Origin of the sequence: Rhodoferax sp. (genome assembly GCF_030646845.1) — a bacterium.
In the GTDB taxonomy this organism is placed as follows: domain Bacteria; phylum Pseudomonadota; class Gammaproteobacteria; order Burkholderiales; family Burkholderiaceae_C; genus Rhodoferax.
Map to the genome: position 1 here is coordinate 1 of NZ_JAUSLE010000050.1, position 110,858 is coordinate 110,858.

General features: G+C 61.9%; 113 protein-coding genes, 2 pseudogenes and 1 riboswitch (1 of these 116 running past the window's edge). Of the genes and pseudogenes, 58 read left to right on the top strand and 57 right to left on the bottom strand.

The window, feature by feature from the left end:
* From Q7T10_RS11385 to Q7T10_RS11420, 8 genes are all read left to right on the top strand, one after another.
* Nucleotides 1–949, top strand: a 949-nt coding sequence (locus Q7T10_RS11385) for an FtsK/SpoIIIE domain-containing protein (protein WP_304748263.1), incomplete at its 5' end; no start/stop codon positions are given.
* 8 nt (nucleotides 950–957) lie between these two features.
* Entirely contained in the window at nucleotides 958–1,611 is a 654-nt protein-coding gene (gene lolA / locus Q7T10_RS11390; RefSeq protein ID WP_304748265.1) for an outer membrane lipoprotein chaperone LolA, read from the top strand.
* 138 nt (nucleotides 1,612–1,749) lie between these two features.
* Complete coding sequence (locus tag Q7T10_RS11395) at nucleotides 1,750–2,229, top strand: prepilin-type N-terminal cleavage/methylation domain-containing protein (RefSeq protein WP_304748267.1); 480 nt, start codon at nucleotides 1,750–1,752, stop codon at nucleotides 2,227–2,229.
* Nucleotides 2,230–2,380: 151 nt separating this feature from the next.
* Nucleotides 2,381–3,673, top strand: coding sequence for a replication-associated recombination protein A (locus tag Q7T10_RS11400; protein WP_304748268.1), 1,293 nt, complete (start codon nucleotides 2,381–2,383; stop codon nucleotides 3,671–3,673).
* Nucleotides 3,674–3,890: 217 nt separating this feature from the next.
* Entirely contained in the window at nucleotides 3,891–4,820 is a 930-nt protein-coding gene (locus Q7T10_RS11405; protein WP_304748269.1) for a branched-chain amino acid ABC transporter permease, read from the top strand.
* 10 nt (nucleotides 4,821–4,830) lie between these two features.
* Complete coding sequence (locus Q7T10_RS11410) at nucleotides 4,831–5,916, top strand: branched-chain amino acid ABC transporter permease (protein WP_304748270.1); 1,086 nt, start codon at nucleotides 4,831–4,833, stop codon at nucleotides 5,914–5,916.
* Between the two features lie 17 nt (nucleotides 5,917–5,933).
* Entirely contained in the window at nucleotides 5,934–6,704 is a 771-nt protein-coding gene (locus tag Q7T10_RS11415) for an ABC transporter ATP-binding protein (RefSeq protein WP_304748271.1), read from the top strand.
* A 1-nt stretch (nucleotide 6,705) separates the two neighbouring features.
* A complete protein-coding gene (locus tag Q7T10_RS11420; RefSeq protein ID WP_304748274.1) occupies nucleotides 6,706–7,422 on the top strand; it encodes an ABC transporter ATP-binding protein in 717 nt (238 codons plus the stop codon).
* Between the two features lie 22 nt (nucleotides 7,423–7,444).
* Here the strand turns inward: Q7T10_RS11420 and Q7T10_RS11425 are convergent, their stop codons facing one another.
* Complete coding sequence (locus Q7T10_RS11425) at nucleotides 7,445–8,356, bottom strand: LysR family transcriptional regulator (RefSeq protein ID WP_304748276.1); 912 nt, start codon at nucleotides 8,354–8,356, stop codon at nucleotides 7,445–7,447.
* 98 nt (nucleotides 8,357–8,454) lie between these two features.
* On the opposite strand from Q7T10_RS11425, the gene Q7T10_RS11430 reads away from it, so the two are divergent.
* The 5 genes from Q7T10_RS11430 to Q7T10_RS11450 all read left to right on the top strand — a co-directional run bounded on the left by Q7T10_RS11430 (nucleotide 8,455) and on the right by Q7T10_RS11450 (nucleotide 13,046).
* On the top strand, nucleotides 8,455–9,543 hold the full coding sequence (locus Q7T10_RS11430; RefSeq protein WP_304748279.1) for a tartrate dehydrogenase: 1,089 nt from the start codon (nucleotides 8,455–8,457) through the stop codon (nucleotides 9,541–9,543).
* 39 nt (nucleotides 9,544–9,582) lie between these two features.
* A complete protein-coding gene (locus Q7T10_RS11435) occupies nucleotides 9,583–10,566 on the top strand; it encodes a tripartite tricarboxylate transporter substrate binding protein (RefSeq protein ID WP_304748282.1) in 984 nt (327 codons plus the stop codon).
* Between the two features lie 112 nt (nucleotides 10,567–10,678).
* A complete protein-coding gene (locus Q7T10_RS11440) occupies nucleotides 10,679–11,986 on the top strand; it encodes a glycerate kinase (RefSeq protein ID WP_304748284.1) in 1,308 nt (435 codons plus the stop codon).
* A 68-nt stretch (nucleotides 11,987–12,054) separates the two neighbouring features.
* Nucleotides 12,055–12,678 (top strand): Crp/Fnr family transcriptional regulator, encoded by a 624-nt coding sequence (locus Q7T10_RS11445; protein ID WP_304748286.1) that lies wholly within the window; start codon nucleotides 12,055–12,057, stop codon nucleotides 12,676–12,678.
* A 50-nt stretch (nucleotides 12,679–12,728) separates the two neighbouring features.
* Nucleotides 12,729–13,046, top strand: coding sequence for a DUF1840 domain-containing protein (locus Q7T10_RS11450; protein WP_304748288.1), 318 nt, complete (start codon nucleotides 12,729–12,731; stop codon nucleotides 13,044–13,046).
* Here the strand turns inward: Q7T10_RS11450 and xdhB are convergent.
* Complete coding sequence (gene xdhB / locus Q7T10_RS11455) at nucleotides 12,971–15,397, bottom strand: xanthine dehydrogenase molybdopterin binding subunit (RefSeq protein ID WP_304748290.1); 2,427 nt, start codon at nucleotides 15,395–15,397, stop codon at nucleotides 12,971–12,973. The two genes, Q7T10_RS11450 and xdhB, sit on opposite strands and share 76 nt — an antisense overlap.
* On the bottom strand, nucleotides 15,394–16,872 hold the full coding sequence (xdhA, locus tag Q7T10_RS11460; RefSeq protein WP_304748291.1) for a xanthine dehydrogenase small subunit: 1,479 nt from the start codon (nucleotides 16,870–16,872) through the stop codon (nucleotides 15,394–15,396). Before xdhA ends, xdhB begins: the two co-directional genes overlap by 4 nt.
* Before the next feature lie 228 nt (nucleotides 16,873–17,100).
* On the opposite strand from xdhA, the gene Q7T10_RS11465 reads away from it, so the two are divergent.
* The 11 genes from Q7T10_RS11465 (at nucleotide 17,101) to Q7T10_RS11515 (ending at nucleotide 28,233) form a co-directional block, all read left to right on the top strand.
* On the top strand, nucleotides 17,101–18,678 hold the full coding sequence (locus tag Q7T10_RS11465; protein ID WP_304748293.1) for an ABC transporter ATP-binding protein: 1,578 nt from the start codon (nucleotides 17,101–17,103) through the stop codon (nucleotides 18,676–18,678).
* Nucleotides 18,665–19,726, top strand: coding sequence for an ABC transporter permease (locus tag Q7T10_RS11470; RefSeq protein WP_304748295.1), 1,062 nt, complete (start codon nucleotides 18,665–18,667; stop codon nucleotides 19,724–19,726). Before Q7T10_RS11465 ends, Q7T10_RS11470 begins: the two co-directional genes overlap by 14 nt.
* On the top strand, nucleotides 19,726–20,646 hold the full coding sequence (locus tag Q7T10_RS11475; RefSeq protein WP_304748297.1) for an ABC transporter permease: 921 nt from the start codon (nucleotides 19,726–19,728) through the stop codon (nucleotides 20,644–20,646). The genes Q7T10_RS11470 and Q7T10_RS11475 overlap by 1 nt, the downstream gene beginning before the upstream one ends.
* 64 nt (nucleotides 20,647–20,710) lie before the next feature.
* Nucleotides 20,711–21,874, top strand: a complete 1,164-nt coding sequence (locus tag Q7T10_RS11480; protein WP_304748298.1) for a BMP family ABC transporter substrate-binding protein — start codon at nucleotides 20,711–20,713, stop codon at nucleotides 21,872–21,874.
* Nucleotides 21,875–22,267: 393 nt separating this feature from the next.
* Nucleotides 22,268–22,633, top strand: a complete 366-nt coding sequence (locus Q7T10_RS11485) for a DUF542 domain-containing protein (protein WP_304748300.1) — start codon at nucleotides 22,268–22,270, stop codon at nucleotides 22,631–22,633.
* A complete protein-coding gene (gene ccoG, locus Q7T10_RS11490) occupies nucleotides 22,611–24,098 on the top strand; it encodes a cytochrome c oxidase accessory protein CcoG (RefSeq protein ID WP_304748302.1) in 1,488 nt (495 codons plus the stop codon). Before Q7T10_RS11485 ends, ccoG begins: the two co-directional genes overlap by 23 nt.
* 110 nt (nucleotides 24,099–24,208) lie before the next feature.
* Nucleotides 24,209–24,424 carry a DUF3079 domain-containing protein gene (locus Q7T10_RS11495; protein ID WP_304748303.1) on the top strand — a complete coding sequence of 72 codons (216 nt, stop codon included), beginning with the start codon at nucleotides 24,209–24,211 and terminating at the stop codon, nucleotides 24,422–24,424.
* A gap of 184 nt (nucleotides 24,425–24,608) precedes the next feature.
* Nucleotides 24,609–25,352 carry a 16S rRNA pseudouridine(516) synthase gene (locus Q7T10_RS11500; RefSeq protein ID WP_304748304.1) on the top strand — a complete coding sequence of 248 codons (744 nt, stop codon included), beginning with the start codon at nucleotides 24,609–24,611 and terminating at the stop codon, nucleotides 25,350–25,352.
* Nucleotides 25,353–25,497: 145 nt separating this feature from the next.
* The gene (locus tag Q7T10_RS11505) at nucleotides 25,498–26,448 is read left to right on the top strand and encodes a YncE family protein (RefSeq protein ID WP_370653760.1); all 951 of its coding nucleotides are present in this window, start codon (nucleotides 25,498–25,500) and stop codon (nucleotides 26,446–26,448) included.
* A 7-nt stretch (nucleotides 26,449–26,455) separates the two neighbouring features.
* Nucleotides 26,456–27,247, top strand: a complete 792-nt coding sequence (locus Q7T10_RS11510; RefSeq protein WP_304748305.1) for a polysaccharide deacetylase family protein — start codon at nucleotides 26,456–26,458, stop codon at nucleotides 27,245–27,247.
* Between the two features lie 29 nt (nucleotides 27,248–27,276).
* Entirely contained in the window at nucleotides 27,277–28,233 is a 957-nt protein-coding gene (locus Q7T10_RS11515; RefSeq protein ID WP_304748307.1) for a sterol desaturase family protein, read from the top strand.
* Here the strand turns inward: Q7T10_RS11515 and Q7T10_RS11520 are convergent.
* Entirely contained in the window at nucleotides 28,208–29,242 is a 1,035-nt protein-coding gene (locus Q7T10_RS11520) for an AraC family transcriptional regulator (RefSeq protein WP_304748308.1), read from the bottom strand. The two genes, Q7T10_RS11515 and Q7T10_RS11520, sit on opposite strands and share 26 nt — an antisense overlap.
* A gap of 82 nt (nucleotides 29,243–29,324) precedes the next feature.
* On the opposite strand from Q7T10_RS11520, the gene Q7T10_RS11525 reads away from it, so the two are divergent.
* From Q7T10_RS11525 to Q7T10_RS11580, 12 genes are all read left to right on the top strand, one after another.
* Nucleotides 29,325–30,248 carry a bile acid:sodium symporter family protein gene (locus Q7T10_RS11525; RefSeq protein ID WP_304748310.1) on the top strand — a complete coding sequence of 308 codons (924 nt, stop codon included), beginning with the start codon at nucleotides 29,325–29,327 and terminating at the stop codon, nucleotides 30,246–30,248.
* Entirely contained in the window at nucleotides 30,245–31,213 is a 969-nt protein-coding gene (locus Q7T10_RS11530; RefSeq protein ID WP_304748312.1) for an SDR family oxidoreductase, read from the top strand. Before Q7T10_RS11525 ends, Q7T10_RS11530 begins: the two co-directional genes overlap by 4 nt.
* Nucleotides 31,214–31,253: 40 nt before the next feature.
* Nucleotides 31,254–33,035, top strand: coding sequence for a hypothetical protein (locus tag Q7T10_RS11535; RefSeq protein WP_304748314.1), 1,782 nt, complete (start codon nucleotides 31,254–31,256; stop codon nucleotides 33,033–33,035).
* Complete coding sequence (locus Q7T10_RS11540) at nucleotides 33,032–34,282, top strand: MFS transporter (protein ID WP_304748316.1); 1,251 nt, start codon at nucleotides 33,032–33,034, stop codon at nucleotides 34,280–34,282. The genes Q7T10_RS11535 and Q7T10_RS11540 overlap by 4 nt, the downstream gene beginning before the upstream one ends.
* Nucleotides 34,266–35,165, top strand: a complete 900-nt coding sequence (locus Q7T10_RS11545) for an EI24 domain-containing protein (protein ID WP_304748318.1) — start codon at nucleotides 34,266–34,268, stop codon at nucleotides 35,163–35,165. Before Q7T10_RS11540 ends, Q7T10_RS11545 begins: the two co-directional genes overlap by 17 nt.
* On the top strand, nucleotides 35,131–36,072 hold the full coding sequence (locus Q7T10_RS11550) for a molybdopterin-binding protein (protein ID WP_304748319.1): 942 nt from the start codon (nucleotides 35,131–35,133) through the stop codon (nucleotides 36,070–36,072). Before Q7T10_RS11545 ends, Q7T10_RS11550 begins: the two co-directional genes overlap by 35 nt.
* Before the next feature lie 211 nt (nucleotides 36,073–36,283).
* Nucleotides 36,284–37,699, top strand: coding sequence for a type I glutamate--ammonia ligase (glnA, locus tag Q7T10_RS11555; RefSeq protein WP_304748321.1), 1,416 nt, complete (start codon nucleotides 36,284–36,286; stop codon nucleotides 37,697–37,699).
* A 162-nt stretch (nucleotides 37,700–37,861) separates the two neighbouring features.
* Nucleotides 37,862–38,377: a hypothetical protein gene (locus Q7T10_RS11560; RefSeq protein ID WP_304748323.1), complete on the top strand. Its 516-nt coding sequence runs from the start codon at nucleotides 37,862–37,864 to the stop codon at nucleotides 38,375–38,377.
* A complete protein-coding gene (gene glnL, locus Q7T10_RS11565; protein ID WP_304748457.1) occupies nucleotides 38,374–39,471 on the top strand; it encodes a nitrogen regulation protein NR(II) in 1,098 nt (365 codons plus the stop codon). Before Q7T10_RS11560 ends, glnL begins: the two co-directional genes overlap by 4 nt.
* Before the next feature lie 25 nt (nucleotides 39,472–39,496).
* Entirely contained in the window at nucleotides 39,497–41,011 is a 1,515-nt protein-coding gene (ntrC, locus tag Q7T10_RS11570; protein WP_304748324.1) for a nitrogen regulation protein NR(I), read from the top strand.
* A 129-nt stretch (nucleotides 41,012–41,140) separates the two neighbouring features.
* The gene (locus Q7T10_RS11575; RefSeq protein WP_304748326.1) at nucleotides 41,141–41,605 is read left to right on the top strand and encodes a hypothetical protein; all 465 of its coding nucleotides are present in this window, start codon (nucleotides 41,141–41,143) and stop codon (nucleotides 41,603–41,605) included.
* A gap of 122 nt (nucleotides 41,606–41,727) precedes the next feature.
* Complete coding sequence (locus Q7T10_RS11580; RefSeq protein WP_304748328.1) at nucleotides 41,728–45,249, top strand: EAL domain-containing protein; 3,522 nt, start codon at nucleotides 41,728–41,730, stop codon at nucleotides 45,247–45,249.
* A gap of 7 nt (nucleotides 45,250–45,256) precedes the next feature.
* Here the strand turns inward: Q7T10_RS11580 and Q7T10_RS11585 are convergent, their stop codons facing one another.
* The 14 genes from Q7T10_RS11585 to Q7T10_RS11650 form a co-directional block, all read right to left on the bottom strand.
* Nucleotides 45,257–46,033 (bottom strand): exodeoxyribonuclease III, encoded by a 777-nt coding sequence (locus Q7T10_RS11585; protein WP_304748330.1) that lies wholly within the window; start codon nucleotides 46,031–46,033, stop codon nucleotides 45,257–45,259.
* A gap of 101 nt (nucleotides 46,034–46,134) precedes the next feature.
* Nucleotides 46,135–47,103, bottom strand: coding sequence for an NAD(P)-dependent oxidoreductase (locus tag Q7T10_RS11590; protein WP_304748332.1), 969 nt, complete (start codon nucleotides 47,101–47,103; stop codon nucleotides 46,135–46,137).
* Between the two features lie 50 nt (nucleotides 47,104–47,153).
* Nucleotides 47,154–47,993, bottom strand: coding sequence for an SDR family NAD(P)-dependent oxidoreductase (locus Q7T10_RS11595; RefSeq protein WP_304748334.1), 840 nt, complete (start codon nucleotides 47,991–47,993; stop codon nucleotides 47,154–47,156).
* A gap of 20 nt (nucleotides 47,994–48,013) precedes the next feature.
* On the bottom strand, nucleotides 48,014–49,621 hold the full coding sequence (locus Q7T10_RS11600; RefSeq protein ID WP_304748336.1) for a GMC family oxidoreductase: 1,608 nt from the start codon (nucleotides 49,619–49,621) through the stop codon (nucleotides 48,014–48,016).
* A gap of 43 nt (nucleotides 49,622–49,664) precedes the next feature.
* Nucleotides 49,665–50,444, bottom strand: a complete 780-nt coding sequence (locus Q7T10_RS11605; RefSeq protein ID WP_304748338.1) for an enoyl-CoA hydratase/isomerase family protein — start codon at nucleotides 50,442–50,444, stop codon at nucleotides 49,665–49,667.
* Nucleotides 50,445–50,458: 14 nt separating this feature from the next.
* Nucleotides 50,459–51,796 (bottom strand): MFS transporter, encoded by a 1,338-nt coding sequence (locus Q7T10_RS11610; RefSeq protein WP_304748339.1) that lies wholly within the window; start codon nucleotides 51,794–51,796, stop codon nucleotides 50,459–50,461.
* 61 nt (nucleotides 51,797–51,857) lie between these two features.
* On the bottom strand, nucleotides 51,858–53,330 hold the full coding sequence (locus tag Q7T10_RS11615) for an AMP-binding protein (protein ID WP_304748340.1): 1,473 nt from the start codon (nucleotides 53,328–53,330) through the stop codon (nucleotides 51,858–51,860).
* Complete coding sequence (locus tag Q7T10_RS11620; RefSeq protein WP_304748341.1) at nucleotides 53,327–54,469, bottom strand: acyl-CoA dehydrogenase family protein; 1,143 nt, start codon at nucleotides 54,467–54,469, stop codon at nucleotides 53,327–53,329. The genes Q7T10_RS11615 and Q7T10_RS11620 overlap by 4 nt, the downstream gene beginning before the upstream one ends.
* Before the next feature lie 208 nt (nucleotides 54,470–54,677).
* Entirely contained in the window at nucleotides 54,678–55,721 is a 1,044-nt protein-coding gene (locus Q7T10_RS11625; protein WP_304748342.1) for an AraC family transcriptional regulator, read from the bottom strand.
* A 66-nt stretch (nucleotides 55,722–55,787) separates the two neighbouring features.
* On the bottom strand, nucleotides 55,788–56,282 hold the full coding sequence (locus tag Q7T10_RS11630) for a dihydrofolate reductase (protein ID WP_304748344.1): 495 nt from the start codon (nucleotides 56,280–56,282) through the stop codon (nucleotides 55,788–55,790).
* Nucleotides 56,279–57,199 carry a DMT family transporter gene (locus tag Q7T10_RS11635; protein ID WP_304748345.1) on the bottom strand — a complete coding sequence of 307 codons (921 nt, stop codon included), beginning with the start codon at nucleotides 57,197–57,199 and terminating at the stop codon, nucleotides 56,279–56,281. Before Q7T10_RS11635 ends, Q7T10_RS11630 begins: the two co-directional genes overlap by 4 nt.
* Entirely contained in the window at nucleotides 57,163–57,975 is an 813-nt protein-coding gene (locus Q7T10_RS11640) for a thymidylate synthase (protein WP_304748347.1), read from the bottom strand. Before Q7T10_RS11640 ends, Q7T10_RS11635 begins: the two co-directional genes overlap by 37 nt.
* Before the next feature lie 34 nt (nucleotides 57,976–58,009).
* On the bottom strand, nucleotides 58,010–59,443 hold the full coding sequence (locus Q7T10_RS11645; protein WP_304748349.1) for an FAD-binding oxidoreductase: 1,434 nt from the start codon (nucleotides 59,441–59,443) through the stop codon (nucleotides 58,010–58,012).
* A gap of 4 nt (nucleotides 59,444–59,447) precedes the next feature.
* Nucleotides 59,448–59,831: a DUF2069 domain-containing protein gene (locus Q7T10_RS11650; RefSeq protein ID WP_304748350.1), complete on the bottom strand. Its 384-nt coding sequence runs from the start codon at nucleotides 59,829–59,831 to the stop codon at nucleotides 59,448–59,450.
* Nucleotides 59,832–59,852: 21 nt separating this feature from the next.
* On the opposite strand from Q7T10_RS11650, the gene Q7T10_RS11655 reads away from it, so the two are divergent.
* Nucleotides 59,853–61,091: a YhjD/YihY/BrkB family envelope integrity protein gene (locus tag Q7T10_RS11655; RefSeq protein WP_304748352.1), complete on the top strand. Its 1,239-nt coding sequence runs from the start codon at nucleotides 59,853–59,855 to the stop codon at nucleotides 61,089–61,091.
* A gap of 102 nt (nucleotides 61,092–61,193) precedes the next feature.
* Here Q7T10_RS11655 and Q7T10_RS11660 read toward each other — a convergent pair whose 3' ends face one another.
* The 5 genes from Q7T10_RS11660 to Q7T10_RS11680 all read right to left on the bottom strand — a co-directional run bounded on the left by Q7T10_RS11660 (nucleotide 61,194) and on the right by Q7T10_RS11680 (nucleotide 65,166).
* Complete coding sequence (locus Q7T10_RS11660; RefSeq protein WP_304748354.1) at nucleotides 61,194–62,075, bottom strand: pirin family protein; 882 nt, start codon at nucleotides 62,073–62,075, stop codon at nucleotides 61,194–61,196.
* An 83-nt stretch (nucleotides 62,076–62,158) separates the two neighbouring features.
* Nucleotides 62,159–63,040: a pirin family protein gene (locus Q7T10_RS11665; RefSeq protein WP_304748355.1), complete on the bottom strand. Its 882-nt coding sequence runs from the start codon at nucleotides 63,038–63,040 to the stop codon at nucleotides 62,159–62,161.
* Nucleotides 63,037–64,044, bottom strand: coding sequence for a glutathione S-transferase family protein (locus Q7T10_RS11670; protein WP_304748357.1), 1,008 nt, complete (start codon nucleotides 64,042–64,044; stop codon nucleotides 63,037–63,039). The genes Q7T10_RS11665 and Q7T10_RS11670 overlap by 4 nt, the downstream gene beginning before the upstream one ends.
* A gap of 26 nt (nucleotides 64,045–64,070) precedes the next feature.
* Nucleotides 64,071–64,556, bottom strand: a complete 486-nt coding sequence (locus tag Q7T10_RS11675; protein ID WP_304748358.1) for a DoxX family protein — start codon at nucleotides 64,554–64,556, stop codon at nucleotides 64,071–64,073.
* A 10-nt stretch (nucleotides 64,557–64,566) separates the two neighbouring features.
* On the bottom strand, nucleotides 64,567–65,166 hold the full coding sequence (locus tag Q7T10_RS11680; protein ID WP_304748359.1) for an FMN-dependent NADH-azoreductase: 600 nt from the start codon (nucleotides 65,164–65,166) through the stop codon (nucleotides 64,567–64,569).
* Between the two features lie 73 nt (nucleotides 65,167–65,239).
* Between Q7T10_RS11680 and Q7T10_RS11685 the strand changes: the two genes are divergently transcribed.
* Nucleotides 65,240–66,193 carry a LysR family transcriptional regulator gene (locus Q7T10_RS11685; protein WP_304748360.1) on the top strand — a complete coding sequence of 318 codons (954 nt, stop codon included), beginning with the start codon at nucleotides 65,240–65,242 and terminating at the stop codon, nucleotides 66,191–66,193.
* A 22-nt stretch (nucleotides 66,194–66,215) separates the two neighbouring features.
* Here the strand turns inward: Q7T10_RS11685 and Q7T10_RS11690 are convergent, their stop codons facing one another.
* Genes Q7T10_RS11690 through Q7T10_RS11700 form a run of 3 tightly spaced genes read right to left on the bottom strand, consistent with a single transcriptional unit; the run spans nucleotide 66,216 to nucleotide 68,777 of the window.
* A complete protein-coding gene (locus Q7T10_RS11690; protein ID WP_304748362.1) occupies nucleotides 66,216–67,022 on the bottom strand; it encodes an alpha/beta fold hydrolase in 807 nt (268 codons plus the stop codon).
* 37 nt (nucleotides 67,023–67,059) lie between these two features.
* Nucleotides 67,060–67,482: a GNAT family acetyltransferase gene (locus Q7T10_RS11695; RefSeq protein WP_304748363.1), complete on the bottom strand. Its 423-nt coding sequence runs from the start codon at nucleotides 67,480–67,482 to the stop codon at nucleotides 67,060–67,062.
* Nucleotides 67,479–68,777, bottom strand: a complete 1,299-nt coding sequence (locus tag Q7T10_RS11700; RefSeq protein ID WP_304748365.1) for an O-acetylhomoserine aminocarboxypropyltransferase — start codon at nucleotides 68,775–68,777, stop codon at nucleotides 67,479–67,481. Before Q7T10_RS11700 ends, Q7T10_RS11695 begins: the two co-directional genes overlap by 4 nt.
* 129 nt (nucleotides 68,778–68,906) lie before the next feature.
* Between Q7T10_RS11700 and Q7T10_RS11705 the strand changes: the two genes are divergently transcribed.
* From Q7T10_RS11705 to Q7T10_RS11715, 3 genes are read left to right on the top strand one after another with little or no spacing between them, the layout of a single operon-like run.
* Nucleotides 68,907–69,365, top strand: coding sequence for a CBS domain-containing protein (locus Q7T10_RS11705; RefSeq protein ID WP_304748366.1), 459 nt, complete (start codon nucleotides 68,907–68,909; stop codon nucleotides 69,363–69,365).
* Between the two features lie 31 nt (nucleotides 69,366–69,396).
* Nucleotides 69,397–70,491 (top strand): chorismate synthase, encoded by a 1,095-nt coding sequence (gene aroC / locus Q7T10_RS11710; protein WP_304748368.1) that lies wholly within the window; start codon nucleotides 69,397–69,399, stop codon nucleotides 70,489–70,491.
* A 13-nt stretch (nucleotides 70,492–70,504) separates the two neighbouring features.
* Nucleotides 70,505–71,707: an MFS transporter gene (locus tag Q7T10_RS11715; protein ID WP_304748369.1), complete on the top strand. Its 1,203-nt coding sequence runs from the start codon at nucleotides 70,505–70,507 to the stop codon at nucleotides 71,705–71,707.
* Here the strand turns inward: Q7T10_RS11715 and Q7T10_RS11720 are convergent.
* Nucleotides 71,661–72,554: a DMT family transporter gene (locus Q7T10_RS11720; RefSeq protein ID WP_304748370.1), complete on the bottom strand. Its 894-nt coding sequence runs from the start codon at nucleotides 72,552–72,554 to the stop codon at nucleotides 71,661–71,663. The two genes, Q7T10_RS11715 and Q7T10_RS11720, sit on opposite strands and share 47 nt — an antisense overlap.
* A gap of 114 nt (nucleotides 72,555–72,668) precedes the next feature.
* Here Q7T10_RS11720 and aroQ point away from each other — a divergent pair, with 114 nt between their 5' ends.
* The 4 genes from aroQ to Q7T10_RS11740 all read left to right on the top strand — a co-directional run bounded on the left by aroQ (nucleotide 72,669) and on the right by Q7T10_RS11740 (nucleotide 75,588).
* Entirely contained in the window at nucleotides 72,669–73,124 is a 456-nt protein-coding gene (gene aroQ / locus Q7T10_RS11725) for a type II 3-dehydroquinate dehydratase (RefSeq protein ID WP_304748371.1), read from the top strand.
* A gap of 2 nt (nucleotides 73,125–73,126) precedes the next feature.
* Nucleotides 73,127–74,488 carry a tRNA 5-hydroxyuridine modification protein YegQ gene (yegQ, locus tag Q7T10_RS11730; RefSeq protein ID WP_304748372.1) on the top strand — a complete coding sequence of 454 codons (1,362 nt, stop codon included), beginning with the start codon at nucleotides 73,127–73,129 and terminating at the stop codon, nucleotides 74,486–74,488.
* A 2-nt stretch (nucleotides 74,489–74,490) separates the two neighbouring features.
* Entirely contained in the window at nucleotides 74,491–74,910 is a 420-nt protein-coding gene (gene arfB / locus Q7T10_RS11735) for an alternative ribosome rescue aminoacyl-tRNA hydrolase ArfB (RefSeq protein ID WP_304748374.1), read from the top strand.
* An 87-nt stretch (nucleotides 74,911–74,997) separates the two neighbouring features.
* A complete protein-coding gene (locus Q7T10_RS11740; RefSeq protein ID WP_304748376.1) occupies nucleotides 74,998–75,588 on the top strand; it encodes an NAD(P)H-dependent oxidoreductase in 591 nt (196 codons plus the stop codon).
* A gap of 25 nt (nucleotides 75,589–75,613) precedes the next feature.
* Here Q7T10_RS11740 and Q7T10_RS11745 read toward each other — a convergent pair whose 3' ends face one another.
* Nucleotides 75,614–77,233, bottom strand: a complete 1,620-nt coding sequence (locus Q7T10_RS11745; protein ID WP_304748378.1) for a diguanylate cyclase — start codon at nucleotides 77,231–77,233, stop codon at nucleotides 75,614–75,616.
* A gap of 192 nt (nucleotides 77,234–77,425) precedes the next feature.
* A riboswitch (cyclic di-GMP riboswitch) is annotated at nucleotides 77,426–77,517 on the bottom strand.
* 176 nt (nucleotides 77,518–77,693) lie between these two features.
* On the opposite strand from Q7T10_RS11745, the gene ylqF reads away from it, so the two are divergent.
* Nucleotides 77,694–78,653, top strand: coding sequence for a ribosome biogenesis GTPase YlqF (gene ylqF, locus Q7T10_RS11750; RefSeq protein WP_304748380.1), 960 nt, complete (start codon nucleotides 77,694–77,696; stop codon nucleotides 78,651–78,653).
* On the opposite strand, the gene Q7T10_RS11755 is transcribed toward ylqF, so the two are convergent.
* On the bottom strand, nucleotides 78,648–78,944 hold the full coding sequence (locus Q7T10_RS11755; protein ID WP_304748381.1) for a 2Fe-2S iron-sulfur cluster binding domain-containing protein: 297 nt from the start codon (nucleotides 78,942–78,944) through the stop codon (nucleotides 78,648–78,650). The two genes, ylqF and Q7T10_RS11755, sit on opposite strands and share 6 nt — an antisense overlap.
* 146 nt (nucleotides 78,945–79,090) lie before the next feature.
* On the opposite strand from Q7T10_RS11755, the gene Q7T10_RS11760 reads away from it, so the two are divergent.
* Nucleotides 79,091–80,029, top strand: a complete 939-nt coding sequence (locus tag Q7T10_RS11760; protein WP_304748383.1) for a DHH family phosphoesterase — start codon at nucleotides 79,091–79,093, stop codon at nucleotides 80,027–80,029.
* On the opposite strand, the gene Q7T10_RS11765 is transcribed toward Q7T10_RS11760, so the two are convergent.
* Nucleotides 80,026–80,451: an SHOCT domain-containing protein gene (locus Q7T10_RS11765; RefSeq protein ID WP_304748384.1), complete on the bottom strand. Its 426-nt coding sequence runs from the start codon at nucleotides 80,449–80,451 to the stop codon at nucleotides 80,026–80,028. The genes Q7T10_RS11760 and Q7T10_RS11765 overlap by 4 nt on opposite strands.
* 225 nt (nucleotides 80,452–80,676) lie before the next feature.
* Here Q7T10_RS11765 and Q7T10_RS11770 point away from each other — a divergent pair, with 225 nt between their 5' ends.
* Entirely contained in the window at nucleotides 80,677–81,339 is a 663-nt protein-coding gene (locus Q7T10_RS11770) for a DsbA family oxidoreductase (RefSeq protein ID WP_304748386.1), read from the top strand.
* A gap of 45 nt (nucleotides 81,340–81,384) precedes the next feature.
* Here Q7T10_RS11770 and Q7T10_RS11775 read toward each other — a convergent pair whose 3' ends face one another.
* The 6 genes from Q7T10_RS11775 to Q7T10_RS11800 form a co-directional block, all read right to left on the bottom strand.
* Entirely contained in the window at nucleotides 81,385–82,326 is a 942-nt protein-coding gene (locus Q7T10_RS11775) for a VCBS repeat-containing protein (RefSeq protein ID WP_304748388.1), read from the bottom strand.
* 143 nt (nucleotides 82,327–82,469) lie between these two features.
* On the bottom strand, nucleotides 82,470–83,183 hold the full coding sequence (locus Q7T10_RS11780) for a haloacid dehalogenase type II (RefSeq protein ID WP_304748389.1): 714 nt from the start codon (nucleotides 83,181–83,183) through the stop codon (nucleotides 82,470–82,472).
* A 52-nt stretch (nucleotides 83,184–83,235) separates the two neighbouring features.
* A complete protein-coding gene (locus Q7T10_RS11785; protein WP_304748391.1) occupies nucleotides 83,236–84,369 on the bottom strand; it encodes an ABC transporter substrate-binding protein in 1,134 nt (377 codons plus the stop codon).
* A gap of 34 nt (nucleotides 84,370–84,403) precedes the next feature.
* Nucleotides 84,404–85,228, bottom strand: a complete 825-nt coding sequence (locus Q7T10_RS11790; protein ID WP_304748392.1) for an alpha/beta fold hydrolase — start codon at nucleotides 85,226–85,228, stop codon at nucleotides 84,404–84,406.
* On the bottom strand, nucleotides 85,225–85,851 hold the full coding sequence (locus Q7T10_RS11795; protein WP_304748394.1) for a class I SAM-dependent methyltransferase: 627 nt from the start codon (nucleotides 85,849–85,851) through the stop codon (nucleotides 85,225–85,227). Before Q7T10_RS11795 ends, Q7T10_RS11790 begins: the two co-directional genes overlap by 4 nt.
* Complete coding sequence (locus tag Q7T10_RS11800; protein WP_304748396.1) at nucleotides 85,848–86,126, bottom strand: DUF427 domain-containing protein; 279 nt, start codon at nucleotides 86,124–86,126, stop codon at nucleotides 85,848–85,850. The genes Q7T10_RS11795 and Q7T10_RS11800 overlap by 4 nt, the downstream gene beginning before the upstream one ends.
* Nucleotides 86,127–86,299: 173 nt before the next feature.
* Between Q7T10_RS11800 and Q7T10_RS11805 the strand changes: the two genes are divergently transcribed.
* The gene (locus tag Q7T10_RS11805; RefSeq protein WP_304748398.1) at nucleotides 86,300–87,403 is read left to right on the top strand and encodes an alcohol dehydrogenase catalytic domain-containing protein; all 1,104 of its coding nucleotides are present in this window, start codon (nucleotides 86,300–86,302) and stop codon (nucleotides 87,401–87,403) included.
* A 62-nt stretch (nucleotides 87,404–87,465) separates the two neighbouring features.
* Here Q7T10_RS11805 and Q7T10_RS11810 read toward each other — a convergent pair.
* The 3 genes and pseudogenes from Q7T10_RS11810 to Q7T10_RS11820 all read right to left on the bottom strand — a co-directional run bounded on the left by Q7T10_RS11810 (nucleotide 87,466) and on the right by Q7T10_RS11820 (nucleotide 89,256).
* Nucleotides 87,466–87,643 (bottom strand): annotated as a pseudogene (locus Q7T10_RS11810) (oxidoreductase-like domain-containing protein).
* Between the two features lie 49 nt (nucleotides 87,644–87,692).
* A complete protein-coding gene (locus Q7T10_RS11815; protein WP_304748400.1) occupies nucleotides 87,693–87,953 on the bottom strand; it encodes a hypothetical protein in 261 nt (86 codons plus the stop codon).
* Between the two features lie 85 nt (nucleotides 87,954–88,038).
* On the bottom strand, nucleotides 88,039–89,256 hold the full coding sequence (locus tag Q7T10_RS11820) for a phage tail sheath family protein (RefSeq protein WP_304748402.1): 1,218 nt from the start codon (nucleotides 89,254–89,256) through the stop codon (nucleotides 88,039–88,041).
* Nucleotides 89,257–89,543: 287 nt separating this feature from the next.
* Between Q7T10_RS11820 and Q7T10_RS11825 the strand changes: the two genes are divergently transcribed.
* Complete coding sequence (locus Q7T10_RS11825; RefSeq protein WP_304748403.1) at nucleotides 89,544–90,761, top strand: ice-binding family protein; 1,218 nt, start codon at nucleotides 89,544–89,546, stop codon at nucleotides 90,759–90,761.
* Between the two features lie 51 nt (nucleotides 90,762–90,812).
* Here Q7T10_RS11825 and Q7T10_RS11830 read toward each other — a convergent pair whose 3' ends face one another.
* The 3 genes from Q7T10_RS11830 to Q7T10_RS11840 all read right to left on the bottom strand — a co-directional run bounded on the left by Q7T10_RS11830 (nucleotide 90,813) and on the right by Q7T10_RS11840 (nucleotide 93,249).
* Nucleotides 90,813–91,397, bottom strand: a complete 585-nt coding sequence (locus tag Q7T10_RS11830) for a DsbC family protein (protein WP_304748405.1) — start codon at nucleotides 91,395–91,397, stop codon at nucleotides 90,813–90,815.
* A complete protein-coding gene (locus tag Q7T10_RS11835) occupies nucleotides 91,394–91,879 on the bottom strand; it encodes a TerB family tellurite resistance protein (RefSeq protein WP_304748407.1) in 486 nt (161 codons plus the stop codon). Before Q7T10_RS11835 ends, Q7T10_RS11830 begins: the two co-directional genes overlap by 4 nt.
* Nucleotides 91,880–91,971: 92 nt before the next feature.
* Nucleotides 91,972–93,249 (bottom strand): sodium:proton antiporter, encoded by a 1,278-nt coding sequence (locus tag Q7T10_RS11840; RefSeq protein ID WP_304748408.1) that lies wholly within the window; start codon nucleotides 93,247–93,249, stop codon nucleotides 91,972–91,974.
* Between the two features lie 120 nt (nucleotides 93,250–93,369).
* Between Q7T10_RS11840 and Q7T10_RS11845 the strand changes: the two genes are divergently transcribed.
* On the top strand, nucleotides 93,370–93,699 hold the full coding sequence (locus Q7T10_RS11845; protein WP_304748410.1) for an HPF/RaiA family ribosome-associated protein: 330 nt from the start codon (nucleotides 93,370–93,372) through the stop codon (nucleotides 93,697–93,699).
* A gap of 39 nt (nucleotides 93,700–93,738) precedes the next feature.
* On the opposite strand, the gene Q7T10_RS11850 is transcribed toward Q7T10_RS11845, so the two are convergent.
* From Q7T10_RS11850 to Q7T10_RS11870, 5 genes are all read right to left on the bottom strand, one after another.
* Nucleotides 93,739–93,882 (bottom strand): hypothetical protein, encoded by a 144-nt coding sequence (locus Q7T10_RS11850; RefSeq protein ID WP_304748412.1) that lies wholly within the window; start codon nucleotides 93,880–93,882, stop codon nucleotides 93,739–93,741.
* Nucleotides 93,883–93,923: 41 nt separating this feature from the next.
* Nucleotides 93,924–94,589, bottom strand: a complete 666-nt coding sequence (locus Q7T10_RS11855; RefSeq protein ID WP_304748413.1) for a glycine zipper 2TM domain-containing protein — start codon at nucleotides 94,587–94,589, stop codon at nucleotides 93,924–93,926.
* A gap of 223 nt (nucleotides 94,590–94,812) precedes the next feature.
* Nucleotides 94,813–95,421, bottom strand: coding sequence for a DUF938 domain-containing protein (locus Q7T10_RS11860; protein WP_304748414.1), 609 nt, complete (start codon nucleotides 95,419–95,421; stop codon nucleotides 94,813–94,815).
* Nucleotides 95,418–95,825, bottom strand: a complete 408-nt coding sequence (locus tag Q7T10_RS11865) for a DUF6691 family protein (RefSeq protein ID WP_304748416.1) — start codon at nucleotides 95,823–95,825, stop codon at nucleotides 95,418–95,420. The genes Q7T10_RS11860 and Q7T10_RS11865 overlap by 4 nt, the downstream gene beginning before the upstream one ends.
* Nucleotides 95,822–96,295 carry a YeeE/YedE family protein gene (locus Q7T10_RS11870; RefSeq protein ID WP_304748418.1) on the bottom strand — a complete coding sequence of 158 codons (474 nt, stop codon included), beginning with the start codon at nucleotides 96,293–96,295 and terminating at the stop codon, nucleotides 95,822–95,824. Before Q7T10_RS11870 ends, Q7T10_RS11865 begins: the two co-directional genes overlap by 4 nt.
* 166 nt (nucleotides 96,296–96,461) lie before the next feature.
* Between Q7T10_RS11870 and Q7T10_RS11875 the strand changes: the two genes are divergently transcribed.
* The 3 genes from Q7T10_RS11875 (at nucleotide 96,462) to Q7T10_RS11885 (ending at nucleotide 100,657) form a co-directional block, all read left to right on the top strand.
* Nucleotides 96,462–99,326 carry an EAL domain-containing protein gene (locus tag Q7T10_RS11875; RefSeq protein WP_304748420.1) on the top strand — a complete coding sequence of 955 codons (2,865 nt, stop codon included), beginning with the start codon at nucleotides 96,462–96,464 and terminating at the stop codon, nucleotides 99,324–99,326.
* A gap of 142 nt (nucleotides 99,327–99,468) precedes the next feature.
* Nucleotides 99,469–99,951, top strand: a complete 483-nt coding sequence (locus tag Q7T10_RS11880) for a hypothetical protein (protein WP_304748421.1) — start codon at nucleotides 99,469–99,471, stop codon at nucleotides 99,949–99,951.
* A gap of 106 nt (nucleotides 99,952–100,057) precedes the next feature.
* Nucleotides 100,058–100,657: a hypothetical protein gene (locus Q7T10_RS11885; protein ID WP_304748423.1), complete on the top strand. Its 600-nt coding sequence runs from the start codon at nucleotides 100,058–100,060 to the stop codon at nucleotides 100,655–100,657.
* A gap of 106 nt (nucleotides 100,658–100,763) precedes the next feature.
* Here the strand turns inward: Q7T10_RS11885 and Q7T10_RS11890 are convergent, their stop codons facing one another.
* The 3 genes from Q7T10_RS11890 to Q7T10_RS11900 form a co-directional block, all read right to left on the bottom strand.
* Entirely contained in the window at nucleotides 100,764–101,012 is a 249-nt protein-coding gene (locus Q7T10_RS11890) for a hypothetical protein (protein WP_304748424.1), read from the bottom strand.
* 73 nt (nucleotides 101,013–101,085) lie between these two features.
* Nucleotides 101,086–101,973 carry a M23 family metallopeptidase gene (locus Q7T10_RS11895; RefSeq protein WP_304748426.1) on the bottom strand — a complete coding sequence of 296 codons (888 nt, stop codon included), beginning with the start codon at nucleotides 101,971–101,973 and terminating at the stop codon, nucleotides 101,086–101,088.
* A 38-nt stretch (nucleotides 101,974–102,011) separates the two neighbouring features.
* Complete coding sequence (locus Q7T10_RS11900; protein WP_304748427.1) at nucleotides 102,012–102,251, bottom strand: VOC family protein; 240 nt, start codon at nucleotides 102,249–102,251, stop codon at nucleotides 102,012–102,014.
* A gap of 307 nt (nucleotides 102,252–102,558) precedes the next feature.
* Here Q7T10_RS11900 and Q7T10_RS11905 point away from each other — a divergent pair, with 307 nt between their 5' ends.
* Nucleotides 102,559–103,107 carry a pseudouridine synthase gene (locus Q7T10_RS11905; RefSeq protein ID WP_370653761.1) on the top strand — a complete coding sequence of 183 codons (549 nt, stop codon included), beginning with the start codon at nucleotides 102,559–102,561 and terminating at the stop codon, nucleotides 103,105–103,107.
* 176 nt (nucleotides 103,108–103,283) lie between these two features.
* Here Q7T10_RS11905 and Q7T10_RS11910 read toward each other — a convergent pair whose 3' ends face one another.
* From Q7T10_RS11910 to Q7T10_RS11940, 7 genes and pseudogenes are all read right to left on the bottom strand, one after another.
* On the bottom strand, nucleotides 103,284–104,387 hold the full coding sequence (locus Q7T10_RS11910; RefSeq protein ID WP_304748431.1) for an exo-alpha-sialidase: 1,104 nt from the start codon (nucleotides 104,385–104,387) through the stop codon (nucleotides 103,284–103,286).
* 41 nt (nucleotides 104,388–104,428) lie between these two features.
* The gene (locus Q7T10_RS11915) at nucleotides 104,429–104,698 is read right to left on the bottom strand and encodes a MoaD/ThiS family protein (protein ID WP_304748459.1); all 270 of its coding nucleotides are present in this window, start codon (nucleotides 104,696–104,698) and stop codon (nucleotides 104,429–104,431) included.
* Nucleotides 104,699–104,794: 96 nt separating this feature from the next.
* Nucleotides 104,795–106,054: pseudogene (locus Q7T10_RS11920) on the bottom strand (RNA polymerase sigma factor); the annotation flags it as partial.
* Nucleotides 106,055–106,063: 9 nt separating this feature from the next.
* Entirely contained in the window at nucleotides 106,064–106,474 is a 411-nt protein-coding gene (locus tag Q7T10_RS11925) for a VOC family protein (RefSeq protein WP_304748433.1), read from the bottom strand.
* Between the two features lie 42 nt (nucleotides 106,475–106,516).
* On the bottom strand, nucleotides 106,517–106,939 hold the full coding sequence (locus Q7T10_RS11930) for a YciI family protein (RefSeq protein WP_304748434.1): 423 nt from the start codon (nucleotides 106,937–106,939) through the stop codon (nucleotides 106,517–106,519).
* 18 nt (nucleotides 106,940–106,957) lie between these two features.
* Nucleotides 106,958–107,398 carry a VOC family protein gene (locus Q7T10_RS11935; RefSeq protein WP_304748435.1) on the bottom strand — a complete coding sequence of 147 codons (441 nt, stop codon included), beginning with the start codon at nucleotides 107,396–107,398 and terminating at the stop codon, nucleotides 106,958–106,960.
* Nucleotides 107,399–107,541: 143 nt separating this feature from the next.
* Nucleotides 107,542–107,910 (bottom strand): YciI family protein, encoded by a 369-nt coding sequence (locus Q7T10_RS11940; protein WP_304748437.1) that lies wholly within the window; start codon nucleotides 107,908–107,910, stop codon nucleotides 107,542–107,544.
* 222 nt (nucleotides 107,911–108,132) lie between these two features.
* On the opposite strand from Q7T10_RS11940, the gene Q7T10_RS11945 reads away from it, so the two are divergent.
* The 3 genes in view from Q7T10_RS11945 to Q7T10_RS11955 are tightly spaced (at most 8 nt apart) and all read left to right on the top strand, a layout consistent with a single transcriptional unit that may run on beyond the window.
* A complete protein-coding gene (locus Q7T10_RS11945; RefSeq protein WP_304748439.1) occupies nucleotides 108,133–109,095 on the top strand; it encodes a MoxR family ATPase in 963 nt (320 codons plus the stop codon).
* Nucleotides 109,096–109,103: 8 nt separating this feature from the next.
* Nucleotides 109,104–110,270, top strand: a complete 1,167-nt coding sequence (locus Q7T10_RS11950) for a DUF58 domain-containing protein (protein ID WP_304748441.1) — start codon at nucleotides 109,104–109,106, stop codon at nucleotides 110,268–110,270.
* On the top strand, nucleotides 110,267–110,858 hold the 5' end (the start) of the coding sequence (locus tag Q7T10_RS11955; protein WP_304748443.1) for a DUF3488 domain-containing protein. Its footprint extends 794 nt past the window's final position; the window shows 592 of its 1,386 coding nt (coding positions 1–592); its start codon is at nucleotides 110,267–110,269; its stop codon lies beyond the right edge, outside the window. Before Q7T10_RS11950 ends, Q7T10_RS11955 begins: the two co-directional genes overlap by 4 nt.

Here is a 110,858-nt window from a genome sequence, read left to right on the forward strand (position 1 = left end):
GCGCGATGTGCGCCTGCTGCTGATCGACCCGAAGATGCTGGAGATGAGTGTCTACGAAGGCATTCCGCATCTGCTGGCCCCGGTGGTTACCGACATGCGCCAGGCCGCGCACGGCCTGACCTGGTGCGTGGCTGAAATGGAGCGCCGCTACAAGCTCATGAGCAAGATGGGCGTGCGCAACCTGGCCGGCTACAACGTCAAGATTGACGAGGCCAGGGCGCGCGGCGAATTCATCTCCAACCCGTTCAGCCTGACCCCCGAGGCGCCCGAGCCGCTGGACCGCTTGCCGCACATCGTGGTGGTGATTGACGAGCTGGCCGACTTGATGATGGTGGTGGGCAAGAAGATCGAGGAATTGATCGCCCGCCTGGCGCAGAAGGCGCGCGCTGCTGGCATCCACCTGATTCTGGCCACCCAGCGTCCCAGCGTGGACGTGATCACCGGCCTGATCAAGGCCAATATTCCTACGCGCATTGCGTTTCAGGTCAGCAGCAAGATCGACAGTCGCACCATTCTGGACCAGATGGGTGCCGAGGCCCTGCTGGGCATGGGCGACATGCTCTACATGCCCAGTGGCACCGGCCTGCCGATCCGGGTGCACGGCGCCTTTGTGAGCGACGAAGAAGTGCACCGGGTGGTGAGCTACCTGAAGTCGCAGGGTGAGCCCAACTACATTGAAGGCGTACTCGAAGGTGGCACCGATGACAGCGTGGGTGATTTGATGGGCGAGGGTGGCAGCGGCGGCGGTGAAAAAGACCCGTTGTACGACCAGGCGGTCGAGGTGGTCCTGAAAAACCGAAAGGCCAGCATCTCGCTGGTGCAGCGTCATCTCAAGATTGGCTACAACCGCGCTGCGCGGCTGGTCGAGGACATGGAAAACGCCGGTTTGGTGAGTTCCATGAGCAGCAGTGGCCAACGTGAAATTTTAGTGCCCGCACGGGCGGAGTGAACAGAACAATGAAACGTATTGCTATTATTTGCATAGCTGCCTTGGCAGGAATGGCGGGGGCTGGCGGCCTGGAAAGCCTTGAAGTTTTTGTGAAGACGGTGAAAACGGGGCGTGCCGACTTCACCCAGGTGGTGACCTCGCCCGTCAAGGAGGGGCAGGCGCCGCGCGCCAAAACATCGAGCGGCACGTTCGAGTTCTCCCGGCCCAATCGCTTCAAGTTCATCTACAACAAACCGTTCGAGCAAAGCATCGTGGCGGACGGACAGACCCTGTGGCTGTTCGATGCGGACCTGAATCAGGTGACGGCCCGCAAGCAGGCATCGACGCTGGGTTCAACCCCCGCGGCCCTGATTGCCGCTGCGCCCGATCTGCGCGCCTTGCAGGCTGACTTCGCGCTGGCGGATGCGCCCGACAAGGACGGGCTGCAATGGGTCGCGGCGACGCCCAAATCCAAGGACGGGCAATTGCAGACAGTTCGCGTCGGTTTCCGGGTCCGTGACCCGGCAACGAACCAGGCGGCCGGCCTGGCCGCGCTTGAAATTCTCGACAGTTTCGGGCAACGTTCCCTGTTGACCTTTAACCGGTTTGAAATCAATCCCGCCCTGCCGGGCAACAGCTTCCAGTTCAAGGCGCCGCCCGGGGCCGACATCATCCGGCAGTGAAGCAGGGCCTGTGACGACGGCGCCGGTACCGGGGTCGGCAAAAAAGTCACACCCACCGGCCTCATCGGTGAGATATCTGCACTTTGTTCGCGGGATACTGCAGAATCGGGCCAACTTCAACTTGCCATCTGACCATTCATGAAAAAACTGCAAAAAGGCTTCACCCTCATTGAGCTGGTGATTGTCATCTCCATCATCGGCATCCTGGCGGCCATAGCGCTGCCCAGATATATCGCAGTTCAGCGCGACGCGCGCGTGGCGAAGATGCAGAGCATGTTTGGCTCCATCCGGACGGCTGCCGCCTTGGCCAAGGCCCGCTGTGAACTGGATCTGGTGGCGGTTCCCGTGGGAACCTGCACGGCTACGGGCGGCACGGTCAACATGGACGGTACGATCGTCACCATGCTCAACCGTTATCCGACCGCCACGGCCGCCGGCATCCAGGCAGCGGCCAGCATTAATGGCCTGAACGATGGTCTGACGATTACCGCCGGTAACCCCATCACCTTTGATGCAACCGGTGCCACTACCGCCGCCAATTGCCGGGTCAGCTATCTCGCCGCCACCGCCACCGCCGCGCCGGTGATTACCCCATCCGTGACTTCCGCGGGCTGCTAGACAAGACGGCCCATTCGAAAAGCCACCCGCTTGCGGGTGGCTTTTTCGTTTCCGGCCCGGTTTTCGTCGCAGCATGTTCGCTGTTTCCGGCAACACCTAAAATTCGCGGGATGCAAAGCCCCGCCGTTGTGCCCAGCCCGCTGGACGCCTTATGACCCGTACTCCCCAAGCCCCGGATGCCCCCCTGGCCGAGCGGCTGCGTCCCAAGACATTGAGCGAAGTCATTGGCCAGCAGCACTTGTTGGGCGAGGGCATGGCGCTGCGCATCGCGTTCGAATCCGGGCAGCCGCACAGCTGCATCCTGTGGGGGCCGCCGGGTACCGGCAAAACCACCATTGCGCGCCTGATGGCCGACGCGTTTGATGCGCAGTTCATCACCATCAGTGCAGTGCTCGGGGGCGTGAAGGACATTCGCGAGGCGCTAGAAAAAGCGCAGGTGGCGCTGGGGCAGGGCCGGCGCACGATTGTGTTTGTCGACGAGGTGCATCGCTTCAACAAAAGCCAGCAGGATGCTTTTTTGCCGCACGTGGAGAGTGGCCTGTTCACCTTCATCGGCGCCACCACCGAGAACCCGTCGTTCGAAGTCAACTCGGCTTTGCTGTCGCGGGCCGCAGTCTATGTGCTGCAACCCCTGTCGCAGCAGGATCTTGAACAAATTGTGGTCCGGGCCCACGATATTGGTGCGATACCAGCTATTGAAAAGATAGCAGCTGACCGCTTGATCGCCTACGCCGATGGCGATGCGCGGCGCCTGCTGAACACGCTGGAAACCCTGGCCGTGGCCGCCACCCAGGAAAAGCTGGCCGAAATCACTGATGTGTGGCTGCTCAAGGTGCTGGGTGAACGCATGCGCCGCTATGACAAGGGCGGCGAGCAGTTCTATGACACGATTTCGGCCTTGCACAAATCGGTGCGTGGCTCCGATGCGGACGCCGCGCTGTACTGGTTTGTGCGCATGCTCGATGGCGGTGCCGACCCGCGCTACATGGCACGGCGCCTGATCCGCATGGCGAGTGAAGATATTGGCCTGGCCGACCCCCGCGCCCTGCGCCTGGCACTGGATGCGGCCGAGGTGTACGAGCGCCTGGGCACACCCGAGGGTGAACTGGCGCTGGCCGAGTGCGTGGTGTACCTGGCTGTCGCCCCGAAGTCGAATGCGGTTTACAAGGCCTTCAACGAGGCCAAGGCCTTTGTGAAAAAAGACGGTACGCGCCCCGTGCCCATGCACCTGCGCAATGCACCGACCAAGCTCATGAAGGAGCTGGACTATGGCAAGGGCTACCGCTACGCGCACGACGAAGAGGGTGGTTTTGCAGCGGGCGAGCGCTATTTGCCAAACGGCATGGCGGCGCCCGATTTCTACCGTCCGGTTGAACGCGGGCTGGAGATCAGGATCGCAGACAAGTTGCGTCAGCTGAAAAACCTGAACAATCAAGGCGGCTGATGATTGTTAAGAGTTGCTGATGCTTCTTCTACGCAAGGGTAAACCCCGTTCGGGAGGGCGCTGGCATCGGACACCCCTTCGCTACAATCGCGTCCACCAATCTGCCGGTATCGCTACGTTGGCAGGTTTTTTGCTACGGAACTGGTAGAGCTCACAAGGCCGCATCGCTCGTCAGCAATCCGCTGACTCATGCCCCGGCCAAAAATCGGAGAAGTTTATGGATACCTTCATACAGCAGATCATCAATGGTCTGGTGTTGGGCAGCATGTATGCCCTTGTGGCGCTGGGCTACACCATGGTGTACGGCATCATCGGCCTGATCAACTTCGCCCATGGTGAAGTGCTGATGGTCGGCGCGTTGACCAGCTGGACCATCATTGGCCTGATGCAGGACGCCATGCCGGGTACCCCGGGTTATGTGATTCTTTTCATCTCCCTGATCATTGCCTGCGTGGTGGCGGCCGCCCTCAATTTCGTGATCGAGAAGGTGGCCTATAGGCCCCTGCGCAATAGCCCCAAACTGGCACCGCTGATCACGGCCATCGGCATGTCCATCCTGCTGCAGACGCTGGCCATGATCATCTGGAAACCCAACTACAAACCGTATCCCACCTTGATGCCGCGTACGCCATTCGATATCGGTGGCGCGGTGATCACGCCGACACAGGTGCTGATTCTGGCCATGACCGCCGTGTCGCTGGCGATACTGATGTATGTGGTGAACTACACCAAGCTGGGGCGCGCCATGCGTGCCACGGCCGAAAACCCGCGAGTCGCGGCTCTGATGGGCGTCAAGCCCGACGTGGTGATTTCCGCCACCTTCCTGATTGGCGCCATCCTGGCCGCGATTGCCGGCGTGATGTGGGCGGCCAACTACGGCACGGTGCAGCACACCATGGGCTTTTTGCCGGGCCTGAAAGCTTTTACCGCGGCGGTGTTTGGCGGGATTGGCAACCTGGCTGGCGCGGTCGTGGGGGGCATTCTGCTCGGCCTGATTGAATCGCTGGGTGCGGGCTACATCGGCACCCTGACCGGTGGCGTGCTGGGCAGCCACTACTCCGATATTTTTGCGTTCATTGTCTTGATCATCGTACTCACACTGCGGCCCTCGGGTCTGCTGGGTGAGCGGGTGGCGGATCGCGCCTGAGGAGCCCATCGTGAAACAACAAAAGAAAATCATTCCATTCCTGTTGACGGCCGTTGCATTGCTGGTTCTGCCGGTGCTGCTGCAGGGTTTGGGCAATGCCTGGGTTCGTATTGCCGACATGGCCTTGCTCTATGTGTTGCTGGCCCTGGGCCTCAATATTGTGGTTGGCTACGCCGGCCTGCTGGATTTGGGTTACGTGGCCTTTTTTGCCATTGGTGCGTATATGTATGGCCTGCTCGCCTCGCCGCACCTGACCGAGGCATTTCCGGCGATTGCCGCCATGTTCCCGGACGGTTTGCACGCGCCGATCTGGATTGTGATTCCGGCGGCGGCGGCCATCGCGGGCGTGTTTGGTGTGCTGTTGGGCGCGCCCACCTTGCGTCTGCGGGGTGACTACCTGGCCATCGTCACCCTGGGTTTTGGCGAGATCATCCGTGTGTTCCTCAACAACCTGGATCATCCGGTCAACATCACCAACGGCCCCAAGGGCTTGAACCAGATTGACTCATTGAGCTTCTTCGGGCTCAACCTGGGCAAGAGTGTCAACATCGGCGGCTTCGAGCTGGCGTCGGTGTCGCTCTATTACTACCTGTTCCTGGCCTTGGTGGTGTTCAGCGTGGTGATCTGCCACCGGCTGGAGTTGTCGCGGGTAGGCCGTGCCTGGATGGCGATTCGTGAAGACGAAATCGCCGCCAAGGCCATGGGCATCAATACCCGCAACCTGAAGCTGCTGGCCTTTGGCATGGGCGCCACTTTTGGCGGCGTGTCGGGCGCCATGTTTGCTTCTTTCCAGGGCTTCATTTCGCCGGAGTCCTTCAGCCTGATGGAGTCGGTGATGATCGTCGCGATGGTCGTGCTGGGTGGCATCGGGCATCTGCCGGGCGTCATTCTGGGTGCCGTGCTGCTGTCCGCCTTGCCTGAAGTGTTGCGCTATGTCGCCGGGCCCCTGCAGTCCATGACCGATGGGCGGCTGGACGCGTCGATTTTGCGCCAGCTGCTGATAGCGCTGGCCATGATCAGCGTCATGTTGTCGCGTCCACGGGGCTTGTGGCCTTCGCCCGATCACGGCAAGTCGCTGCAGAACCCGAAAACCTGAACCTTGCTGGAACGAACATGACAGACACTGTACTCAACGTCGCCGGCGTTTCCAAGCGATTCGGTGGCCTGCAGGCCCTGAGCGATGTCGGCATCAAGATCAAGCGTGGCCAGGTCTATGGCCTGATCGGCCCCAATGGCGCCGGCAAAACCACCTTCTTCAATGTCCTCACCGGCCTGTACACACCGGACAGCGGCAGCTTCGAGCTGGCCGGCAAGACCTACCAGCCCACGGCGGTGCATGAAGTGGCCAAAGCCGGCATTGCGCGCACCTTCCAGAACATTCGCCTGTTTGCCGACATGACTGCGCTGGAAAACGTGATGGTGGGTCGCCATATCCGCACCCATTCAGGCCTGCTGGGCGCCATTTTTCGCACGCCGGGGTTCAAGAAGGAAGAAGCCGCCATCACCCAACGGGCGCACGAGTTGCTGGACTATGTGGGCATTGGCAAATTTGCCGACTACAAGGCCCGCACGCTGAGCTACGGCGATCAGCGCCGCCTGGAAATTGCCCGGGCCCTGGCGACCGATCCGCAGCTCATTGCGCTCGATGAACCCGCCGCCGGCATGAACGCCACCGAGAAGGTCATGCTGCGCGAACTGATCGACAAGATCCGCAATGACAACCGCACCATTCTGCTGATCGAGCACGATGTGAAGCTGGTGATGGGTTTGTGCGATCGCGTCACGGTGCTGGACTATGGCAAGCAGATTGCCGAGGGTACACCGGCCGACGTCCAGAAAAATGAAAAAGTAATCGAAGCCTATCTTGGCACCAGCGGGCACTGACATGACAAACATCCTTCTTAAAGTGACGGGTCTTAAAGTCGCGTACGGCGGCATCCAGGCCGTCAAAGGCGTTGACTTTGAAGTGCGCGAAGGCGAACTGGTGTCCCTGATCGGCTCCAATGGTGCCGGCAAAACCACCACCATGAAAGCCATAACCGGCACCTTGCCCATCAACGAGGGTGACATCGAGTACCTGGGCAAAAGCATTCGCGGCCAGGGGCCGTGGGATCTGGTGAAGCAGGGCCTGGCCATGGTGCCGGAAGGCCGCGGGGTCTTTACCCGCATGACCATTGTCGAGAACCTGCAGATGGGTGCCTATATCCGCAACGACAAGGCCGACATCCTGGCCGACATCGACAAGGTGTTCACCATCTTCCCGCGTCTCAAGGAGCGGCGTGACCAGCTGGCGGGCACCATGTCCGGCGGCGAGCAGCAAATGCTGGCCATGGGCCGCGCCCTGATGAGCCGCCCCAAAGTGCTGCTGCTCGACGAACCCTCCATGGGTTTGTCGCCCATCATGGTGGACAAGATCTTTGAGGTGGTGCGCGACGTTTATGCGCAGGGCGTGACGGTGCTGCTGGTGGAACAAAATGCCAGCCGTGCCCTGGGCATCGCCAATCGCGGCTATGTGATGGAGTCAGGCCTTGTCACCATGACGGGCGACGCCAAGGAAATGCTCAACGATCCCAAGGTGCGGGCCGCCTATCTGGGCGAGTAGTTTCTGACTGCCAGCTGGCAGATTAGCGGGGCACGGCGGTTGGAAACGCCTGCACCACGAATTCCACAAAGGCACGCACCCGCGCTGCCGTCTGCAGGCGCTGCGGGTACACGGCATGAATGTCGGCCGGCGGCGTCTGCCAATTCTCCAGAACCTGGCGCAGCCGGCCGCTGCGCAGGTATTTGGCAATATCCCATTCGGCACGCATCAGGATGCCATGGCCCGCGAGAGCCCAGTTAACGGCGATCTCGCCGTCGTTGGTGTTCAGGTTGCCGCGCACCTTGACGGTCTCGCTGCGCTTGCCTGAAGTCAGGCGCCAGATGCCGTAAGCCTCGTCGCCCTGGCGAATGCCGATGCAATTGTGCTGCGCAAGATCGTTGGGCACCTGGGGCGTCCCATGCCGGGCCAGATAGGCCGGCGCCGCACAGAGCAGACGCCGGTTGCCTGCGATGCGACGGGCGACAACGCGCGCGTCGGGCGGCTCGCCAAAGCGGATGCAGACATCAAAGGCGTCCTCGGTCAGAGGCGGCGGGTTCACGGTGAGTTGCAGTTGCACCTGCACGTCCGGATAGCGTTTGACAAAGTCGGAGATCAGCGGCGCAATGTTGCTGCGGCCAAAGCCCAAGGTCGCGTTGACGCGCAACAGGCCCTTGGGGGCCGCCACCGAACTCGACACCAGCTGCTCCATGTCGTCGATATCAGCGAGGATGCGGCGTGCCTGGGCCAGGTAGATTTCCCCCTCCGGTGTCAGGCCAATGCGTCGTGTGGTGCGATGGAGTAGCTGCACGCCAAGGCGCGCCTCCATCTGGGCCAGCCGCTTGCTGACCGCGGGGGTCGAGATGTCCAGCTCACGGCCGGCCGCCGAGAGGCTGCCGGCGCGTACCAGCAAGCTGAAGAAAGCCATCTCGGAAGGGGCGGAGGCGGGGGTCGTCATTGTTCAATCATAGTAAACAATGCTTTAACTTGTTCACCGCGCGTTAACTCTGGGCGGTAATAAAGTCCTTCTTCATTGCAACCCGTTGAGGAAATCCCATGAAGACCTACCAAATCGCCTGTATCCCGGGCGACGGCATTGGCAAAGAGGTGGTGCCAGCCGGCCAGACTGTGCTGGAGACGCTGGCCGCCTCCAGCAGCGCATTCAGGTTCGAGTTCGAGAACTTCGGCTGGGGTGGCGACTGGTTCCGCGCCCATGGCGAGATGATGCCGCAGGACGGCCTGGATGCCTTGCGCCACAAGGACGCGATTCTGTTCGGCTCGGCCGGCGACCCGCACATTCCCGACCACATCACGCTCTGGGGCCTGCGCCTCAAAATCTGCCAGGGCTTTGACCAATATGCCAACGTGCGCCCGACGCGCATCCTGCCCGGCATCGACGGGCCGCTCAAGCGCTGCAAACCGGAAGACCTGAACTGGGTCATCGTGCGTGAAAACTCCGAGGGAGAGTATTCCGGCGTTGGCGGCAGGGTTCACCAGGGCCACCCGATCGAGGCGGCGACCGACGTGTCGATGATGACCCGCGCCGGCGTCGAACGCATCATGCGTTATGCCTTCAGATTAGCCCAGTCCCGCCCGCGCAAGCTGCTGACGGTGGTGACCAAGTCCAATGCACAGCGCCACGCCATGGTGATGTGGGACGAAATCGCGGTGCAGATTTCGAAAGAGTATCCCGACGTCACCTGGGACAAGGAGCTGGTGGACGCCGCCACCGCGCGCATGGTCAATCGTCCGGCGACGCTGGACACCCTGGTGGCCACCAACCTGCACGCCGACATCCTGAGCGACCTGGCCGCCGCGCTGGCCGGCAGCCTGGGCATTGCACCCACCGGCAACATCGACCCCGAGCGCCGCTACCCTTCCATGTTCGAGCCGATCCATGGCTCGGCCTTCGACATCATGGGCAAGGGCCTGGCCAACCCGGTGGGCACCTTCTGGAGCTGCGTGATGCTGCTGGAACATCTGGGTGAAGCCGCGGCAGCAGCCACGCTGATGCAGGCCATCGAACAAGTGACCGCCAACCCGGCGCTGCACACACGCGACCTGGGCGGCAGCGCGACCACGGTCGAGGTGACACAGGCCGTGTGCGACTGCATCCGTGGCAAGCCGGGCCGGCAAACCGCCTGACTCCTTTTCTTGAATCCAACAACTCTGAGGAGACACCCCATGACCCATAAGACTGTGACCGTTTCAACCGTATTGCAGGCAGCCGCCCTGGCCGTGACGCTGGCAAGTTCCAGCGCCATGGCGCAAGCCTGGCCGAGCAAATCCATCAGCCTGATCGTGCCATTTCCGGCCGGTGGCACCACCGATGTGCTGGCACGCGCCGTCGGCCTGGAACTGTCCAAAAGCCTGGGGCAACCGGTGATTGTGGAAAGCAAACCGGGCGCGGGTTCCACACTGGGTGCCGACTACGTGGCAAAAGCCAAGCCCGATGGCTACACGCTGCTGATGGGCGCGGTGCACCACACCATTGCCACCAGCGTGTACAAGAAGCTGGCCTATGACTTCCAGAAAGACTTCGCGCCGGTCACGACCGTGGCCCTGGTGCCCAACGTGCTGGTGGTCAACCCGGCCGTGCCAGCGAAGAATGTCAAGGAACTGCTGGCACTGGCCAAGGCGGAACCTGGCAAGCTGACCTATGGCTCCAACGGTAACGGCACCGGCCAGCACCTGATTGGCGCGCAGTTTGAAGGCATGGGCGGCGTGCAGTTGCTGCACGTGCCCTACAAGGGCAGCGGCCCGTTGACCACCGACTTGCTGGGCGGGCAGATCACCATGTCGTTCGACACCATCACACCGGTGCTGCCGCACATCAAGGCCGGCAAGCTGCGGGCCCTGGCCGTGACGACCGCCACGCGCTCAAAGGCCCTGCCTGAGGTGCCCACCCTTGATGAGTCCGGTCTCAAGGGCTTCAATCTGGGTACCTGGTTTGGCGTGCTGGCGCCCGCCGCCACGCCGCGCGATGTCGTGACCCGGCTCAATACCGAAATCGTCAAGATCATCAACTCCCCGGAGTTCAAAAAGAAGATGGACGACATCGGGGCCGAGCCAATCGGCAACACGCCCGAGCAGATGGCGAGACAAATCAAGGACGATACCGAGCGCTTTGCCAAGCTGGTGAAGGAGGCCAGGGTAAGCATCGAATAAGCGCGCAAAGCCATGGCGTCCGGTGCGCAGTGAGGGGACAAGGCTGGGGCAACACATAATTGGCCTTGAGGCCTTCGTGACACCCCCAATCCTTCCTCATCCAGTTCCCGCCATGAACCCCACCACCGATCCGCGCAAGTTTCTTGAACACCTGTACGCCGTAGCGGTGCGGCGAGCGCTGCCGCTGCACAATACGGCCGCGTACCTTCCCGCACCGCCGAAAGGCCGGACCCTGGTGCTGGGTGCCGGCAAGGCCGCTGGCGCCATGGCGCAGGCGGTGGAGGCCTTCTGGCCTGAAGATGCGCCGCTGCAGGGACTGGTGGTGACGCGTTACCAGCACATTCCACCGCGCCCACCGGGCTTGACGCAGCGCATTGAAGTGGTCGAGGCCGCGCACCCGGTGCCCGATGCGGCGGGCCTGGCAGCCGCCGAGCGCATGCTGGGTCTCGCGCAAGGGCTGGGACCAGACGATCTGGTGCTGTGCCTGATATCGGGCGGCGGCTCGGCCCTGCTGACCCTGCCGGCGCAAGGTCTGACACTGGCCGACAAGCAGCGTATCAACAAGGATTTACTCCGTAGCGGCGCCAATATTGCCGAGATGAACTGCGTGCGCAAGCACCTCTCGCGCATCAAGGGCGGACGCCTGGCCGAGGCCTGCGCACCTGCGCGGGTCGTGACGCTGGCCATCAGCGATGTGCCGGGGGATGACCCCTCCATCATTGCCAGCGGGCCGACTGTCGCCGACGCCACCACCTGTGCCGACGCGCTATCAATTTTGAATCGTTACAACATTGATATACCAGGGCCAGTGGCCGATTTGCTTCTAAGTGGCGCGCTGGAAACGCCCAAGCCTGGCGATCCTGCTTTGGCGAACACGCATGTTCACCTGATTGCCACGCCCCAGCAGTCGCTGGAGGCGGCGGCTGACGCCGCCCGCGCGCTGGGTCTGGCGGCTTATATCCTGAGTGATGAGATGGAAGGCGAGTCCCGCGAAGTGGGCAAAGTGCACGCGGCGCTGGCGCGTGCCGTGGCCGTCAAGGGCCAGCCGTTTCAACGGCCTTGCGTCATCCTCAGTGGTGGCGAAACCACCGTGACCGTGCGCGCCACGGCGGCGGGCGCGCCGGGTGGTCGCGGCGGGCGCGCTGGCGAATTCTGTCTGGGGCTGGCCCAGGCCCTGCAGGGTCAGGCCCGGGTATACGCCCTGGCGGCGGATACCGACGGCATCGACGGTGTGGAAGACAACGCCGGCGCCTGGGTGGAACCCGCCACGCTGAGTCGGGCACTGCTCAAAGGCATGAAAATCGACGATTACCTGGACCGCAACGATGCCTATGGCTATTTTTCGGGTTTGGGCGATCTGGTCAGCACCGGGCCAACGTTCACCAACGTCAATGATTTCCGCGCCGTGCTGGTTTTGTGAGCGTTTTCCTTGCAATTGTTTGATTTCGCTCAAGATCAAGGGGCGATGAGCGCGGCAAAGTCGGGTCCATGTTATCTGCTGAAACCATTGCCCCTCCCGCTGAGCGACAAGTCGCCGCCCGGGGTGAACTTTTGTTCAAACGTGCTGTCGCCTCACCATGGGTCAGCTATCTGGAGTCGGGCCGTGTGGCCCTGGGTGTGATGGAAGGCAATGCCATGGAACACCAGCTCGGGGTGGTGGAAGGGCCCTGCTGGCTGGACGCGACGTCTGCCGTGTTGAACCTGCCCAACCCCGTGGATGCCATTGCAGAGACTGAAGTCACCTTGCGTCGCGTGCCGGTGGCCGAGTTCCGCCGTTCGCTCTCGGCCATGGCTGCGCCGGCCCAGGCGGTGCTGCACGATGTGGCGATGGCGCACAGGCAACAAACCGAGCTGGCTGTCAGCCGGTTGGCCAAGGATGCGGAGGCCCGCTGCGCCGAGTGGCTGCTGCGCAATGCACAGACCGGTGACAAGGGCGTGATGGCCGTGCTGTTGCAGCAGCGCAAACGATCCATTGCAGCGCAGTTGGGTATTGCGCCCGAGACGCTGTCGCGTGTGCTGCGGCACCTGCGTGAGCGCAGCCTGATCAGTGGCTCCGGGCGAATCCTGAATCTGGTGGACCCGGGCGGGTTGAGGTCGCTGGCGGGGGTTTGAGCTGACTTGCGCAGCAAGCACATCCTGCCTTAAGGAGTACGAGTTCAATCATGCTGTACAAGTTCAAATCCCAAGCCTGCGCTGACGTCATCATGCTTGCGATGAACGGCGATCAGATGCTCGCCATCATTGGCAAGTCCCCGGCGCCACAGGGGATCATTACGGTGGCGCAAATCCCTGCCGCGATTGCCGCGCTCGAAGCGGCCATCGTGGTTCACGAAGCTGCGCAATCCCGCCGCGACGCGCACCTTCCACTCGAAGAAGACGTTGAAGGCGACAGCGTCATGTTGCGTCAGCGGGCAGCCTCATTCATCGATTTATTGAGGTGCAGCGCCGAGGCTGGCAAGGATGTGGTCTGGGGCGTGTAAGTCAACGCCATCAAGACATTCTCCGCGGTGGCTGGCGCCGTCAGGCGCACGGGTTGGTCATCGCCGCGTGCCTGTGCCACGGCGTCTCTTAACGCCTCGTACACGCTGATGGCCAGCATGAACGGCGGCTCACCGACGGCCTTGCTGCCGAACACGTTGTCTTCCCGGTTGGGTTCCGTCCAGAGATCAATCTGGAAATGCTCAGGCACATCGCCTGCGGTGGGAATTTTGTAGGTGCTGGGGGCGTGGGTGCTCAGCTGGCCTTTGTCGTCCCACACCAGCTGCTCGGTGGTCAGCCAGCCCATGCCCTGCACAAAGCCGCCTTCGATCTGCCCGATGTCGATGGCCGGGTTGATGGAGCGGCCGACGTCGTGCAGGATGTCAACTCTCAAGACGCGGTTCTCGCCGGTCAGGGTGTCAATCGCCACTTCGGTGCAGGCGGCACCGTAGGCAAAGTAGTAGAACGGCCGACCACTCAAAGTGGTCTTGTCGTAGTGGATTTTCGGTGTGCGGTAGAAGCCGTCACTCCAGAGCTGGATGCGGTTGGCGTAGGCCAGTTTCACCACCTCGTCAAAGCTGCGGGTCGCGCTGGGGGAGTGCACCCGGCCCCCTTCAAAGCGGATCGCGCCGGCGCCGCAGCCGTCCAGCCCGCCCACAAAGGCACTCAGGTTGTCGCGCACATGGCGGGCGGCAAACTGGGCGGCGCGGCCGTTCAGGTCGGTGCCGGCCGAGGCGGCGGTGGCCGAGGCGTTGGGGATTTTGCTGGTGTCGCTGGCGGTGGCCAGCACGCGCTCAAACGGCACGCCCAGCTCGTCGGCCACGATCTGCGCCACCTTGGTGTTCAGGCCCTGGCCCATTTCGGTGCCGCCGTGGTTCACCTGGACGCTGCCATCCAGATAGACATGCACCAATGCCCCGGCCTGGTTGAACAGTGTGGCGGTGAAGGAAATGCCGAATTTGACGGGCGTGATGGCGAGGCCGCGTTTGATCACCGGTTGGGATGCGTTCCATAAGAAAATAGCCTCCCGCCTACGCCGATACTGCGCAGACTGCTCCAGTTTTGATAGCAAGGGTTGCAGGATGTTGTCTTCGACGCGCATGCCGTAGTGGGTAACATCGCGACGCCTTTCCGGCGTGGTTGCGGTCCCCGGCGCGACGATTTCGTCGCCATACAGGTTGCGCACGCGCACATCCAGCGGGTCCAGCCCCAGATTGCGCGCAATGTCACCCAGGATGGACTCGATGACGATCACCCCCTGGGGTCCGCCAAAGCCGCGAAACGCCGTGTGGCTCTGGGTGTTGAGCTTGCAGCGGTAGGACGCAATTTCCACGTCCTCGAGAAAGTACGCGTTGTCGGCGTGGAAGACGGCGCGGTCGGCCACCGGGCCGGACAGGTCGGCGCTGAAGCCGCAGTTGGCGGCCATCATGAGCTTCAGGCCACTCAGGCGTCCCGTGTCGTCAAAACCCGCTGTGTACTCGTAGGCAAACGGGTGGCGTTTGCCGGTGATCATGAAGTCATCGTCGCGGTCCAGACGCAGCTTGATGGGGCGTTTGAGTTTGTTGGCCGCAATCGCTGCCCACACCGCCAGATGCCCGGCCTGCGTCTCCTTGCCGCCAAAGCCGCCGCCCATGCGGCGGCATTCCACCCGCACGGCATGGTTGTCCAGCCCCAGGGCGTGCGCCACCCAATGCTGCACCTCGCCGGGGTGCTGCGTACTGGAATACACCGCCCACTGGTTCTGTTCCTGCGGCAGCACGTAGGCAATCTGGCCTTCCAGATAGAAGTGTTCCTGGCCCCCCACCTCCAGCGTGCCGCTCAGGGCATGCGCAGCGCGGGACAAGGCCTGTGCCGCGTCACCGCGCCTGACAAAAACCGGCGGCAGCACATAGCTTTGCGCTGCCAGCGCGTCCTTGATGCTCAGAATGGCGGGCAGGGCTTCGATGTCGAGTTTGACCTTGCGCGCGGCATGGCGGGCCTGCATTACGCTGTCGGCCACCACGAGGCCGACCACCTGCCCAACATGTTGCACCGTGTCGATGGCGAAGATGGGTTCGTCGCCGGCAAAGGCCGCCAGCATGGGGTTGCCGGGAACGTCCCGGGCCAGGACCACGTCCCGCACGCCCGGCATGGCCAGTGCGGCGCTGGCGTCCACACCGCGCAGTCTGCCGTGGGCTTGGGTTGAGACGATGGGGGCGGCGTACAGCGTGCCGCGCACTTCGGGCATGTCGTCCACGTAGGTCGCGGCGCCTGCCACTTGGGCCACTGCGCTTTCGTGGGGCTGGGACCTGCCGCTGGCCGGCAGGCTCAAGTGACCGCTTGGGAGCGCTTCGGGTTGACGGGTGTCGTTCATGCGGGGTCTCCTTCCAGCGTGAAGGATTCCAGGTTGATGCTCTGCTGGCCCTGGCTCTCCAGCCAGAAGCGCTGCAGCAGATTGCCCAGCACCTGCACGCGGTAGGTGCTTGATGCCCGCATGTCCGAGATCGGCGCGAACTCGTCGCGCAATGTGAGCATCGCTTTCTGCACGGTGTTCAGGTTCCAGGGCTGGCCGGTCAGTGCCGCTTCCGTTTTCGCTGCCCGCACCGGCGTGGCGGCCACGCCGCCGACGCCGATCGACGCCTGCGCTACCTGGCCTTCTGTCAGACGCAGGCTCAACGCCAGGCAAACGGCGGAAATGTCGTCCTCAAACCGTTTGGATATTTTGTAGACCCGGCACAGTTCATCGGGCGTCGCCTTGGGCACCTTGATCCACGCCAGCACTTCGTCCGCGGCCATCACGTTTTTGCGGTACCCGGTGTACAGCTGCTCCAAGGGCAGTTCCCGGCTGCTCATTCGTCCATTTCTCTCGCTCATCAAGACCACGTTGGCGCCCAGCGCAATCAGCAGCGGCATCGAATCCCCAATCGGCGAGCCGTTGGCCACATTGCCGCCCAGCGTGCCCGAGTTGCGCACCGGCAGGCCGGCAAAGCGGGTGGCAAACGTGTGCAGCTGCGGACGGTCGGCCACCAGTGCGGCAAAGGCGTCGGTCAGCGTGACGGCGGCGCCAATGGCGATGTGGTGCGGGTAGTCCTCAATGCGCCGCAGCTCCTGGACACGGGTCACGTCCAGCACCTTGTCAAACGGCAGGTGCAGCTTGTTGATCCATAGCCCGACATCCGTGCAGCCGGCCACGATCTGGGCATTGGGGTGCGCGGCGCGGGCGGCCAGCAGGTCGGGCAGGGTGTGCGGAGAAATATATGAGAAATTGGCCTCTAGCCCCCGTCCAGTATGCGTAAGCAGCTCTAATTGTTGTAGCAAACCGGCTTCGTCGACGCGCACGGGCGGCAATTCGGCCATACGTTGGGCGGCGTCCAGAATCGGCCGGTAACCGGTGCAGCGGCACAGATTGCCCGAAAGTTCTTCCCTGGCGAGTTCGCGACTGACCGGTGCGTCGTGGCAGACGTGGTTCTGGTACATGCCAAACAGGCTCATGACAAAGCCGGGCGTGCAAAAACCGCATTGGCTGCCATGGCACTGCACCATGGCTTGCTGGGCCGGGTGCAGCGTGCCGTCTTCCGCGGCCAGGTCTTCTACGGTCCATAGCGCCATGCCGCTGACTGAATGCGCCAGGCGGATGCAGCTGTTGACGGCGCTGTACTTGATGTGATCGCCCTGCGCCTCGCCCAGCACCACGGTGCAGGCGCCGCAGTCGCCCTCATTGCAGCCCTCTTTGGTGCCAGTGCAGTTCAGATCCTCCCGCAGCACCTGCAGCAGCGTGCGGGTGGGTGCTACATTGCGCAACGAGACAATTTCGCCACGCCGTACAAATTGAATGGTTTGGGTGTTCATGGTCGGGTCCTTCATCGCCAGCGTAATTCAAAATCAGGGCAAAACACCAGCGCAAGGGCATTCAGTTGGGCTAGCATATGACATCGTTGCCGCCGAAGGTACGCAAGGTTTGCGCCAACGGATGACACGCCGTCACGATCACCGTCCTGCTGGCATCAAGTTGGCATTAACTTTGCATGTTCGTAGCCCGAGTCCATACCAAGTCGAAATAATGAAATCGCCCGCCGCATGACAACCCCCCGACTTCATCTTGCGGGCATCACCAAAAGCTATCCCGGCGTGGTCGCCAACAGCGATGTGTCCCTCACCGTCATGCCGGGCGAGACCCATGCGGTGCTGGGCGAAAACGGCGCCGGCAAGTCCACGCTGATGAAGATCATCTACGGTTCGGTCAAGCCGGATGCCGGCACGGTCATGTTCAATGGCCAGCCGGTGCACATCCGCAATCCGCAAGAGGCGCGTGCGCTGGGCATCAGCATGGTGTTCCAGCATTTCAGCCTGTTTGACACCATCACGGTGGCCGAGAACGTCTGGCTGGGGCTGAGCAAGCGCCTGAGCCTGGTTGAAGTCACGCACAGCATCACCGCCAAGGCGTCGGAGTACGGGCTGGACATCGATCCCGGCCGGCCGGTGCATACCTTGAGCGTGGGTGAAATGCAGCGCGTTGAAATCATCCGTGCCCTGCTGACCAACCCGCAGTTGCTGATTCTGGACGAGCCCACCTCGGTGCTCACGCCGCAGGCGGTGGAGAAGCTGTTTGTGGTGCTGAAGAAGCTGGCCAGCGAAGGCTGCAGCATTTTGTACATCAGCCACAAACTGCATGAGATCCGTGAACTGTGCAACGCCTGCACCGTGCTGCGCGGGGGCAAGGTCACCGGCGTGTGCAACCCGGCACAGGAGACCAATGCCTCGCTCTCCAGCATGATGATCGGCGCCGAGCCGCCCCAGTTGACCCATCGCGCGCTCAAGGCCGGTGCGCCGGTACTGCGGGTACAGAGCCTCACGCTCGCCCGGGAAGACCAGTTTGGCGTGGACCTGGAGGGCGTCTCGCTGGAAGTGCGGGCGGGCGAGGTGGTGGGCATTGCCGGGGTTTCCGGCAACGGCCAGAAAGAATTGCTCTACGCCCTGTCGGGCGAAGATGTGCGCGCCAGCCCCGGGTCGATTCGCATTGGCGAGGCGGATGCGTCGTGCCTGCATCCCGGCGGGCGGCGCAAGCTGGGGCTGCATTTTGTGCCGGAAGAGCGCCTGGGCCGCGGTGCCGTGCCGACGCTGGGGCTGGCCCACAACCTGCTGCTGACGCGCCAGGAATCCATTTCCCACCCGCGTTTTGGCGGCGGCTGGATCAGGGTCGGCCACCTGGAGGCGCAGGCCGCTGACATCATCCGGCGCTTCAACGTGAAAGCCGGCGGCCCGCGCTCGGTGGCGCGTTCGCTCTCGGGTGGCAACCTGCAGAAATTTATTGTGGGCCGCGAGATTGACGCCAAGCCCAGGCTGTTCATCGTGTCGCAACCGACCTGGGGCGTGGATGTCGGTGCGGCGGCACAGATTCGCGGTGAAATTCTGGCCCTGCGCGATGCGGGTTGCGCCGTGCTGGTGGTCAGCGAAGAACTTGATGAACTGTTTGAGCTGAGCGACCGCCTGCATGTGATTGCCCGCGGCCGGCTTTCGCCGTCGGTCCCGATAGCGCAGGCCACCGTGGAGCGCATTGGCGAATGGATGAGCGGCTTGTGGCATGAGGCCGTGCAGACCCATCTGGGCGAGATGGGCGACGCACAGCCGAGCGGAGGTCACCATGCTCAAGCTTGAAGCGCGCCCCCAGCCGTCCAGTGCCTGGAGCTACGGCTCGCCGCTGCTGGCCCTGGCCATCACGGTCATCATTGGCGCCATCATGTTCACGGTGCTGGGCAAAGACCCGCTCAAGGGGCTGGAGATGTTTTTCTGGCAGCCGATCCGCAACTCGTATGCCCTGGGTGAGCTGCTGGTCAAGGCCACGCCGCTGCTGATCATTGCGCTGGGGCTGGCCGTGTGCTTTCGCTCCAATGTGTGGAATATCGGTGCCGAGGGCCAGTACGTCATTGGCGCCATTTTTGCCGGCGGTGTGGCCCTGATGGCCGACCAGACCACCGGCCGCTGGATTGTGTTGCCCATCGTGCTGGCGGGAATGCTGGGAGGTATGCTGTGGGCGGCCATCACAGCGCTGTTGCGCGACCGCTTCAACGCCAACGAGATTCTGGTCAGCCTGATGCTGGTCTATGTCGCGGTGCAGGTGCTGAGCTACATGGTGGGGGGGCCGTGGAAAGATCCGCAAGGCTTCAATTTTCCGCAAACCAAAACGTTTGAGGCGGCGACCCGCATTCCACGCCTGTTCGATGGCTCGCGGGTGAATATTGGTGTCGTGCTGGCACTGGCCGGTGTGGCGGGCCTGTGGATATTCCTGTTTCGCACACGGGCCGGCTTTGCGCAGCAGGTGGGCGGGCTGGCGCCTGCTGCGGCGCGCTACGCCGGGTTTTCTTCGCGCAGGGCGCTGTGGACGGCGCTGCTGATTTCGGGCGGCGCGGCCGGTCTGGCGGGCGCACTGGAGGTGGCCGGCCCGATTGGTCAGCTTACGCCGTACGTGCCGGCCGGCTACGGCTTTGCCGCCATCATCGTGGCCTTTGTCGGACGCCTGCATCCCGTGGGCATGGTGTTCTCGGCCATTCTGATGAGCATGTTCTACATCGGCGGCGAACTGGCCCAGTCGCGCCTGGGCCTGACCAAATCGCTCACAGGCGTGTTTCAGGGTCTGCTGCTGTTCAGCCTGCTGGCCTGCGACACGCTGGTCAACTACAGACTCACATTGAAGGGGCGCAAGTAATGGATTCCTATGCTCTGCTGCTGGCCGCCACGCTGAACGCGGGCACGGTGCTGGCCCTGGCATCGCTGGGCCTGCTGAACAACGAAAAGGTGGGCGTCGTCAACCTCGGGGCCGAAGGCATGATGCTGTGCGCCGCCATCGCCGGTTTTGCCACCGTGGTCCACACCGGCAACGACTGGCTGGGTTTTGCCGCCGGCATGGCAGCGGGTGCGGCACTGGCGGCCATCTTTGGCGTGCTGGTGATCTGGCTCAACACCAACCAATATGCCACGGGACTGGCACTCACCTTGTTTGGCACCGGCTTTTCGGCATTTGTCGGCACGGGCTACGTGCAAGCCAAGATACCGGAGCGCGCCAGCTTCGCCATCCCCGGCCTGTCGGATATTCCGTGGGTGGGCCCGGCCCTGTTTCGCCACCATCCCATGGTGTACCTGACCGTCGCCTTTGCACTGGCGCTGATCTGGTTTCTCTACCGCACGCGCAGCGGTCTGGTGTTGCGCAGCGTGGGCGAAAACCCTGAATCGGCACACGCGCTGGGCTATCCGGTGCGCCGTATCCGGTTGCTCGCAGTTGTTGCCGGAGGTGCCCTGTGCGGCCTGGCGGGTGCCTACATGTCGATCATCTACACCCCGTTATGGGTGGAAGGCATGGTGGCGGGCAAAGGCTGGATCGCCCTGGCGCTGACGACGTTTGCCACCTGGCGTCCGGCCCGTGTCTTGTTGGGGGCCTATCTGTTTGGCGGCGTGACCATGCTGCAGTTCCACCTGCAGGGCATCGGGGTGGAACTGCCCAGCCAGTTCCTGACCATGCTGCCTTACGTGGCGACCATCGTGGTGCTGGCGCTTATCTCGCGCAATCCACAGTGGATCCGCATCAACATGCCGACCTCGATTGGCAAGCCTTTCCACCCTGGCTCCTGATTTTTCCCGGTTCATAATTGAACTTTTCTCAACCCTGTCACCACCCCACAAAGAAGGAATTGACATGACCGATCTGCAAAAACTCTCGCTGAAGATTGCAGCACTTACCGCCGTGGCCTCCGCCGCGCTGGTCGGGTGCGGCAAGAAGGAAGAACCGGCGCCCGCTCCGGCACCTGCGCCAGTGGCGTCCGCACCAGCCCCGGCGCCCAAGCCCGAGCCATTGAAGATAGCGTTTGCCTACGTGGGCCCGGTGGGCGACGGTGGCTGGACCTTCGCGCACGACAACGGCCGCAAGGCGCTGGAGAAAGAATTCGGCGACAAGATCAAGACGTCGTTTGTCGAGAACGTGCCCGAGTCCGCCGATGCGGAACGCGTCATCCGCGACCTGGCCACGGAAGGAAAGAACAAGCTGATTTTCGGCACCACGTTTGGCTACATGGAGCCCATGCTCAAGGTGGCCGCGGACATCAAGGATGTGAAGTTTGAACACGCCACCGGCTACAAGACGGCCGAGAACATGCGCACCTATGACAGCCGCACTTACGAAGGTGCCTACATGGCGGGCGTGATTGCCGGCAAGATGACCACGACCAATACCCTGGGTGTTGTCGGTTCCATTCCAATCCCCGAGGTCATCCGCAACATCAACGCCTTCACGCTGGGCGCCCAGTCCAGCAACCCCAAGGTCAAGACCAAGGTGGTGTGGGTGAATGGCTGGTTTGACCCACCGAAGGAAACCGAAGCGGCGACCTCGCTGATCAATGGTGGCGCTGACGTGTTGTTCCAGAACACCGATTCGCCCGCCGTGCTCAAGACCGCCGAGGCCAAGGGCAAGCGCGCGTTCGGTTGGGATTCCGACATGACGGCCTACGGCCCGAAAGCCCATTTGGCCTCTGCCGTGATCAACTGGGGTCCGTACTACATCAAGGCCACCCAGGAAGCGCTGGACGGCAAGTGGACCGGCGGCACCAATGCCTGGTGGGGTGTGAAGGAAGGCGCGATCGACATCGTGTCCATTGCCGAGGACGTGCCAGCCGAGACCAAGGCCAAAGTGGAAGAGGTCAAGAAGGGTCTGGCAGATGGCAGTTTTGTCATCTGGAAAGGTCCGATCACCGACAACACCGGCAAGGTGCAGGTGGCCAAGGATGCCACGGCCGACGACAAGTTTCTGGGCGGCCTGAACTTCTTCGTCAAGGGCGTTGAAGGCAAGGTACCTGGCGCCAAGTAAGCGCTTGCGCTGTGGCAGGGGAGCCGCCTTCGGGCGGCTTTTTGTTTTGTGCGCGGGGTAGACGTCGCGCCCAACATGTACCCCACCACCACCACCACCACCGACCGCAAGCGGTCGGTCACCAACACATAGACACAAATATCATCACCGCATGGCCGGACACAGCAAGATAGGCGAGGGCGAGGTGTCATGGCTATCCGCGATCTCGGCGATCGTGTCTGGCTGTGTGCGGTCCTGGCTCACAGCGCATTGCCCGAATACACGCAGCGCGTAGTCAGTCCATTGGGTCAGGCGCATGGGTGGGGAGATGGTTCAATCAAAGATTCATACGCCATGAATCTTATCGGATAAAATAACATTCATATTCCATCCATCTTTGAAGAATGGCCCACCTTGAATGCACGACTACTGACCGCTGAAGCAAGAGCCAAAGTTCTTGGCGTCGACCAGACCATCGGTGAGATCGCTGCCCAGTGTCCTGGTGCTACAGCGGTATTCGGGCGACTTGAGCTTGATTTTTGCTGTGGCGGTCAAGTCAGCCTGAAGCCGGCAGCGTCCGGCCAAGGCCTGGACGCGAGCGCAGTGCTGGCTGAGGTGTTGGCCTTGCAGCAAGGGAACAGTCTGCCTGAAGGCGCCTGCAACACCGGGCGCGCGCTATCTGCGGGCGTTGCTCAATTTCATGACGACGTGATCAACCACATCCATCTGGAGAACAACGTGTTGTTTTCGCAGTTTGATGATACGCAGGCTCACATATAGAGCGCCAGTTGTGAAAAAGCCTTCAACTTCCAGAATCATTCCAATCCGGCCGGTGTCCGTTGGCACAAGTGCAAATGATGGGCTTTCGCTGTACGAAGCGCAGGTCAAACTCTATCCACGTTCGGTTGGTGGGTGGTATGCACGGTGGCGCTGGATCATGGTTTGGGTCACGCAATTGGTTTTTTACGGACTGCCGTGGTTGCAGTGGAATGGCCGGCAGGCGATTCTCTTTGATCTCTCAGACCGCAGGTTTTTTATCTTTGGGTTGGTGCTGCATCCTCAGGACCTGATCTATCTGGCGGGCCTGTTGATGATTGCGGCCCTGGCCCTGTTTTTCTTTACCGCCGTGGCGGGCCGGCTCTGGTGCGGGTACGCCTGCCCGCAAACTGTTTATACGGAGATTTTTCTGTGGCTTGAACGTCAGGCTGAAGGTGATCGCCAAGCCCGTATGCGCCTCGATGGCGCCTCCTGGAATCTGGAAAAGATTGCCCGCAAGGGTGCCAAGCAAGCCTTGTGGATCGGACTGAGTTTGATCACCGGGTTAACCTTTGTGGGCTATTTCACCCCGATTCGGGCCTTGATAGGCGAGGTCGCCTTGCTGTCATTCTCTCCCTGGGAATGGTTCTGGGTGCTTTTCTACGCGTTTGCAACTTATGGCAACGCCGGGTACATGAGAGAGCAGATCTGCAAACACATGTGTCCCTACGCCCGCATTCAAAGCGCTTTGACCGACATGGATTCCATGGTCATTGCCTACGATGCAGACCGCGGTGAGTCCAGGGGCTCGCGCTCACGCACTGCCGATCCCAAGGTCCTTGGCCTTGGCGATTGCATTGATTGCACCTTGTGTGTCCAGGTGTGCCCCACCGGCATTGATATCCGGGATGGGCTTCAGAACGAATGCATTGGCTGTGCAGCATGCATTGATGTCTGCGACGAAGTGATGGGCAAAATGAACTACCCCGCTGGCTTGATCAGGTATTCGTCGGGCAATGGTATGGCCGAGAAGTTGACCCCCAGGCAGATGTTAAAACGGGTATGGCGACCGCGGGTGTGGCTCTACGGTGTGCTGCTTCTGGTGGCTGTTTCAGTCTTCGTCGCGGGCTTGTCATTGCGCAAGGGCTTCGCAGTCGATGTCATCAAGGACCGTGGCGTGATGGCACGGGAAATTGGCAATGGCGACATTGAAAACGTCTACCGTCTTCAAATCATGAATGGGACTGAGCACGCGCAAACCTACACGGCAAGTGTGAACGGCATGCCCGGGTTGACTCTGGTGACCCCGCCTGAGCTCACCGTGCCAGCCACAGGCATCGGATCATTGATGATTCGTCTGACCTTGACTCGTGATGCGGCACAGAGCTATCGTGGCAAAGCGAGCCCGATCATGTTCAGGGTTCAAACCGCAGAGGATGGCCAGGTTGATGTGACCGAAGAAAAATCCACTTTTGTTGTTCCGCGGTAGCTTGCGAAGCGTGCCATTGTGGAAGTCCCGACGAACATCGCGATCGCACACCAGCACCGGACCCCATCCGATCATGCAACTGCCTCGACAAGCGCAAAACGTCTCCCGAAATGACAAAAAGATTTCCCATTCACCCGGCAAATCCTGAGCGAATCTGTTGGGGGTGTGACAAATACTGTTCAATCGATTCGATGGCCTGCGCGAACGAGCGTTCGCCACACCCAGCGGAGCTGTTTGGAGAGGACTGGCTGGCGTGGGGCAACGAGCAACTGGCAGAGCCCAGTGAGCCGAAAAAACAGGCCTTGCCCGCAGAGACTAAAAGTTGACTATTGCAGTCAATGCAGATCTGCCCAGGGCGAATAGCTGTCGGTCACGAATATCGGCAAACGCTGGAAATCAAGGAATGGCGCTACAAAGTCTGTGCCAACAGCGCAGCAAAACCCTTGTGCGCCGGCACTGACGCCACGGATGGCGGGCCGGTCCCTGGCCTGGCTTTGCGATACTCGGGGCATGCAGTTACAAGACATTCTTTATTCCCAGGGTTTCGGCACCCGTCGCGTGTGTGCCGGCCTGATCCAACAGGGCCTGGTTCAGGTTTATGAGTCAAATGAGGCTCTAGCCCCCGTCGAATGTCGGGAGTCAGCTACTGAATTCGTAGCAGAAGGTTTGCGTTTTCGGGTCCAGGGCGTGGACTGGCCGTACCACGAGAAGGCCTACGTGATGTTGAACAAGCCCACCGCCACCGAGTGTTCCCAAAAACCCTCGACCCACCCCAGCATCTACACCCTGCTGCCATCGCCGCTGCGCCTGCGGCCGCAAAAGGGCGCAGTGCAGGGCGTGCAGGCGGTTGGGCGGCTCGATCAGGACACCACCGGGCTGTTGTTGTTGACGGATGATGGCAAGTTCATTCACCGCATGAGTTCGCCGCGCCACCATGTGCCCAAGGTCTATGAGGTGACTGTCAAGCATCCGCTGACTGAGATCCAGGTGCAAAAGCTGCTGGCCGGTGTGGTGCTGGACGATGATCCGAAGCCGGTTCGCGCGGCCGCCTGTGAGGCGGTGGACACCCATCATCTGCGGCTGACGCTGACCGAAGGCAAATACCACCAGGTCAAGCGGATGGTGGCGGCGGTCAGCAACCGGGTGGAAGGCTTGCACCGGTCCCAAATTGGTGGCTTGCGGCTGCCCGATGACCTGGCACCAGGTCAGTGGCGCTGGTTGAGCGAGGCGGATCTGGCCAGCATCTCTGCTTGACGTGCGTCAATTGCGGTCATGGCGGCGCCCGCCAGCTACACTTGACGCTTACTGAGAGTGAGTTTTTGTGCCCTATTTCCCCCGTTTTTACGTCCGTTTAGCCACCCGTCTGGCACCCCGTTTCTCCGCTGTTGGGGCCCTGTGTTTGATCATTCTTGCCCCATTTGCTGCCCAAGCCCAGCCCCAGGCCAACCCGATCTTCGTGTTGAATTCGCTGGAGGCCAGTGTCAGTGTGATTGACCCCACCAGCTGGAAAGAGACCCACCGCATTCCCACCGGCAAAGAGCCGCACCACCTGTACCTCACACCCGATGAGAAGTCCCTCATCATTGCCAATGCCCTGAGCGATTCCCTGTTGTTTGTCGACCCGAAAACAGCCGAGGTGCAGCGCACAGTGCGTGGCATTCTCGACCCTTACCAGCTGCGCTTTTCGCCGGACATGAAATGGTTTGTCACGGCTGGCAACCGGCTCAATCACGTGGACATTTACCACTGGGACGGCAGCAATCTGACGCTGGCCAAACGCATTGCCACCGGCAGGATTCCCAGCCACGTCTGGATCGACAGCAAAAGCAGCACGGTTTACGCCACCATGCAGGGTAGCGATGAGCTCGTCGCGATCGATCTCCCCACCCAGACCCTCAAGTGGCGCAGCAAGACCGGCACCATGCCAGCGGATGTCTTTGGCACGCCCGATGACAAGTTTCTGTTGATTGGCCTGACTGGCGGCGAAGGCGTCGAGGTCTATGACGTCAGCGGCAGCGAACCGAAGTTTGTCAAGCTGATCAAGACCGGCCTGGGCGCGCACGCTTTTCGCGGCGCCGGCGACAAGCGCCACGTGTTTGTCAGCAACCGGGTAGCCGACACCATCAGCAAGATCGATTACCAGACCATGACGGCGGTGGAGAGCTATCCCGCCCCCAGCGGGCCGGACTGCATGGACCTGTCAGCGGACGGGCACTACATCTATGTGGCGTCGCGCTGGGCGAAAAGGCTGACCGTGATCGACACCCGGACGCGCCAGGTGGTGCGTCAGGTCAAGGTCGGAAAATCCCCCCATGGCGTCTGGACACTGGACCATGCGGCCCGTCAGTAGGTCGCCCATGCTGTGGCGATTTGCTATTGTTTTGATAGCATGTTGCGCATATTCTGAGGGGGCTGGGGCCGCAAAAGCCTGTGATAACCCGTTGTACCTGACATTCGACACCGGCCACATGGACGTCGCCCCGTTAGTGGCGGAGGTGCTCCAGCGGCAGAACGTCAAGGTGACTTTCTTTGCGGCCAATGAGCGCACCAAGGTCGGCGATGGCAGCCTCGGCAATCACTGGGCACCCTGGTGGCAGGCGCGGGCCGCCGAAGGGCATGAATTTGCGTCTCACACCTATGACCACGTGTACTGGCGTGGTGACCTGCCCGGCGTTGCGCCGAGGTTTCGCATGCAGCCGTCGGCGGGTGCCTTTGAGGGACGCGAGTTCACCTGGGACGCGAAGAAGTACTGTGAGCAGATCGCCTATGCAAACGAACGCCTGCAGGACTTCACCGGGAAAAAACCCTTGCCCTTGTTTCGTGCACCGGGTGGCAAGACCTCGCCGCGGTTGCTGGCGGCAGCCAGGGCGTGCGGGTTTGAGCATGTCGGCTGGTCGGCGGCGGGATTTCTGGGCGATGAATTGCCCAGCGAGAAGTTCAGCAACGAAGCCCTGCTGAAAAAGGCGCTGCGTGACATCAGACGAGGCGACATCCTGCTGGCCCACCTGGGCATCTGGTCGCGCAAAGACCCGTGGGCGCCCGCTGTGCTGGAGCCGCTCATCATGGGCCTCAAAGACAAGGGCTTTTGCTTTGCCACCCTGCGTGACCATCCTGCCTACAGCGCCTGGGTGGCGTCTGCGGGCCAGTAGTCAGCGCAGCAGCCCGGGGCCGGTATCCGATGGAATTTCTTGGCAATGCTTTCTCCGATGCCCAGCAATGGCTGTTCGAGACCCTGATCCAGCCGGTGATGTTCGCACTGGGCCTGGCGGACTTGCTGGTCGACGGGTATGACGCCACCGGCTGGCTGCTGGTCGGCCTGATCCAGATGGCTGTCCTGGTCACGCTGATTGGACCGCTGCAGCGCTGGCGTCCTGTAGAAGCCGTGACGGACCATGCGGCGGTGCGCACCGACATGTTGTACACCGTCATCCACCGACTCGGGCTGTTTCGCGTCGTGCTGTTTTTTTCGCTGGACCCCCTGTTTGACCAATTGTTCGGTGCGCTGCGCGTGGCAGGCCTGGGCACCTTCCATCTGGATGCCGTGTGGCCCGGCGTGACCGACCAGGCCTTGGTCAGTCTGGTGATCTACTTGCTGGCCATTGATCTGCTGAACTACTGGATTCACCGGGGCCAGCACCAGTTCGGGTGGTGGTGGACGCTGCATTCGCTGCACCATTCGCAGCGCCAGATGACGATGTGGAGCGACAACCGCAATCACCTGCTGGATGACGTGATACGGGACGTCCTAGTGGTGGTGGTGGCGCAGCTCATCGGCATTGCGCCCAGCCAGTTTGTGGCCATCGTGGCATTGACCCAGCTCAGTGAAAACTTTCAGCATGCCAACGTGCGTATCTGGTTTGGCCGCTGGGGTGAACGCCTGTGGATCAGCCCGCGCTTTCACCGTCTGCACCACAGCGTCGGCATCGGACATGAATCGGCAGGGAAAAATACACTCGGTGGAAGCAACTTTGGCGTGCTGCTGCCGTGGTGGGACATGCTGTTTGGCACCGCCAATTTTGAGCTTCGCTTTGATCCCACCGGCGTGCGCGATCAGGGCGAGCAGGGCCGCGACTACGGCCGGGGCTTTTGGGCCCAGCAGTGGCTCGGGCTCAAACGTCTGGCGGGTCGCGCCTGAGGGCTTGGGGTCTGAAGTCAGACGGCCGCCGGCCGGTCCAGCGCTTGAAAGCCTGACGAAAATTGGCCGCATCGGAAAAGCCCAGCGATGCGGCCACATCCTCGGTGTTGAGTTTGGTGGTGGTGAGATAGTCGGTTGCCAGCCGGTGGCGTACGCCGTCCAGCAACTGCTGGTAGGACGTGCCTTCCAGCAGCAGTTTGCGGCGCAGGGTGCGTGAGCTCATGTCCAGACGCTGTGCCAGCCGTTCAATATCGGGAAACCGTCCCGGCTGCGCCAGCAGCATGGCGCAGATCTGGCTGGCTGTGCCGGCCGCGGGCTGCAGATCGTGCAGCAGGCGATCGCAGGTTTCGCGGATCAAGGCGGCGGGGATCGGGTGGCCCAGCGCGATCGGCTGTGCCAGCCATTTCGCATCAAACGAGATTTCGCTCAGAGGCGCGTCGAAGTGCACCGGGCAGCCCAGCAGGTTCTCGTACAAGGCCGCGTGGCATGGTGCGGGATAGGCGGCACGCACCTCGTTTGGGCGGATGCCGGCCCCCATCACATCGCGGTGCAGTGACAGCTGGGTGGCGAATTGAATCTCGCAGGATAGGCGGAACAATTCGCTGCATGCACCCAGCGCATGCAGGTCAGAAAATGACCAGCACAGGCTGGCGCCGGATTCCCGGACGGCGAGGCCCAGCAGCGGTGTCGCCAGCGCCCGGTAACGCAATGCAAAGTGGATCGCCTCGCGTGGCGTAGGGCAGGAGAGCAGGGCGTAGCCGTACAAACCAAAATGGTCTACCCGCAGACGCAGCCCGGCGCGCAGGGCAAACGCCGGATCGCGGGACAGCTGTGCACAGCGCTGCAGCACGGTCAGCAGCTGGCGGGCCGATACCCGAAAGCCGGGATCAGCCAGCTGGGCGGGGGCGATGCCCGTCGACGCGAGCGCATGGCTGGCGGGGATGCCCTCATCCCGCAGCGTCTCCACCAGGGCGGCAATCTTTTGCGGCAAGTCGACCGGGGTGTCCATGTTGATATGTCCGAATTTAACCTCCCTGCAGTATGGCGGATGTCTCACAATCGCCGCCATAACAAGCAGCAGGAGACTCGACATGCCGATCGATCAGGTACAACTCAACTTCAATCCGCAGGCCTTGCTGGCGCTGAACTTTGTTCTGGCATTCGTGATGTTCGGCGTGGCGCTGGACCTGAAGATATCGGATTTCAAAGCGGCCCTGAAAACCCCCAAGGCGCTGGTGATTGGCATGGTCAGCCATCACATCCTGTTTCCGGCGCTCACATTCCTGTTCATTCTGCTGGTCAAGCCGCACCCCTCGATTGGGCTGGGCATGCTGCTGGTGTCGTCCTGCCCGGCGGGTCATATCTCCAACTTCTTCACCCAGCGCGCGGGCGGCAACGCGGCCTTGTCCGTGTCCATCAGCACCCTGTCGACGCTGGGCGCGCTGGTGATGACACCGATCAATGTGTCGTTTTGGGGCAGCCTGGATCCTGGCATGAAAGCGATCCTGAAAGATTTTTCGCTGGACCCTTTACGCATGCTGGTCGAGGTGGCGATTCTGCTGGGGGTGCCCCTGTTTCTGGGCTTGTTGATCTCGCACCGCTGGCCAGCATTCGCAGCGCGCGCGCTGAAGCCCATGCGTATTTTTTCTCTGGGCGTGTTTGCCGTCTTTGTGACCGGGGCGCTGCTGGCAAACTGGCCGTTTTTCCTGCAATACGGCCAGTATGTTGTCGGCGTGGTGCTGCTTCACAATGCCGGCGCGCTGGCATTGGGTTACGGCTTTTCCAGGGCGGCCGGGCTGGCGGAGCGCGATTGCCGCGCGGTGTCGTTTGAGACCGGCATCCAGAACTCGGGGCTTGGCCTGGTGCTGATCTTCAACTTCTTCGGAGGTCTGGGCGGCATGGCCATCGTCACCGCCTGGTGGGGCGTCTGGCATATCTTTGCCGGCATGGCGCTCTCCACCTGGTGGATGAAGCGCGCACCGCTGAGTCCCAAAGTGCATGAGGTGAAGGCATGAGTAGCCCGTCCGTCCTGGTGACCGGTGCTGGTGGTTATCTGGGTCGTCAGGTGATAGCGGGCTTGGCCCGGCAGCGTGATGCCGGCACGATTGGCACCGTCGTCGCGCTGGACGTGAGGCCGGCGGATCCGGCCCAGCGCCTGCCCGGCGTGGTCTACGCCACCAGCGATATTCGTGAACCCGGGCTGGAGGTGCTGCTGCGTGCGCATGGCATCACCACCGTGGTCCATCTGGCCTCCATCGTCACGCCCGGCAAGCACAGTGACCGTTCGTTTGAATACAGTGTGGATGTTGGCGGCACGCAGCGCGTGCTTGATGCCTGTGTGGCGGCGTCCGTCGCACACCTGATTGTCTCAAGCAGCGGCGCCGCCTACGGCTATCACGCGGACAACGCCGCATGGTTGAGCGAGACCGATCCGATTCGCGGCAACCAGGTGTTTGCCTACTCGTGGCACAAGCGGCTGGTGGAAGAAATGCTGGACCAGGCCAGGGCCAATCACCCGGAACTCAAGCAGACGATTTTTCGCATTGGCACCATTCTGGGCGACTCGGTGCGCAATCAGATCACTGACCTGTTTGACAAGCCGCGGCTGATCGGCATTGCCGGATCTGACAGTCCGTTTGTTTTCATCTGGGATCAGGATGTGGTGGGGGCCATCTTGATGGCCGTAGATTCGGGCAAGGCCGGTATCTACAACGTGGCCGGCGATGGTGCACTCACCCTGCACGAGATTGCGAAGCGCATGGGCAAGCGCGTGCTGCCCCTGCCCGCGTCGCTGTTGCGCAGCGCCCTGTGGTTGTTGAAGAAGCTTGGTCTCACACAGTACGGCCCCGAACAGATTGATTTTTTGCGCTACCGCCCCGTGCTTGACAACCAGCGCCTGAAGAGCGAATTCGGCTACGTGCCGCGCATGAGCTCGGAACAGGTTTTTGATTTTTATCTCAACGCCAAAGCCAGGCGTTGACCGGCAAGCATTGGCGGGCATCCCACACGAGGATCAGAACATGAACGTTTTCAGGCGACCAATCATTGCGCTGCTGTTGGCGGGTGTTGCTTTTGGGGCGGGCGCCGTCACGATTACCGTTACTGGCGGCGGTGGCAAACCGGTTCCTACCGTGATGGTGACCCAGACCCTCGCCGAACCGGCGAAGGCCGACACCTCCGATAACGGCTATGCCGCTCCCGGCACGCCGCAGCGATCAGACGTGCAGGTGACTCGCTTCACCAATGAGCGCGGGCAGGTGGCGCTGCCAGAACGCGGCGCTGCGGTGAACTACCGATTGCGCAAGCCGGGCTTGCAGGATCAGCGCGTGACGGTGCCAGCGGGGGGGGCGCGGCTTGCCGTGGTGATGACGCCCGAGACGGACCCGATCAAGCTCAATGCCGCCAAGCCTGCCAATGCCTGGTTTGGGGCGCTGGATGTGGGTACCGTGGCCGAGAAGAAACACTTCGCGCTGCAGTGCGGTTTTTGCCATCAACAGGGGTCGGAACCTTTGCGCCGTGAGCGCTCCGAGGCCGAATGGAAGGACGCGATTGATCGCATGGTCCGATACGGTTCGCGCCTGTCCACGGATATGCAAAAGAGCTTGCCGGCCAGCCTGGAGGGCGGCTGGCGCGAACTGCGCCAGAATCCGGCCAAAGTGCCTGAGGCCACGCCCTGGGCGCCAACGCTCTCGGCCGCCACCATTCATGAATGGCCGCTGGGTGATGCGATGTCGCAACTGCATGACATGCTGCTGGCCAGCAACGGCCTGCTGTATCTGGCCGACAACATTCAGGATCGGATCTATGAGGTGCAACCCGCCACCGGTGCCTACACGGTTTACAAAATCCCCCATTTGCCGGGCGACGTGCCGGGCGGCTTGCTGGCGGCGCGGCTCAAAGCCTTTCCGCGCCATGACAGCACCTCCAATGCGCATTCACTGGCCGAGTCGCGGCGCGACGGCCACATCTTCATCACACCCTCGGCGCAACGCCGTCTGGTGGAGTTCAATCCGGACACCAAGGCGTTCACGTTGCACACCATGGATGCGGGTTTCTATCCGCACACCATCAGGGTGGACGCCCAGGATCGCGTCTGGTTCACGCTGGCCCTCTCCAACCAGATCGCGATGTTTGACCGCAGCGCGCAAAAATTCACGCTCTACGATCTGCCGGCGCGTGGTCTGCGTGAGCGCTTTATCACCCGCTACATCGGCGCCCTGTTCAAGCTCATGAGCTGGGGCTTGCCGTTTTCCAGCTGGTTGCCGATTGACGCCGAATCCACCGGCACGCCATTGCCGTATGGCATTGACATCACGCCCGATGGCATGGTCTGGTTCGCACGGCTGCACACGGATGAGATCGGCAACATCGACCCGGCCACCGGCAAGATCACCATGATTGCTACGCCCTTCAAGGGACCGCGCCGCCTGCGCACGGATGCGGATGGCAATCTGTGGATCGTCGCGTTTGCCGAGTCCAAGCTGGCGCGCTACACACCGTCGAGCGGCAAGTTTGATCTGTTCGACTTGCCGGTCCGGCCCAAGGGCAGCGACACACCCTATGCGCTCAATGTGGACAAAAAACGCCGCGTGGTCTGGGTCAACGGCAACCAGTCCGACATGTTGCATGCCTTGGATGTGGCGACGCAAACGTGGCACAGCTATCCTTTGCCGCACCGTGTCAGCTTCACGCGCGACATTGAGGTGGCCGCGGATGGCTCGGTGTACACGTCCAATGCCAATTTCCCGAGCTGGCACACCGAGAACGCCGAGCCAACCCTGATCCGCGTGACGCCACGGTGAGTATCGAATCGCCGCGCCCGGCCCCCTACCACCTGCGCTTGTTCTTTTTGTCGTGCCTGCTGTCGTTTGCCGGCGGGCATATGGTGAACTATTCGGTCATCATTTACGCGCAGGAGGTCTTGGGCTCTGACGTCCTGTCGGGCGTGGGTTTTGCCCTGTGCTTTGGGCCGCCCCTGGTGCTGGGCTGGTATGCCGGTGTGCTGTGCGACCGCATGGCGCCGGGCAGAATCATCCACGCGGCGCAGTGGCTGTTGCTCGCCGCGGCCAGCACGCTCGCACTGGGGCACTGGTTGGCAGATGGACCCGCATTGCGCACGGTATTTGTTCTGGGTGCGGCCTTTCTCGCGGGCGTGGGCTGGTCGTTCGTGGCCCCTGCCCGCATGACCGCATTGGCGCAAATTGTGACGCCCCAGCGGCTGCCGCGGGCCGCGTTGGTGTTGAATCTGCTGGTCATGATCGGTTTTGGGCTGGGGCCGCTGGGTATCTCGGTGCTGCGCACAGCCGGCGGGTGGCCGTTGGTGTTCGCGATGGCCGCCGCACTGTTTGTCGTGTCGTCCCTTCTGCTGCTGCCGGTGCCGACCATGGCCAGCCACAAGCCACACCGCCCGGTGCGCCAGGAAGTGGCGGAAGGACTGCGGGCCGTGCGTGCCTCGCCACTGCTGTCGCAACTGCTGCTGGCGGCGATGTTTGGCTACATGATGATGGGCCCGATGCAGGTGATGCTGCCCCGGTTCGCCCGTCAGGTACTGGCCCTGTCCGAACTTCACCGTGGTGCTTTTCTGGGCGCGCTGGCCCCGGCCCTGATGGCTGGCGGCGTATTGGCGATGCTGGTGGCCCGGCGCGTGGCCAACGGCCGCGCCATTCTGTCGGCAACCCTGGCCGCGGGGGTGTGTTTCGGCGCCATCGGCTTGACGCGCAGTCCTCTCGTGGCCACCACCCTCCTGGCGGCTGCCGGCATGGCGGGCGGCATGGCGATCAGCCTGATCGTGACTGGCATTCAGGGGCAAGTTCAGGTCAGCGTTCGCGGTCGGGTGCTGGCGATGTACACCATCATTTCGCAAGTCGTGCCTGCGCTGTCGGGCCTGGTGGCCGGCGCGCTGGTCTACGGCCTGGGCGCGGCCCATGCCATCGTGGCAGCGGGTGCGGCCATCGCCGTGCTGGCGCTGGCCAACATGAGGTGGATGGGCGCATTGCGGGGCTATCAAGGGGTAGCTGCGGCACAATCGCCCCATGAACCTGTTTCTTGATTCCTTCTGGCGGGCGCTGGCGTATTGCGTGCGCCCGCGCGTGATCGCCTTGTCGTTCCTGCCACTGGTGCTGCTGGTGGCGCTGGCGCTGGGATTGGGTTATTTCTATTGGGAAGGCGCTCTGGACTGGGTGCGCAGCACGCTGGAGGCGTCATCGGTCATCAACAATGTGTGGGCCTGGCTGGAGAGCGTCGGTGCGGGTAGCCTCAAGATGGTCCTTGCGCCCTTGATTGTGATTTTTGCGGTAACGCCGATTCTGGTGGTTCTGTCGCTGCTGACGGTGGCTGTCTTGATGACGCCGGCCTTGACGCTGCTGGTGGCCGAGCGGCGTTTTCCCGAACTGGAACGCAAGCGCGGTGGCTCCCTGATGTTCAGCTTGCTGTGGTCCCTGGGGTCGACCGTGCTGGCGCTGATCGCGATATTCATTTCAATTCCCCTGTGGCTGGTGCCTCCCCTGATTCTGGTGCTGCCACCGCTGATATGGGGTTGGCTTACCTACCGGGTCATGGCGTTTGACGCCCTGGCCGAGCATGCCAGCGCGCAGGAGCGGCGCGAGATCTTTCGCCGACATCGGGGGTGGTTGTTGGGCATGGGCGTTTTCTGCGGGTACCTGGGGGCGGCGCCCAGTCTGATATGGGCCTCCGGTGCCATGCTTGTCGTGATGGCACCCATCCTGGTGCCGCTGGCGATCTGGCTCTATACGCTGATATTTGCACTTTCGTCGCTGTGGTTTGCCCATTACTGCCTGGCCGCATTGCAGGCTCTGCGGGTCGAGAAAGCCCTGGCAGCAGCGTCCGTTGCGGCCCCTGCGCCTGCGCTGATCGATTTGGAGGCGCTAACATCGCCGGATGACACACCCTTCGGCTCCAACACCGCCCGTTAGCGCTGCCCCACGTTTCGGCCTGATCATCGTCGGCGATGAAATCCTGTCGGGCAAGCGCGCCGACAAGCACATGTCCAAAGTCATCGAATTGCTCAAGGCGCGTGGCCTGCAACTCGACTATGCCGACTACGTGGGCGACTCGCCCGAGCGCATTACGCCCACGCTGAAACGCGCCTTTGCGTCCGGCGACGTCGTGTTTTCCTGTGGCGGTATTGGCGCCACGCCGGACGACCATACCCGGCAGTGCGCAGCCAGTGCGCTGGGCCGCGATCTGGTGCTGCACCCCGAGGCCGAAGCCCTGATTCGCCAGCGCATGCAGGACCTGGCCTACGAGCAGGGCACAGTGTATGAGGCCGATCGGCCCGATAACATTCACCGGCTGAACATGGGTGTTTTTCCTGCAGGGGCGGACATCATCCCCAACCCGTTCAACAAGATTCCCGGTTTTTTCTGCACGGGGGAAGAACGAGTGGATGACGGGCAATTCTCCGCCGGGCCGCCCCAAGGAGAATTAATCCCCTCGGGGGGCAGCGACCCACACGAAGTGGGGAAGCGTGGGGGCGTATATTTTGTGCCGGGCTTTCCGGTGATGGCCTGGCCGATGATCGAATGGGTGCTTGACACGCATTACCGGCACCTGTTCCAGACATCGGCCTGGATCGAGAAATCCGTGATCGTGTTCGGTGCCATGGAGGCCGCGCTGACGCCGCTGATGGAAGATATTGAGCGCGACTACGCGGATGTCAAGGTCTTCAGCCTCCCCAGTGTGGATCACCCGGAATTCGGCCGCCACATTGAGTTGGGCGTCAAGGGTGCGCCCGATCTGGTCGCCCGGGCGTACCCGGCTCTTTTGGCCGGGCTTAAGATGTTCAATGTCAAACTAGGCCCTGAGTTGGTGCAAAAATAGGTGCATTGAGTTGGTGCAAAGAAGTGATGCACTGTTGTGGTGCGCATTTTTTGTTTGCGCCATGTCATGTTCCCGACGTGGTCGCCTAAACCGGCAGAAACTCAGGGCAAAATACACGGTTAGGCAGATTTGACCCGTCGCCGGTATTGGCATAAAAACTGCATTCACTGATACGTAGCTTTCTCAACAACGATTCAACCAGGAGTATTTGATGGCCAAGACCGTCGCAGACGTCATGAAAATGGTGAAAGAAAACGAAGTCAAGTTCGTTGACTTCCGCTTTACCGACACCCGTGGCAAGCAGCAGCACACCACCGTGCCCGTTTCCCATTTCGATGAAGACAAATTCAGTTCTGGCCACGCGTTTGACGGCTCGTCCATCGCTGGCTGGAAGGGCATTGAAGCATCCGACATGCTGCTCATGCCGGACCCCAACACGGCCAACATCGACCCGTTCTTCGAAGAAACCACCATCATCATGACTTGCGATGTGGTGGAGCCCAGCGACGGCAAAGCCTACGACCGCGACCCGCGTTCCATCGCCAAGCGTGCAGAAGCCTACCTCAAGGCTTCCGGCATGGGTGACACCGCCTTCTTCGGCCCGGAGCCGGAATTCTTCATCTTTGACGGTGTGCGCTGGAGTACTGAGCCCCACAACACGTTCTATGAGATCGATGAATACGAAGCACCCTGGAACACAGGTTCCAAGCTCGAAGGCGGCAACCGCGGCCACCGCCCCACTGTCAAGGGCGGCTACTTCCCGGTGCCTCCTGTGGACAGCACGCAAGACATGCGTGCCGAAATGTCGCTGATTCTCGAATCCGTCGGTATCCCGGTTGAAGTGTTCCACCACGAAGTGGCCGGCGCCGGTCAGAACGAGATTGGCACCCGCTTCAGCACACTGGTGGAGCGCGCCGACTGGACCATGCTGCAAAAGTATGTGATCCACAACGTCGCCAACGCCTATGGCAAGACCGCCACCTTCATGCCCAAGCCCTACCATGGCGACAACGGCAGCGGCATGCACGTGCACCAGTCGGTCTGGAAAGACGGCAAGAACCTGTTTGCCGGTGACGGCTATGCAGGTCTGTCGGACTTCGCGCTGTACTACATTGGCGGCATCATCAAGCACGCCCGCGCCCTGAACGCCATCACCAACCCCGGCACCAATAGCTACAAGCGTCTGGTGCCCCACTTCGAGGCGCCGGTGAAGCTGGCCTACTCGGCCAAGAATCGTTCTGCCTCGATTCGCATCCCGTTCGTGTCCAATCCCAAGGGCCGGCGTGTGGAAGCCCGCTTCCCCGATCCATTGATGAACCCCTATCTGGGCTTTGCCGCCCTGCTGATGGCGGGTCTGGACGGCGTGGAAAACAAGATCCACCCGGGCGACGCTGCCTCTAAGGATCTGTACCATCTGCCACCCGAGGAAGATGCCAAAGTGCCGACCGTGTGCCACAGCCTGGACCAGGCGCTGGACTGTCTCAATGCGGACCGCAGTTTCCTGACCAAGGGCGGCGTGTTCACCGACAGCATGCTCGATGCTTACATCGAACTCAAGATGCAGGAAGTCACCCGCTTCCGCATGTCGGTGCATCCGGTTGAGTACGACATGTACTTTTCGCTGTAATCGGACGACTTGCCTTCGCAGCAAGCTGTTACAGTTTGTCGCAAAAAAAGGACGGCATAAGCCGTCCTTTTTTGTTGCGGGAACGTTGAAATTTTTTTGGCGAGCGTGCATTTGACGCATACTGACCAACTTGTCCATGTTTTTTTGACACATGGAAAACGTATGAACCATGCTTTATTGATCCCGTTGCTCGCTGCTGTTTTCGCAGCGAACAGTTACTCCCAGGAACGCATCTACCGGTGCGGCAATGAGTACACCAACACGGCGCCCAACGCCCAGACGCGCGGTTGCAAGCTCATGGACGGCGGCAACGTGACTGTGGTGCAGGGCACCCGTCCGGCGGCGTCTGCACCAGCACGTCCGCCGGCAGCGTCGGCAGCGGCGCCCGGAGGTGGGCAGCGGGTGGATGCCGGCGACCAGAAGTCACGCGACTCGGATGCCCGCCGGATTCTGGAGACAGAGCTGAAGAAGGCGGAGGCACGCCAGGCTGAGTTGCTCAAGGAATACAACAACGGCGAACCGGAAAAAATCGGCGGTGAGGCGCGCAATTACCAGAAATACCTGGACCGGATTGCTGAATTGAAGGCCAGCCTGGCACGCAATGAAAGCGATATTGCAGGTATACGCCGTGAGTTGGGGCGCATCTCCCCAGCTTCGGCTGCACCTGCGGCAAAATAGACGGCTTGAACAAGTCCGTCCTCCCAACACCTGCCGCCTCGGCGGCTGTCCGATTTCAGTCTTTTGATCTACTGGCCACGCTGGTGGCGGTGGTGCGTAGCAATGGTGCAGTATTGTTTGCCAATGCCGCACTGGAAGATGCATTGGGCATTTCCCGCCGGACGATTGTCGGGTCACACTTTCCCGACAACTTCACCGAGCCGACCCATCTGCAAAATGCATTGCAGGGAGCTGGTGGCAACGAGTTTGCGGCCCTGCGCTATGACGCCTGGCTCACGCGTTTGAACCGCGATTCGTTGCCTGTGCATGTGATCGTGACGCAGACCGAAAAAGCGGATGAAATCATTGTGGAGTTGCTCCCGCTGGAGCAGCAGGCGCGCCAGGATCGGGAAGAGCGCCTGGCAGAGCAGGCCCAGGCCAACAAGGAACTGATCCGCAATCTGGCTCACGAAATCAAAAACCCGCTCGGGGGTATTCGCGGCGCAGCCCAGTTGCTGGAGATGGAGATGGAATCTCCTGAGCTAACGGAGTACACGCAGGTCATCATTCATGAGGCGGATCGCCTGCAAACTCTGGTGGATCGGCTGCTGGCGCCGCACCGGCGCCCGCATCTGGTCGGCGATGTCAATATTCATGAGGTGTGCGAACGTGTACGCTCGCTGATACTGGCCGAGTTTCCCAAGGGGCTGAAAGTGGTGCGCGACTATGACACCTCGATTCCGGAGTTCCGTGGCGACCGCGAGCAACTCATTCAGACGGTGTTGAACATTGCGCACAATGCCTGCCAGGCCCTGGCGGAACAAATCGCCGAGGGCGATGCGCGTCTGACTTTTCGCACCCGAATCGCGCGGCAAACAACTTTTGGCAAACAACGCTACCGGTTGGCACTGGAATTGCATGTCATCGATAACGGGCCTGGCGTACCAGACTCGATCAAGGACCGCATTTTCTATCCGCTGGTGTCCGGGCGGGAAGGGGGATCGGGGCTGGGGCTGACATTGGCGCAAACCTTTGTGCAGCAGCACCATGGCTTGATCGAGTGTGAGAGCGTGCCAGGCCATACGGACTTCAAGATATTGATTCCGCTCCCTTAACCCTTGACCTGAGGTGACAAAATTTATGAAGCCGATTTGGATCGTAGATGATGACCAGTCCATCCGCTTCGTACTGGAAAAGGCGTTGTTGCGTGAAAACCTGCCTACCCGAAGTTTCACCAATCCGCGCGATGTCCTGAACGCACTCAATGCCGCAAACGATGACAACGGGCCCCAGGTCCTCGTCAGTGATATCCGCATGCCAGGCGGCTCCGGCCTGGAACTGCTTGAAAAGGTCAAGGAAAAATACCCCGGCCTGCCGGTGATCATCATGACCGCCTATTCCGATCTGGACAGCGCGGTATCGGCGTTTCAGGGCGGTGCGTTTGAATACCTGCCCAAGCCGTTTGACTTGCCCAAGGCCGTGGAACTGATCCGCCGTGCGGTGGAAGAAAGCCAGCGCGAAGAAGTGGCTGAAGAGCGCATGGCCGAAACACCGGAGATGCTGGGTCAGGCGCCTGCCATGCAGGACGTGTTTCGCGCGATTGGCCGCTTGAGCCAAAGCAATGTCACTGTCATGATCACAGGTGAGTCCGGCTCGGGCAAAGAACTGGTGGCGCGCGCCTTGCACAAGCACTCAACACGTGCCAACGGCCCCTTTGTGGCAATCAACACCGCGGCCATTCCGAAGGACTTGCTTGAATCAGAGCTATTTGGTCACGAACGTGGTGCGTTCACGGGCGCGCAGACCATGCGCCGTGGCCGTTTTGAGCAGGCTGATGGGGGTACGCTGTTTCTGGACGAGATCGGCGATATGCCGTTTGACCTGCAAACCCGCTTGCTGCGGGTCTTGAGCGACGGCCATTTTTATCGTGTCGGCGGTCACAGCGCCGTCAAGACGAATGTGCGCGTGATTGCTGCCACACACCAGAATCTGGAACAGCGCGTCAAGGAGGGTGCGTTCCGTGAAGACTTGTTTCACCGGCTCAACGTCATTCGACTGCGTTTGCCGGCGCTGCGAGAGCGCAAGGAAGATGTGCCGATGCTGACTCGCCACTTTTTGCAGCAGAGTGCACTGCAACTCGGAGTGGAGCCCAAGCGGATTTCCGATGCAGCGCTGACATGGCTGGGTAACTTCAGTTTTCCCGGCAACGTCCGCCAGCTTGAAAACATTTGCCACTGGTTGACGGTGATGGCACCAGCGCAGGTAATCGAGCCCAAGGATTTGCCGCCCGAAGTGGGAGTGATCGCGGGGGATTCGGTCGCGCTTCCCACGCCGGCAACACCGGCCACGCCAGCCTTGCAGGAATCCTCGCCGGCGTCTGTGGCCGCTATCGTGGCGCAGGCCGATGCACCCACTGCCGCTCCCGTGTCGCCTATCAGTGGCGGCGGCTGGGAGCTGGGTCTGGAAGCAGACGCCATGGCCCTCCTGGCAACCGACCGGCATGACGTCTGGGACGAATTGACGCGCCGCTTTGAATCCAGGCTGATACTCGCCGCCTTGGCCGCCACCCGTGGTCGGCGCATCGAGGCTGCCCAAAAGCTTGGCATTGGTCGCAACACCATCACACGCAAGATCCAGGAACTGGGGCTTGAGTAAGTTTTTCGCCACGGCAGATTGAAGACCTCTTAAGGTTCACTTAAGATGCATTGAAGATACTCCTATTGCCATTTCGGCAACTTCACAACTCTAGGAGTACTTATGTCTGCTACCAATCGAATCTGGATAATGATCGCTGCCGCCGGCTTGGCGCTGGGGCTCGCTGCAACGGGCGTGGCCGCCGCGGAGAAAGACGCGCATAAGCACGGCGCCGATTCCGTCAAGCTGACGCTGGACAATGGTAAAAAATGGGCGACCGATGAGGCGCTGCGCAAGGGCATGGGCAATATCCGTACGGAAATGCAGGCGTCCCTGCACGAAATCCATGAAGGAAAACTCACTGCCGCCAAATACAACGAACTGGCGAAGAAGGTAGGGACGGAGGTAGGCGGTATCGTGGCCGAGTGCAAGCTCGAACCGAAGGCCGATGCGCAGCTGCACCTTGTCGTTGCGGAAATGCTTGAGGGGATCGAGGCAATGGAGGGCAAGTCGGCGAAGGTGAAGCGCCGGACTGGCGCGGTCAAGGTGCTGGCTGCGCTGGACAAGTACGGTGCCCACTTTGATCACCCGAACTGGCAGCCCATCAAGGAATAAAGCCGCCTCCAGCCCCATGCAAATCCCATGATGTTGGTAAGGGTAATCATGGGGTTATGCCATCGCCGATTGGCAGTATTGTCTGCAGTTTGGCGTTTCATCGCCGCGCCGCTCCCTGCCTGATGCTTGATTTTTTCCATCTTTTCATTTCTCCGCCCGACAGCAGCCTGCTCTACACCGGGCACTACGATCCCGTACTGGTCAGTCTTTCTGTCGCGGTAGCGATATTCGCGTCCTACGCCTCTCTTCTGGTGTCGCAGCAGGTGGCCAGTAGCACGGTGGTTGCGACCCGGCGTATGTGGATGGCTGTCGGGGGCCTGTGTCTGGGCCTGGGCATCTGGGCCATGCATTTCGTCGGTATGCTGGCTTTCAGTTTGCCCTGCACGAGCAGTTACAGCGCAGCCATTACTCTGCTGTCGATGATCCCCAGCGTTCTGGCTTGCACCCTGGCCTTGAAGATCATCAGCCGCCGTACCCTCTCCCGCATACAACTGGCCATGGGTGGTTTGTTGCTCGGCTTGGGCATTGGCGCCATGCATTACGCGGGCATGGCCGCCCTGCGGCTGGACGGTCTGCTCCGCTACGACCTCAGGCTGTTTGCGCTATCCATTGTCGTGGCCGTTGTCTTGGCAACACTCGCCATCTGGATCAAGTTTCGCCTGCAGTCCTGGGTCTCGCGCTGGAGCAACTGGGTGCCAATCATTAGCGCGACAGCCATGGGACTGGCGGTCTCCGGCATGCACTACACGGCCATGGCCGCTGCTTATTTCATTCGTGAGGGTGACAGCACCATTGTGGACGCCCAGGTTGGGGCGACATTTCTGGCTTCGGTCGTTTTGGCGGCGACCGGTGCGATCATTGTTGTGACGCTGGTGGCCACTTATTTCGCCAGACCCAATTTGTTATCACTTCGGCATTCCTACAAGGTCATTGGCTTGCTGATCATCGGTTGGAGTGTTGTTTCCTGGTTGACCGCCAATTATTACCATGACCATCGGGTCAGTAACTTGTACCCGCAGGAATTACAGCTGACCAGACACCAAGCGGAGGATGTTGCCGCGCAAATTGACGATGATCTGCAATTGCTCAAAGCGATTCCGCTGTTGCTCTCCCGTGATGCTGATGTCCGTCGGGTATTGCGCCGCTTTGGTACCGATGCCGTGCCCTCGACCCTGCCCTACGAAGCGCGCAAGCGGCAATGGACCGAGAACGCTGACATGGCCGAACTCAATCACTCCCTGAGGATCACGGCCACCCAACTCAAGGCTGATTTGATCGCGGTGTTCAATGCAGCCGGTGATGCGGTGGCCGTCAGCAACTTTGACCAACCCACCAGCTTTGTCGGTTCGAACTTCGGTGAGCGCGAGTATTTCCGGCAGGCCCGCGCCGGAAAGCCAGGGCAGCAATATGCCGTGGGCTGGACCAGCAAGCTGCCCGGTTTGTTCTACTCCCACCCGGTGTTCGACAACGGTCAGTTTGTGGGTGCCGTGATCGTCAAACGCAACATATCAAGTTTTTCTCAGAAAGTGAACCAGGCCAAAGCATTCATCACCGACGCCAATGGTGTCGTTGTCCTGGCGCCCGACAAGGCGCTTGAGTCCCGCACCCTGCCAGATGCCGCCGTTGGCCGACTGTCCGCCGAGCTGCGGCAGTTGCAATACGGACAGAGTGCATTTGAACCGCTAAGAATTACACCCTGGGGGGACAAACAGTTGCCTTTGGCGGTGCGCATCGGCGACAGCAATCAACCGGTGGTGCTGACTTCCGAAACTCTGGCGGATGGCATGATCACCCTTCATGTGCCCCGTCCGCTAGTTGAACTGGCGCGCATCAACACCGAAAGATACGGACTCTTTATTGTGCTTGCCGCCGCTGGGGGCATGTTGATCATCGCCGTTTCGGCGGTGGTGCTCTATCTGCGAGAGACACGCAAGGCGGCGGCCGACCTGCGCATCGCAGCGACGGCCTTCGAGTCCCAGGAAGCCATGATGATCACGGACGCCGACAGCGTGATTTTGCGGGTCAACCGGGCCTTTACCGACATCACCGGTTATTCAGCCGAAGAGGTCGTGGGGAAGACACCGAGTTTGCTCAAGTCGGGCCGTCATGATGCCGCTTTTTATACCGCCATGTGGGAAACTCTCCGTCGCACCGGCGCTTGGCAGGGCGAGGTCTGGGATCGACGTAAGAATGGCGAGGTGTACCCCAAATGGCTCACCATCACGGTGGTCAAAGGGCCCGAGGGCAAGATCACCCACTATGTGGGCATGCATACCGACAGCACCCAACGCAAGGCCGCCGAGAATGAAATCGAGCATCTGGCCTTTTACGACCCGCTCACCCGTCTGCCTAACCGGCGACTGTTGCTGGATCGTCTGCATCACGCGCTGGCAGCTTGTGCCCGCAGTGGACGCCAGGGCGCGCTGTTATTCATCGATCTGGACAATTTCAAGACCCTCAATGACACACGGGGTTATGACAAGGGTGATTTGTTGTTGCAGCAGGTGGCGCAGCGCCTGGGCGCCTGCATCCGGGAAGGCAATGTCGTGGCCCGCCTGGGAGGTGACGAATTCGTAGTGATGCTGGAAGACTTGAGCGAAGACTCAGAGGAGGCTGCTGCCCAGGCAAAAGCCGTGGGTGAAGAGATTCTCAGCACACTGCGCCAGCCATACCGACTCGTCGAGGAGACTCACCACAGCACCGCCAGCATTGGGATCACCTTGTTCGTCGACCATCGCGATTCGGTCGACGAACTCCTGAAGCGAGCCGACCTGGCCATGTACCAGGCCAAGGCTGCTGGCCGCAATACTTTGCGTTCCTTTAACCCAGTGATGCAGGTGGCGGTAACAGCCCGTGCAGCGCTGGAGTCGGACTTGCGCCAGGGCCTTGAACTCAAGCAGTTTTTCCTCCATTACCAGCCTCAGGTGAGCAGTGATGGCGACACGGTCGGGGCCGAAGCCTTGCTGCGCTGGCGCCATCCCGCCCGCGGCATGGTGTCGCCACTGGACTTCATTTCGCTGGCCGAAGAAACGGGGCTCATTTTGCCGCTCGGCCAGTGGGTGCTGGACAGCGCCTGTACCCAACTGGCGGCTTGGGCGGGCCATGTTCACACTGCCGACCTGGTGCTGGCCGTGAACGTGAGTGCACGCCAGTTCCGCCAGACCGACTTTGTTGCTGAAGTGCTGGGCGTGCTGGCACAGACCGGCGCCCGGGGTGATCGACTGAAGCTGGAGTTGACCGAGAGCGTTGTCGTGGAGAACGTGGGGGACATCATCGAGAAGATGGTCGCGCTGAAAGCCCATGGCGTGCGCTTTTCCATGGACGATTTTGGCACTGGCTACTCGTCGCTGTCCTACCTGCGGCGCTTGCCACTGGACCAACTCAAGATCGATCGGTCTTTTGTCAATGATGTGCTGACGGATCCCAATGACGCCGCCATTGCCAGGACCATCATCGCCCTGGGCCAAAGCCTGGGCCTGAACGTGATCGCCGAAGGGGTGGAGACCGAAGGTCAGCGTGAATTTCTGACCCGGGCTGGCTGCCTGCACTACCAGGGCTATCTGTACAGTAAGCCGCTAGAGGCACAGGATTTCAAAAAATATTTGGAGAAGAATCTGAATCTAGCCCCCGTGGATTATAGGTAGTTTGCTACTATTGCTGTAGCAAATCGAGTTCGACTACCACTGGTGCATGGTCGCTTGGCCGCTCGTTTTTGCGCGGCGCCTTGTCAATCGCGCAGCCGGTCACCAAGGGCTTGAGCGCATTGCTGACCAGAATGTGGTCGATGCGCAACCCGCGGTTACGCGGAAATGCGAAGTTGCGGTAGTCCCACCAGGAATAGCTTTTCTCGGGTTGCTCAAACAGGCGGTAAGCGTCGTGCAGGCCCAACGCAATGAGGGCCCGCAGGTGGTAACGTTCTTCCTCGGTGCAGTGGATCGTGTCTTTTAAACCCACCGGGTCCCATACATCGGTATCGTCAAAAGTGATGTTGTAGTCACCCATCAACACCAGCTTGGGATGCTTGGTCAACTCCTCGCGAACCCAGTCGCGCAGGCCTTTGAGCCAGCTCATCTTGTAGTCGAATTTGTCCGATCCTGGTTCCTGTCCATTGGGGAAATAAGCGCCGATGACGCGCACGCCGTCGACCGTGGCGCTGATGACGCGTGCCATGTCGTCCGAGAATCCCGGGATGTTTTTCACCACGTCGCTGGCGGGTGTGCGCGACAGCAGCGCAACCCCGTTGTAGGTTTTCTGGCCGAAGCACTGGGCGTGATAGCCCGCCTGGCTCAGGGCCTCGAGCGGAAATTTGTCATCCGTCAACTTCAGCTCTTGCAGGGCCAGTACATCGACCGGATTGGCCGCCAGCCAGTCCAGCACCTGCGGCAGGCGCACGGTCAGTGAGTTGATGTTCCAGGTGGCAAGTTTCATTGTTCTACTAAGGAAGGTCTGCATGGCCCCTGAAAGAGCAGAGGTTGAGCATTATTGTGCCTTGTTCCTGGCCGGCGTCTGCGTGAACACGGCAGGTGGAATTACGGGCTCTTCATCTGGGCCATGGAGGCCCGGAAATCGGGATATCGCAAGCGGTAGCCAGAGGCCTTGAGTTTGGTGTTGTCCACGAGGTAGTCATCGTGAAGATAGCGGATCGCGTTGTATTCCAGTTCCGGGATCCGGCCTTGATGTGCCGCGATCGCCCCATCGATACGGGCCAAAGACTTGAGCAACCACAAGGGAAGATGGCGTGTCGGCACTTTGGTACCAAAGGTCTGGGCGGCGATCGTCAAGGCCTCTTCCAGTGTTGGATTGGAGTCATCGGTGAGATTGAAGGCCTGGCCCACGGCATCATCCCGATGGGAAAGGTATTCCACTGCCGAGGCCACGTCCTCGACCCGGATGTTGGACAGTCGCTGTCGGCCATCGCCCGGAACGGCGGCAATCGACGCGGGGCGCGAGAAGGCCTTGCCCGCACCGTCATTGCATCCGGGGCCGTACACGGTGCAGGGGCGGGTAATGACGGCCGGCAACCCTTCGGCGATGCGCTTCCAGACAACATCTTCCCCGTCCCGCTTGCTGGTGCCGTAGTCCTCCTGCGGATTGCGGGGACTGTCTTCACGCAGGGGAGTCCCCGGGTAGGGCCCATACACACTGGTCGAGCCCACATGGATGTAGCGCTTGACGCCCGCCTCAACGGCAAGCCGGGTGATGTGTTCCACCCCAAGCACATTGACCGGATAGAGCTGGGCCAGGGGCGTGGAGAAGTTGCAGATTGCGCCCAGGTGGAAGACCCGGTCCACCGGGCCGGCAAACAGTGGCTGCAGGGTGTGGGGCTGGGTCAGGTCGGCCGGGATGAACTCCACGCCCAGCCGGCGCAAAAATGCGGTGTCCGCGCGTGCCTGGTCCGTCGCCCGCACCCGCACCCCCAAGGAAGCCAGGTGTTCCACAAGACAGCGGCCGACAAAGCCACCAGCCCCGGTGACGAGCGTGATACCCGTGTACGCCATAGATCCTCCCGTTAACGCATGACCTTTGCCCGGAGCGCAAAGCCAGGCTTCTACTTGATGTCCATATGGTTCAACAGAATGGCGTCGCGCAGCCGCACCGGCAAAAACCGGTTGAGAAACAGAAAGAACGTACTCATGAAATCCAGCTGGTTGTGAAAGGCCGGGCGAGCCTGGCGAACCACGGCAGCAATCCTGCGTCCTGCTTGTTGGGGGGTTGGGGCGGACTTGATGAGCACGTCGTCACGGGCGATGAAACGCCGTGCCCGCTCACGGTAGGGCGAGCCTTCGGGCGGGAGCGTATGGATCGTGGCAGCAAAGCTGGTTGAGACTTGCGCCGGCTGGATCAGGGCGACCCGAATGCCGAAGGGAGCGACCTCGTAGCGCAGCGACATCACCATGCCTTCAACGGCAAATTTGCTCGCGGAATAGATCGATTCAAAAGGAAAAGGAACCTGGCCGACCAGGGAGGACATGGCGATGAGCTTGCCACTGCCCTGGCGTCGCATGGCGGGAATGAAGGCCTGAAAGATGGCCGCCGTCCCGATGATATTGATCTCAAGGCAGCGCTGCGCTGCATCCAGATCGGCCTCCTCGAAGGGGCTGAAGAAGCCAATGCCCACGTTGGAGAGCACCGTATCGACCCGGCCGTATTTGGCCAGTACGTCATCCCGAAAACGGAGAATCCCCGGCCGGTCCGTGATGTTCAGCGCGACGAGATGGTGACTTTTCCCGGACGCCCTGGAAATCTCGTCCAGTTCTTTTTGCAGTGCGTCGATGCCTGTCTGATTCATGTCGAAGCCGACAATGGTGTCGCCTGCTGCCGCCAGAAGCTTTGCCGCCTCTTTGCCCATGCCATCGGCCACCCCGGTAATGACTACTACTTGTCCCATGCCTGTCTCCTTTTATTGATTTATGAACGAACGGACGCGTCGGCGCGGATCATGTCGGCGGCTTTCTCGGCGATCATGATGGTGGGAGCGTTGGTGTTGCCCCCGACCAGCGTCGGCATGATCGACGCGTCCACCACGCGCAAACCCGCGACCCCGTGCACGCGCAACCGCGCATCGACCACGGCCAGCGGGTCGGTGCCCATCTTGCAGGTGCCAACCGGGTGGTACTGCGTATCGGAGAGCGTGCGGATGCTCTGCTCCAGTGCCCGGTCATCGGCTGCATCGACCGGGTAGAGTGCCTTGCCGCGAATGGGTGCCAGGGGCGTGCCCGCCAGCATGCGAAGCATCTGTTTCGCCCCTTGCTTCAATACGGCCATGTCCTCGGGTGCGCTGAAGAAGCGCGGATCGATGAGCGGTGCAGCGGCCGGGTCCGGCGAGCCCAGCCGCACGGTGCCCCGGCTCTTCGGCCTGAGCAAGGCGACGCGGCTGCTGATGCCATGGCCCAGGTGCATTTTGCGGGCATGATCGTCCTCCAGCGCCAGGATGAACACCATCTGCAAATCGGGAACGTCGATCCCCGCGCCGCTGCGAAGGAATGCTCCGGACTCGGCGTAGGGCGTCGTCAGCAAGCCGCGGCGCTCACGTTTCCACTGCCACAGTCCCTTGGCAATGCGCAGTGCGCCGGGGAGGGAGAGCCCGAACGTCGCGGTATTGCTGGCGCAGCGGTAGGAGTAGACGTAGTCAATGTGGTCCTGCAGGTTCTCGCCAACGCCCGGCAGATCATGCAGCGTCGGGATGCCCAGGGTTTGCAGATGCCCGCCCGGTCCGATGCCTGACAGTGCCAGCAGCTGTGGCGAGCCAAACGCACCGGCGCACAAAATCACTTCCTGGCGCGCGTGGATTTCAAGCGACTTGCCCCCGGCGCTGGCCTGGACACCCATGGTGCGCCGCCCGTCGAACAGCAGCCGCCGGGTCAGCACGCCAGTCATCACCTTGAGGTTGGGGCGACCAAGGTGGGGCGTCAGGTAGCCCTTGGCTGCGCTGCAGCGTTCGCCGTTGCGCTGCGTCACCTGGAACATGTAGGCGCCAAACTGTTCTGCGCCGTTGTAGTCCCCAATGACGGGAACTCCCGCCTCCTGTGCCGATTGCAGAAACAATGCATTGACCGGGCTGGGCTCGCGCACCAGCGTCACATTGAGCGGCCCGTCCTGGCCATGGTAGGGGTCGCGGTAATCCTCGTTGTTTTCTGCCTTGCGGAAATAGGGCAGCACATCGTCGTAAGACCATCCCGGGTTGCCAAGCGCCGCCCAGTGGTCGTAGTCCCAGCGGTGGCCGCGCACATAGAGCATGGCGTTGATGGAGCTGGAGCCTCCCAGCGTCTTGCCGCGCGGCTGGTAGCCGCGCCTCCCGTTCAGGCCGGGCTGGGGCACGGTCTCGAAGGCCCAGTTGTTGATTTTGGACGGCACCATGGCGGGATAGCCGGCGGGCATGTGAATGAGCATGCTCGTATCCGGTGCGCCGGCTTCCAGCAGGCACACCGTGACGTTCGGGTCTTCGGTCAGCCGGCTGGCGATCACGCTGCCTGCCGAGCCGCCACCGACGACGACGTAGTCAAAAATCTCTTTCATGTCGTGCATTCCTGTCGCTTGGGTCGGGGACACGGTGGCTGCTTCATGTGCCAACAAACCGGGGTGGGCGCTTGGTCATGAGCGCACTGATACCTTCCACGAAATCCCGGGTCTGCATGTGCGAGAGTTGCAGCGCCAACTCACGCTCAATGGCTGCATGAAAGTCGTCAATGAGTGTGGCGCGCAAAGTCTGGCGCATGTCTTGCACCGCAATCGGCGCGTTGCTGGCGATGACGCGTGCCCGTGCCTGGGCCGCTGTACGCACAAGCGAAGGGTCGTCGACAACCTCGTCCGCCAAGCCCAGGCGCAAGGCTTCGTCGGCGCCCACCGGCTGGCCCATCAGCAGCATGCGACTGGCAGCGTGCGGGCCCATCACATGAGGCAAGGTGGCGGTCAGACCAAAACCGGCATGAAAACCCAATTGTGCAAAGCTGGCGTTGAACTGCGCCTTGGGGCCCGCCACGCGCTGGTCCGCCAGCATGGCCAGACCCAGACCGGCACCCACGGCAGCTCCCTGAACAGCGGCGATGCAGGGTTTTCTTCCTCTCAGCAATCGCTGGGCCAGCAGATACAAATGCTGCGGCGAGCGGTCTTGCCCGGCGCCCGCCAGACTCCGGAAATCGACGCCGCCGCAAAATACACGACCGGTCGAGCACAGCACGATGGCGCGGCACTGCGGCTCGCCGTCGGCCCATTGCCATGCATCGGCCAGTTGCGTCATGACGTCCACCGACAGAAAGTTCAGGGCATCAGTGTTGAACTCGATGGTGGCGACATGATCTGCCAGGGCCACATGCACGTTGGCAAAGGAAGGTAGGTCCATGGTGTGGTGTCTTCTCAATGGGGAGTGGAGAGGCTGGAGGCAGCGTCTTGCGCGCGCTGCCGGTCGGCGTCGAAATGGCGTGTCGCCTGCCAGGTGGCCAGCGCCATGAGGGCCATGGCGGCGGGAATCAGCAGCATGCCAGTGGCCAGACCCACGCCGCGGTGGTACTCGTCCAGCGCCTGGCCCGCAGCCTGTGCGGATGCCAGCGCAACGCGGTCCGACAGCACGCCCACCAGCACCACGCCACAGCCCCCGCCCACGACATTGCCGACGGCCAGATGGACTGCCATGGCGACACCACGCTGGCGGGGTGCCACCACCTCCTGCAGTGCCGGGTAGGCGCAGACCGGAAAGAGGTAGGTGGCCAGCCAGCCGATGGCAAACAGCACGACGAACCACTCCACCCGGGTCGATGGCAGGCACAAGGCAATCAGGGTGAGCACGGCACCCGCTACGGAAGCCAGTGTCGTGAGGCCCAAACGACCTGGGCGCCAGCGCTGTTGCAGCACGTCTGCCAGCCAGCCGCCGCCAATCATGGCGACCAAGCCGGTGGCGCCGATGATCACGCCTGACACGATGCCGGCCTGGATCAAGGGCAAATGAAAATAGCGCTGCAGAAGCGCCACCATGAAGCCGGTACCAACGTATCCGGCCAGACCGAAGCCGATGGCTCCCAGTGTCAGCCAGCGCAAGGATGCGACAGCCCAGACCAGACGGAGCGCCTGCGCGATGCCGCCCGATGCAGCATCAGCCGGCGCAGCCTGGCGGGGCGGCTCTTTCATCATCAGCATGATGCCTCCCAGCAGCGCGCCCGGGAGAGCCGCCAGCCAGAACACCGCGTGCCAGGAGCCCATCGCAGAGGCAATGGCACCGCCCGTGAAAAAGGCGGCCACCAGACCCAGGGGCAGGCCCAGCATGACCAGGCCCATGGCGCGTGAGCGCCGCTCGGGTGCGTACAGGTCGGCCACTATGGATTGCGCGGTGGGCGCGCAGCTGGCCTCACCGATGCCCACGCCCACCCGCGCGAGCAGGAACCAGCCAAACCCGGTCGCAGCCCCGCTCAGCGCGGTGGCAGCGCTCCAGGCAATCAGGCCCATGCCCATGACGGTCTTGCGTACGCCCACATCGGCCAGGCGCCCCAACACGATGCCAAACAATGCATAGGTCACGGTAAACACCGCGTTGAGCAGGCCCAGCAGGGTATCGGTCAGTCCAAACTCCAGGCGGATGGGCTCCATGAGCACGGCCGGAATGGTGCGGTCGTAGTAGTTCAGGAACATGGCGAGAAACAACAGGAACACCACGCGTCTGGCCTGCGGGGCGGGCACGGTTGTTTCAAGGGCGGAGTTCATTTCGGATTCACCTTGGGCGATGCGATGCGATCGTGATGGGTTGGGGCACGTGCCAGTGCGGTCAGAGCGCGATGCTTTCCAGCTCGATGAGCGTGTCCAATTGTCCACGCTGCACCTTGCCGACCCCGGTTCTGGGCAGGCTGGCCACGCGAATTACCCGCTGCGGGCGCATGAAGCGGGGCAGGGGTTCGGTGGCCGTGCGCACCTCGTCCGTGTTCACCGTGGTCGACTCGGTGTAGATCACCACCTCGTGCCCGGTGGTGGCGGAGTCCTTGCGCCACAGCGCGAACGCGCCCAGTGATGAACACCGGGTCAGCGCGGTCTCGACGAATTCGATCGGAACGTATTCCCCCTTGACGCGGATCGCCTCGTTCATGCGCTCGATGAAAACCAGGTTGCCGTAGTCGTCGATGCGGCCTTTGTCGCCGGTGTGAAACCAGCCGTCCGGGTCCAGCGGTGACACCACCTTGCCCTCGCGCATGTAGCCCGAGAAGATGGCGTGGCCCACCTTGTCGCGGGTCAGAATTTCACCGTCCTGGCCGACGGTCCAGGCCACGTCGTGGCGCGCGCGCCCGGCATAGTTGCTGATGCCCTCACGCGCCATTTGCGGGTCTTTGGCGCGGAAGTGCCACGCATGGCAAAGACCGGCCGATTCCGTCGAGCCATAGCCACCCACCCCCACGGGGATATCAAACAGGCCGCACAGCGTGGCCTCGACACCGAAGGCCACGCGCACGCCATGGCCCTGGGCATCGGCGTGGGTGGTGGAGGTGGCCAGGATGATGGAAGGGGCCGCGTGCAGCACCAGCGCCGTGATGCCATGCGCCTTGACGGTGGGCCAGAACTTCGACGCAGAGAACTGCCGGGTACCCAGCACGCTGGCGCGCGCCGTCAAGCCACCGATGAGCCCGTAGCCCAGGGGATTGATGTGGAACATGGGCAAGGGTGCGAAGACACGGTCGCCAGAGCCCAGGACCAGGGTGTCGGCAAAGAAGCGGCCGAGGCGCAGCAGGTACTCATGGCTCAGCGCGCAAAACTTGGGGCGGCCCGTGGTGCCCGAGGTGTGGATGAAGCTGGCGATGTCGCTGCCGTCGCAGGCCAGACCTTCCAGCGCGTCCAGCGTTGGCAAGGCATCGGCTTGCGCGCGGTGGGTGTCCCACCAGGCACGCAGGTCGAGCTGCTGGACTGGGCGGTCGTGCAGGGCGATGGCCGGGCGATCCAGCCAGGCAATGGCAACGGGCTGCAGGTCCTCCAGCATGGCCCCTATCAGGTCATCCGGGTAGTCCGGGTTGATCAGGGCCAGCTCCACCCCGGCCAGCTGTGCTGCCAGCCAGGTCAGCATGTAGTCGTCGCCGCTGCGCCCAACCAGCGCCCAGCGTGACCCGCGCCCCAAACCCAGCGCACGCATGTGCAGGGCCAGGCTGGCCGCCTGCGCGGCCGCGTCGGCCAGCGCTTGGGACGACTCCACCGTGCCGAACAGGGCTTCGGGGTGCGACTTCGCGGCATTGACGATCAAGGTGGCCAGGTTGCTCATGCCAGGCCCCTTTGTTGTTCGTCTTTCAAAACCTGGCGCGCGATGAAGTTCTTCATGATCTCCAGCGAGCCGCCGGCCACCCGCAGCGTCTTCACGTCAAGCAATATCTGCCCATAAGGCTGATCCCAGTACAGCCCATGGCTGCCCACCAGAGAAAACACTTCGTTGACGGATTTTTCTGCGGCCTCGATGGCCAGTTTTTTGGCGATGCTGGATTCCAGCGCATGGTCTTTGCCCTGTCTGACCAGATTGGCGGCATGGTCGCGCACCGCCGAGGCGCCGTACAGCGCGCTGTAGCAGTCGGCAATGGTCCACTGAATCCCCTGAAAATCCGTCACCTTGCTGTCGCCCACATTGCGTTGCTTGGCGTACCGGATGCCGTCGGACAGCGCACGGCGGGCCTGCCCGATGAGCTCGGAGGCATTGCCCAGGCGGCTGACGTTGAAGGTCGTCAAAAAAGTGGCCATGGCCTGGCCCGGTGCGCCCAGCACCGCACTGTTGGGAACGCGCACGTTGTCGAAGTACATGTCGGCGGTGAGCGCCAGGCGATAGCCCAGCGGGTCAGTCACTTCGGCCCGAAAGCCTGCCAGCCTGGTGTCCACCAGAAAGGCCGTCATGCCTTCTTCCGCCATGGCAAAAACCACGGTGACATCGCAGGCGGCGCCGCCATTGATATGGATCTTCTTGCCGTTGATGATCCAGTCGTCGCCATCGCGCTTGGCGGTGGTCTGCATGTTCTTCAGCGAGGAGCCGGCACCCGGCTCCGAGATGGATTCGGAGAACACGATCGTGCCCGCGGACATGCCGGGCAGGTACCTGGTCTTTTGCTCCGGCGTGCCCCAGATCAGAATCCAGATCTGCCCCTGCACCTGTGCCTGTGTGGACGGAAGACCGTGCCGGGCAATCGTTTCGGTGACCAGGCAGTATTCCGGCGCGCTGCCGCCATAGCCCCCAAGCTCCTGGGGCGTCACCACACCGATCAAACCCTGTTTGCCCAGTTCACGGAATGAGCCCAGCGGCAACTTGCCGTTTTTCAGGCAATCGTCGATTTCATCCTTGTACTCAACGGCAATGTTGCGAATGGTGTCGACCGCCCGCTTTCCCCACTCGGGGTCTTTCAGTTCCAGATTGACGTTCATGGTATCTCCGGCATGCGTGGGTGTCAGTTCATCCTGGCCACGGGTTGGGTGATGGCTCACCCTGCTACCGCCAACGCGGTGGACGGGGAGCCGCCTAGGTCCGAATGATCAGGCCCGGCTGACGCGCGCGTTTTTCACAGGGGGACATCCAATTGCGCATTAGGGACAGGCTCGGGGAAACCCTAGTGCAACCCGGCGTTGGCTTTTTTTACGCGGCGCCGGGTTCTTTGCCCTGTGCTGGCGACGAGAGGGCGTCGGCATGCTGGCGTCGGTGGTGGGCGGGCGGCAGCCCATTGCGACGCCGGTACCAGTTCACCAACGCGCTGGTGGAGTGAAAACCGAACAGGGGCGCCAGGTCACTGATGGGGATGTTTGACTCCAACACATAACGCACGCTGAACTCGCCACGGACTTCTTCGATCAAGCTCGAGACGGTCGCGCCCTCGCGCGCCAGTTGCCGATGCACCGTTCGCCTGTCCACTCCCAGGGACGCGGCAATATGCTCGGCATCGCATCGGCCCGTGGGCAGGAGCTGCATCACCACACGCCGCACATCGTCAGAGCGGCGTGTGCCTGCAGAACCCATCCTGGCTTCGACCAGGCTGCGGGTACAGAGCGAAAACTCGGGGTCTGCTGCGGGATTGCGCTGGTCGAGCAAGGACACCGGGCAGACAAAGCCGTTGAAATCATGGCTGAAGACGGGGGCGTGGCCAAAGAACTGCAAATGCATGCGCGGGTCGTCGGGAGCCTCATGCCTGAAACAGACCCGCAGCTGGCTCCCCGCATCCGCAAACTGCCCCAGGAAGATGCGAAATGCCGAACCCTGCACAAACTCGCAGAACTGGCGTGACGCACTGCCCGTCGTCACCCGGTTCTCCATCAGGATGTGCGCTGTGTTCCCCTCTTGCTCCAGTGCGTAGACCAGGGATTCATTGTGAAAACGGACGAACTCGGTCACCGCCTGCATGATGTCGCGCACCGTAGGGAGGTCACGCAACAACAAGCCCAATTCGCCCAGGTGTGAAAGGCGACGGTGTTGCGCAAGGGCCAGACCAAAAGTGGGGCACCGACTGCGCTGCGCCGAGGCCTCCAGCAACGCGCATACCCGTTCGGTTGGCAGCATCAGGTCGCGCTCGGTGAGGCTGGCCACGGGCAGTCTGGACGCGAGCACCATGGCCACAGGATCCAGCCCGAGGGACCGGGCCACGTCGGCATATTCGGAGAGTGCTGCGCTGCGGATTCCCGAACTCATTGCGGCGCATCCGAAATGGGCGATCCAGGGCTATTCAGCGCAAACATCCAGTCCCGTCCGGGCATTTCAGCCTCCCGGGCTTTTCCGATAGGTGACGAAACTGAAACTCAAGCCGGTGGCCGAGACCTGCCGGTCGCGCGCGACCTCCGTCCATTCCGGCCCGAATTGCGGCGCGTACGCGTCGCCGTCATAGCTTGCATCGATTTCGGTGACCACCGCCGTGCTCGCCAGCGGCAGGGCCTGGGCGTAGATCTCGGCGCCACCGATCACCCAGGTATCGCTGTCGGCGGGGCACAGGGCACAAGCCTCGGCCAGCGAATGCGCACGCAAGGCGCCTTGCGCCTGCCAGTCCGTCTGGCGTGTCACGACGATGTTGAGACGCCCCGGCAAAGGGCGAAATTTTGGGGGCAACGAATCCCAGGTCTTGCGTCCCATGATGACCGGGCAGCCCAGCGTGGTGCGCTTGAAGTGCGCCATGTCTTCGGGCAGATGCCAGGGCAGGGTGTTGTTCTGGCCGATCACGCCATTGGCGGCGCGGGCAAAGATGAGGTGCAGTTTCATGCGATTTTTCCTCGCGTGCGTGGTGGCAGCAATACAGCGGCAATCGCGGCCATGACAAACACGATGGCCACAAAATCCTGCCAGTTTGGCCATTCGCCGACGATGACGGTGGCCGTCATGATGCCGACCACCGGGATGGCCATGATGCTCATGGCGCTGGTGGCGGGCGGCAGGTTGCGGGCCAGCCCCGCCCAGATGATCTGGGCAAAGCCGTAGTTAATGAGTGCGCCGTAAGCCAGACTGATCCACATCGCCGTGGAAAACTGCCAGACCGGCCATGGTTCGCTGATCCACGCAATACCCCACAGGCAGACACTGCCAAGAATCATCATCCACACGGTCAGTGTCTCGACCGGCAGTGTCAGGTGCGCGCGTCGCATCATCAGGGTGCCGATCGCCCAGAGCACAGCCGCAAGCTCCATCCAGACAATGCCCAGCGGACGCCCCGAGAGCGCGGTGAACTCATGAGAAATCAGCAATGCGATGGCTATCGCCACGGCAACAGCAGCAAAGGCCACGCGGCGCGTCAGTTTGTCGCCGAGAAACAGCACGCCAATCAGCACCGTCCAGATCGGCATCGTGAAGCCCAGAATCGCAGCACGCCCTGAAGCCAGCTCCTTGACGCCCAGGATCGACACCGTATGCCAGCCCAGCATGTTGGGAATGCCCAGGGTGATGACCGAGCGCCATTCCCTGCCGGCGGGCAGCATGCGCAGACCCCGCGCGCGATAGAATACGTAGAGCCAGAGCGCCCCGCACGTCATGGTGACGGCGCGAAAGTACATTGGCGTGAGCTCGCGTAGCGAGAGCTTCATCATTGGCCAGTTGATGCCCCACATCAGGGTGAGCGCCACCAGGCCCAGAAGCTGCCGGCGGTTGATCACACCGCCACCGGCGCCTTGATGGCGGGGTGGCACTCATAGCCGACCACCTCGAAGTCCTCATACTCGTAGTCGAAGATCGATGCCGGCCGGCGCTTGATGTTGAGCGTGGGGTAGGCCAAGGGTGTGCGGCTGAGTTGCAGTGCCACCTGCTCCTGGTGGTTGTTGTAGATGTGGCAGTCGCCGCCGGTCCAGATGAAATCCCCCACTGCCAGATCGCACTGCTGCGCCACCATGTGGGTGAGCAGCGCGTAGCTGGCGATGTTGAAGGGTACGCCGAGAAAAATGTCAGCGCTGCGCTGGTAGAGCTGGCAGCTCAAGCGGCCATCCGCGACATAAAACTGGAAGAAGGCATGGCACGGCATCAGCGCCATCTTGTCGAGCTCGGCCACGTTCCAGGCGCTCACGATGATGCGGCGCGAATCGGGGTTGGTCTTCAGTGTCTTGATGACCTCAGCGATCTGGTCGATGTGGCCGCCGTCGGGCGTGGGCCAACTGCGCCACTGCACGCCATAGACCGGACCCAGGTCACCGTCAGGCCGGGCCCATTCGTCCCAGATGGACACACCACGTTCTTTGAGCCAGTTGTTGTTGGAGGAACCGGTGAGAAACCACAACAATTCCTGAATGATGGAGCGCAGGTGCACCTTTTTCGTGGTGACCAGCGGAAAGCCCTCGTTCAGATCGAAACGCATCTGGTAGCCAAACACGCTCTTGGTGCCGGTGCCGGTGCGGTCGGTCTTGGGCGCGCCGGTGGTGGCCACGTGGCGCATGAAGTCTTCGTACTGGGAGCGGATGGGGCGTGTGGTCATGTCATCTTCAAACAATGTTTTTCCAATTTTCCCATCAAACCCGAATCACCCGCCCCGGATTCATCAGGTTCTGAGGGTCCAATGCCCGTTTGATGGATCTCATCATTTCCAGCGCTACGGGCGATTTGTGTTTTTCCAGCTTGTCCACCTTGAGGCTGCCCACGCCATGCTCGGCCGAGATGGAGCCGTTGAAAGCCGCCACCGAGTCAAACACCAGGGTGTTCACTTCTTCTTCGTGCTCCCGCAAAAAGACAGCCGCATCCATGCCCTCGGGGGCCTGCACGTTGTAGTGCAAATTGCCGTCGCCCAGATGGCCGAAATTGACCAGGCGCACGCCGGGAATGGCCAGCTGCAGCAGCGCGTCGGTGACGCGCACGAAATCCGGAATGCTGGACACCGGAATCGAGATGTCGTGCTTGATATTCAGGCCTTCTTCCACCTGCGCCATGGGAATGCTCTCGCGGATGTGCCACAACTGGTTGGTTTGCGACAGGCTTTCCGCGATCACCGCGTCGCTGACACAGCCCTGATCGAGCGCGGCTTCCAGCAGGTGTTCGAACTGCGCGCGGGTATGCGTCTCCGATTCGTGGCCGGAGTTCTCCAGCAGCACGCAAAACGGTGAATCCAGGTGCAAGGGCACCAGCAGTTGGGGAAAGTGTCTGGCGACCAGGCTCAGGGCGAACTGTCCCATGACTTCAAATCCGGTGAGTCCCGCGCCCAGGTGACGGTGCGCCAGGCCCAGCAGCTTGACCGCCTGCGCCAGCGACGGCACGGCGGCCCATGCCGTCACCTGGGAGGCGGGCAGGGGGTAGAGCTTCATGGTGGCCGCCGTGATGATGCCCAGCGTGCCCTCCGAGCCAATGAACAGGTCGCGCAGGTCGTAGCCGGTGTTGTCCTTGCGCAGGCCCGACAGGCCATGCCACACCTCGCCCTGCGCGGTGACCACCTCCAGCCCCAGGCACAGGTCGCGTGTGTTGCCGTAGCGCACGACCTGGGTGCCGCCCGCGTTGGTGCCCAGATTGCCGCCGATGGTGCACGTGCCTTCGGCAGCCAGACTGAGGGGAAACAGGAAATCCGCTTCTTCTGCGCGCTCCTGCAGGTTTTGCAGAATGCAGCCCGCCTCCACCGTCATGGTCAGGTTGTCCGCGTCCAGTTGGCGCACAGCGTTCATGCGCTGCAGGCTCAGCACAATCTGGCGCCCTGAGGTGTCGGGCGTGGCGCCCACGGCCAGGCCGGTGTTGCCGCCCTGGGGCACGATGCTGACACCGCTGGCCGGGTGTTGGCTGCAATACGCAGCACAGGCTTTCACCACCCGCGCCACCTCGTCGGTGGAGGCGGGCCGCACCACGGCCAGGGCCTTGCCACGGGAGCGCTTGCGCCAGTCCTGCTCCCAGGCGCTCAGGTCGCCATCGGTGAAGACGTGGGTGGAACCGACGATGTGGCGAAGCTCGTTCAGCAGGCTATCCATGTGATCAACCTTCCTTTCGTACTGCTTTGAGGCGCAGGCGCACATGCAGGGCGCAGGCCACAAACAGGGTCAGGCACAACACAACCTCGACCATGGCCAGGTAGTTGCTGGGCGGTTTGTCACTGTAGGCGCGCACGGCCCCTTCGGTGAAATAGAGCCACACCAGCAGGCTGACCCAGCGGTAGGTGTACATGCGGTTTTTCAGCAGACCGGCCAGGGGAATGCACAACGGCAATACTTTGAAGGCCAGCAAAAAGCTGCCGGGACGGATGGGCGCCAGATAGAGCTCCCAGGCCAGGCCCAGCACGATGAGTCCCAGCAGGCTGCCCACGGCCAGGATACGTGTGGCGAGGACCAGTGGTGGCGCCGTGTTGTTTTCTGTAATCATTGGGATGGCATCATAGCGGCCATGAGTTCTCCTTCCACCCCGTCTGTGACCTGGCCTGAGCGCCTTGAAGCGTTGCTGCACAGCCTGTCCCACTTTCCGTGGAAGAGCACGGCGCTCACCCTGCGCGAGCGTTTTCGGGAAGACCGCCTGGGGCTGACCGCCAGCAGCCTGACTTTTACCACCACCATTGCCCTGGTGCCCTTCATCACGGTGGCGCTCGCTGTCTTCACGGCGTTTCCCATGTTTGCCAAGTTTCAGGACGTGCTGCAGAAATGGCTGGTGCAGAGCCTGATTCCCGACAACATTGCGCGCCAGGTGCTGGGCTATCTCACCCAGTTTGCCGGCCAGGCCAGCAAGCTGGGGGGCGCCGGGGTGGCGATTTTGTTCACCACGGCGCTGGCCCTGATTCTGACCATCGACCGCACGCTCAATGCCATCTGGCGGGTGCGCACGCCGCGACCGTTCGGGCAGCGGGTGCTGGTGTACTGGGCCGCCGTCACCCTGGGGCCGCTGTTGCTGGGCATCAGCCTGACCATCACGTCCTACGCCATTTCAGCGTCGAAAGGGGTGGTGGGTGTGATGCCGGGCGGGGTGCAACTGTTGCTGGATGCGCTGCAGTTCTTCCTGATGGCCGGCGGTATGGCCGCGATGTACCACTACGTGCCCAATACCCAGGTGAAATGGGGGCACGCCTGGGCCGGTGGCCTGTTTGTGTCGGCCGGCTTTGAGCTGGCCAAGAAACTGCTGGCCCTGTACTTGGGCAAGGTGCCCACCTACTCAGTCCTGTATGGCGCATTTGCCACGGTGCCGATCCTGCTGATCTGGATCTACGTCGCCTGGGTGATTGTGTTGCTGGGTGCGGTGATCACGGCCTACCTGCCCAGCCTGCTGACGGGTTTGCAGCGCCGGGCGCGGTCGCATGGTCTGCAGTTTCAGCTGGCGCTGGAGACCCTGCAGCAGCTTGACCGCGTGCGTGCCGCGGCATACAAGGGATTGACGATTGAGCAACTTTCCGTGCTGCTGCGGGTTGACACCCTGCAACTGGAGCCGGTGCTGGAAACCCTGTGCGAGCTGGACTGGACGGGTCGCCTGGATGAAGAGACGCCCGACCAGACGGCGCGCTATGTTTTTCTGGCCGATCCCGATACCACCCCGCTGGCGCCGCTGCTCAATGTGCTTCTGCTGCAGCACGATGAGGTGACCCATAATTTATGGGAAAACAGCCTCTGGCCCTCGATGGTATTGCGTCATGCGCTATGAATTCAGGAGCGATCGACGACCGCAGACGCTACGGCGTCATGAGGGTCTGATGCGCAGCGAGTGAACAGAGAGAGTCCGCTGGTTGGCTGCCTCAGTTTCCGCTTAAAGATTCCACTTGGGTGCGGCAACACGTTGTGTCTCACCTGGAATGGCCTCGAAGCGATCTTCTTCCCAGCGCTGTGCGGCGTCGGCGATACGGGCTCGATCGGTGGAAACGAAGTTCCACCACATGCGCACCGGCTGCTCCAATGGTGCGCCTCCTATCACTATGAGGCGGGCGCCCAGCGCACCGGCGCGCAGCCGCGCGACCGAGTCAACAGGGAGGACCGCCATTTCCTGGGCGGCCATGCTTTCGCCGTTGAGATCGAAGTTGTGTTCCGGGCTGTACACCGCCATCTCCGCCACCAGCGCTGGCAACTCCCATTCAGTATGCGGCGGCAACTGTACGTCCAGGTACAGGGTTGGTGATGCGGGCTGCACCGGACTGCGCGCGCCAAAAGCCTCGCCCACCAGCACGCGAACCTGCACACCGTTGCGCTGTACTTGTGCCGGAAGATCGGCTGCGGGCACATGCTGGAATGACGGTTCGGTCAATTCCAGGGCAGGCGGGAGTGCCACCCATAGCTGCAGACCATGCAGGCGCCGCGGCTTCCCAAGTTCCTCATTGGTCACCCTCTCGCTGTGCACGATACCCCGACCAGCGGTCATCCAGTTGATTGCCCCGGGTGTGATCTTCTGCACGGTTCCCAGACTGTCGCGGTGCAGCAGACTGCCCTCAAAAAGATAACTCACGGTCGCCAGGCCAATATGCGGGTGAGCTCCGACGTCACTGTCAGTCTCGGGCTGCAATGTGACCGGGCCAAAGTGATCGAAGAACACAAAGGGGCCCACGGCACGCCGGGCTGCTGCTGGAAGCACACGACGCACTTTCAGGCCATCGGCGAGGGCACTCAGGCGGCCGGTGATACGGAGAATGTCAGACATGCTGGCTCCTTTCATGCCAGTTCGGACTGGACGCCAATCTCACCTTCGAGCAGGGATGAATGGGCCCTGGTCAGCCATCGGCATCATGCGGCAGATTCGCCCAGGTGCCCATCGCGGAAATCACTCAGGGCCTGGTAAATTTCCTGCTGACTGTTCATGACAAAAGGACCGTACTGGACGATGGGCTCCTTGAGCGGCTGACCTGAAATCAGCAAGACCCTGGCGTCGGCGCTTGCCTCGATCACGACACCATCGGCCTGGTCCTCATTGGCCAGTATGGCCATGCGCTGCAATGGCACGGTCTCCCCTGAAATACTGACCTCACCGCGATACACATAGACAAAGGCATTGTGTCCGGGCGCCAGCGACTGCTCGAAGCGTGCGCCACTGGGCAGCTGCAGATCCAGATAGCGCGGCTCCGTGATTTCACGGGTTACCGCACCCGTCACGCCATGACTTTCGCCGGCAATCACCGTCACGGCCACACCTTGTTCGGTGACAAACTTGGGCAGGTCGCCGTCCTGGAAATCACGGTACCACGGTGCCTTCATCTTGTCGCGCCTGGGCAGGTTGAGCCACAGCTGAAAGCCTTCCATGACGCCCTCTTCCTGTTGGGGGATTTCAGAATGGATCACGCCTTTGCCCGCCGTCATCCATTGAACGCCGCCGTTTTGCAGCAGCCCCTCATGGCCGGCGCTGTCGCGGTGCAGCATGCGTCCGGCAATCATGTAGGTCACCGTCTCAAAGCCACGGTGTGGGTGGTCCGGGAAGCCGGCAATATAGTCATTGGGGTCGTCGCTGCCGAAGGCGTCGAGCATCAGGAAAGGGTCAAGCCGATGCTGAAGATTTTGTGTCAGAAGCCGGTTGAGCTTGACGCCGGCGCCATCCGAGGTGGCCTGGCCAGCGATCAGGCGCTCAACGGTCCGGGACAGCTTGACCGTGTGGTCGTTGGTGCTTGTGTTCATATCAATCCCTTCTGTGTGAAATTGGTTCCGGCTTTTGGCTTTGCTGCGGGCATCTGGCGCGCGGCTGCAAGCTGCCGCAACACGTCTGGCCCTTGGGGAACGATCCCGGTCGGGTTAAGGTGCCGATGCGAGTGGTAGTAATGAAAGCGGATGTGCTCCAGATTGACCGTGGCCGCCAAGCCCGGCAAGGCGTAAATCCCGGCCGTATGGCGGTGCATCGCCGGATACTGCGAAATCAGCCGGCGGTTGCACTTGAAATGCGTGTGGTAGACGGCATCGAAGCGGATCAGCGTCACGAAAAGGCGCACATCCGCTTCGGTGAGCACGTCTCCGCACAGGTAGGCCTGATTTGACAGGATGCCTTCGACCCGGTCCAGCGCGGAGAACAGTTCATTGACCGCCTCGTCGTAGGCGCTTTGGGTACGTGCGAAGCCGCAACGATAGACCCCGTTGTTGATGCTCTGGTACACCCAGGCATTGGTTTCATCAATCGCTGCGCGCAGGGCGTTCGGATAGAGGTCTATTTCAGGCTGGGTGCAAATATCCTGGAACTCACTGTTCAGAAAGCGAATGATTTCTGCGGACTCGTTGTTGACGATGGTGCCCAGCGTCTTGTCCCACAGGACGGGCACGGTGACCACCCCGGTGTAGCCGTGGGACGCCGCTTCATAGACCTGCCGCAAATGGCCATGGCCACCGAGACGGTCACCCGTTGCACCGGAGAAATCGGTGTCGAATGACCATCCGCTGTCGGTCAGATAAGGGTGCACCACGTCCACGCTGATGACCTCTTCCAGACCTTTGAGCGCACGGACGATCAGCGTGCGGTGAGCCCAGGGGCAGGCGAGTGATACATACAGGTGGTAGCGCCCGGCCTGTGCCGGATGCAAGGCCTTTGGGTCCGATGAAATGCCGCCGCGAAAGCTCGTTGGACGACGCACAAAGGAGCCGTCATCGCCGATTTGCCTGGTCCAGGTATTGCCTGTGGTTTGCGTGAGATCCATGACTGCTCCTTCTTTCCTGCCCGATGTCACTCGCGGCGGGAATCGAGACTCCAGCCACCGGCGCCATGGGCTGCCAGTGCCAGCAAGCCGCCGACCACGGCGATGTTCTTGAAGAACAGCAGCTGTGTCACGAACGCCTGGTCCGCAGGGACCGCCCAATAGGCATGGAAGAAGAAGCTGGCAACCAGCGTGAAGGTGGCCAGTGCCAGGGCCGCAAAGCGCGTGCCGAATCCGGCAAACAATGCCAGACCGCCCCCGATCTCTACGATGAGCGCCAGGGCGGCGGCAACGGTGGGCAGCGGCAGCCCCACAGAAGAGATGTATCCCACCGTGCCAGAGAAGCCGGTGAGCTTGCTGATGCCGGCAGGCAGGAAGAGGGCAGCAAGAAGAACGCGGGCGGCCAGGCTCAGACCATTTTGAATTGAGGTTGACATGATTGGGTTCCTTGAAAAGAGATGTACTGGATGGATTTTTTTTGAATTGGCAGGGGCCTGGCCCCCGCCCAGATTCATTGGGTCCGGCTCAGGCAAATGCGGCGTTGAGATCGGCCTCGGCTTGGGCAAAGCCTTTTTCAGCGGCTTCCGGGCCCATGGCCAGGCCTTCTGCGTAGATGAAAGTCACATCCGTCATGCCCAGGAAACCCAGGACATTCTTCAGGTAGGGCACCTGGGAGTCGTTGGCCGTGTCGCGGTACAGGCCGCCGCGCGCCAGTGCCACATAGACCTTCTTGCCCTTGAGCAAGCCTTCAGGGCCAGTCGCGGTGTAGCGAAAGGTCACGCCGACGCGGGCAATCGCATCGATCCAGCTTTTCAGTTGCACCGGCACGCCAAAGTTGTACATCGGCACCCCCAGCACGATGGTCTCATGCGCCTGAATTTCGGTGATCAGGGCGTCGTCCAGCGCCACCCGGGCGGCTTGTTCAGGGCTGCGTTTGTCAGTCGGTGTGAACAGCGCGCCGAGAGCGGCCTCGTCCAGCGTGGGCTGGGGTGTCACTGCCAGGTCGCGCAGCGTGACGGTTGCCCCTGGATTGTTGGCTTGCAGGCGGGCCACGACGGAGTTCGCGACGCGGGTGGAGTTGGCGCCGTCACGACGGGCACTGGCGTTGATTTGCAGAATGTTCATTTGGAGTCCTCAGGTGATTTGGTTGGGATGGGTGTACTTTATTCCTCACAAATCACTTTGAAAATAGCTTGAAATGGATATGATTGTTGCCAATATGGAACAATCCCGCTCGAATATTGACCCGAACGACCTGCTGATCTTTGCCAATGTTGCAGAGCTTGGCAGCTTCAGCCGCGCCGCGGAAAAAATGGGTTTGCCCAAGTCCACCGTGTCACGACGCCTGGCTGCCCTGGAGCAGCGATTGGGCGAGCGCCTGCTCTTGCGCACCACCCGGCGCCAGACCCTGACCGAGTTTGGCCTGCAGTTGCTGGAACATGCGCGCCAGGTGGCGTCGGAGGTTGATGCCGTATCGGCGCTCAGTGAGCGGCGCCAGGCGGCGCCCAGCGGACGCCTGCGTGTATCAATGCCGAGCGATTTCGCCAACTTGTTGCTGGCCGACTCGCTGGCGGCCTTTGTGGCGATGTACCCCGGCATCGCGCTTGAGCTCGATTTGTCGCCACGCCGGGTCGATTTGTTGGGCGAAGGTTTCGACGTCGCGGTGCGCATGGGTGAGCTGCCCGACGACAGTTTGCTGGCGGCTCGGCGGCTGAATGTGTTTTCCGCCGGCCTGTATGCGTCAACCAATTACCTCAGAGAGCACGGTCAACCCGCCACCCCGCAAGACCTTGTGCATCACCAGGCCGTGCGACTTCTGGGTGGCAATGGTGAGCCGGTGATGTGGGCCCTCAGCCAGGGCGATGTGCGCTGGGAGGGTGTGCCGCCAGGACGCGTCACCGCCAACGCCCCCGAGCTGTTGATCCGGTTGGCGCGTGCCGGTGCCGGCATTGCGGCCGTACCTGACTACTTTGCGTTGCCCGATGTACGCCAGGGCACCCTGCATCGCGTGCTTCCGGGCTGGCGCCTGCCCAGCCACATTGCGTCAGCCGTCTTTCCAGGACGCAAACTGATGCCCGCCAAAACGCGGGTGTTCATCGACATGCTGCAAACTGCTCTGGGTGGGGTCTCCACCTCAGTCGATCATCCGTGAGCGTTCGCGGCTGTGCGCTATTTCACCGTTTCAAAAACCCGGTCAGCGCTGAGAGCATCGGCTCGGGCGTCTCGTTCATCTGGTGGTGCCCGCCGGGCAGGTAGACCACTTGACCTTGTCGTGCCTTCTGTACCAGGCCCTGCGCCGCTTTGGGTGGCGTCATCTGGTCCACGTTGCCCAATACAAACAGCACCGGGCATTGCACCTGTTCCATCGCCGCCTCGCCGTGGGTGTAGCTGTCGCAGGCCTTGAAGCCGGTGTGAAATAGATTGACGCGAGGGTTGCTGGCCAGCACCCGGCGCCCCAGCGCTATGGACGCGCCATAGACCCAGGTGCCTGGCCCCAGGGCCGAGGGTGGTGGGGCCAGCGTCGAGCGTGAAAAGATGTTGACCATTTCCAGCGCCTTTATCGGCTCCTTCAATGACGACTCCAGCAGCGCGGGTGACACTTTCATGGGGAATGCCGTGCCGACCAGCACCAGCTGGCTGACCCGCTCCGGCGCGCGGGCGGCGGCTTCCAGCGCGATCAGGGAGCCAAAGCTGTGGCCGACCAGGGCGGCTTTCTCCAGACTTGCGGCGTCCATCAGGGCGATCACAAAATCAGCGGCTTCTTCCACGCTGGCTGGTGGGTCGCCGGCGCTGCGGCAGTGACCGGGCAGGTCCACCGCCAGCACGTTCCAGCCATGATTGGCCAGGTAACGGGTCTGCAAAATCCACACGCTGTGGTCGTTCAAGACGCCGTGGACGAAGATGACAGTGGGTTTAGCGGCATCAAATGCCTTGCCTCCCGTATAGCAGTAGGTGCTGTGGCCGTTGATTGGCAGGTACATGGTCAGATGCTCGAACAGGGTTGAATCGGAGACGTGGTCAGGGCGTATCGGCGATGAGCCGTTTTCCCATGCTGACTGCGTCATCGGTGCTGTAGCCCAGGTGCTGATAGAAGGCGATGACTTCCTGGTTGCTGGTGCGAATCTGCAGGCTCAGCTTGGGGCATCCCGCGCGTGTGAGCAGGGCTTCGCCCTGCACCATCAGTGCGCGCGCGTAGCCACAGCCCTGATGGGAAGGCGAAACCGCCAGGTAGTTCACCCAGCCACGGTGGCCGTCGTAGCCAAACATGGCGCTGGCGATGATGGTGCCGTGCAGTTCCCCGACCAGGAACCAGTCCGCCTGGGTAGTGAGTTTGCGCGCAATGTCCCTGTGCGGGTTGTTCCACGGTCGGGTCAACGCGCAAGCCTGCCACAGGGCGATGACCTGGGCCTCATCGGCAGGCGTGTAGGGGCGAATGTTCATGTTGATTTCTCTGCGACCTTCAATGCGCGCTTCAGGTCATCAATCAGATCCTCCGGATCCTCCAGCCCGATACTCAGGCGGATCGTGCCCTGCGTGATGCCGCCAGCGGCCAAGGCCTCGTCGCTCATGCGAAAGTGCGTCGTGCTGGCCGGGTGAATCACCAGGCTGCGACAGTCGCCCACGTTGGCCAGATGGCTGAAGACCTTGAGGCTTTCGACAAACTTCTTGCCCTGCTCGCGGCTGCCCTTGAGGTCAAAACTGAACACCGAGCCGGCTCCGCGCGGCAGCAGCTTTTGCGCCAGCGCGTGGCTGGGGTGGGACTCCAGCAGCGGATGCCCCACGCGCGACACGAAAGCCTGGCTGGCCAGGAATTCCACCACCTTACGGGTGTTGCTCATGTGGCGCTCCATGCGCAGCGACAAGGTCTCGATGCCCTGAAGAATCAGCCAGGCCGAGTGCGGGCTCAGGCATGCGCCGAAGTCGCGCAGGCCCTCGCGCCGGGCGCGCAGCAGGAAGGCACCTACCGTCGATTCCTCGCTGAACACCATGTTGTGAAAGCCCTCGTAGGGCGTGGTGAGCTCGGCGAATTTGCCCGACTTGTCCCAGTCAAAACTGCCGCCATCCACCACGATGCCGCCAATCACCGTGCCGTGGCCGCTCAGGAACTTGGTGGCCGAGTGGTAGACCAGATCGGCCCCATGGTCGAACGGTTTGATCAGCCAGGGCGAGGTGAGGGTGGAGTCCACCAGCAGCGGCACGGCTGCTTCGTGGGCAATGCTTGATACCGCGGGAATATCCAGCACATCCAGCCCCGGGTTGCCCACGGTTTCGCCGAAAAACAGTTTGGTGTTGGGGCGCACGGCGGCACGCCAGCCGTCCAGGTCGCCGGGCTTCACGAACGTCGTCTCGATGCCGAAGCGGCGCAGCGTGTAGTGCAGCAAGTTTTGCGAGCCGCCGTACAGCGCAGTGCTGGCGACGATGTGCGCGCCCGCCCCCATCAGCGTCGCAACGCTCAGGTGCAGCGCTGCCTGGCCGCTGGCCGTGCTGATGGCGCCGATGCCGCCCTCTAGCGCTGATACCCGCTGCTCCAGCACCGCGTTGGTCGGGTTGCTGATGCGGGAGTAGACGTGGCCGGCCCGTTCCAGGTTGAACAGGGCGGCGGCGTGGTCGCTGGACTCGAACACGAACGAGGTCGTGAGGTGGATCGGCACCGCCCGTGCGCCGGTGGCCGGGTCGGGTGCGGCACCGGCGTGCAGGGCCAGGGTGTCAAAACCGGGGTCTGAGTAGCCGGGCATGGCTTTCCTTTGTTTATTTCGGGACAGGGCTTCGGTTCTGTCCTCAAGGGGTCACGGATGGATGGGAATCGGCTTATTGTGGGCTATATTTCGGTCACGACCGGGCATTCACCCGTCACGAGGAGAAATATGAAAGTCAGCGATATTCTGCGCGTCAAGGGTGGCACGCTTTTTACCATCACGCCGGAAGACACTCTGGCAGACGCAGCCCAGTTGATGGCCGAGAAAGACATCGGCTCGCTGGTGGTGATTTCCCATGGACGGGTGGTGGGAATGCTCACCTTCCGCGAGGTGATCCAGGCCGTCGTCAAAAATGGGGGATCTTTTGGCACCACGACGGTGTACCGCGCCATGGATTCGGGGCCGTTGATCTGCACCATGGAAACCGAAATGGACGACGTGCGCCACATGATGCTGGACCGTCATGCACGCTACATGCCCGTCATGGACAACAAGATGCTGATGGGTGTGATCAGCTTTTACGACGTCGCCAAGACCGTGGTGGACAGCCAGAATTTCGAAAACAAGATGCTCAAGGCCTATATCCGCGACTGGCCGGAAGGCGAGGCGCCGGCGGACCAGGCCTGAAGGCCTGGCTGCTCTGGGATAATCAGCCCCCATGAGCGGCAACACATTCGGAAATCTCTTCGCAGTCACCAATTTTGGTGAATCCCACGGTCCGGCCATTGGCTGCGTCATCGACGGCTGCCCGCCCGGCATGAAGCTGAGCGAGGCCGACATCCAGCCCGATCTGGACCGCCGCCGCCCCGGCACCAGCCGCTTTGTCACGCAGCGCAACGAGCCTGACGCGGTGGAAATCCTCTCCGGCGTCTATGAGGGCAAGACCACCGGCACGCCCATTTGCCTGCTGATCAGAAACACCGACCAGCGCAGCAAGGACTACGGCAACATCCTGGAATCGTTTCGCCCTGGCCACGCTGACTACACCTATTTCCAGAAATACGGCATTCGCGACCCGCGCGGTGGCGGTCGTTCGTCCGCGCGCCTGACCGCACCGATGGTGGCAGCCGGTGCGGTGGCCAAAAAATGGTTGTTCGAGCACTATGGCACCGAGTTTCGTGGCTGTATGACCCAGATCGGTGATGTGGCCATTGGATTTGAGTCGTGGGACTTTGTGCCCAACAATGCTTTTTTTGCGCCGGTGGCGGACGTGTCCGCGCTGGAAGCCTATATGGATGCACTGCGCAAAGCCGGTGATTCATGCGGTGCCCGCATTCGCGTTTCGGCGTCGAACGTGCCGGTGGGTTTGGGTGAGCCCCTGTTCGACAAGATGGACGCCGACATTGCCTACGCCATGATGGGCATCAACGCCGTCAAAGGGGTGGAGATTGGTGCCGGTTTTGCCAGTGTGGCGCAGCGCGGCACAACGCATGGGGACTCCCTGTCGCCGCAGGGCTTCAGGTCCAACAATGCGGGCGGCGTGCTCGGGGGTATCAGCACCGGGCAAGACCTGGAGGTGTCGATTGCCGTCAAGCCCACCAGTTCCATCATCACGCCGCGCGAGTCGATCGATGTGGCGGGCCATTCCACCGAGGTGATCACCAAAGGCCGGCACGATCCCTGTGTCGGCATTCGCGCCACGCCGATTGCCGAGGCCATGCTGGCGCTGGTCGTGATGGAGCATGCGCTCAATCATCGGGCCCAGTGCGGTGATGTGACCGTGGCCCTGAAGCCAATCAAGGCGTCAATCTGAGCGTCGCGGCTGAATGACAGATTCCGCCGCGCCCGCCCGACGCCAACACCTGGTTCCCTTTGCGGCGCTCTCCGCCAGTTATTTCGCCCACATCGGGTTTTTCAATCCCTACCTGCCCTTGTGGCTCAAGGATCTGGGCTTTGGCCTCTTTGCCATCAGCCTGCTGACCTCGGTACAGGCAGCGACCCGCCTTTTTGCGCCGTACGCCTGGGGCGCCCTGAGCGACCACACGGGCGAGCGCGTGAAGCTGTTGCGTTGGGGTGCCGGTGTGGCCTTGCTGGCGTCGCTGGGTTTGTGGTTTGACTTCGGCATCTGGTGGCTGGCCGCCGTGTTGTTGGTGATGTTCACCCACACCAGCTCCATGATGTCCATGAGCGAGGCTGCGATGGCACACCTGGTGAGCAGCGGCGGCGCGTTCGATGCGCGGCGCTATGGCCGGGTGCGCTTGTGGGGCTCCGTCGGCTTTCTGGCCACGGTGTTACTGGCCGGTGCCTGGTTCCAGCAGTTCGGCATGGCGCATTTCCCGGCCTGGACGGCGCTGACGCTGCTGGCGGTGATGGTCAGCGTGTGGCTGTTGCCCGACCTGAAGGAAGAAGCGGTGCATGGCCATGAGGTCAAGCCCGCCGTGTGGCCTGTGTTGCGGCAGCGGCCGGTGCAGTGGCTGTTTGCCTCCATGTTCTTTCATGTGCTGTCGCACATGGGGATTTATGTTTTCTTCTCGCTGTACCTGGATGCCCTGGGTTACAGCAAGACCATGATCGGCCTGTTGTGGGCCGTATCGGTGCTGGTGGAGGTTGGCTGGTTCTTCACCCAGAGTCGCTGGCTGCCGCTTTTGAGCCTGACCGGCTGGCTGGTTTTGTGTGGGGCCGCGACGGTGCTGCGCATGGGCCTCACGGCCACCAGTGCCTCGGTGTTGTCGCTGCTGGTGCTGGCGCAAGTGCTGCACGCCATCACGTTCGCTGCGCATCATTCGGTTTGCATCGCGCTGCTCTCACACCACTTTCCCGGACGTCTGCGTGGGCGCGGGCAGGCGCTGTACACCGTGATCGGCTACGGTTTTCCAGGGGTGCTGGGCGGACTGGCCGGCGGTGTTTTGAGCGAAAACTATGGCCTGGCCTCCGTATTCATTGCGACAGTAGCTACCAGTTTGATAGCAACGGCGTGTGCCTTCAGGGTTTGGCGTCTACAGCATCCAGCCACTTCTGCCAGGGGTTGAAGCCGGTGACCAGGGCGCTGGCGAGCAAGACCAGGGCGCCACCGTAGTAGATGCCGGTGCTGAGTTGTTCCCCCAGAAACAGGTGGCCCCAGGTGACGCCGAAGACGGGGATCATGAAGGTCGGGCTCATGGCCGCCACCGGCGACACATGCACCATGATGCGAATGTGCAGCCAGTAAGCCAGGCCGGACGTCACAACACCCATCACCGCTACGGCCGCCAGCGCGCCAGGTGTGAAATGCGCTTGCGGCCAGCTCCAGGCGGCACCGGGCAACAGCATCAGCAGTGACACGGCATGAATGCCTGCTGCAATTTCCAGTGGTTGCATGCGGGTGATGGCGCGTTTCATCAGCGGGGTCGAAATGCCATAGCAGGCTGACGCGGCAGTACAGGCCAGCGCTGCCAGAATGACCTGGGGCGAGGGCTCAACCGGCCCCAGGCCAACGATCAGAGCCACGCCTGCAAAGCCGCAGACACAGCCCACCAGCTTGCGCACGGTCAAGGTATCTTCTTTCAACCAGGCCGCGGCAAAGATGCCAAACACCACCGCTGTGGAATTGAGCAGGGCGCTGTAGCCCGCTGGCAGTTGCAGCGCGGCCCAGGCAAACAGCAGGAACGGAAACGCCACAGAGAGGGCCCCCAGCAAGACCAACTCGCGCCAGTGCTTGAGCGGCCAGCGGTGGCGCATGGCGCGCATCAGGACCGCCAGCGTCAGGGTCGCCATGCCAATGCGCAGCGCCGCCATCACATTGGGCCCCAGCAAGGGGCTGGCAATGCGGATCAGCATGAAGGAGGCGCCCCACAGGGCAGACAGCGCAATCAGTTGCGCAAAATATTTGGTTTTCACAGGGGTACCATTGTGCTGCATGCGACCTTTTTCCCCCCGTCGCCCAGGTGTCGCCGCCGTGCGACGATGACGCACCGATAATCAGTCCCGGTCCCAGATATTGGAAATAACCTCATGAAAACCGCTTTGATCCTCAATGGCCCCAACCTCAATCTGCTGGGTACGCGCGAACCGGCGGTGTATGGTTCGCACACACTGGCGGATGTGGAAAATCTGTGCGCGCAGGCCTGTGCCACCCATGGCTTTGTATTGGACTTTCGCCAAAGCAATCATGAGGGTGAACTGGTGGACTGGCTGCACGAGGCCGGCCGGCTGCAGGTTGCCGGCAACCTGGCTGGGGTCATTTTGAATGCGGGGGCCTACACGCACACGTCGGTGGCGCTGCATGACGCCATCAAGGGCACGGGTATCACCCTGATTGAGCTGCACATCTCCAACGTGTTTGCCAGAGAGGCGTTTCGCCATCACTCCTATATTTCACCGGCGGCCAAGGCGGTGATGTGCGGTTTTGGCGTGAGTGGTTACGCGCTGGCGATAGCCGGTCTGGCCGGCATGCAAGCGGGAGATTGAGCATGACGCTGAGAACACCTGAACTGCTGGCGCCCGCCGGTTCCCTCGCCATGCTGGAAACCGCCATGGCCTTTGGCGCCACCGCCGTTTATGCGGGCCAGCCACGTTATTCGCTGCGGGTGCGCAACAACGACTTTGGCAATATTGAGGTGTTGAAGCAGGGCATCGACCGGGCGCATGCGCTGGGCAACAAGTTCTTTCTGGTGTCCAACATCTTCCCGCACGACAACAAGATCAAAAGTTACGTGCAGAACATGGCGCCGGTGATTGCGCTCAAGCCGGACGCCATGATCATGTCCGACCCCGGTCTGATCATGATGGTGCGCGAGACCTGGCCCGAGATGGAGATTCACCTCTCGGTGCAGGCCAATACCGTCAATTCGGCCGCCGTGAAATTCTGGAAAAGTGTCGGGGTGAGCCGGGTGATTCTGTCGCGCGAACTGTCACTGGACCAGGTGGCGCAGATTCGCCAGGAGTGCCCGGACACCGAACTGGAGGTGTTTGTGCACGGTGCACTGTGCATTGCCTATTCGGGGCGCTGCCTGTTGTCGGGTTATTTCAATCACCGCGACGCCAACCAGGGCAGTTGCACCAATTCCTGCCGTTGGGACTACAAGACCCTGCCCGGCGTGGTGGATGCCTCGGGCGATATTCTGGCGCCGCAGGCGGCGGCCGAGCGCGCTGAGGTCTACGTGATCGAAGAAAGCCAGCGTCCCGGCAGCTACATGCCAATCGAAGAAGACGAGCACGGCACCTACGTGATGAACTCAAAGGACCTGCGCGCCATCGAACACGTCAAGCGGCTGGTGGAAATCGGCGTGGATTCGCTCAAGATCGAGGGGCGTACCAAGAGTCCCTATTACGTGGCGCGTACGGCGCAGACTTATCGGCAGGCGATTGACGATGCGGTGGCCGGGCGCGAACTGGACCCCGCTTTGCTGGGGCAACTCGAAGGACTGGCCAACCGGGGATATACCTCCGGCTTCTTCCAGCGCCACACGCCCGAGTCCACCCAGAATTACCTGCGCGGCTATTCGGAGTCCGGGCGCAGCCTGTATGTGGGGGATGTGGTGTCGTTTGACGCAGCACGCGGTCTGGCTGAGGTGAACGTCAGAAACCGCTTTGCCGTGGGCGACCTGCTGGAGATCATCCACCCCGGTGGCAACCACGATCTGCAGCTCACCCACATGGAAAACCATGAAGGCCAGCCGATGCAGGTAGCACCGGGCAGCGGTCATATTGTCTGGCTGCCATTGCCCGCCACGGCGGTAGGCGCTTTCGTGGCGCGCTATGTGGCGGAGTCGGAACTGCGGGGCGCGGTTGCCGTTGAGGTGCCTGCCGGGACTGCGGTTATCACGACCTGACCGTGGCTGAGCCTGCGTCCCCGCCGCTTCTGGAAATCAACGAGGCCGAGGTCGAGATCACGGCCATCCGGGCGCAGGGCGCGGGCGGGCAAAATGTCAACAAGGTGTCCAGCGCAATTCACCTGCGCTTTGACATTCGCGCCTCCTCCTTGCCGGAAGATGTGAAGGAGCGCCTGCTGGCGCTGCACGACAGCCGCATCACCAAGGCGGGCGTGGTCGTGATCAAGGCGCAGCAGCACCGTACCCAGGAGATGAACCGGCTGGATGCGTTTTTGCGCCTGCATGAACTGGTGAACAGTGTGGCGCGCCCTCCCAAGACCCGACGTGCCACCAAGCCCAGCTATGGCTCGAAACAGCGGCTCCGTGTTGCCAAGAGCCAGCGCTCTGAAACCAAGGCCTTGCGCGGCCGGGTCAAGGAATGAGCAGCGGCGATCGGGGAGTTGAGCCGCATCAACGCAAAGCGCAGCCTTGCGTGTCAGCATGTACGGCATGGACTCAAGGAGTGAATCATGACGGCTCAACGTATTGTCATCATTCAGGGCCACCCTGACGCGGTAACCCGGCATCTGGGCCATGCGCTGGAAGACGCGTACGCGCAGGGCGCACAAGCTGCGGGGCATGAGGTGCGGCATGTGTCGGTGGCGCAACTCGATTTTCCGCTGCTGCGCAGCCAGCAGGCCTGGGAAGCGGGCACGCTGCCTCCTGCCCTGGCACCAGCCCAGGCTGATATCGCCTGGGCTCAACACCTTGTGCTGTTCTTCCCGCTATGGTTGGGCGACATGCCCGCCGTTTTGAAAGGCTTTCTGGAGCAAGTGGCCCGACCGGGCTTTGCGTTCAAGGCGGAGGGAGACAATCCTTACGCCATCAAGGGACTCAAAGGGCGCTCGGCTCGCGTGGTGGTCACGATGGGAATGCCGGCGCTGCTTTACCGCTGGTACTTTCGTGCCCACAGCGTGAAGTCACTGGAGCGCAACATCCTTGGCTTCGTCGGCATATCACCTGTTAACGAGACGCTGATCGGCATGGTGGACAAGCTGGGGGATGCTGGCGTTCAAAAGTGGACCGAGAAGTTGCGCAAGCTGGGCGCCGCTGCGCAGTAGGGAGACCGTGACCCCGAAAGGCGGGTCACCCTGCATCCTGCTTTTCCGAATACATGGCCAGGTCAGCACGGTGCGTCAACCGTTCGATGGAATCCCCGGCCTGCGCTTGGGCAAAACCGACGCTGATGGTCACCTGCAGGCCGTTCTGAATGCTGGCCCAGTCAAAATTCTTCACCGCAGCGCGGATGCGTTCGCAGACCTGCGCCGCGTCCAGCGCGTCCGCATGTCCGAACGCAAGTACAAACTCGTCCCCGGCCAGCCGTGCAGGCATGTCGCCTTCGCGAAGGTGCGACCTGAGAATCTGGGCAATGCATTGAAGCACCTGGTCCCCGACCTGATGGGAGAAACGGTCGTTAACCCGTTTGAATTGATCGATGTCAATCAAGGCCACAAACAGGGGACGTCCCAGCGCCAGGCCCTGACTTAGCATGCCGGGCGCAATCTCCATGAACCGCCGACGGTTGGCCAGGCCCGTCAACGGGTCTTCAAACGAGAGTTTTTCCAGAGTTTTCGATGTGAGCTCCATCCGCTGCAGCTCTTCATGATTCTTGCGCACCTTGAGCTGCCACGCGACCACTTTCTCGCGGCTTTTGAGGGCCTCGACATGCAGGCTTTGTTCCCGCAGCCGCAAGGCCTTGAGCTCATCGCCTGACTGTTTGTCGTGGCCCTGCTCGGCCAGTATCTGGGATGCGAGCAAATGACCAAGGGCCACCATCGGCTCGTGCTCGGCTTCCACGGCCATTTCAATCATCTTGCGGGTTCGTTGCTCTGCGCTGATCCAGTCCTTTCTGGCCCAGGCAATTTCGGCGCGCAGCCACAACTCCAGGAGGGTGAGTGAGTGGTTCCAGGGATGCCGGGCAGCCCAGGCCGCGCAGATTTCAACATCGGCCTGTGCCTCGTCCAGCTGTCCGCGCCAGCAATTCTCAATGCCCGACAGCAACGCCCACAAGGCCTGGCTGACGACATAGGCACCTTGCAGGATGCGCGCGGATGGGTTTGCGTCCTCCTGTGGGTTGTGGACTGTCCGGAGTGCGTGCAAGCGCTCAAGGTCTGGGAGTTGCCCTGTGTAATACCGCTGGCAAAAGAGTCTGAAGACTTCCGCGTGGCACTGGTTCAACCAGGGCAACACCGTGTCGGAAGAAAGCTCCTGGCGCTCCAGGATCTGGATGGCGGTTGTGAATGCTTCATCTGCCCGATCGAAGCTGCAGCCATGAGCATAGGCGACGCCGAGGTAGTTATAGGAAAGTGCCAGAGCTGGTCCGGCTGGCAGCAGCCCGCTCAGGTGCCTGCTCAACAAGGCGGATTCAACTGCCTCTTCATTGCGGCCAAGGACGCTGAAGGTATGCGACACGGTCGTGAGTGCCTCGGATTCGCCGGACACGTCGCCGACCAGCTGAAACAGAGTCGCTGCCCGCTGGCTGGATTCATTGGCTCGCCGGAAGTGCGAAACCATCCGGTCACCGTTGGCCAGACACAGCAGCGCGCGGGCTTCCAGGTGCACGTCCTGTTGTGCCCGTGCCGCCGCCAGAACCGACTTGGCCAGGGCCTGGCACGCGACGGCATCGCCTTCGCGAAGTCTGGCGCGCGCCTCTTCCAGCAATGCATCAAAATCGCCCCCCGGCAATTCCTGGACAATGTTTTCCATAGATCCAATCTGCTTTTCCGGAATACCTTCGTCGAGATATTTGCTCCGGGTTCGGTAACTGAAACGCCAACGCCTTGCGGGTGAATAGCGCAGAAAAAATCACGAATGTCTGATTTTTTTCGCCCGCTCCATATGCCCAATCCAACAGGCAACGCGAGGACTACAGAACCGGGGACGAACAGAGCAGTTCCCCCGTGCAACTCAGCCACCCTTCCAGTCAACGCACCGGGATAGGGCCTGTAGCTTTGCGTCTGCAGCTTCCGCCGCGTTTGCCAATGTAAAAAATTGTAACAGGTCTGATCTGCGATCCAGCGCCCTTGGGCCGCGTGGCGCAAGCCGCTGGCTGCGAGTCGACGGGCATGAACCATAATGCTGCGACATCGGGCCCGTCCGGTGTCGCAGAACACAGCCATGTCACCGGTTGTGACGGCGCGGGTCTCGTCGGCAACAGGAGAAAAAGTTGGCTATTCAGTGGTTTCCGGGTCATATGCATTTGACCAAAAAAGCCATCAGCGAACGTATCAAGAACATTGATGTGGTGGTTGAATTGCTCGACGCTCGCCTGCCAGGCTCCAGCGCCAACCCCATGCTGGCCGAGCTCACCGCGGGCAAGCCGACGTTAAAGGTGCTGAACAAGCAGGACCTGGCCGACCCGGCCCGTACCGCGCTCTGGCTGGCGCATTACAACGCGCAGCCTGGCACCCGGGCGCTGGGGCTGGACGCCAGCGTCTCCGCCCCTGCCAAGGCCCTGGCACAGGCGTGCTTCGCGCTGGCGCCCACCCGTGGCGGCAATTTCAAGCCGATGCGCGTGCTGATTTGCGGCATTCCCAACGTGGGCAAGTCCACGCTGATCAACACCCTGACGGGCAAACGTGCGACCAAAACCGGCGACGAGGCCGGCATCACCAAGCTTGAACAGCGCATCTCCCTGGCCGATGACTTCTACCTGTATGACACGCCGGGCGTGCTGTGGCCGCGCATCATCGTGGCCAAGAGCGGTTACAACCTGGCCGCCAGCGGGGCCATTGGCCGCAACGCCTTTAATGAAGAAGAGGTCGCGCTGGAGCTGCTGGACTACTTGAAAACACACTACGCAACCCTGGTGGAGGCTCGCTTCAAATTGGAGGGCGTAGCCACCATGACCGACGAGGAGTTGCTGGAAGCCATTGGCCGCAAACGCGGCGCCCTGCAAGGTGGCCAGCGCATCAATCTGCAAAAAGCGGCCGAGATTGCGATCTACGATTTTCGCGCCGGAGTGATGGGCCGCATCACGCTGGAAACCCCTGAGGAATTTGCAGAGTGGCTGGCAGCGGGCGAAAAACTGGATGCCCAGCGCCAGGTGAAGAAAGACGCCATCGAGCTGGACCGCAAGATCAGGTTCAAAAAAATCCCGCGACCCGATTCGCGTTCTTCTTCATAGATTGCCGCTGCGCAGCGCCAGGTCCGAACACGGAAAAGCGACGCAGGGCAGCACATACCCCTCAAGCTTTTCTTCGGCACTCAGGCCCGGCCATTCGATTTCGTAACGCACTTTGCCGTGCATCAGTTGCGCTATGCAGGTGCGGCAGGTGCCGTTGCGGCATGAGCTGGGCCAATCAATGCCACCCTGCTCAAGCGAGGCCAGCAGGGGCTGGTTGGCCCAGGCATCAATCTGTTGGTCATCAGATTCGACATTGGCAATGAAAAATGGCGGTGGTGCAGTAGCTTTCATACGGATATTTTATTGAGCCGTAGAATGACCTTTAGCCGTTGCGCGATATGTGATTTTTGCTATATAAAAAATATGGCGTCTTGCCGTCGGGTCAGATTTTCTGGCACCTGCCCAGCGCCCAAAACCTCCAACATTGACCTTCCACCATGAAATCCATTCTTCCCCTGAGCCTGCTGATCCACCCGGACAAAAACGACCCCCAGCCACTGGTCATTTACCACGGCCGCAACTGCCCGGACGGGTTTGCGTCTGCGCTGGCGGCCTGGCTCTACTACGAGGGCAAGGCCGAGTTCCTGGGGCTCGATCATGGCGACATCAAGTCGGTGGACGATCTTCCGGCAGTGGAGGGTCGGGCTGTCTATATTCTTGATTTCTCTTTCTCACCCGAACTCCTGCGCAGCATTGAGGAGCGAGCCGCCAAACTGGTGATGCTTGACCACCACAAGAGCGCCGCAGACAAGCTGACGGGTTTCTCCTGCCGCTGCGGCGTTGTCCATTTCGACATGCACAAGTCAGGTGCCAGGTTGGCCTGGGAGTTTTTCCATCCTGAGCAGCCAGTGCCTGATCTGGTGCGTTTTGTCGAAGATCGGGACATCTGGGTCTGGCAATACCCCGAGAGTGCCGGCTTCCTGGCGGCGCTGGACATGGAGCCGTTCAACTTTGAACGCTGGAACGAGATTGCCTCCTTCGATGCCGTGCAGTTGTCGATCTACGTTGAGCGTGGAAGGGCCATGGACGAGAAGTTCAGCAAGCTGGCCAGTGGCATCGCGGAGGCCGCCCAGGCTCTCACCTTCAATGGCGTGACCGGAATGATGGTCAACGCGCCCGGCGTTTTCCACAGCCTCGTCGGCGACATTCTCTCCAGACAGAGCGGCACCTTTGCGCTGATGTGGAGCACTGACAAGAGCGGCGTCATCAAGGTCGGGCTGCGTTCACAACGCAGCTTTGACTGTATCCCGCTGGCGGAAAGCATGCGCGGTGGCGGACATGCGCAGGCCTGTGGTTTCAAGATGGGCGCCGAGCGACTGCCGGAACTGCTCAGCGGCCAGTTTGATGCGAAGAGCGTCGCGCGCAGCGACAGCTAACGCTGCCCGGTCGAAAGAATCGCGGCTTTCTTTTCTTCATACTCCTGCTTCTGGATTTCTCCCCGCGCAAATCGCTCGTTCAGGATCTGCAGTGCTGAATAGCTCGGATCGCCCCAGGTGTCGGTTGGCCCCGGCGAACGGCCCGACATGTGCCCTGGTCCGCGATGATGGTGGTGCCAGCGCTCGCCAGACCGCCGACCCAGCATGAAGATGACAACGATGCCCACCACGATCAGGACCAGCATCACCAGTGGGCCACCCCACCCGAAACCCCCGCCGCCATTCCACATGTGCCCGTGATAGGGCCAGTTCATGGGTGGGTAGGGCGCCGTCGGCTCCCGGGATGGCTGCGCCAGCGCCAGCAAGGGGTGCAACACCGCGAAGAAGGTAACGGTCAAGAATGTCAACAGCCTGGTTTTCATTTCGTGGCTCCATTTCTCGAAGAATCAGCGATCACCGTGAACGCGGCAGGGATGCAGCATGGTGCAGCAGGCGAATCTGTCTTTGATGGATCACAACAAGACTCGCTTTGCCGTGGTGTTTCCTTTCATCACTTGCGCAACGCATCCGTTTGCCTGCAAACCCTGCAAGGTCTTCGGGCTTGTTCGACAATTCAGTTTTCAATGTCAGAACGCCAGGCCTCCGCCATGACCCAATCCCTGAAGATCGACTTCGTCTCCGATATTTCCTGTCCGTGGTGCGCCATCGGTCTGTCTGCGCTGGAGCAGGCGCTCGACAAGCTTCAGGGAGAGGTCGCCGCCGAACTGCACTTTCAGCCCTTCGAGCTCAACCCGCAAATGCCGCCGGGCGGGCAAGACATTGGCGAGCATCTGGCGCAAAAGTACGGCTCTACGCCCGAGCAGCAGGCTGAGATTCGTGACACCATTCGCCAGCGGGGCGCCGATGTCGGCTTCAGTTTCAATGCCGGCGGGCGTGGCCGCATCTACAACACCTTCGATGCGCATCGTCTGCTGCACTGGGCTGGGCTCGAAGCGGCGGCCAGGCAGCCAGCGTTGAAGAAAGCGTTGCTGGTGGCCTGCCACAGCCACAGCCAGAACATGGAGTCGCACGAGGTATTGCTGCGCGCGGTGGAGCAGGCAGGCCTGGACGTGCCGCGCGCCCGTGCGATTTTGGCCAGCGACGAATTTGCCCCCGAGGTGCGCAAGCGCGAAGCCTTCTACACCCGCCAGGGCATTCATTCGGTGCCGGCCGTCATCATCAACGATCGTCACCTGATCTCGGGCGGCCAGCCTGCAGCCGCATTCGAGCAGGCTCTGCGCCAGATTGCGGCGGACACGTCCGGGACATAAGCGTGACCGCTGCGCCCACGGCGATGGGGATGGTGAGGGCCAGGCTTAGGGCGTCACGGTCACGCGCCACCAGGTCGCGTTGGCCAGCAGCAGGCAGCCGCCGCCCGCGACCGGGGTGATGCGCTCAACCCGTGCGGGAAGTGGCAGCAGTTCGGCCAGCTCCTGCCACTGTCCCGGTGCATCCCAACGCAGCGCGTGCAAGGCCCGAAGCTGCATGTCCGGAACAATGATCGTCGGCCGGTGGCCCGGCTGCTCCACGGTCACGGCCAGTTGCTGCTCCCGCTCGCCCATGCGATGATTGGAAACATCCATTGCCGTGGCATAAGGTTCCAGCCGTGGTGGGCGAAAGTGGTGCAGCGTGAGGATGCCGCCCACGTGCGGCGTTGTCACGCTGGCAACGTCAAGCCGCCCATCGCCATCAAAATCCGCGACACCCACCGGGTTAAGCCAGCGAAAGGGCGCGCCAGCATAGGGGCCGCGCGCCACTTCAAGCAACGCCTTGTCGGCTGCCGATTCTGTTGCACCGCCGGGCTGTGACGTGGGACGCAATCCGAACACCACCAGGGCAGCGCCGCGAATGGCATCGGATTCCACCAGGATGATCTCGTCGCGACCGTCCCCATCCAGATCGGCAAGCCGTGGCACCCGATCCTCAAACACCCGGTGCAAGGGCAGGCGGTAGACCACTTCCCGGGGCACGCCCGACGGTGCCGACACCAGCGCATGAAGGCTGGCCGCATGGACGGGTGAGCCGAGCGCCGTGTGCGGGTAGCGAGCGGTGGGTGAGCCCAGCCACGCCCACAGGACGTCGCGCTGACCGCGCACGGCCTGACTGCTCGGCAAACGCTGTTGCGCAGTTGCCGGTGGCGCGGTGGACGTCGGTGCCTGGATGCCGCATTGGCTGATGGAGGGCTCCAGCATGAGGCCCATCGCCGAAGAAGCGCCTGCGATCCAAAACTGGCTGACGCACACCAGGGTTAGTGCCACAGTTTGAGGCAAGCGTGCGAGCTGGTGTTTTCTTTGGTTGGCTGTATTCACCGGTCTTTGTCGGACCGAAAAGATATTTCTTACAGATGCACACCTTTGACTGCCGACCGCACCCCGTCTGTCTGGGCCGACCGGTCCGCGAATCAGCAGCCCAATTGACCAGCCAGTGCCAAAAAATCCTGCGCGTGCCAGGTGTTGGCGGGGTCGGGGGAGACGTCTTTGGGGTGCGCCGCGCCGAATTCAGCAGGACGTTCAATGTAGGCAGTCTGCAGGCCGCAGGCACGCGCGGCGGCCAGGTCGTCCTGGTGGGCGGCCACCAGCATCACGTCCGCCGGAGCGACGTCAAACACCCGGGCCACGCCAAGGTAGGTGGCGGGGTCGGGCTTGTAGGCCCGAAACACCTCGGCCGACAGGATGCAGTCCCACGGCAGGCCGGCGCGCTTGGCCATGTTGGCGAGCAGACCGATGTTGCCGTTGGAGAGCGTGCAAATCGTGTACCGCGATTTCAGTCGCGTGAGACCGGCCACCACATCGGGCCAGGGGTCCAGCCGGTGCCAGGCTTTGTTCAGCTGCTGCTTTTGCACTTCTGTCAGGTCGGTCAGGCCAAATTTTTCCAGAATCCCATCCAGGATGAGTCGGTGCAAGTCGTCGATCAGGGTCCAGCCCAGCTCACCGGACCTCACCCGGCGCATGGCGGGCTGGTAGCCTGCGCGCCAGGCCAGCGCGAACTCGCCGCCGTCCACAGTCGGGCGCAGCGCCTGCACTTCGCGGGCAATCCCGGTGTGCCAGTCGACGACCGTGCCGAAGACATCAAAAGCCAGCACTTTGGCGGGATGGGAGGGAGGCGATTCGTTCATCTGGTCGACTTGGCAAAAGGGAACTTGCCGCCCAAATTCCGGGCGGAGAGGTTCAGGTGCGAACCCTGCCGTCACCGGTCAGCATGGAGAGTTCCACGAACCTGGAGGCGACATGGTCGGTCGAGGAAAACTGAACATTGAAGCCGCCGAACGATGTACTTCCAATCGACTCAATGCCCTGAATGAGTCCGTCCCGCGTAACGCCCTTGCTCCCCGCACGACGCAGCCCTTCTGTGAACAGCTTTGCGGCCAGATAGCCCTCCATGCTGGAGTAGTTGGCCCGCGCATCTCCCCCCGCCTTTTTGACTGACTCAATAAACTCGCGGGCAATAGGTTGGGAGGCGTTGTAGGGCGAGGGCATCACCTGCGACACCACGACACCCGCACCCTCTTTACCCAATTCATCAGCCAGGGCCTGTGTCCCCACAAATGACACGTTGTAGAAGGTGCCGCCATAACCCGACTTGCGCGCCGCGCGAATGAAGGCTGCGCATGCCTTGTAAGCGCCGACTTGAACCACTGCGTCAGGTGCGGCCGCCAGGAGCGTTTTGACGGCGCCGTCCACATCGACGGTGTTGCGTTCTACCGTGGCTTGCGCGACCGGTTTGAGGTTGAGTGCCCCGAGCGCCAGGGTCACGCCATCGAGTCCTGCCTTGCCATAAGCGTCATTTTGGTAGAAGACGGCTATTTTCTTCAGCCCCAGATTGGTCAGCTGCTTGACGATCAGCGCAGTTTCATCGTTGTAGGAAGCACGCAGGTGAAACACATGTTTGCTGAAGGGCTCGCGCAGCGCCATGGCCCCGGTAAACGGCGCTATGAATGGCACTTGCTCCTTCTTCACCAGTGGCAGGGCGGCCAGACTGGTGGGGGTCCCGATGTAGCCGAACAATGCGAACACGCCCTCATCGATCAATTTGCGCGTGTTGGCAGCGCATCGGTCGGGCTCATAGCCATCGTCCATCTTCCTGATTTCAATGGTCTTGCCGCCAACACCCCCCTGGGCGTTGATCTGGTCAAACCAGACCTTGGCACCCTGGTAGAACTGTATTCCCAGTTGGGCTGCCGGACCGGTGAACGCTGCCGATTGGCCCAGAATAATGGTGCTGCCGGTTTGGGCACGCGCGGGATTGAAGCCAGCCAGCGCGGATGCGCCAGCAGATATGGAGAATTGTCGACGTGTGATCATGCGATATTGTCTTTCATTCCCTGAGTCGTTGGCGTCAGGTAGTTGTCATCTTTGTCCGTGCCAGCCAGGCATCCACGCACTGGTTGAAGGCGGCAGGCTGATCCACCATGACCCAATGGCCGGTGTGAAACGCCTGCACCGCACAGCCCGGCCGCTGGGCCACCTGCGCCAGCCATTCGGGTGAATGAAACATGAACGGCTTGCGCTCGCCATAGAGGTAGAGCAGGGGGCAGGCCGGGTCGACCTGCGCTGCGCCACGAAAGCCACCGAGCAGGCCAAACCACTGCATGGCGTAGGGGTAGTTCATCTGCCAGCCTATGCGTGCGGGCTCGGTGCGGCAGCGCAGGGCGCGTGCCATGCTCCGCGTCATGCGGTTGCCCAGTGCGCCACTGATGGCGCCGCCCAGCTTCCATGCCAAAGCCAGCCAGAACTGGTAGGCAAAGACCTGCCATTTGGCGCTGGCGGTGAGCGATTTCAGAAATGCCCTGGCGTTGTGGTCGCCAATGTCCACCGCCACAATGCGCGCCACCCGCGCCGGATGCCGCATGGCGTACTCGTAGCCGAACATGCAGCCCCAGTCGTGCAGCAGCAGGGTGACCGGCTGGCCCGGACTGATCGCCTCGACGATCTGGCTGAACAGCGCCGTCATCTGCGCCAGCGAGGTTGCGCGCGCCGGCTGCGCCACGTCAAAGCCCGGCAGGGTGAAGCGCACGCAGCGGTATTGGCTTTGGAGCGCTGCGACCGTGCCGTCCCACAGGCGGTGGGTATCTGGCCAGCCGTGGATCATCACGATGGTGTGCGGGCCGTCGCCTTCGATGAATACGTCGATGCCGTCGATGTTTAGTGCGGGAGTGGTCATGGCGTGGCGTGGGCAACGCCCCAGTAGTGGAAGGTCATGGGCCGCGGGCCGGGCAGGTAGCGGGTGTGCAGGTCAGGCAAGGCAAAGCCCGCCGCCTGCAGCAGGGCGGGAATGTCGCGTCCCAGGTGGCAACCGCCAGAGAACTTGCCCCACAAAGGTTGCAGCCGCTCTTGCCAGCGCCGCACCGATTCATCGGGCGCGCGGCCATGCTCACAATAAAGCAACTGCCCGCCAGGCGCGAGCACGCGGCGCATTTCAAGCAGGGCGGCCAGCGGGTCAGGGATGGTGCACAGGGTGTAGGTGATCAGCACCGTGTCAAAGCTCGCGTCGGGCAAGGGAATTTTCTCGGCCGACAGGCCCAGCAGTTCCACGTCCAGCCCGGCCTGTGCGATGCGCTCGCGGGCCAGCGGGTGCAACTCCAGCGCCGGGTCCAGCGCCGTGATTTTGGTGACGCGGGTCTTGTCGTAATAGCGCATGTTCAGCCCGGTGCCGATGCCCACCTCCAGCACACGGCCCTGCGCCAGTGGCACGACCAGCTGGCGCTGGCGGCCCACCATCGGCAAGCCGCAGGCATAGTCCAGTGCGTGGGGAAGGATGTGGCGGTCGTACCAGGAGCTGCTCATGCCACTTTCACACCGTTCCAGAACGCCACCCGGCCGCGCACCATCTCGGCTTCGGGCTTGGGATCGGGGTAGTACCAGACGGCGTCGGCGAGCATGTCGCCGTTGACGATCAGCGAGTAATAGCTGGCCTGGCCCTTCCAGGCGCAGGAGGTCTTGTGATTGCTGAAGGTGGTGAACTCGCGCTTGAGCGCACTCTCCGGAAAGTAGTGATTGCCTTCCACCAATACGGTGTCGTCACTCTCGGCGATGACGGTGTCGTTCCAGATGGCTTTCATGGGTAGCTTTCAAGGTGAATTGGGTTGGATGTCCCCGTCGATTGTGCGTTCAATGCTTCTAAATAGATAGCAAATAGGACTCCAAAACAATCAGGTTCTGATCCAGATTAGCCAAGCCCGGCCGCCGGACAACCTACTGCACTGTTTCCAGTTCGACCGGACCAGGAAAGGGCTTGCTATTCAACCGCATGGGGCGTATTGTAAAAAGATCGCGCGCGCTCAGCGCGCTGGGGGTCACGATGAAAGCCGCCATTCTTCACGACGTCGGTCAATCCCTGAGTGTGGAAGAAGTTCCTGTTCCTTCGCCAAAACCCGACGAGGTTCTCATTCAAGTCGAGGCCTGCGGCGTCTGCCACTCCGATCTGCATATCGCCGACGGGGATCAGCCTATGCTCAAGTCCTTGACGAAACAGCGACTGATCCTGGGGCACGAAGTCGTTGGACGGGTCACGAAGACAGGCGATGCCGTGGATCACCTCAAAGTGGGAGACCGGGTCGGTGCGGCTTGGCTGCATGCCAGTTGCGGTGTCTGCGAACAGTGCCTGGAGGGTCTGGAGAACCTGTGTCGCAAGGGCGTTATCACCGGCGTGATGGTTGATGGCGGGTACGCAGAGTTCATGTGCGCCAGAGCCAGTCATGCGATGCTCATTCCACCATCCCTCAGCTCGGTCGAGGCCGCTCCCCTGTTCTGTGCAGGCGTCACCGTTTACCGTGCCCTGCATAACGCCGGGGTCGGTTCGGGCAAGCGCGTGGCCGTGGTCGGTGTTGGCGGACTCGGACACCTTGCGGTCCAAGTGGCCACAGCCTTTGGAGCCGAGGTCATTGCGTTGGATGTGGATGAAAGCAAACTTGCCTTGGCTCGACAGCTAGGCGCGTCAATTGCCTTGAACGTGACAGATCCGGAAACTCTCAAGACGATCAGAAAGCTTGGCGGTGTGCACGTGGCCGTCGTCACCTCTGCTGCCAAAGCGGCTTACGACTCAGCTTTCAAATACTTGCGTCCCGCTGGCACACTTTGCGTTGTAGGCCTGCCAGCCGAGGCACTTGTTTTCTCCGCGTTGTCGATCGTTGGCGCAGAAGCACGGATTGTGGGGGCGTCTGTTGGCACGCGGGAAGACTTGCGTGCCGTACTGCAACTTGCCGCCGAAGGGAAACTCCGCTGTCACACAGAGGAGCAACCGTTGGATCAAGTCAATCAGGTTTTTGAACGCATGCGACAAGGTCAAATCAGTGGCCGCGTGGTGTTAACGTGCCAGTCAAAGCATCACAACCATTGAACTGGCCGATGATCGGTGGTTGTTCAGCTTGATGCACTGATGGCGAGCAATGCGTCTTCCCGTCAGAAGGTGGCCGCCGCGTAGTAGCCCTCCCAGACGCAGCCGTTAAAGCCGCGTCCACAGCACGACATCGGCTCCCGGTGGCGGTGAACGAAGGTTGACGCCCAGTTCACGTGCCTGCTGTTCCAGTGCCCGGAAAACTGCAACTGCCGATTCACGGTCCAGCGCGCCGTTCACCAGTCTGGCGTCCACCGCCTTTGGATTTTCTTCACCTGTCATGCCGCGAGAATTACCTGATTTTCGACAGATGCCCGTTGCCAGCAGCCCTGCGCCGCATGAGATACCGCATCACTAAAGCGCAGCCCAGCACCAGTGCGAACCAGCCGACCAGGGAGGCGCTGGCCACGATGCCCTGCATGCCCGGCGACTTGATGAAGTAAGGGGAGATCAGCACGGTCAGGCCGATGAGTGCGCACAGAATGCCCTTTTGCAGCAGCTCGCTGTTTGCTTTATTGCTGCGCTGGCTGGATGGGGTGTTGAGTTTGAACATGGGTGTCTCAGGGCAATCGGGCAAATGCACGAGTGGGCGAATAGTAGCGGTTTGAGGTCACACTGTTTGCAAGCCGCGTCAAGATTCAGGGTTTGCCGCCAGTCGTCATCTGGGCGATCCGCATGATCATGAACTCGGCGGGTTTCACCATCGCCACGCCGATCAGGCAGACCAGCCGGCCGTGGTCGATGTCGTCCTGCGTCATGGTCGTGCGGTCGCAACGCACAAAGTATGCTTCCTCCGGTTTGCTGCCGAGCAGCGCGCCGCTGCGCCACTCGTTGTAGAGAAAGTCGGAAATGGTTGCGCACACGTTGGCCCACAGCGCGCTGCCATTGGGCTCGAACACAGCCCATTGCGTGCCGCGGTCGATGGACGCACCCAGGTAGTTGAAGTAGCGGCGCACGTTGAGGTATTTCCACTCGGGGTCGTTCGAGACGGTACGGGCGCCCCACACGCGAAGTCCGCGCCCCCTGAATGCGCGCAGGCAGTTCACGCCCATCGGGTTCAGCAGCTCTTGCTGGGCGGCGTTGATTGCCAGCTCGAAACGCAGCGCGCCGTGCACGATTTCATTGGCCGGCGCCTTGTGCACGCCGCGTTCGATGTCGCTGCGTGCATAGATGCCGCACACGAATCCCGAAGGCGGCAGCACGATTTCCAGCGGCTGCGCGCTGTTGGCCCCCGCCAGTGGATTGGGCGTGATGACCCACGGGTAGTAAAGCGCGGCGCGCGAGGAATCGAGCTCGCTGCGCAACTCGCGCATCTGCTCTGGTGTCACGTCCGGCGGGGCGTCCAGCACCGCGATGCGGTAGCGCAGCGGCTCGGCCACATGCATGAGCAGCGCGGTCTGAATCGCGCGGTAGACCGAGCCGTTGCCCAGATCGACGAAGGCCGAATAGCCGGGCGCCGCGACGATGGAGACATCGGCAAGATCCACGAGGACGGACAACGCCGCCGCGTACTCGTTCGCGTCCGGCACGGCACCTTCGGCGCTGCCGGTGAAGCCCGTGACCACGCGAACGACATACAGGCGTTGGCCGCCGTTCTCGAAAAATGCGCGCGCCGCATGGGCGATGTAATTGCGCTGGTGCAGTGCTTTGGTGTCGCTGTCAAACGCGAGGTCGTCGACACCACCGTAGATTCGCTCGTAGTCGGTGAAGCTCGTCAGTAGTTCCGGGGCAACCCCTACCGGCCCCTTGCTGGTGGGGCCGACGAAGGCACAAGTGCTGGTCGCCACGCCTTCAATGGACTTCGGTCGAACGCTGGTTTCCTCCACGTAGACGCCAGGTGCAAGGTATTCAGACATGGTTCACCTCCTCGGACTGGGCCTCTACAGAAATGGCCTGTTTGAAATTTTATAGCGCTAGAGCGATTGCAGGTGAAGAAAGCCCATGGCGTGAATGCCTGACGACTTTGTCACTGCTGTTGCCGGCGCTGTGTGCAGTAGCGAACAGACGGGGGCGATCGAAAGACGGATAACCGGATCAGCAACGAAGGGCCTCAGCGCCGGTTGATTCGAGTTTGCCCTAGAAACAACCAGAGTGAGATTCGCCCGCTGCGTATCCGACGGGCTCAATTGACGAGGAAGAATAAATGAACAGATTGACAAGCATTTCTAAAACATCGATGTGGTCCACGGCATTGCTGCTGGCCGCTTTGATGACTGGTTGCGGTGGTGGTGGCAGCTCAGGCATGGCTATTACAGCTGCCGCCGGTGTGACCGTTGCCCCGGGTGCCGCCGGAATTGCAGGTGGCACAGCCACCGATCCCACGGTGAGATCCTCAAGCCCCACGAATAACGCGACCGATGTGCCGACCAGCCAGAACGCTGGAACCGCTACCTTGGTGACAGCCATCTTCCGCCAGGCGATGAATCCGGCAACGATCAACTCGGCCCCGGCCGGCACGCAGCTCACGTTCACGCTCAAGGAGACCAGCGGCAGCAACGTCCCCGGCACCGTTGCCATGAATGCGGCCAACACGGTGGCAACCTTTACGCCCACAGCGTCCGGCCTGACCCCGAACACCAGCTATACCGCCACGGTGACCACGGCGGCCAGGAACGCTGCTGGCACCGCCATGGCCAATCCCGTGGCATGGACCTTCATGACCAGGGCCGTCGCGTCCGTCGGTCTGTTGCCGGTGAACCTTGGCACGGCGGGCAATTTCGCGATTCTGTCGAAATCAGGCATTTCGACCGTGCCAGGCTCCCTGGTGACCGGCGATATTGGCGTCAGTCCCATTGCCCAGGTCGCGATCACGGGGTTTTCAGAGACCATGGACTCCTCGAATACATTTTCGCGATCCGCTCAAGTGGTCGGCAAAATCTACGCGGCTGACTACGCGCCGCCTACGCCCACCAACATGACGACCGCCATCGGTGACATGGAGATCGCCTACACCGACGCCGCCGGACGGACATTGCCGGACTTTACCGAACTGGGCGCTGGAGCAATTGGCGGGCTAAACCTTGTTCCTGGTCTTTACAAATGGAGCACCGGTGTTTCAATAGCCACCAATGTCACGCTCACGGGCAGTGCAACCGATGTCTGGATTTTCCAGGTGGCGGGCGACATCACCCAGGCCAGCGCGACGAATGTGACGCTGGCGGGTGGTGCACTGGCCAAGAACGTCTTCTGGCAGGTCGCCGGTGGCACGGGTGTGACGATTGGAACAACGGCCCACTTCGAGGGCGTCGTCCTGGCTGTCACAGCGATCAATCTGCAGACCGGCGCGTCCGCGAAGAGCAGATTGCTGGCACAGACAGCGGTCATTCTTCAGCAGAATGCGGTCACGCAGCCCGCTCCGTAACAAGACAGGCGCCTCATAGCCGGGACCTGACCAACGGCTTCGACCGCTGGATCAGGGGGGCGCAATGCCGAGAAACTCGGCCAGCGCCGGGGTGGCCATGGCGCCATTGTTGGTGACCACCTGACCGCTGCGGATGTTGCGGGCCAGGATGTAGGGCACCGACTCAATCCCCAGGCTGGTGAACAGCTGGGTGTTCTTCTTGATGGCCGCCTCCAGATCGGACGGGACACTGGCCGATGCAGCCATGCCACCCGTGCCGGCCAGAATCGATTTTTCATGCGCGGTCATCATCTCTGCGGGATTGGCGGCTGACAGCAGCGCTGCCCCTTGCGTCGCACTCTTGGCGTTCATGATGGCCACCGGGATCCAGACGAACTTCACCTTGTTGTGCAGCGGCACTGAGGCTTCCCACAAGTGGCCGCAATGCGGGCACTGGGGGTCGAACAGCACATACACCGCCTGGGCGCTCATCATGGAACCCACGGTGAAGCCCTTGCCCTGCGAGGCGACCGCTTCATAGGGCTGCGCCGGTTTGGTTGCTGTGGTTGTCTTGTCCGCTGCATCCTGCGGGGAGCAGCCTGCCAATGCAAAAACCAATGACGCGACGAGGGGAAAAGCCAGTTTTTTGAATTTCAATTTGTATCCTTGTTGATGAGCGGGCCGGCGTCTGCCTTGGCCCTCATTTTGGCAGCGATGTACTCGCCATGGGTCACGTGCAGCAGCCCGGCGATCTTGCTGATCAGGTGGTTTTCATGCGCATCCAGATGGGCATCGGCGTAGGCCACTTGCCACATCGCTTCCACCATGCGCACTTTTTGCTCGTGCGTGAAATGCTCGTTGATGCTGGAGGTGAAGCGGTGGTAGTCGTAAGCCGATTTGGCCGTGCCTTCCGCCAGCTCCACCAACCGCGCGAGCTCGTCATCCGCGAGCGCGAATTTCCGGCGCAGCGCTGCGACCACGGCGTTGCGTTCGGCAGCGTCAATGGCGGGGTCGGCCCGCATGACCTCCACCAGCAACACGGCGGTGGCAAGCTGCAGCGCGTGTTCCTGCGCCGCGGGCGATTGGCCCGCCGCCGGCGCCATGAAGGTGTCCAACAGATCTTTGAGGGTTCGCAGCATTTAAACGTTCCGCTGTGTGGTTTGAATTTATAAGATTTAGGGCCCTGGCCCACGTGGAATATGCGCAGTTAGCTATTAATATTATAGCAACACTAGGGCGGCTTGATCTGATTGCCGCGTCGCCAGAAGCGCCCCATCATGGGTTTGACGCTCACACCGTGCAGAAGAATGGACAGTGTCACCACGATCAGCGTGAGCTGGATCATTTGCAGCGCCAGCGTCTCGGGCAGCCCGTGTTGTATGGCGTACATCAGGTAGTAGAGGGAGCCGATCCCGCGCACGCCAAACCAGCCCGTCATGCCGCGTATTCGCCACGAGGTGCCAGTGCCCATCAGACCAATGACGACACTGATCGGCCGCGCCACCATGAACAAAAACAGCACCAGCCCGACCGCCTCCCAACTCCAGGAGTTCAGAAACAGCGAGCCGCCGACCAGCAGGACCAGCATCACTTCCGACAGCCGCTCCAGATGCTCCTTGAAGACCAGAGAACCTTCGCTGACGGTTGGCAGGGGCTCGGCCGCATGGTTTTTCTCGGTAGACACCTGCGTTGCCCTGGCCAGCTTCTGCTCCGTCTGGCGCAGGGCCACGGCGGCGAAAAAAACCGCCAGAAAACCCCAGGCGTGAAACATCACGCTCAAGCCATAGACGAAAGCAATCAGCCCGAGGCCCAGGAAGTCGTCCATCAACTCATGCCGGTGGGGTTCGCGGCGCAGCTTCCAGCCCAGCCGCGCCAGCGCAACGCCCGCGGCAACGCCAATCGCGATGGCGCCCAGGGTGGCCCACAACACATCCACCACGACCCAGTTCAGGCCGGTGTCGCCCAGTTCATGCAGACCCAGCAAGCCCAGCCCCAGCATCACAAACGGGAAGGCGCTGCCGTCGTTCATGCCGGCCTCGCAGGTCAGGGTGAAGCGCAGCTGGTCGCGGTCGCCGGGATGGCGGCTTTGCACATCGGTGGCCAGCACCGGGTCGGTCGGGGCAAGGATCGCGCCCAGCAGCACGCCGGCACCCAGGGGCAGGCCCAGCACGTAATAAGCGAAGGCCGCGACCATCGCCACGGTGATCGTCATGGAGGCGGTGGCCAGCAGGATAGGCGCGCGCCAGCGGGCAAAGCTGAACGGCACCGGCATTTTGACGCCGGCAGAAAACAGCGAAATCAATACCGCAATTTCAGTCAGCACTTCCAGCAGTGCGGACTCCTTGAGCGGATTGAAGTGAAACAGATTGAGCACACTCGGCCCCACCAGCAGCCCCACCGCCAGATAAATAATGGCGGCCGTGACCGGCGAGCGCTTGAGGATGGTGGAGGTAAGGCCCCTGACCAGCAGCAAGCCGCCGACCAGCATGAACCATTGAGCGTTAGTCATCGATGCGGTTCGGATACATGCATGTCAGTTTAGTTCAGGGGGATGCCGCGGCCAACGCGAGGTGGGGTAAAACTCCCTTTGTCCTACAGCACACGGCCCGATATTGGCAAATAATGAACCATGCAAATCCAAATCAATACCGACCATCACATTGAAGGTCACGAGGCGCTGGTGGCTTGGGCTACCGGTGAAATTAAAACTGCCCTGAGCCGGCACAGTGATCACATCACGCGGGTGGAGGTTCACCTGAGCGATGAGAACGGGCACAAGAGCGGCACCAGCGACAAGCGCTGCGTCATGGAGGCTCGCGTCGAAGGGCGCCAGCCCCTCGCGGTGACGCACCACGCGGAGACGCTGTATCTGGCCGTTACCGGCGCCGCTGACAAGTTGACCCGGCTGATCGCCAGCACCCTCGGTCGTGCTGCACGGGCCGAGCCGTCGCCCGAGTGAGTCTTCGGCGGTAGCGACCAATGGCCCGGCTTGCCCGGGCTACTGATTGACCCATTGCTGAATTTTTTGACTGGGCTGGGCGGTGTCCGCGTCCATGGACATCTCCTGCAGCTCCGTCGCGGCAAACACGCCCACGATGGCCGAGAGTATTGACAAACCCAGTACGCCCAAAACCGTTTTCATTTCAAGCCCTCCAAAGTGTTAGCCGATGGCCGGAAGAAAGCTCAACGCCAGTGACGCTGGCCGCGATGACCATCCCCGTAGCGGAAATCCAGTTCAACCCCGATCGGGGCGTAGTAGGGCCGCGCGTAGTAGCCGCGGTAGACCGGGGGCGCCATGATCACCGGGGCGGGTTGCAGGTACTCCGGCTGTTGATATTGATACTGATACCCCACGCCGCCAGCCGGGCCTGCCATCTGTGAGCTGGCTCCGACCGGAGAAACCTGAAGCTGGATGCTTGGACCCGGGTCGCTCGGCATTTGCACGCTGTACTGCTTGCCGGCGTATTCATAAACCACGTTGTACGCCACAGGCCGGTTTTCATAGAACGTCTGGGTGCCGCAACGCTGCACGTTTTGAAGCTGCGCCTGGGGTGCGCCCTCCACCCGGTCGCCGAGAATCGCCCCACCAAAGATGCCAAGCGCGGTTGCCGCCGCCTTCCCGCTGCCGCCGCCCACCGCGTTGCCCATGGCGCCCCCCGCGATGGCACCCATGACGGCACCGGCGCCCGACTTGGGCTGTTGCACAGCCACCTGCTCCATGGTGCACACATTGCGGGGCACGCCGATCTGCTGGATGATGGGCGTTGAAGAAACCACGCGGCCGACTTCCTGAGCCAGAGACAGCCCGCTGGCGACCATTGCCGCCGATAGTAGAAGTAGTTTTTTCATGATCCCTTTTCCCGGTTGTTGCCTGACATGAATGATGTCTCTTTGAGCGCCCGGCTGTGTTGCGGTTCCGTTAACCGGCGGTAAAGAATGTGTCAGCCATGGCCAGGTCATGGACAGGGGTATGGCTCGCCTGACGGACCCGGTGTGCCGTTGCTATCGCACAAAAATGGTGTTGGCTATCACGGTGCGGCTCCTTGGTGTCAAGAAGAGTCGTCCGGTGTCATCACGGGGTAGCGGTCCATACCAGTAGCAGGTTGTTGGCGGGCATGACGTGGCGTGCCGACAAATGCAGCCCAGCGCGGGCTGCCTGCGCCTCTACGTCCGCGCGCCGGCGAAGGCCCCAGGCAGGGTCGCGCGCCCGCAGGCTCTGGTCAAACGCCAGATTGCCGGGCGAGGTGGGCACGTCGTCCTCCAGATACGGTCCGTAGGTGATGAGTGTGCCGCCCGGTGCCAGGTGGCGCGCGCTCCCCTGCATCAATGCGGCGCAGGTGGCCCACGGTGCGATGTGCAGCATGTTGGCGCAGTAGATGAGGTCAAACCGCCCGTCGTCCGGCAGCCAGCGCGGCGCCATCACGTCGAGCTGTACCGGCGCGCGCACATTGGTCAGGCGCTCTTGCGCCATGCGCGCGGCAATGCCGGGCAGGGCGTCGGCCTGGTAGTCGGTGGGTTGCCAGGTCCACTGCGGCAGCGCGGCCGCGAACCAGGCCACATGCTGCCCCGTGCCTGAGGCAATCTCCAGCGCGCTGCCCCGGACGGGCAGCACCTGGCGCAGCACGTCCAGGATGGGTTGCCTGTTGCGCTCGGCGGCGGGACTGTAGGGAAGGTCGGTCACTTTGCCCTCAGCCCTTGCGCCAGCGCGCCCAGCGCAATGCCGGCCAGCGCCCACAGCAGATCCCAGTTGCCCGTGCCCAGGCCCGCAATGGCCGGGCTGGGGCAGACGCCGCACAGGCCCCAACCCACGCCGAACAGGGCGGCGCCCGCCGCGGTGTCACGGTTCCAGACGCTGGGGTGCGTGTGAAAGTGGTCGTCCAGCAGGGGGTGGGCCAACAGGCGGGGCGTGAGCTGGTAGGCCAGCACCACCACCAGCACCGCGCCGCCCATCACCAGCATGAGGCCGAAGTCCTCGAAGCGCAAAAAGCTCAACACCACCTCGGGCCGGATCATGGTGGCGTACGACAGGCCGAAGCCGAACAGCGCGCCCGCCGCCAGCGTGGCCAGACCGCGTGCGGCGCTCATGCCAGCCACCTTGCGGCCAGGTTGGCCGTCAGGAATGCGGTCGCCATGAAGGTCAGCACCGCCATCAGAGACGGCAACTGCAGCGAGCCCAGCCCGCAAATACCGTGACCCGATGTGCAGCCATTGCCCAGACGCGCTCCGTAGCCCACAAAAAACCCGCCCACCAGCAACTGCCACACCGGCACCGCCGTGGCTTGCACCGCGCCGCCGGCAAAACCCAGCCACCACACCAGCGCGCCCAGGATCAAGCCCAATGCATAGACCAGCCGCCAGCCGCGGGAACCAACAAACCGCTTTTGCTGAAAAAACGGCCGCTGCACCACATAGGACCAGGTGCTGGAGAAAACCGTGCTCATGCCACCGATGCGGCCTGTCAGCACGAACAGCAGTGCGGCGCCCGTGCCAATGATGAGCCCGCCCAGCAGATAGTGCTGCCAGCCAAGGGGAAAGAGAGACAGAGAAATATTCATAGGGGGTGGATTATCCGTGGGTGAGGGGCGGCACAGGTGCGGTACGTGCAAGAGGTCATCCAGGGCAAAGTGAAAAGCTTCGGACGCCTGCAACGGCCGGCAAAGACAGTAATATCAAGCACGGCGTGGCTATTCAGTCTCTTTGCTTTTATCCGGTGGAGCGCTAATGCAGACTTTTCGATCGATGACACGCTGGCTGGCCCAGCTGGCTTTGGCAGGCTGTCTGCTTGGCATGGGTCAGGGCGCGGCTTGGGGCCAGAGCCCTGCCCCCGTTCAGCCGACCGGCAAAAGCGTTCTGGTTCTGTCGTCAACCGGTTTTGGTCAGGCGGGCATCGACCTGTATCTCAAGGGCATTTATGGAGTGCTCCGGGAGCAGGGCGTCGCATTTGCCGACATTCACGTGGAATACCTCGACCTGGTCAAAAATGCCGATGCCGGCTACCGGCAGCAACTGGGCGATCTGTTGGCGGCCAAATACCCGGCATCCCGAATCGGCGTGCTGGTGGTCATCCAGGCTCCAGCCATCAATTTTTTGTTGAAGGAGGGCGCCAGGATCGCGCCGGCCATGCCCGTGCTGGTGGCACAGTCCAAAGTGCCCGCAGGTGCGGACCAGAGCGGGCGCAGCTTCTTCGTTCAACTGTCTTCGCTGGACTTCGCTGGCACCCTGCAGCGCGCGCTGGAGCTGTTCCCGAAAACCAGGCGCGTGGTTCTGATGGCGGGTGCCAGCGCCCTTGAGCAGGAACGCATCCAGGATGCCAGGCGGCAGTTCGCGCCCTGGCAGGACCGGCTGGAGTTTCAGTATGTTGATGAGCTGGGGTTTTATGAGATTGAACGCCAGCTGGCAGCCACGCCTGAGCACACCGTGATCATTGCACCCGGTGTCAACCGCGACGCCAGGGGGCGGGTTTTAGTGCCGGTTGAATCGATTGTGCAGATATCGAAAAGTGCCAACGCGCCTGTGTTCCCGGTGTATTCGGTGAGCATCGGCCAGGGCCCGGTGGGCGGGATGGTGTCGATTCTCGAAGATGAAGGCAAATCAATGGCGCTGTCAGTGCTTGATCTGCTGCGCCACACCGCGCTCGACATTCGTCACTTCCAGGTCCGAACCGCCAAGTCAGTGCCCATGTTCGACTGGCAACAAATCGAACGCTGGGGCGGCGACGCCAGCAAACTCCCGCCAGACACGGTCTATCTGAATCGTCCGCCCAGTCTGTGGGGGCAGTACAAGGCCCTGGTCATCGGCAGTGTGTTCACGATCCTGGTGCTTTCTTTGCTGGTGGTTGCGCTGGCCATGCAGAGCCGGCGGCGGCTGCGGGCGGAGCAGTCCCTGCGAGCGAGCCAGACACGCTACCAACTGCTGGCCGACAACACGTCGGATGTTTTCTGGATCATGGACACGGGGCGCCAGCGGTGGGAGTACCTCAGTCCGGCGATTGAGCGACTGACCGGGTTCAGTGTGGATCAGCTCATGCAGAAGCCGATCCAGACGGTGATGTCGGAGGCAATCTACGCCACGTTTCTGAAGGTCAATGCGGCCCGTGCGAATGACTATTTGAATCAATCAAACGCGCCTGCGGACTACACGGATGTTCTGGAAATCAGCCGCCGGGACGGCTCTTCTGTCTGGACCGAGTCGGTGACCCATTACATTCGCAACGAGACGGGTGAGCTCGTCCTGATGGGCGTGACGCGGGACATCAGCCAGCGCATGAAGGCCGAAGAAGAGATCACGCAGCTGGCTTTCTATGACACGCTGACTCAGTTGCCCAATCGCAAGTTGTTGCTGGACCGCATTCAGCAGGCCAGGACGGCGAGCGCCCGCAGTCGTCGCCTGTCGGCCTTGCTGTTCATTGATCTCGATCATTTCAAGACACTCAACGACACCCGTGGACACGATATCGGTGACCTGATGTTGCAGCAGGCCGCCCAGCGGCTGGTGTCCTGCGTGCGTGGCGGTGATACCGTGGCCCGGCTGGGCGGCGATGAATTCGTGATCATCCTGCAGGATCTCAATGAGAGCCGCGACCAGGCCGCAGCACAGGCCAGGGTCATCGGCGACAAGGTCCTTGAGGTCTTCCGTCAGAGTTTTTCACTGCGTGGACAGGACCATCACATCACCGCAAGCATTGGCATCGCGTTGATTGAAGGTTCTGACGAGTCAATCGATGAGCTGCTCAAGCGGGCCGACCTGGCCATGTACCGGGCAAAGTCTGAAGGGCGCGATACCCTGCAGTTCTTTGACCCCCAAATGCAGGCAGTGGTGCTGGCGCGTGCGTCGCTGGAGGCTGATATGCGCCGCGCTTTGCAGGCGCAGGAGTTCATGCTGTTCTTCCAGCCCCAGGTCCTCTCCGACGGCCGTACGGTAGGGGCCGAAGCGTTGTTGCGCTGGCAGCAACCCGAGCGTGGCCTGGTCTCGCCGGCAGAGTTTATCCCCCTGGCCGAAGAAACGGGATTGATCCTGCCTCTGGGCCAATGGGTGCTGGAGACAGCATGTAACCAGCTGGTGGCATGGGACAAGGATGAGCAAACCCGTCACCTCACGCTGGCCGTGAATGTCAGTCCACGCCAGTTTCGCCAGGCTGATTTCGTCGATCAGGTGCTGTCGATCGTGCGCAGGACAGGGGCGCAGCCCGTCAAGCTCAAGCTGGAGCTGACAGAAAGCCTGATGCTTGAGGATGTGGAGGACACCATTTCCAAGATGCTCCTGCTCAAGGCGCAGGGGCTCAGCTTTTCGCTCGACGACTTTGGTACTGGTTACTCGTCCCTGATATACCTCAAACGCCTGCCATTGGGGCAGCTCAAAATCGATCAGTCTTTTGTGCGTGATGTGCTGATCGATGCCAATGATGCGGCGATTGCGCAAGCAGTGCTGTCCCTGGGCCAGAGCCTGGGTATGAGCGTCATCGCCGAAGGGGTGGAAACCGAAGCACAGCGTGACCATCTTGCAAAGATGGGGTGTCACGCCTATCAAGGCTACTTCTTTGGCCGACCCATGCCGGTTCAGGCATTCAATCAATACATGTCGGAGTGACCCGGATCGGCGCACAGCTCGGCCGCGGTGCGATTTGCAGTTACGTTTGGCTACGCTCTTCACCGTGCATGCGGTACACGGTTACCAGGGTCCCGCGTTCAATAAGCACATGGGCATTTCCTGTCCTGTTAAGGAGTTACTTATGAAGACAGCCATCATGGTCAACCGCAGCGTCATTCTGGCGGGCTCCACGCTCGTTCTGGGGGTTGCGGCCTTGAGTTTTGCCGATTCGGCACACGCCAGAGACGACGTGTACTGGTCAGTCGGCGTGGGTTCGCCCGGGGTCTCGCTGAATGTAAGCAATGCAGGGCCGGTGTACATGCACGCCCAGCCTGTCGTCTATGTGCAGCCCGCACCGGTCTATTACCAGCCGCGCCCTGTGTATGTCAGGCCAGCGCCGGTTTATGTACAGCCAGCGCCGGTCTATTACCAACCGCAGCCGGTCTACTATGCCCGTCCCCATGGCTGGAACAAACGCCATGGCGGGCACTACGTGCAAGATCCCCGTCCGTACCGCGGCGCAGGCTATTACGGCCCGGGCCATGCGTCCGTGCAGCAGGTGGTTTACCAGCGCGACGGCCGCAACGAGCAGCGCCATGACGGCCGACGTGAAGACCGGCGCTAGCCCTGAAGTCGCGACGTAAACACCGGGTAAACCGCCGCTTGTCCTACACAACGTCAACCCCTGCAGCGCAACAATGAATGCTCTGCATCATCAAGTCGGGAACCTCATGAAATCGAAATTATTTACTGCTTCACTATTGGCATCCGCCTTGTTCGCCGGCCTGGGTTTTGCCCCGGTCATGGCACAGGGCACCAACACGCCGGCCATTGACCGTGCGCAGGCGGCCATCAGTGCCCGCATCCAGCAAGGCTTGGCGTCTGGTCACATCACGCCTTCCGAGGCGCGAGAGCTCTATCGCCGTGACCGCGACATCGAAGCTCGCGAAATGCGCTTCAAATCGAATGGAACTGCCACACCCCAGGAGCGCCAGCAGCTCAGGGCGGACCTGGACGCCCTTGCGGCCGAAGTTGAACGCAAGATGGCCAACCGCGACGTCGCCGCCCAACCCGGCAATACATACGGTATCGACAATCGCCAGGTCAACATCGGCCAGCGCATTGACGAAGGCATCCGCTCGGGTCACATCACCCAGCGCGAAGCGCGCCAGCTGCAAAACCGGGAGCGCACCATTGCACGCCACGAGGCCAACTTCAAGCGCGACGGTGTCGTCACCCCGCAAGAACGCCGTCAGCTGCAAAACGAACTCACCAGGCTGCGTGACGACGTGGAGCGGATGATGAGCAACGACCGCCGCGGACGGCGTTAAGAACCCATCAGGCGCCCACAGCGCCTGATACGTATCCAGCGGATCACGGGGAAGTCAGGCATTTCAGCCCGCAAGGCTGAGACGCCTGACTCTTTTTATTTGGCGCCTAGTGCGTGACGAACTCGTAGACAACTTCCTCGGTCTCGACCATGTCCAGAATGTCGTTCAGGGCATCCTCGTCCTCGGTGCTGGTCCAGGTTTCTTCAGGATCGCTGGCAAACAGGGGCTCAATGGCGATGTCCAGAAACTGACCATTGGGCAACTTCAGCACCGGCGTACCTTCGGACGTTTCGACCAGTTCCCAGTCATCGGGGACGGACATCTCCAGCTTGATGGTGACGTTCAATTTCTTCATGGTGGTTTCCCTTCCTTTGTGTATGACCGGGGAGGTTAACCGAAGCCAGGCCCTGGCCGCGCTGGCACCTGGCTCAGGCGGCCAGAAACAGCGCCGGGTCCACCATCGCGCGGTTCAGTATCACGCCCCAATGCAGGTGCGGCCCGGTCACGCGGCCGGTGGCGCCCACGGCGCCCAGGCGCTCGCCGGTCTTCAGCACGTCGCCGGGCTGGACGTCGATGGCGCTCAGGTGGCACACCATGCTCAGCAGCCCGCCGCCGTGGTCCAGCCAGACCGTGTTGCCGTTGAAGAAATAGTCGCCCGTGTCGATTACCCGTCCCGGCAACGGCGCTGCCACTTTCGTGCCCGTGCTGGCGGCGATGTCCATGCCGCTGTGCGGATTGCGCGCCTGCCCGTTGAACACGCGTCGCAGCCCGAACGAGCTGGAGCGCCGCCCCGGTGTTGGCACTTGCATGCGCAAGGCCGCGGCCTGCGGCACAGGCTCGCTGAAGGTGGCCATCACGGTCGCCAGGTGCACGCGCTCGCGCTCGTAGCGCGCGGCGTCCTCGGGCGACAAATCGACTGTGCCCGGCGCCACCTTCAGGCGCTGCTCGCTGTAGCGCTTGGGCGCCACGGTATAGCTGATCTGGCGCTGATCCACACCCTGACTGGCTTGCACCGTGATGCTTGCCTCGCCGGGCGTGGCGGTCAGCGCAATGCCAACCAGCGCCGTCCACTCGACCACATCACCCAGCACAAGCAAGGGCACATCGTCCGCGTACGCGACCGGCCGCGTAGCCGCCGGTCCAAGCGACAGCCGGGCGATGCCGCCTGGCACCTGTGAGGCCTGCGGCCAGACATCGGATGGCTGCGGGGCTGCGGCAAGGCGTGACGCGGGCAGCGCCAGCAGGCCAAGACCGCCCAGCAGGGCAGAGCGGCGCGTCAGTGGTCGGTGGGTCAGGGGATGGTGATGAGTGGACACGGCGAGTCAAGGAGACGAGGAAGACCCCCATTGTGCGATCAAACGAAGAGTCTGCGGCGCCCCGCTTCGGTGGCGCAGTCCTTGCAGCTGAAGTAGACGAGCGTGCCCCCCACGCCGGGCTTCATTTCTGAATGCTTGATCAGAGCCCCGGACGTTCCCTTGCCGGTCTCCCTCATGGGGAACAGGCACATCTGCATGTCGGGGTCATTGGGCATGGGCGGCAGGCTTTCGATGGGGTGCCGGAAAACTGCCTCGTAGAACTTTCTGGCGCGCGCCATGTCTCAGACGTAGATCTCAAACCAGCCTGCTGGATTCACGGGTGATGGAATGCCGGCCATGCTGCCTCTTCTTGGTTTGCCTGAACCCCCGCAGCTTATGAGAATACCCTCCAGGCATGTTGGGAGATCGCAAGTTGCGCCGACTTGAAACCACGGAGATAGTGCAATCGCCGGCAGCCAAGCCGGGGCTGGAATTCGTGTGCTAAATTGGCCTGAATCCCAGGTACCGCTTGCTCTAACAGCTACCTAAGATGTAGCAAATTCAAGCCATCTGATCCCAAATATTCCCGCTGCCATGCGGCCTGCCATGACTGTTACGCCGGTTTCCCGTTTGATTTGCTTCAACAAACCTTATGGTGTCTTGAGTCAGTTCACGGCCGAGGGGCGCTGGCGCGGGCTCAAGGACTTCATCGATATTCCTGGCGTGTACGTGGCCGGAAGGCTGGACGCCGATAGCGAAGGCCTGCTGCTGCTGACCAATGACGGCAAGCTGCAAGCCCGCATCAGCGACCCGCGCTACAAGATGGAAAAGACCTACTGGGTGCAGGTTGAAGGGGTGCCCATTGATGCCGCACTGGTGTCGCTGCGCCAGGGGGTTCATTTGAACGATGGCCCGACCCGGCCAGCCCGCGCCCGCTTGATGCCTGAGCCCGAGTCGCTCTGGGCGCGTGAACCGCCCGTGCGCTTTCGCCAGTCCATTGCCACCAGCTGGCTGGAACTGGTGATATCGGAGGGGCGCAACCGCCAGGTTCGCCGCATGACTGCGGCCGTGGGTTATCCGACGCTGCGGCTGATTCGCGCTGCCATTGGGCCTTACACACTGGATGGCTTGGCGCCCGGCATGTGGCGGGGCTGACGTGGTGGCACTGGGTGCAGCGCCGGTGCCGGGGATTCAGGGCTGAGGCGTTGACGTTGAGCCGTGCAATCAAGATTTATAGAAAATTGGCCTCTAGCCCAGGCGGAATGTGCACAAGAAGCTATTGAAAATATAGCAAAACAAGACACGTTGCTGGTGCCACATGGTGCTTGGCTTCAGCCTTGCTGCAACCAGCCCAGGGCTGCCACCGGCGGCAGGTCGCGTGAGACGCAATGCCACTGCTCGCCCGCATCGGGGCTGATCCACAGGCCGCCGGTGGTGGACGACATGGCCAGGGTGTTGCGGTCAGGTGCCAGCTCCAGGCAGTGGCGGTAGACCAGGTGGTAGGCATGGGCCTGCGGCAGCCCACGGCTAAAGGTCTTGAAGGTGGTGCCGCCGTCATCGGTGCGGTTCACCACCATCTTGCCGTCCACCGCATAGCGGTGCGTGTCGGCTTGTGCCGGCACAAACCAGGCCCGCAGCGGGTCCAGCGGGTCACAGGCCACAGCAAAACCAAAGCCGGATGGCGCGGGCGCGGGAATGCCCGCCCAGAAGTGACCGGCGTTGGTGGAGCGGTACAACCCGCAGTGGTGCTGCACCCACAACACATCGGGTTGCGCTGCACACTGCACCATGCGGTGCGGGTCCTGGGCGTTGGGGTCTTGTTCGATGTCGGGGGGCAGGTAGTCGGCCTTCATGCCGTCGGCAGTCAGCAGCCAGGACTGGCCGCCGTCTGTGGTTTGCCAGACACCACCGCAGGACACGGCCACCGTGATGTGATCTGGATTGCGCGGGTCCACCAGCACCGAGTGCATGCCGGGAAAGTCATTGCCCCCGCCAAGCCAGTCCAGGCGTTTGGGGTTTTCCCACAGCGCGGTGTTCAGCGCCCAGCTTTGGCCAGCGTCTTCTGACTTGAACAAGCCCGCGGGCATACAACCCGCCCACAACGTGTCGGGCTGATCTGTGCTGCCCGCGGCCAGGCTCCAGATCATTTCCACATTCCATGGTGTGGGGTCTGCGGCCAGCGGGCCAATCTGCGGCTTGGGTGGGAAAGCGGGCGAAGTCACCTCTGCCCAGTGGGCACCCTGGTCGGTGCTTTTGCGCAACTTCACGCCAAAGTGCCCCAGGCGCAGCGCGGCATACCAGTGGCCGTTGCGTGGGTCCACCATCACCTGAGACACCGGGTCGCCCGCAAAGTGGTGGCCGGTGATCTCCCACAGCGTGCCCTGGCCACGTACCACAAACAGGCCTTTTCGGCTGGCTACGAGTAAGGTTCGCATGTTCGATCTCCTTGGGTTTTTGCTGTTTGATTGATCAAAGGCTAGCCGCCAGTCAGGGCTTGAATCACCAGCACCCTGTCGCCGCTGGCCAGCGCTTGGGTGAGGTTCTGGCGGTCCAGCACCAGGGTTTTGTTGACAAACACGGCCACATGCTTGCGGATGTTGTCCTGGTCATCCAACACGTAATGCCTCAGCTCGGGGGCCGCCGCCAGGGCCGCCTCAAGCACGACACGCAGGCTGCCCGCCGCCACGTTTTGCGGTGCACACGCCACATGGCGGCGCAGGCTGGCCGCAAACTCCACAGTCACCATGGGGTCCTTCCGAACAGAAGGCGCAGTATCACCATGGTGGACGGGCTTTGCATGCCAGTCGCGCTGCCCAATGGCAGCAACTGACCCGTCCTGCTCCTGTGCCCGCTGCACCAGCAAGGCACGCTCTTTTTCGTTCCCCGCCAGCGCCGCAGCCCGGCACAGCGCTGCCCGTGCTTCATCCCGCTGTCCCAGTTTATGCAGCAGATCACCGTGCACCGCATGCAGCAGGTGATAGCGCTGAAAAGTCTTGTCTTGCAGCAAGGTTTCGACAATGGCAAGAGCTGCAACTGGGCCTTCGTGCATGGACACGGCCACCGCGCGGTTGAGCTCAACCACGGGTGAGGGTGCCACACGCGAGAGCCTGGCGTAGAGCGCGGCGATGCGCGCCCAGTCGGTGTCTTCGGCGGTCGGCGCGCGGGCATGGCAGGCGGCAATAGTGGCTTGAAGCTGGTAACTACCCGGTGATTGCCCCAGACTTTGGGCGCGATCCAGCGCGGCCAGGCCACGGCGGATCAACAGCTGATCCCAGCGCGCGCGGTTCTGCTGATTGAGCAGCACCGGGTTGCCTTGCGCGTCGGTGCGTGCCGCCGTGCGCGAGGCCTGTATTTCCATCAAGGCGACCAGGCCATGCGCCTCGGCCTGCTGCGGCACCAGTTCGGCCAACATGCGGCCCAGGCGCAGGGCCTCAAAGGAGAGTTCAGGGCGCATCCAGTCGCAGCCGCTGGTGGCGGTGTAACCCTCGTTGAACACCAGGTAGACCACCTCGAGCACCGAGCCCAGACGTGCGGTCAGTTGCTCGCCGCGCGGCACCTCGAAAGGCACGTTCGCGTCGGCCAGCGAGCGTTTGGCGCGCACGATGCGCTGCGCGATGGTGCTCTCGGGCACCAGATAGGCGCGCGCGATTTCGTGCGTGGTGAGGCCGCCGAGCAGTTTGAGCGTCAGCGCCACCCGCGCGTCGCGGACAAGCACCGGGTGGCAGGCGGTGAAGATCAGGCGCAGCAGGTCGTCGCCGATGGCCGCGTGCTCGCGGGCCGTGTCCAGCGCGTCGGTGAAGTCGGGCACCACATGGGCCTCCATCGCTTCGAGGCCGCTGGCGATATCGCCATGCCGCGCGTGGGCCATCTGGCGGTGGCGCAGCCAGTCCAGCGCGCGGTTTTTCGCCGTGGTCATGAGCCAGGCACCGGGGTTGTTCGGCACGCCGTCCCGGGGCCAGTGTTCCAGCGCGGCTACCAGCGCGTCCTGCGCCAGTTCTTCGGCCACGCCGAGGTCGCGCACACGCCGCGCCACGGCAGCGACGATGTGCGCTGACTCGATGCGCCAAACGGCGGCAATGGTGTCGTGGACGGCGGAATGCACGCGCCGCTTTTACATCTGCGCGGGCGCTGCCGCTTCGTCCATCCAGAACACCTCCCACTGGTGGCCGTCCAGGTCGGCAAAGCCGTGCTGGTACATGAAACCGTGGTCCTGCGGCGCATTTGGCGTGGTGGCACCGGCGGCCACGGCCTTGCGCACCACTTCTTCAGCCTCGGCACGGCTGCCAACCGACAGCGCCAGAATGACTTCGGTGGCCTTGTGGGCATCGCTGATGGGCTTTTTGGTGAAGCCCTGAAAGAAGGGTTCGACCAGCAGCATCGCGTAGAAATTTTCACCAATTTCCAGGCAGGCACCCTGGGCGTTGGTGAAGCGCTGGTTAAACGTGAGGCCCAAGGCCTTGAAGAAGGCCTGTGAACGGGCCATGTCTTTGATGGCCAAGTTGACGAAGATCTGTTGGAACACGATACGTTCTCCTGGTTGGTTGATAGGTTGCGTGCGGGGTGATCAGGCTTTCTGGTTGGTCTCCATCTGCTTGAACTTGTCCAGCGCCTGGCTGGGCGGAAACTCGTCGAGTTCGATGAGCTGGCGCAGCTCGATCACCGCCTCCATGCCATGCCCGGCCGGGTTGGGAAAACGCCGGCTCCATTCCAGCGCTTCTTCGCGGTTGCGCACCTGGATCAGGGTGTAACCGGCGATGAGTTCCTTGGCTTCAGCAAACGGACCGTCCACGATGCGTTTGCCCTCGGGGCCATAGTGCACGCGCCAGCCGGTGCGGCTGGGGTGCAGGCCGCTGCCGTCAAGCAGCACGCCGGCGCGCATCAGTTCCTCGTGGTAGGCAGCCATCTCGGCCATCAGTTCCTCGGGCGCCGCTGGTGAGAGCTCGGCCTCGAAGGCGGGGCAGGACTTGACGATGATCATGAATCGCATGGCGCTTCTCCTTGTGGCTCAGGTCTTGCAGGCCGGCGGCGCCATGTCTGGCTCGATCATGCTGTTGCGGTTGCCTTCGGTGTCCACAAAGGACACGTATTCGCCCACGCCAGGAATCGCCATGGGTTCGCCCATCACCTCACCGCCCGCCGCCTTGACGCGCTGCATGGCCGCGCGGATGTCTTCGACGCCGATCACCACCGACGGGTGCTGCATCGGCCAGTCTGGCTTGAAGGGGAACAGGCCGCCGTTGATCGCGCCCAGCGCCGCTTCTGGCGGCATCGGTGGGCGAGCGCCGGGTGGTGCAGTGCTGACCAGCAGGTAGTCGCCCATCTCGGGGCCGAGCATCTGGTGGGTCCAGCCGAAGGTGGCGGCATAAAAGCGCGCTGCGCGCTCGCGGTCCTTGTAGGGCATTTCAAAATGCACGACGGCACACATGGGGACGGTGGTGGTGGTCATAGACGTCTCCTCAACGGTTGACTCGGGCGGCGGCGGGTTTGCCGTGCCTCGCGTGAAGCCGTTTCAGTGGCTTCTGTGGGTACGACGAAACAGCTTGGGCGTTTTCGACAGCACCCGTCTAGGTGCAAACCCTAGTGGTCAGATCAAGCCCGGCTCTCGTCGAAACAGGGCGCGAGTGAGCGCACCTCGACCGTGGCCCATTCGGCCGCCGGACATTGCTGGGCGATGGCTACCGCCTCGCTTTTGGTGGCGCATTCGATCAGGAAAAAACCGCCCACCATTTCCTTGGCTTCGGAAAAGGGTCCGTCCAGCACACGGCTGTGGCCGTCCGACAGACTCACCCGCACCGCGCTGGCTTGCGAGGCCAGCGACTCCACCGCCAGCAGTTTGCCTTGCTTGCGCAGGCCTTCGCCGAAATTTTGCATTCGGGCGTACACCTCACGGCCCTGCGCTTCGGTGCGAGTGGCGCGCTGGGCCGGTGGCTCGATGATCAGGAGCATGTAGGTGGACATGACGGACCTTTCGCGGTGCAACGGGTGCCATCCTACACAGCACAGGCGTTTTGTGTGCGTGGTTTGGAATTGCTTTGGCCGGTGTGCGCTCCAGAAGCCTGGCCACTACCGCTTCAGGCGAAGACGTTGCAGCCGTGCAACGGTCGTCAGCCAGCAGGTTTCATAACCTGAGATGACGGTCTCCCGACCACTAGAATTCCCCAAAACAAGGGAGACAGACAATTGAGCCAATCACAAGTGCCCGCCTGGTCCGTGAAAGACTCGGCGCACCTCGCGCAAGCGATCGTGCAAAACGTGGAACAAGTTCTGGAGGGCAAACACCAACAGGTTGAGCTCGCTCTGGCGGCGATTGTTGCCGGGGGCCATTTGCTGATCGAAGACGTTCCTGGCCTGGGTAAAACCATGCTGGCGCGTGCCCTGGCGGTTTCAGTTGGCCTGTCATTCAAGCGTATCCAGTTCACCGCTGACCTGATGCCCTCGGACATCGTGGGCGGGCCGGTCTACAACCCCAAAGACGGAAGTTTTGTCCTGCGCCCAGGGCCGGTGTTTGCAAACATTGTGCTGGCCGATGAGATCAACCGCGCCAACCCCAGGGCCCAGTCGGCCCTGCTGGAATGCATGGAAGAAGGGCAGATCACGCTCGACGGCCAGACCATTCCGTTGCCGGCGCCGTTTGCCGTACTGGCCACGCAAAACCCCATCGACATGGCCGGCACCTACCCGCTGCCCGAGGCGCAGCTTGACCGCTTTCTCATTCGCCTGTCCCTGGGCTACCCGGACGCGGCGACCGAAGCCGGCCTGATAACCACGCAGCAGTTCTCCCACCCGATCAGCCGTTTGCATTCGGTTTGCGAATCGGGCCAGTTCGCGCGATTGGTGGCTGGTGCGCGCGAGGTCATCATCACGCCCGAGGTGGCGGGCTTCATGGCGTCCATCGTGGCGGCAACGCGAAAGCATCCGGCCATCCGGTTCGGTGCCAGCCCACGCGGTACCCTGGGCCTTGCCCGCATGGCGCGTGCGCTGAGCTGCATTCGCGGGCTCTCCTATGTTGACCCCGCGGTTGTGCGGGAGGTTGCCGTGCCGGTGCTGGCGCATCGGATCATCGTTCAGACCCAGGGTGCCCAGCCAAAACCCGCCGCCGCACTGATTCAGGATATCCTGCTGTCTCAGCGCACGCCGCAGTAGGCTCAGGGATGGAACGCTGGCTGTCCAAGTCCCGGGTTCTGCTCGGTTTGTGCGGGGTACTGCTGATCGCAGCACTCAACCGTCAGGACCCCATGGTGTATGGGATGTTTCTGTTCCTCGCGGTGGTGAGTCTCCTGGGCTTCGTCCTGCCCTGGCTTTCACTGCGATCCATGACGGTGCGCCTGGAATCCGCCGGGGACATGGAATTCATGGAGGGCACCGGCTGCAACCTGAACATACTTGTCGAGCGCAAGGCACCCTGGCCCGCGTTCATGGTGGCCATTGAGACCGAGTGGGAGTGGGTCTCACACCGCATTGTGTTGAGCCAGACGGTGCCCGTCATTCGGGCCGGTCGCACGCCAGACCTGGGCCGCCTGGTTCAGTTTCCCTGCCGGGGTCACTACGAACTGATTGCCGTGCGGCTTTCAAGCGGGTTCCCGCTGGGTCTGGTCCGCGCCCATCACACCATGTCACGACCCCAGATTCACCTGCGCGTTCTGCCCCACGCGCAGCCTGTGCGCTGGCCGCTGCCCTGGGATGTCGCCGAGGACCCCTTGGGCGAGCTGACAACGCGCAGGATGGGCCAGTCGTTTGAGCTGGGCATGCTGCGCCCTTATCAACACGGTGAATCTGTTGGCCGGGTGAGCTGGCGTGCGTCCGCCCGCGCGGGCGAGCTGGTGATTCAGCATTTCCAGCAAAGTGGTTCCGTCCGGCTGCGTGTGGTTGTGGAGGTGCCGCGCGAGCCATCGCTGGGAGACCCCGACAGTGCGGGTGAACAGACTATTCGCCTGGCTGCAGGTGTCTGTGATGCGGCGCTCGGCAACGGGGTGCAATTGTTTGTGTACCTGGAGCCGAATGCAGCGCCGTTGCGAGAGCGCGCCGCCATCCACCGCGCACTGGCCGAGGCAGTGCCCTCGGGGGCCGGGCTCTTTCCGGCCATCGCCCGGGTTGCCGGCGAGACGGCAGCGGGCGAGCAGGTTGCCGTGGTGGTGAGCGGCTCCTGCCCCGCGGATGAGCTTGTCGTGTCATTGTCCGGGCTCGCTTCACAAGGCTGCAGGGTCATGGTCTGCATCGCCCTTGGGCGCCGGGCCGCATCCCCGGACATGGCACAGGCGCGCACGCTGCAGCGGGCGCTTGAGCAAGCTGGTTTTGCCACCTTCATGGAGGCCCCATGACGACGACGCGGACCGTACCCGTGCCGGTTGACCCGGCGCCCCCACTGAACAGCCGGGCCGTGGTCGCGCTGACCGGCATGAGCTACTTCTTTGTCGCGCTGGGATTTTCTTACCTCGACCGGCGTTTCAGCTCATTTGGCCTGGAGGGCTTCTTGTGGCTCACCTGGGCCGTGCTGGGGTTTGGTGCCGGCACCCTGCATGCAGGCAAGCCTGCGGCGTCCGGGCAGACCCAGTGGGTCGTGCTCGGTTTGCTGGGTTTCGTTCTTGCCGTGTTCCCGGGCCTTGCCATCTACAACCTGCTTCGATGGACTTGCTTGACCCTGATGATCGTCATCGGGGCCCGCGCGGCGATTCTCAGAACACGGCGCGATTTCTATCTGACCCTCACCGTCATTTTTGTCGTGAGCTTCATGGTCGGCACGCATGGCAATGCAGACTGGACCTTGTGGTTCTATCTGGGCCCGGCCTGGGTATTTGGCGGACTCGCCCTGGCCTGGGAACATGCGGCCGGTGTGCGCCTGTCCCGCTGGACCAAGATGGCGATGACCTTGGGATTTGTTGGGGTGTCGTTTTTGCTGACGGTGGTGC

Excerpts from the sequence above, each read along its gene's own strand:
- lolA (WP_304748265.1), top strand. The coding sequence starts at position 958 with ATGAAACGTATTGCTATTATTTGCATAGCTGCCTTGGCAGGAATGGCG.
- Q7T10_RS11395 (WP_304748267.1), top strand. The coding sequence starts at position 1,750 with ATGAAAAAACTGCAAAAAGGCTTCACCCTCATTGAGCTGGTGATTGTC.
- Q7T10_RS11400 (WP_304748268.1), top strand. The coding sequence starts at position 2,381 with ATGACCCGTACTCCCCAAGCCCCGGATGCCCCCCTGGCCGAGCGGCTG.
- Q7T10_RS11405 (WP_304748269.1), top strand. The coding sequence starts at position 3,891 with ATGGATACCTTCATACAGCAGATCATCAATGGTCTGGTGTTGGGCAGC.
- Q7T10_RS11415 (WP_304748271.1), top strand. The coding sequence starts at position 5,934 with ATGACAGACACTGTACTCAACGTCGCCGGCGTTTCCAAGCGATTCGGT.
- Q7T10_RS11420 (WP_304748274.1), top strand. The coding sequence starts at position 6,706 with ATGACAAACATCCTTCTTAAAGTGACGGGTCTTAAAGTCGCGTACGGC.
- Q7T10_RS11425 (WP_304748276.1), bottom strand. The coding sequence starts at position 8,356 with ATGACGACCCCCGCCTCCGCCCCTTCCGAGATGGCTTTCTTCAGCTTG.
- Q7T10_RS11430 (WP_304748279.1), top strand. The coding sequence starts at position 8,455 with ATGAAGACCTACCAAATCGCCTGTATCCCGGGCGACGGCATTGGCAAA.
- Q7T10_RS11435 (WP_304748282.1), top strand. The coding sequence starts at position 9,583 with ATGACCCATAAGACTGTGACCGTTTCAACCGTATTGCAGGCAGCCGCC.
- Q7T10_RS11440 (WP_304748284.1), top strand. The coding sequence starts at position 10,679 with ATGAACCCCACCACCGATCCGCGCAAGTTTCTTGAACACCTGTACGCC.
- Q7T10_RS11445 (WP_304748286.1), top strand. The coding sequence starts at position 12,055 with ATGTTATCTGCTGAAACCATTGCCCCTCCCGCTGAGCGACAAGTCGCC.
- Q7T10_RS11450 (WP_304748288.1), top strand. The coding sequence starts at position 12,729 with ATGCTGTACAAGTTCAAATCCCAAGCCTGCGCTGACGTCATCATGCTT.
- xdhB (WP_304748290.1), bottom strand. The coding sequence starts at position 15,397 with ATGAACGACACCCGTCAACCCGAAGCGCTCCCAAGCGGTCACTTGAGC.
- xdhA (WP_304748291.1), bottom strand. The coding sequence starts at position 16,872 with ATGAACACCCAAACCATTCAATTTGTACGGCGTGGCGAAATTGTCTCG.
- Q7T10_RS11465 (WP_304748293.1), top strand. The coding sequence starts at position 17,101 with ATGACAACCCCCCGACTTCATCTTGCGGGCATCACCAAAAGCTATCCC.
- Q7T10_RS11470 (WP_304748295.1), top strand. The coding sequence starts at position 18,665 with ATGCTCAAGCTTGAAGCGCGCCCCCAGCCGTCCAGTGCCTGGAGCTAC.
- Q7T10_RS11475 (WP_304748297.1), top strand. The coding sequence starts at position 19,726 with ATGGATTCCTATGCTCTGCTGCTGGCCGCCACGCTGAACGCGGGCACG.
- Q7T10_RS11480 (WP_304748298.1), top strand. The coding sequence starts at position 20,711 with ATGACCGATCTGCAAAAACTCTCGCTGAAGATTGCAGCACTTACCGCC.
- ccoG (WP_304748302.1), top strand. The coding sequence starts at position 22,611 with ATGATACGCAGGCTCACATATAGAGCGCCAGTTGTGAAAAAGCCTTCA.
- Q7T10_RS11495 (WP_304748303.1), top strand. The coding sequence starts at position 24,209 with ATGACAAAAAGATTTCCCATTCACCCGGCAAATCCTGAGCGAATCTGT.
- Q7T10_RS11500 (WP_304748304.1), top strand. The coding sequence starts at position 24,609 with ATGCAGTTACAAGACATTCTTTATTCCCAGGGTTTCGGCACCCGTCGC.
- Q7T10_RS11510 (WP_304748305.1), top strand. The coding sequence starts at position 26,456 with ATGCTGTGGCGATTTGCTATTGTTTTGATAGCATGTTGCGCATATTCT.
- Q7T10_RS11515 (WP_304748307.1), top strand. The coding sequence starts at position 27,277 with ATGGAATTTCTTGGCAATGCTTTCTCCGATGCCCAGCAATGGCTGTTC.
- Q7T10_RS11520 (WP_304748308.1), bottom strand. The coding sequence starts at position 29,242 with ATGGACACCCCGGTCGACTTGCCGCAAAAGATTGCCGCCCTGGTGGAG.
- Q7T10_RS11525 (WP_304748310.1), top strand. The coding sequence starts at position 29,325 with ATGCCGATCGATCAGGTACAACTCAACTTCAATCCGCAGGCCTTGCTG.
- Q7T10_RS11530 (WP_304748312.1), top strand. The coding sequence starts at position 30,245 with ATGAGTAGCCCGTCCGTCCTGGTGACCGGTGCTGGTGGTTATCTGGGT.
- Q7T10_RS11535 (WP_304748314.1), top strand. The coding sequence starts at position 31,254 with ATGAACGTTTTCAGGCGACCAATCATTGCGCTGCTGTTGGCGGGTGTT.
- Q7T10_RS11545 (WP_304748318.1), top strand. The coding sequence starts at position 34,266 with ATGAACCTGTTTCTTGATTCCTTCTGGCGGGCGCTGGCGTATTGCGTG.
- Q7T10_RS11550 (WP_304748319.1), top strand. The coding sequence starts at position 35,131 with ATGACACACCCTTCGGCTCCAACACCGCCCGTTAGCGCTGCCCCACGT.
- glnA (WP_304748321.1), top strand. The coding sequence starts at position 36,284 with ATGGCCAAGACCGTCGCAGACGTCATGAAAATGGTGAAAGAAAACGAA.
- Q7T10_RS11560 (WP_304748323.1), top strand. The coding sequence starts at position 37,862 with ATGAACCATGCTTTATTGATCCCGTTGCTCGCTGCTGTTTTCGCAGCG.
- ntrC (WP_304748324.1), top strand. The coding sequence starts at position 39,497 with ATGAAGCCGATTTGGATCGTAGATGATGACCAGTCCATCCGCTTCGTA.
- Q7T10_RS11575 (WP_304748326.1), top strand. The coding sequence starts at position 41,141 with ATGATCGCTGCCGCCGGCTTGGCGCTGGGGCTCGCTGCAACGGGCGTG.
- Q7T10_RS11580 (WP_304748328.1), top strand. The coding sequence starts at position 41,728 with ATGCTTGATTTTTTCCATCTTTTCATTTCTCCGCCCGACAGCAGCCTG.
- Q7T10_RS11585 (WP_304748330.1), bottom strand. The coding sequence starts at position 46,033 with ATGAAACTTGCCACCTGGAACATCAACTCACTGACCGTGCGCCTGCCG.
- Q7T10_RS11590 (WP_304748332.1), bottom strand. The coding sequence starts at position 47,103 with ATGGCGTACACGGGTATCACGCTCGTCACCGGGGCTGGTGGCTTTGTC.
- Q7T10_RS11595 (WP_304748334.1), bottom strand. The coding sequence starts at position 47,993 with ATGGGACAAGTAGTAGTCATTACCGGGGTGGCCGATGGCATGGGCAAA.
- Q7T10_RS11600 (WP_304748336.1), bottom strand. The coding sequence starts at position 49,621 with ATGAAAGAGATTTTTGACTACGTCGTCGTCGGTGGCGGCTCGGCAGGC.
- Q7T10_RS11605 (WP_304748338.1), bottom strand. The coding sequence starts at position 50,444 with ATGGACCTACCTTCCTTTGCCAACGTGCATGTGGCCCTGGCAGATCAT.
- Q7T10_RS11610 (WP_304748339.1), bottom strand. The coding sequence starts at position 51,796 with ATGAACTCCGCCCTTGAAACAACCGTGCCCGCCCCGCAGGCCAGACGC.
- Q7T10_RS11615 (WP_304748340.1), bottom strand. The coding sequence starts at position 53,330 with ATGAGCAACCTGGCCACCTTGATCGTCAATGCCGCGAAGTCGCACCCC.
- Q7T10_RS11620 (WP_304748341.1), bottom strand. The coding sequence starts at position 54,469 with ATGAACGTCAATCTGGAACTGAAAGACCCCGAGTGGGGAAAGCGGGCG.
- Q7T10_RS11625 (WP_304748342.1), bottom strand. The coding sequence starts at position 55,721 with ATGAGTTCGGGAATCCGCAGCGCAGCACTCTCCGAATATGCCGACGTG.
- Q7T10_RS11630 (WP_304748344.1), bottom strand. The coding sequence starts at position 56,282 with ATGAAACTGCACCTCATCTTTGCCCGCGCCGCCAATGGCGTGATCGGC.
- Q7T10_RS11640 (WP_304748347.1), bottom strand. The coding sequence starts at position 57,975 with ATGACCACACGCCCCATCCGCTCCCAGTACGAAGACTTCATGCGCCAC.
- Q7T10_RS11645 (WP_304748349.1), bottom strand. The coding sequence starts at position 59,443 with ATGGATAGCCTGCTGAACGAGCTTCGCCACATCGTCGGTTCCACCCAC.
- Q7T10_RS11650 (WP_304748350.1), bottom strand. The coding sequence starts at position 59,831 with ATGATTACAGAAAACAACACGGCGCCACCACTGGTCCTCGCCACACGT.
- Q7T10_RS11655 (WP_304748352.1), top strand. The coding sequence starts at position 59,853 with ATGAGTTCTCCTTCCACCCCGTCTGTGACCTGGCCTGAGCGCCTTGAA.
- Q7T10_RS11660 (WP_304748354.1), bottom strand. The coding sequence starts at position 62,075 with ATGTCTGACATTCTCCGTATCACCGGCCGCCTGAGTGCCCTCGCCGAT.
- Q7T10_RS11665 (WP_304748355.1), bottom strand. The coding sequence starts at position 63,040 with ATGAACACAAGCACCAACGACCACACGGTCAAGCTGTCCCGGACCGTT.
- Q7T10_RS11670 (WP_304748357.1), bottom strand. The coding sequence starts at position 64,044 with ATGGATCTCACGCAAACCACAGGCAATACCTGGACCAGGCAAATCGGC.
- Q7T10_RS11675 (WP_304748358.1), bottom strand. The coding sequence starts at position 64,556 with ATGAATCTGGGCGGGGGCCAGGCCCCTGCCAATTCAAAAAAAATCCAT.
- Q7T10_RS11680 (WP_304748359.1), bottom strand. The coding sequence starts at position 65,166 with ATGAACATTCTGCAAATCAACGCCAGTGCCCGTCGTGACGGCGCCAAC.
- Q7T10_RS11685 (WP_304748360.1), top strand. The coding sequence starts at position 65,240 with ATGGATATGATTGTTGCCAATATGGAACAATCCCGCTCGAATATTGAC.
- Q7T10_RS11690 (WP_304748362.1), bottom strand. The coding sequence starts at position 67,022 with ATGTACCTGCCAATCAACGGCCACAGCACCTACTGCTATACGGGAGGC.
- Q7T10_RS11695 (WP_304748363.1), bottom strand. The coding sequence starts at position 67,482 with ATGAACATTCGCCCCTACACGCCTGCCGATGAGGCCCAGGTCATCGCC.
- Q7T10_RS11700 (WP_304748365.1), bottom strand. The coding sequence starts at position 68,777 with ATGCCCGGCTACTCAGACCCCGGTTTTGACACCCTGGCCCTGCACGCC.
- Q7T10_RS11705 (WP_304748366.1), top strand. The coding sequence starts at position 68,907 with ATGAAAGTCAGCGATATTCTGCGCGTCAAGGGTGGCACGCTTTTTACC.
- aroC (WP_304748368.1), top strand. The coding sequence starts at position 69,397 with ATGAGCGGCAACACATTCGGAAATCTCTTCGCAGTCACCAATTTTGGT.
- Q7T10_RS11715 (WP_304748369.1), top strand. The coding sequence starts at position 70,505 with ATGACAGATTCCGCCGCGCCCGCCCGACGCCAACACCTGGTTCCCTTT.
- aroQ (WP_304748371.1), top strand. The coding sequence starts at position 72,669 with ATGAAAACCGCTTTGATCCTCAATGGCCCCAACCTCAATCTGCTGGGT.
- yegQ (WP_304748372.1), top strand. The coding sequence starts at position 73,127 with ATGACGCTGAGAACACCTGAACTGCTGGCGCCCGCCGGTTCCCTCGCC.
- Q7T10_RS11740 (WP_304748376.1), top strand. The coding sequence starts at position 74,998 with ATGACGGCTCAACGTATTGTCATCATTCAGGGCCACCCTGACGCGGTA.
- Q7T10_RS11745 (WP_304748378.1), bottom strand. The coding sequence starts at position 77,233 with ATGGAAAACATTGTCCAGGAATTGCCGGGGGGCGATTTTGATGCATTG.
- Q7T10_RS11755 (WP_304748381.1), bottom strand. The coding sequence starts at position 78,944 with ATGAAAGCTACTGCACCACCGCCATTTTTCATTGCCAATGTCGAATCT.
- Q7T10_RS11760 (WP_304748383.1), top strand. The coding sequence starts at position 79,091 with ATGAAATCCATTCTTCCCCTGAGCCTGCTGATCCACCCGGACAAAAAC.
- Q7T10_RS11765 (WP_304748384.1), bottom strand. The coding sequence starts at position 80,451 with ATGAAAACCAGGCTGTTGACATTCTTGACCGTTACCTTCTTCGCGGTG.
- Q7T10_RS11770 (WP_304748386.1), top strand. The coding sequence starts at position 80,677 with ATGACCCAATCCCTGAAGATCGACTTCGTCTCCGATATTTCCTGTCCG.
- Q7T10_RS11780 (WP_304748389.1), bottom strand. The coding sequence starts at position 83,183 with ATGAACGAATCGCCTCCCTCCCATCCCGCCAAAGTGCTGGCTTTTGAT.
- Q7T10_RS11785 (WP_304748391.1), bottom strand. The coding sequence starts at position 84,369 with ATGATCACACGTCGACAATTCTCCATATCTGCTGGCGCATCCGCGCTG.
- Q7T10_RS11790 (WP_304748392.1), bottom strand. The coding sequence starts at position 85,228 with ATGACCACTCCCGCACTAAACATCGACGGCATCGACGTATTCATCGAA.
- Q7T10_RS11795 (WP_304748394.1), bottom strand. The coding sequence starts at position 85,851 with ATGAGCAGCTCCTGGTACGACCGCCACATCCTTCCCCACGCACTGGAC.
- Q7T10_RS11800 (WP_304748396.1), bottom strand. The coding sequence starts at position 86,126 with ATGAAAGCCATCTGGAACGACACCGTCATCGCCGAGAGTGACGACACC.
- Q7T10_RS11815 (WP_304748400.1), bottom strand. The coding sequence starts at position 87,953 with ATGTTCAAACTCAACACCCCATCCAGCCAGCGCAGCAATAAAGCAAAC.
- Q7T10_RS11820 (WP_304748402.1), bottom strand. The coding sequence starts at position 89,256 with ATGTCTGAATACCTTGCACCTGGCGTCTACGTGGAGGAAACCAGCGTT.
- Q7T10_RS11825 (WP_304748403.1), top strand. The coding sequence starts at position 89,544 with ATGAACAGATTGACAAGCATTTCTAAAACATCGATGTGGTCCACGGCA.
- Q7T10_RS11835 (WP_304748407.1), bottom strand. The coding sequence starts at position 91,879 with ATGCTGCGAACCCTCAAAGATCTGTTGGACACCTTCATGGCGCCGGCG.
- Q7T10_RS11840 (WP_304748408.1), bottom strand. The coding sequence starts at position 93,249 with ATGACTAACGCTCAATGGTTCATGCTGGTCGGCGGCTTGCTGCTGGTC.
- Q7T10_RS11845 (WP_304748410.1), top strand. The coding sequence starts at position 93,370 with ATGCAAATCCAAATCAATACCGACCATCACATTGAAGGTCACGAGGCG.
- Q7T10_RS11850 (WP_304748412.1), bottom strand. The coding sequence starts at position 93,882 with ATGAAAACGGTTTTGGGCGTACTGGGTTTGTCAATACTCTCGGCCATC.
- Q7T10_RS11855 (WP_304748413.1), bottom strand. The coding sequence starts at position 94,589 with ATGAAAAAACTACTTCTACTATCGGCGGCAATGGTCGCCAGCGGGCTG.
- Q7T10_RS11865 (WP_304748416.1), bottom strand. The coding sequence starts at position 95,825 with ATGAGCGCCGCACGCGGTCTGGCCACGCTGGCGGCGGGCGCGCTGTTC.
- Q7T10_RS11870 (WP_304748418.1), bottom strand. The coding sequence starts at position 96,295 with ATGAATATTTCTCTGTCTCTCTTTCCCCTTGGCTGGCAGCACTATCTG.
- Q7T10_RS11875 (WP_304748420.1), top strand. The coding sequence starts at position 96,462 with ATGCAGACTTTTCGATCGATGACACGCTGGCTGGCCCAGCTGGCTTTG.
- Q7T10_RS11880 (WP_304748421.1), top strand. The coding sequence starts at position 99,469 with ATGAAGACAGCCATCATGGTCAACCGCAGCGTCATTCTGGCGGGCTCC.
- Q7T10_RS11885 (WP_304748423.1), top strand. The coding sequence starts at position 100,058 with ATGAAATCGAAATTATTTACTGCTTCACTATTGGCATCCGCCTTGTTC.
- Q7T10_RS11890 (WP_304748424.1), bottom strand. The coding sequence starts at position 101,012 with ATGAAGAAATTGAACGTCACCATCAAGCTGGAGATGTCCGTCCCCGAT.
- Q7T10_RS11900 (WP_304748427.1), bottom strand. The coding sequence starts at position 102,251 with ATGGCGCGCGCCAGAAAGTTCTACGAGGCAGTTTTCCGGCACCCCATC.
- Q7T10_RS11905 (WP_370653761.1), top strand. The coding sequence starts at position 102,559 with ATGACTGTTACGCCGGTTTCCCGTTTGATTTGCTTCAACAAACCTTAT.
- Q7T10_RS11910 (WP_304748431.1), bottom strand. The coding sequence starts at position 104,387 with ATGCGAACCTTACTCGTAGCCAGCCGAAAAGGCCTGTTTGTGGTACGT.
- Q7T10_RS11915 (WP_304748459.1), bottom strand. The coding sequence starts at position 104,698 with ATGGTGACTGTGGAGTTTGCGGCCAGCCTGCGCCGCCATGTGGCGTGT.
- Q7T10_RS11930 (WP_304748434.1), bottom strand. The coding sequence starts at position 106,939 with ATGCGATTCATGATCATCGTCAAGTCCTGCCCCGCCTTCGAGGCCGAG.
- Q7T10_RS11935 (WP_304748435.1), bottom strand. The coding sequence starts at position 107,398 with ATGACCACCACCACCGTCCCCATGTGTGCCGTCGTGCATTTTGAAATG.
- Q7T10_RS11940 (WP_304748437.1), bottom strand. The coding sequence starts at position 107,910 with ATGTCCACCTACATGCTCCTGATCATCGAGCCACCGGCCCAGCGCGCC.
- Q7T10_RS11950 (WP_304748441.1), top strand. The coding sequence starts at position 109,104 with ATGGAACGCTGGCTGTCCAAGTCCCGGGTTCTGCTCGGTTTGTGCGGG.